At 68.0% G+C, this 115,054-nt stretch carries 102 protein-coding genes, 2 tRNA genes and 3 pseudogenes (2 of these 107 running past the window's edge); 69 read left to right on the top strand and 38 right to left on the bottom strand.

The window, feature by feature from the left end:
• From AB0M15_RS28920 to AB0M15_RS28910, 3 genes are all read left to right on the top strand, one after another.
• Window positions 1-365: the 3' portion of a GNAT family N-acetyltransferase gene (locus AB0M15_RS28920; protein ID WP_363824596.1), read on the top strand. It extends 526 nt beyond the left edge of the window; the window shows 365 of its 891 coding nt (coding positions 527-891); its start codon lies beyond the left edge, outside the window; it ends in the stop codon at window positions 363-365.
• A gap of 1 nt (window position 366) precedes the next feature.
• Window positions 367-1,260, top strand: coding sequence for a GNAT family N-acetyltransferase (locus AB0M15_RS28915; protein WP_363824595.1), 894 nt, complete (start codon window positions 367-369; stop codon window positions 1,258-1,260).
• Window positions 1,261-1,338: 78 nt separating this feature from the next.
• The gene (locus tag AB0M15_RS28910) at window positions 1,339-2,226 is read left to right on the top strand and encodes a GNAT family N-acetyltransferase (protein ID WP_363824594.1); all 888 of its coding nucleotides are present in this window, start codon (window positions 1,339-1,341) and stop codon (window positions 2,224-2,226) included.
• On the opposite strand, the gene AB0M15_RS28905 is transcribed toward AB0M15_RS28910, so the two are convergent.
• Window positions 2,223-2,675, bottom strand: a complete 453-nt coding sequence (locus AB0M15_RS28905; protein ID WP_363824593.1) for a MaoC family dehydratase — start codon at window positions 2,673-2,675, stop codon at window positions 2,223-2,225. The two genes, AB0M15_RS28910 and AB0M15_RS28905, sit on opposite strands and share 4 nt — an antisense overlap.
• Before the next feature lie 12 nt (window positions 2,676-2,687).
• Window positions 2,688-3,446 carry a 3-oxoacyl-ACP reductase FabG gene (gene fabG, locus AB0M15_RS28900; RefSeq protein ID WP_363824592.1) on the bottom strand — a complete coding sequence of 253 codons (759 nt, stop codon included), beginning with the start codon at window positions 3,444-3,446 and terminating at the stop codon, window positions 2,688-2,690.
• Window positions 3,447-3,538: 92 nt separating this feature from the next.
• Here fabG and AB0M15_RS28895 point away from each other — a divergent pair, with 92 nt between their 5' ends.
• The 5 genes from AB0M15_RS28895 (at window position 3,539) to AB0M15_RS28875 (ending at window position 6,250) form a co-directional block, all read left to right on the top strand.
• Entirely contained in the window at window positions 3,539-3,967 is a 429-nt protein-coding gene (locus tag AB0M15_RS28895; RefSeq protein ID WP_363824591.1) for a thioesterase family protein, read from the top strand.
• The gene (locus AB0M15_RS28890) at window positions 3,964-4,383 is read left to right on the top strand and encodes an acyl-CoA thioesterase (RefSeq protein WP_363824590.1); all 420 of its coding nucleotides are present in this window, start codon (window positions 3,964-3,966) and stop codon (window positions 4,381-4,383) included. Before AB0M15_RS28895 ends, AB0M15_RS28890 begins: the two co-directional genes overlap by 4 nt.
• A gap of 27 nt (window positions 4,384-4,410) precedes the next feature.
• Window positions 4,411-4,818, top strand: coding sequence for a globin (locus tag AB0M15_RS28885; RefSeq protein ID WP_363824589.1), 408 nt, complete (start codon window positions 4,411-4,413; stop codon window positions 4,816-4,818).
• Window positions 4,819-4,839: 21 nt separating this feature from the next.
• Window positions 4,840-5,271: an OsmC family peroxiredoxin gene (locus AB0M15_RS28880; protein WP_363824588.1), complete on the top strand. Its 432-nt coding sequence runs from the start codon at window positions 4,840-4,842 to the stop codon at window positions 5,269-5,271.
• 109 nt (window positions 5,272-5,380) lie between these two features.
• Complete coding sequence (locus AB0M15_RS28875; protein WP_363824587.1) at window positions 5,381-6,250, top strand: hypothetical protein; 870 nt, start codon at window positions 5,381-5,383, stop codon at window positions 6,248-6,250.
• A gap of 54 nt (window positions 6,251-6,304) precedes the next feature.
• On the opposite strand, the gene AB0M15_RS28870 is transcribed toward AB0M15_RS28875, so the two are convergent.
• The 4 genes from AB0M15_RS28870 to AB0M15_RS28855 all read right to left on the bottom strand — a co-directional run bounded on the left by AB0M15_RS28870 (window position 6,305) and on the right by AB0M15_RS28855 (window position 15,931).
• Window positions 6,305-9,415 (bottom strand): glycoside hydrolase family 88 protein, encoded by a 3,111-nt coding sequence (locus AB0M15_RS28870; RefSeq protein WP_363824586.1) that lies wholly within the window; start codon window positions 9,413-9,415, stop codon window positions 6,305-6,307.
• Entirely contained in the window at window positions 9,412-12,798 is a 3,387-nt protein-coding gene (locus AB0M15_RS28865) for a CBM35 domain-containing protein (protein ID WP_363824585.1), read from the bottom strand. Before AB0M15_RS28865 ends, AB0M15_RS28870 begins: the two co-directional genes overlap by 4 nt.
• A 44-nt stretch (window positions 12,799-12,842) precedes the next feature.
• Window positions 12,843-15,008, bottom strand: coding sequence for a discoidin domain-containing protein (locus tag AB0M15_RS28860; protein WP_363824584.1), 2,166 nt, complete (start codon window positions 15,006-15,008; stop codon window positions 12,843-12,845).
• Window positions 15,009-15,136: 128 nt separating this feature from the next.
• Entirely contained in the window at window positions 15,137-15,931 is a 795-nt protein-coding gene (locus tag AB0M15_RS28855; protein ID WP_363824583.1) for a mechanosensitive ion channel domain-containing protein, read from the bottom strand.
• A 119-nt stretch (window positions 15,932-16,050) separates the two neighbouring features.
• Between AB0M15_RS28855 and AB0M15_RS28850 the strand changes: the two genes are divergently transcribed.
• On the top strand, window positions 16,051-17,046 hold the full coding sequence (locus AB0M15_RS28850; protein ID WP_363824582.1) for a hypothetical protein: 996 nt from the start codon (window positions 16,051-16,053) through the stop codon (window positions 17,044-17,046).
• Window positions 17,043-17,987: an FAD-dependent oxidoreductase gene (locus AB0M15_RS28845; RefSeq protein ID WP_363824581.1), complete on the top strand. Its 945-nt coding sequence runs from the start codon at window positions 17,043-17,045 to the stop codon at window positions 17,985-17,987. The genes AB0M15_RS28850 and AB0M15_RS28845 overlap by 4 nt, the downstream gene beginning before the upstream one ends.
• Here the strand turns inward: AB0M15_RS28845 and AB0M15_RS28840 are convergent.
• A complete protein-coding gene (locus AB0M15_RS28840; protein WP_363824580.1) occupies window positions 17,971-19,461 on the bottom strand; it encodes a glycerophosphodiester phosphodiesterase family protein in 1,491 nt (496 codons plus the stop codon). The genes AB0M15_RS28845 and AB0M15_RS28840 overlap by 17 nt on opposite strands.
• 212 nt (window positions 19,462-19,673) lie before the next feature.
• Between AB0M15_RS28840 and malQ the strand changes: the two genes are divergently transcribed.
• The 5 genes from malQ to AB0M15_RS28815 all read left to right on the top strand — a co-directional run bounded on the left by malQ (window position 19,674) and on the right by AB0M15_RS28815 (window position 23,975).
• Complete coding sequence (gene malQ, locus AB0M15_RS28835) at window positions 19,674-21,791, top strand: 4-alpha-glucanotransferase (protein WP_363824579.1); 2,118 nt, start codon at window positions 19,674-19,676, stop codon at window positions 21,789-21,791.
• Between the two features lie 137 nt (window positions 21,792-21,928).
• Entirely contained in the window at window positions 21,929-22,570 is a 642-nt protein-coding gene (locus tag AB0M15_RS28830) for a lytic polysaccharide monooxygenase (protein ID WP_363824578.1), read from the top strand.
• A gap of 162 nt (window positions 22,571-22,732) precedes the next feature.
• Window positions 22,733-23,233: a hypothetical protein gene (locus tag AB0M15_RS28825; protein WP_363824577.1), complete on the top strand. Its 501-nt coding sequence runs from the start codon at window positions 22,733-22,735 to the stop codon at window positions 23,231-23,233.
• 78 nt (window positions 23,234-23,311) lie between these two features.
• Window positions 23,312-23,590 carry a hypothetical protein gene (locus tag AB0M15_RS28820; protein ID WP_343971310.1) on the top strand — a complete coding sequence of 93 codons (279 nt, stop codon included), beginning with the start codon at window positions 23,312-23,314 and terminating at the stop codon, window positions 23,588-23,590.
• Complete coding sequence (locus AB0M15_RS28815) at window positions 23,577-23,975, top strand: DUF5130 family protein (protein WP_363824576.1); 399 nt, start codon at window positions 23,577-23,579, stop codon at window positions 23,973-23,975. The genes AB0M15_RS28820 and AB0M15_RS28815 overlap by 14 nt, the downstream gene beginning before the upstream one ends.
• 49 nt (window positions 23,976-24,024) lie before the next feature.
• Here AB0M15_RS28815 and AB0M15_RS28810 read toward each other — a convergent pair whose 3' ends face one another.
• The 3 genes from AB0M15_RS28810 to pepN all read right to left on the bottom strand — a co-directional run bounded on the left by AB0M15_RS28810 (window position 24,025) and on the right by pepN (window position 28,213).
• Window positions 24,025-24,873, bottom strand: coding sequence for a hypothetical protein (locus AB0M15_RS28810; RefSeq protein ID WP_363824575.1), 849 nt, complete (start codon window positions 24,871-24,873; stop codon window positions 24,025-24,027).
• A gap of 209 nt (window positions 24,874-25,082) precedes the next feature.
• Window positions 25,083-25,640, bottom strand: a complete 558-nt coding sequence (locus AB0M15_RS28805) for a hypothetical protein (RefSeq protein WP_363824574.1) — start codon at window positions 25,638-25,640, stop codon at window positions 25,083-25,085.
• A complete protein-coding gene (gene pepN / locus AB0M15_RS28800) occupies window positions 25,640-28,213 on the bottom strand; it encodes an aminopeptidase N (protein ID WP_363824573.1) in 2,574 nt (857 codons plus the stop codon). Before pepN ends, AB0M15_RS28805 begins: the two co-directional genes overlap by 1 nt.
• Before the next feature lie 214 nt (window positions 28,214-28,427).
• Here pepN and AB0M15_RS28795 point away from each other — a divergent pair, with 214 nt between their 5' ends.
• The 7 genes and pseudogenes from AB0M15_RS28795 (at window position 28,428) to AB0M15_RS28765 (ending at window position 33,986) form a co-directional block, all read left to right on the top strand.
• Window positions 28,428-29,024, top strand: a complete 597-nt coding sequence (locus AB0M15_RS28795; RefSeq protein ID WP_363824572.1) for a DsbA family protein — start codon at window positions 28,428-28,430, stop codon at window positions 29,022-29,024.
• 91 nt (window positions 29,025-29,115) lie between these two features.
• The gene (locus AB0M15_RS28790) at window positions 29,116-29,928 is read left to right on the top strand and encodes a hypothetical protein (protein WP_363824571.1); all 813 of its coding nucleotides are present in this window, start codon (window positions 29,116-29,118) and stop codon (window positions 29,926-29,928) included.
• A 112-nt stretch (window positions 29,929-30,040) separates the two neighbouring features.
• Window positions 30,041-30,514, top strand: coding sequence for a ribose-5-phosphate isomerase (locus AB0M15_RS28785; RefSeq protein WP_363824570.1), 474 nt, complete (start codon window positions 30,041-30,043; stop codon window positions 30,512-30,514).
• A gap of 144 nt (window positions 30,515-30,658) precedes the next feature.
• Window positions 30,659-31,497, top strand: a pseudogene (locus tag AB0M15_RS28780) (DNA-formamidopyrimidine glycosylase family protein).
• An 83-nt stretch (window positions 31,498-31,580) separates the two neighbouring features.
• Window positions 31,581-32,768, top strand: a complete 1,188-nt coding sequence (locus AB0M15_RS28775) for a PP2C family protein-serine/threonine phosphatase (protein WP_363824569.1) — start codon at window positions 31,581-31,583, stop codon at window positions 32,766-32,768.
• 526 nt (window positions 32,769-33,294) lie between these two features.
• Window positions 33,295-33,501, top strand: a complete 207-nt coding sequence (locus AB0M15_RS28770) for a hypothetical protein (protein ID WP_363824568.1) — start codon at window positions 33,295-33,297, stop codon at window positions 33,499-33,501.
• Between the two features lie 32 nt (window positions 33,502-33,533).
• Window positions 33,534-33,986, top strand: a complete 453-nt coding sequence (locus AB0M15_RS28765) for a hypothetical protein (RefSeq protein ID WP_363824567.1) — start codon at window positions 33,534-33,536, stop codon at window positions 33,984-33,986.
• Here AB0M15_RS28765 and AB0M15_RS28760 read toward each other — a convergent pair.
• Genes AB0M15_RS28760 through AB0M15_RS28750 form a run of 3 tightly spaced genes read right to left on the bottom strand, consistent with a single transcriptional unit; the run spans window position 33,983 to window position 35,136 of the window.
• Entirely contained in the window at window positions 33,983-34,363 is a 381-nt protein-coding gene (locus AB0M15_RS28760; protein ID WP_363824566.1) for a PIN domain-containing protein, read from the bottom strand. The two genes, AB0M15_RS28765 and AB0M15_RS28760, sit on opposite strands and share 4 nt — an antisense overlap.
• Window positions 34,363-34,650: a DUF1778 domain-containing protein gene (locus AB0M15_RS28755; protein ID WP_363824565.1), complete on the bottom strand. Its 288-nt coding sequence runs from the start codon at window positions 34,648-34,650 to the stop codon at window positions 34,363-34,365. Before AB0M15_RS28755 ends, AB0M15_RS28760 begins: the two co-directional genes overlap by 1 nt.
• A 39-nt stretch (window positions 34,651-34,689) precedes the next feature.
• Window positions 34,690-35,136, bottom strand: coding sequence for a MarR family transcriptional regulator (locus AB0M15_RS28750; RefSeq protein WP_363824564.1), 447 nt, complete (start codon window positions 35,134-35,136; stop codon window positions 34,690-34,692).
• 79 nt (window positions 35,137-35,215) lie between these two features.
• Here AB0M15_RS28750 and AB0M15_RS28745 point away from each other — a divergent pair, with 79 nt between their 5' ends.
• From AB0M15_RS28745 to AB0M15_RS28730, 4 genes are all read left to right on the top strand, one after another.
• Window positions 35,216-35,392 carry a hypothetical protein gene (locus AB0M15_RS28745; protein ID WP_203591232.1) on the top strand — a complete coding sequence of 59 codons (177 nt, stop codon included), beginning with the start codon at window positions 35,216-35,218 and terminating at the stop codon, window positions 35,390-35,392.
• A gap of 62 nt (window positions 35,393-35,454) precedes the next feature.
• Entirely contained in the window at window positions 35,455-35,877 is a 423-nt protein-coding gene (locus tag AB0M15_RS28740; protein WP_363824563.1) for a nitroreductase family deazaflavin-dependent oxidoreductase, read from the top strand.
• Window positions 35,878-35,966: 89 nt separating this feature from the next.
• Window positions 35,967-36,695: a CDP-alcohol phosphatidyltransferase family protein gene (locus AB0M15_RS28735; RefSeq protein WP_363824562.1), complete on the top strand. Its 729-nt coding sequence runs from the start codon at window positions 35,967-35,969 to the stop codon at window positions 36,693-36,695.
• 1 nt (window position 36,696) lies between these two features.
• On the top strand, window positions 36,697-37,593 hold the full coding sequence (locus AB0M15_RS28730; RefSeq protein ID WP_363824561.1) for a hypothetical protein: 897 nt from the start codon (window positions 36,697-36,699) through the stop codon (window positions 37,591-37,593).
• Here the strand turns inward: AB0M15_RS28730 and AB0M15_RS28725 are convergent.
• Window positions 37,538-38,716: an AAA family ATPase gene (locus AB0M15_RS28725; RefSeq protein ID WP_363824560.1), complete on the bottom strand. Its 1,179-nt coding sequence runs from the start codon at window positions 38,714-38,716 to the stop codon at window positions 37,538-37,540. The genes AB0M15_RS28730 and AB0M15_RS28725 overlap by 56 nt on opposite strands.
• A gap of 56 nt (window positions 38,717-38,772) precedes the next feature.
• Between AB0M15_RS28725 and AB0M15_RS28720 the strand changes: the two genes are divergently transcribed.
• Window positions 38,773-39,717, top strand: coding sequence for a Gfo/Idh/MocA family oxidoreductase (locus tag AB0M15_RS28720; protein ID WP_363824559.1), 945 nt, complete (start codon window positions 38,773-38,775; stop codon window positions 39,715-39,717).
• On the opposite strand, the gene AB0M15_RS28715 is transcribed toward AB0M15_RS28720, so the two are convergent.
• From AB0M15_RS28715 to AB0M15_RS28700, 4 genes are all read right to left on the bottom strand, one after another.
• Window positions 39,714-41,732, bottom strand: coding sequence for an exo-alpha-sialidase (locus AB0M15_RS28715; RefSeq protein WP_363824558.1), 2,019 nt, complete (start codon window positions 41,730-41,732; stop codon window positions 39,714-39,716). The genes AB0M15_RS28720 and AB0M15_RS28715 overlap by 4 nt on opposite strands.
• Before the next feature lie 150 nt (window positions 41,733-41,882).
• Complete coding sequence (locus tag AB0M15_RS28710) at window positions 41,883-43,751, bottom strand: ABC transporter ATP-binding protein (RefSeq protein WP_363824557.1); 1,869 nt, start codon at window positions 43,749-43,751, stop codon at window positions 41,883-41,885.
• Window positions 43,748-45,412 (bottom strand): ABC transporter ATP-binding protein, encoded by a 1,665-nt coding sequence (locus AB0M15_RS28705; RefSeq protein WP_363824878.1) that lies wholly within the window; start codon window positions 45,410-45,412, stop codon window positions 43,748-43,750. The genes AB0M15_RS28710 and AB0M15_RS28705 overlap by 4 nt, the downstream gene beginning before the upstream one ends.
• Window positions 45,413-45,743: 331 nt before the next feature.
• Entirely contained in the window at window positions 45,744-48,521 is a 2,778-nt protein-coding gene (locus tag AB0M15_RS28700) for a hypothetical protein (RefSeq protein WP_363824556.1), read from the bottom strand.
• A gap of 169 nt (window positions 48,522-48,690) precedes the next feature.
• Between AB0M15_RS28700 and AB0M15_RS28695 the strand changes: the two genes are divergently transcribed.
• From AB0M15_RS28695 to AB0M15_RS28670, 6 genes are all read left to right on the top strand, one after another.
• Window positions 48,691-49,752 (top strand): MoxR family ATPase, encoded by a 1,062-nt coding sequence (locus tag AB0M15_RS28695; RefSeq protein ID WP_363824555.1) that lies wholly within the window; start codon window positions 48,691-48,693, stop codon window positions 49,750-49,752.
• A gap of 9 nt (window positions 49,753-49,761) precedes the next feature.
• The gene (locus tag AB0M15_RS28690) at window positions 49,762-51,699 is read left to right on the top strand and encodes a hypothetical protein (RefSeq protein WP_363824554.1); all 1,938 of its coding nucleotides are present in this window, start codon (window positions 49,762-49,764) and stop codon (window positions 51,697-51,699) included.
• 44 nt (window positions 51,700-51,743) lie between these two features.
• Window positions 51,744-52,190 (top strand): hypothetical protein, encoded by a 447-nt coding sequence (locus tag AB0M15_RS28685; protein ID WP_363824553.1) that lies wholly within the window; start codon window positions 51,744-51,746, stop codon window positions 52,188-52,190.
• Window positions 52,191-52,290: 100 nt separating this feature from the next.
• On the top strand, window positions 52,291-52,542 hold the full coding sequence (locus tag AB0M15_RS28680) for a hypothetical protein (protein WP_363824552.1): 252 nt from the start codon (window positions 52,291-52,293) through the stop codon (window positions 52,540-52,542).
• A gap of 98 nt (window positions 52,543-52,640) precedes the next feature.
• Window positions 52,641-53,411, top strand: coding sequence for an MBL fold metallo-hydrolase (locus tag AB0M15_RS28675; RefSeq protein ID WP_363824551.1), 771 nt, complete (start codon window positions 52,641-52,643; stop codon window positions 53,409-53,411).
• A gap of 39 nt (window positions 53,412-53,450) precedes the next feature.
• A complete protein-coding gene (locus tag AB0M15_RS28670; protein WP_363824550.1) occupies window positions 53,451-53,858 on the top strand; it encodes an NUDIX hydrolase in 408 nt (135 codons plus the stop codon).
• Here AB0M15_RS28670 and AB0M15_RS28665 read toward each other — a convergent pair.
• The gene (locus AB0M15_RS28665; protein ID WP_363824549.1) at window positions 53,855-54,325 is read right to left on the bottom strand and encodes a cupin domain-containing protein; all 471 of its coding nucleotides are present in this window, start codon (window positions 54,323-54,325) and stop codon (window positions 53,855-53,857) included. The genes AB0M15_RS28670 and AB0M15_RS28665 overlap by 4 nt on opposite strands.
• Window positions 54,326-54,387: 62 nt before the next feature.
• Between AB0M15_RS28665 and AB0M15_RS28660 the strand changes: the two genes are divergently transcribed.
• Window positions 54,388-54,987 (top strand): TetR/AcrR family transcriptional regulator, encoded by a 600-nt coding sequence (locus AB0M15_RS28660; protein ID WP_363824548.1) that lies wholly within the window; start codon window positions 54,388-54,390, stop codon window positions 54,985-54,987.
• Window positions 54,988-55,036: 49 nt separating this feature from the next.
• On the opposite strand, the gene AB0M15_RS28655 is transcribed toward AB0M15_RS28660, so the two are convergent.
• A tRNA-Gly gene (locus tag AB0M15_RS28655) sits at window positions 55,037-55,107 on the bottom strand.
• A 123-nt stretch (window positions 55,108-55,230) separates the two neighbouring features.
• On the opposite strand from AB0M15_RS28655, the gene AB0M15_RS28650 reads away from it, so the two are divergent.
• The 9 genes and pseudogenes from AB0M15_RS28650 (at window position 55,231) to AB0M15_RS28610 (ending at window position 65,712) form a co-directional block, all read left to right on the top strand.
• A tRNA-Pro gene (locus AB0M15_RS28650) sits at window positions 55,231-55,303 on the top strand.
• Window positions 55,304-55,380: 77 nt separating this feature from the next.
• A complete protein-coding gene (tig, locus tag AB0M15_RS28645; RefSeq protein ID WP_363824547.1) occupies window positions 55,381-56,775 on the top strand; it encodes a trigger factor in 1,395 nt (464 codons plus the stop codon).
• 419 nt (window positions 56,776-57,194) lie between these two features.
• Window positions 57,195-57,902 (top strand): hypothetical protein, encoded by a 708-nt coding sequence (locus tag AB0M15_RS28640; RefSeq protein ID WP_363824546.1) that lies wholly within the window; start codon window positions 57,195-57,197, stop codon window positions 57,900-57,902.
• A 355-nt stretch (window positions 57,903-58,257) separates the two neighbouring features.
• The gene (locus AB0M15_RS28635; RefSeq protein WP_343971407.1) at window positions 58,258-58,881 is read left to right on the top strand and encodes an ATP-dependent Clp protease proteolytic subunit; all 624 of its coding nucleotides are present in this window, start codon (window positions 58,258-58,260) and stop codon (window positions 58,879-58,881) included.
• 25 nt (window positions 58,882-58,906) lie between these two features.
• Window positions 58,907-59,521 (top strand): annotated as a pseudogene (locus AB0M15_RS28630) (ATP-dependent Clp protease proteolytic subunit); the annotation flags it as partial.
• Between the two features lie 213 nt (window positions 59,522-59,734).
• Window positions 59,735-61,030: an ATP-dependent Clp protease ATP-binding subunit ClpX gene (gene clpX / locus AB0M15_RS28625; RefSeq protein ID WP_328321187.1), complete on the top strand. Its 1,296-nt coding sequence runs from the start codon at window positions 59,735-59,737 to the stop codon at window positions 61,028-61,030.
• Between the two features lie 169 nt (window positions 61,031-61,199).
• Window positions 61,200-62,786 (top strand): alpha/beta hydrolase, encoded by a 1,587-nt coding sequence (locus AB0M15_RS28620; protein ID WP_363824545.1) that lies wholly within the window; start codon window positions 61,200-61,202, stop codon window positions 62,784-62,786.
• Window positions 62,787-62,923: 137 nt separating this feature from the next.
• Window positions 62,924-64,462, top strand: a complete 1,539-nt coding sequence (locus AB0M15_RS28615) for an alkaline phosphatase D family protein (protein WP_363824544.1) — start codon at window positions 62,924-62,926, stop codon at window positions 64,460-64,462.
• Between the two features lie 11 nt (window positions 64,463-64,473).
• Complete coding sequence (locus tag AB0M15_RS28610; protein WP_363824543.1) at window positions 64,474-65,712, top strand: hypothetical protein; 1,239 nt, start codon at window positions 64,474-64,476, stop codon at window positions 65,710-65,712.
• A 45-nt stretch (window positions 65,713-65,757) separates the two neighbouring features.
• Here the strand turns inward: AB0M15_RS28610 and AB0M15_RS28605 are convergent, their stop codons facing one another.
• Window positions 65,758-67,074 carry a phosphodiester glycosidase family protein gene (locus AB0M15_RS28605; protein ID WP_363824542.1) on the bottom strand — a complete coding sequence of 439 codons (1,317 nt, stop codon included), beginning with the start codon at window positions 67,072-67,074 and terminating at the stop codon, window positions 65,758-65,760.
• Window positions 67,075-67,200: 126 nt separating this feature from the next.
• On the opposite strand from AB0M15_RS28605, the gene AB0M15_RS28600 reads away from it, so the two are divergent.
• Window positions 67,201-68,124 (top strand): AEC family transporter, encoded by a 924-nt coding sequence (locus AB0M15_RS28600; RefSeq protein WP_363824541.1) that lies wholly within the window; start codon window positions 67,201-67,203, stop codon window positions 68,122-68,124.
• Here the strand turns inward: AB0M15_RS28600 and AB0M15_RS28595 are convergent, their stop codons facing one another.
• Both AB0M15_RS28595 and valS read right to left on the bottom strand, forming a co-directional pair.
• Window positions 68,125-69,072 carry a hypothetical protein gene (locus AB0M15_RS28595; protein WP_363824540.1) on the bottom strand — a complete coding sequence of 316 codons (948 nt, stop codon included), beginning with the start codon at window positions 69,070-69,072 and terminating at the stop codon, window positions 68,125-68,127.
• 192 nt (window positions 69,073-69,264) lie between these two features.
• A complete protein-coding gene (gene valS, locus AB0M15_RS28590; protein ID WP_363824539.1) occupies window positions 69,265-71,805 on the bottom strand; it encodes a valine--tRNA ligase in 2,541 nt (846 codons plus the stop codon).
• 71 nt (window positions 71,806-71,876) lie between these two features.
• Between valS and AB0M15_RS28585 the strand changes: the two genes are divergently transcribed.
• The 9 genes from AB0M15_RS28585 (at window position 71,877) to AB0M15_RS28545 (ending at window position 80,918) form a co-directional block, all read left to right on the top strand.
• The gene (locus AB0M15_RS28585) at window positions 71,877-73,238 is read left to right on the top strand and encodes a folylpolyglutamate synthase/dihydrofolate synthase family protein (RefSeq protein WP_363824538.1); all 1,362 of its coding nucleotides are present in this window, start codon (window positions 71,877-71,879) and stop codon (window positions 73,236-73,238) included.
• Window positions 73,235-73,567, top strand: coding sequence for a DUF4233 domain-containing protein (locus AB0M15_RS28580; protein ID WP_363824537.1), 333 nt, complete (start codon window positions 73,235-73,237; stop codon window positions 73,565-73,567). Before AB0M15_RS28585 ends, AB0M15_RS28580 begins: the two co-directional genes overlap by 4 nt.
• A 56-nt stretch (window positions 73,568-73,623) precedes the next feature.
• Complete coding sequence (ndk, locus tag AB0M15_RS28575; RefSeq protein ID WP_363824536.1) at window positions 73,624-74,034, top strand: nucleoside-diphosphate kinase; 411 nt, start codon at window positions 73,624-73,626, stop codon at window positions 74,032-74,034.
• Between the two features lie 160 nt (window positions 74,035-74,194).
• Entirely contained in the window at window positions 74,195-75,220 is a 1,026-nt protein-coding gene (locus AB0M15_RS28570; RefSeq protein WP_164603246.1) for a rod shape-determining protein, read from the top strand.
• 4 nt (window positions 75,221-75,224) lie between these two features.
• Entirely contained in the window at window positions 75,225-76,151 is a 927-nt protein-coding gene (gene mreC, locus AB0M15_RS28565) for a rod shape-determining protein MreC (RefSeq protein ID WP_363824535.1), read from the top strand.
• 102 nt (window positions 76,152-76,253) lie between these two features.
• Window positions 76,254-76,787, top strand: a complete 534-nt coding sequence (gene mreD / locus AB0M15_RS28560) for a rod shape-determining protein MreD (RefSeq protein WP_363824534.1) — start codon at window positions 76,254-76,256, stop codon at window positions 76,785-76,787.
• Window positions 76,784-78,841: a penicillin-binding protein 2 gene (mrdA, locus tag AB0M15_RS28555; protein WP_363824533.1), complete on the top strand. Its 2,058-nt coding sequence runs from the start codon at window positions 76,784-76,786 to the stop codon at window positions 78,839-78,841. The genes mreD and mrdA overlap by 4 nt, the downstream gene beginning before the upstream one ends.
• 85 nt (window positions 78,842-78,926) lie before the next feature.
• Window positions 78,927-80,093: a rod shape-determining protein RodA gene (rodA, locus tag AB0M15_RS28550; RefSeq protein ID WP_363824532.1), complete on the top strand. Its 1,167-nt coding sequence runs from the start codon at window positions 78,927-78,929 to the stop codon at window positions 80,091-80,093.
• A 72-nt stretch (window positions 80,094-80,165) separates the two neighbouring features.
• Window positions 80,166-80,918, top strand: a complete 753-nt coding sequence (locus tag AB0M15_RS28545; RefSeq protein WP_363824531.1) for a hypothetical protein — start codon at window positions 80,166-80,168, stop codon at window positions 80,916-80,918.
• A 45-nt stretch (window positions 80,919-80,963) separates the two neighbouring features.
• Here AB0M15_RS28545 and AB0M15_RS28540 read toward each other — a convergent pair whose 3' ends face one another.
• Window positions 80,964-81,422, bottom strand: coding sequence for an Lrp/AsnC family transcriptional regulator (locus AB0M15_RS28540; protein ID WP_328321219.1), 459 nt, complete (start codon window positions 81,420-81,422; stop codon window positions 80,964-80,966).
• Between the two features lie 79 nt (window positions 81,423-81,501).
• Here AB0M15_RS28540 and AB0M15_RS28535 point away from each other — a divergent pair, with 79 nt between their 5' ends.
• Entirely contained in the window at window positions 81,502-81,912 is a 411-nt protein-coding gene (locus tag AB0M15_RS28535) for a DUF2000 domain-containing protein (protein ID WP_363824530.1), read from the top strand.
• Between the two features lie 4 nt (window positions 81,913-81,916).
• On the opposite strand, the gene AB0M15_RS28530 is transcribed toward AB0M15_RS28535, so the two are convergent.
• Entirely contained in the window at window positions 81,917-82,882 is a 966-nt protein-coding gene (locus tag AB0M15_RS28530) for an asparaginase (protein ID WP_363824529.1), read from the bottom strand.
• A 35-nt stretch (window positions 82,883-82,917) separates the two neighbouring features.
• Between AB0M15_RS28530 and pcaD the strand changes: the two genes are divergently transcribed.
• From pcaD to AB0M15_RS28510, 4 genes are all read left to right on the top strand, one after another.
• On the top strand, window positions 82,918-83,676 hold the full coding sequence (gene pcaD, locus AB0M15_RS28525; RefSeq protein WP_363824528.1) for a 3-oxoadipate enol-lactonase: 759 nt from the start codon (window positions 82,918-82,920) through the stop codon (window positions 83,674-83,676).
• Window positions 83,677-83,728: 52 nt separating this feature from the next.
• Window positions 83,729-85,948, top strand: a complete 2,220-nt coding sequence (locus tag AB0M15_RS28520; protein ID WP_363824527.1) for a P-loop NTPase fold protein — start codon at window positions 83,729-83,731, stop codon at window positions 85,946-85,948.
• A gap of 60 nt (window positions 85,949-86,008) precedes the next feature.
• Window positions 86,009-86,458 (top strand): YcxB family protein, encoded by a 450-nt coding sequence (locus AB0M15_RS28515; protein WP_363824526.1) that lies wholly within the window; start codon window positions 86,009-86,011, stop codon window positions 86,456-86,458.
• An 82-nt stretch (window positions 86,459-86,540) separates the two neighbouring features.
• Window positions 86,541-88,472 (top strand): TIGR03960 family B12-binding radical SAM protein, encoded by a 1,932-nt coding sequence (locus tag AB0M15_RS28510; RefSeq protein WP_363824525.1) that lies wholly within the window; start codon window positions 86,541-86,543, stop codon window positions 88,470-88,472.
• 20 nt (window positions 88,473-88,492) lie between these two features.
• On the opposite strand, the gene AB0M15_RS28505 is transcribed toward AB0M15_RS28510, so the two are convergent.
• The 5 genes from AB0M15_RS28505 to AB0M15_RS28485 form a co-directional block, all read right to left on the bottom strand.
• Window positions 88,493-88,921 carry a hypothetical protein gene (locus AB0M15_RS28505; protein ID WP_363824524.1) on the bottom strand — a complete coding sequence of 143 codons (429 nt, stop codon included), beginning with the start codon at window positions 88,919-88,921 and terminating at the stop codon, window positions 88,493-88,495.
• Between the two features lie 123 nt (window positions 88,922-89,044).
• The gene (locus AB0M15_RS28500) at window positions 89,045-90,403 is read right to left on the bottom strand and encodes an HAD-IA family hydrolase (RefSeq protein ID WP_363824523.1); all 1,359 of its coding nucleotides are present in this window, start codon (window positions 90,401-90,403) and stop codon (window positions 89,045-89,047) included.
• On the bottom strand, window positions 90,400-91,746 hold the full coding sequence (locus tag AB0M15_RS28495; RefSeq protein WP_363824522.1) for a M20/M25/M40 family metallo-hydrolase: 1,347 nt from the start codon (window positions 91,744-91,746) through the stop codon (window positions 90,400-90,402). The genes AB0M15_RS28500 and AB0M15_RS28495 overlap by 4 nt, the downstream gene beginning before the upstream one ends.
• A 1-nt stretch (window position 91,747) precedes the next feature.
• The gene (locus tag AB0M15_RS28490; RefSeq protein ID WP_363824521.1) at window positions 91,748-92,056 is read right to left on the bottom strand and encodes a hypothetical protein; all 309 of its coding nucleotides are present in this window, start codon (window positions 92,054-92,056) and stop codon (window positions 91,748-91,750) included.
• A gap of 56 nt (window positions 92,057-92,112) precedes the next feature.
• Window positions 92,113-94,317: a M43 family zinc metalloprotease gene (locus AB0M15_RS28485; protein ID WP_363824520.1), complete on the bottom strand. Its 2,205-nt coding sequence runs from the start codon at window positions 94,315-94,317 to the stop codon at window positions 92,113-92,115.
• A 173-nt stretch (window positions 94,318-94,490) separates the two neighbouring features.
• Between AB0M15_RS28485 and AB0M15_RS28480 the strand changes: the two genes are divergently transcribed.
• Window positions 94,491-95,030: a hypothetical protein gene (locus tag AB0M15_RS28480; RefSeq protein WP_363824519.1), complete on the top strand. Its 540-nt coding sequence runs from the start codon at window positions 94,491-94,493 to the stop codon at window positions 95,028-95,030.
• On the opposite strand, the gene AB0M15_RS28475 is transcribed toward AB0M15_RS28480, so the two are convergent.
• The 3 genes from AB0M15_RS28475 to AB0M15_RS28465 all read right to left on the bottom strand — a co-directional run bounded on the left by AB0M15_RS28475 (window position 95,027) and on the right by AB0M15_RS28465 (window position 97,855).
• The gene (locus tag AB0M15_RS28475) at window positions 95,027-96,010 is read right to left on the bottom strand and encodes a GNAT family N-acetyltransferase (RefSeq protein WP_363824518.1); all 984 of its coding nucleotides are present in this window, start codon (window positions 96,008-96,010) and stop codon (window positions 95,027-95,029) included. The two genes, AB0M15_RS28480 and AB0M15_RS28475, sit on opposite strands and share 4 nt — an antisense overlap.
• Before the next feature lie 123 nt (window positions 96,011-96,133).
• The gene (locus AB0M15_RS28470; RefSeq protein ID WP_363824517.1) at window positions 96,134-97,012 is read right to left on the bottom strand and encodes a prephenate dehydratase; all 879 of its coding nucleotides are present in this window, start codon (window positions 97,010-97,012) and stop codon (window positions 96,134-96,136) included.
• Between the two features lie 39 nt (window positions 97,013-97,051).
• Window positions 97,052-97,855, bottom strand: coding sequence for a lysophospholipid acyltransferase family protein (locus tag AB0M15_RS28465; protein ID WP_363824516.1), 804 nt, complete (start codon window positions 97,853-97,855; stop codon window positions 97,052-97,054).
• A gap of 175 nt (window positions 97,856-98,030) precedes the next feature.
• Between AB0M15_RS28465 and AB0M15_RS28460 the strand changes: the two genes are divergently transcribed.
• Complete coding sequence (locus AB0M15_RS28460; protein ID WP_363824515.1) at window positions 98,031-100,559, top strand: M64 family metallopeptidase; 2,529 nt, start codon at window positions 98,031-98,033, stop codon at window positions 100,557-100,559.
• A gap of 37 nt (window positions 100,560-100,596) precedes the next feature.
• Window positions 100,597-101,097, top strand: a complete 501-nt coding sequence (locus tag AB0M15_RS28455) for an anthrone oxygenase family protein (RefSeq protein ID WP_363824514.1) — start codon at window positions 100,597-100,599, stop codon at window positions 101,095-101,097.
• Between the two features lie 6 nt (window positions 101,098-101,103).
• Here the strand turns inward: AB0M15_RS28455 and AB0M15_RS28450 are convergent, their stop codons facing one another.
• Window positions 101,104-102,087, bottom strand: coding sequence for a zinc-binding alcohol dehydrogenase family protein (locus tag AB0M15_RS28450; RefSeq protein ID WP_363824513.1), 984 nt, complete (start codon window positions 102,085-102,087; stop codon window positions 101,104-101,106).
• 78 nt (window positions 102,088-102,165) lie between these two features.
• Here AB0M15_RS28450 and AB0M15_RS28445 point away from each other — a divergent pair, with 78 nt between their 5' ends.
• The 7 genes and pseudogenes from AB0M15_RS28445 to proB all read left to right on the top strand — a co-directional run bounded on the left by AB0M15_RS28445 (window position 102,166) and on the right by proB (window position 110,418).
• The gene (locus tag AB0M15_RS28445; protein ID WP_363824512.1) at window positions 102,166-102,486 is read left to right on the top strand and encodes a helix-turn-helix domain-containing protein; all 321 of its coding nucleotides are present in this window, start codon (window positions 102,166-102,168) and stop codon (window positions 102,484-102,486) included.
• Between the two features lie 53 nt (window positions 102,487-102,539).
• A complete protein-coding gene (locus tag AB0M15_RS28440; protein ID WP_363824511.1) occupies window positions 102,540-103,367 on the top strand; it encodes a TIGR03936 family radical SAM-associated protein in 828 nt (275 codons plus the stop codon).
• 146 nt (window positions 103,368-103,513) lie between these two features.
• Window positions 103,514-106,765, top strand: coding sequence for an Rne/Rng family ribonuclease (locus tag AB0M15_RS28435; protein WP_363824510.1), 3,252 nt, complete (start codon window positions 103,514-103,516; stop codon window positions 106,763-106,765).
• Window positions 106,766-106,901: 136 nt separating this feature from the next.
• Window positions 106,902-107,219: a 50S ribosomal protein L21 gene (rplU, locus tag AB0M15_RS28430; RefSeq protein WP_328335202.1), complete on the top strand. Its 318-nt coding sequence runs from the start codon at window positions 106,902-106,904 to the stop codon at window positions 107,217-107,219.
• Between the two features lie 12 nt (window positions 107,220-107,231).
• Window positions 107,232-107,492 (top strand): 50S ribosomal protein L27, encoded by a 261-nt coding sequence (gene rpmA / locus AB0M15_RS28425; RefSeq protein ID WP_020388387.1) that lies wholly within the window; start codon window positions 107,232-107,234, stop codon window positions 107,490-107,492.
• Between the two features lie 119 nt (window positions 107,493-107,611).
• Window positions 107,612-109,027 (top strand): annotated as a pseudogene (gene obgE, locus AB0M15_RS28420) (GTPase ObgE); the annotation flags it as partial.
• 278 nt (window positions 109,028-109,305) lie between these two features.
• Window positions 109,306-110,418 (top strand): glutamate 5-kinase, encoded by a 1,113-nt coding sequence (proB, locus tag AB0M15_RS28415; protein ID WP_363824509.1) that lies wholly within the window; start codon window positions 109,306-109,308, stop codon window positions 110,416-110,418.
• Window positions 110,419-110,501: 83 nt separating this feature from the next.
• On the opposite strand, the gene AB0M15_RS28410 is transcribed toward proB, so the two are convergent.
• The 4 genes from AB0M15_RS28410 to AB0M15_RS28395 are packed head-to-tail and all read right to left on the bottom strand — an operon-like array spanning window position 110,502 to window position 113,920.
• The gene (locus AB0M15_RS28410; protein ID WP_363824508.1) at window positions 110,502-110,912 is read right to left on the bottom strand and encodes a universal stress protein; all 411 of its coding nucleotides are present in this window, start codon (window positions 110,910-110,912) and stop codon (window positions 110,502-110,504) included.
• A 1-nt stretch (window position 110,913) separates the two neighbouring features.
• On the bottom strand, window positions 110,914-112,425 hold the full coding sequence (locus AB0M15_RS28405) for a tripartite tricarboxylate transporter permease (RefSeq protein ID WP_363824507.1): 1,512 nt from the start codon (window positions 112,423-112,425) through the stop codon (window positions 110,914-110,916).
• A complete protein-coding gene (locus tag AB0M15_RS28400; protein ID WP_363824506.1) occupies window positions 112,425-112,916 on the bottom strand; it encodes a tripartite tricarboxylate transporter TctB family protein in 492 nt (163 codons plus the stop codon). Before AB0M15_RS28400 ends, AB0M15_RS28405 begins: the two co-directional genes overlap by 1 nt.
• A complete protein-coding gene (locus AB0M15_RS28395) occupies window positions 112,916-113,920 on the bottom strand; it encodes a tripartite tricarboxylate transporter substrate binding protein (RefSeq protein WP_363824505.1) in 1,005 nt (334 codons plus the stop codon). The genes AB0M15_RS28400 and AB0M15_RS28395 overlap by 1 nt, the downstream gene beginning before the upstream one ends.
• A gap of 147 nt (window positions 113,921-114,067) precedes the next feature.
• Between AB0M15_RS28395 and AB0M15_RS28390 the strand changes: the two genes are divergently transcribed.
• A protein-coding gene (locus tag AB0M15_RS28390) for a sensor histidine kinase (protein WP_363824504.1) crosses the window boundary here: on the top strand, window positions 114,068-115,054 show its 5' portion. It continues 624 nt past the right edge of the window; the window shows 987 of its 1,611 coding nt (coding positions 1-987); the start codon lies at window positions 114,068-114,070; its stop codon lies beyond the right edge, outside the window.

Below are 115,054 nucleotides of genomic sequence, written 5' to 3'. Positions count from 1 at the left end.
AGCCGAGTGATTCGCCGATGGACTCGGTGGACTACGACGATTGGCTCAAGGAGATCTGGGAATCGCCGGCGTCGGACAAGACGCTGAGTGTCGCCGCCCTCGCCGGCGATGAGGTCGCCTGCTTCACGGCGGTCGCGGCGGACGGCGACCGAGCTTGGTCGGACATGACGGGCACCATTCCGGAGTACCGGGGTCGCGGACTCGCGAAGCTGGTGAAGTCGGTAGCCCTCCGCCGCTGCGCCGAAGCCGGCATCACCGGCGCCTTCACCTCGAACGACGACGCGAACAAACCGATGCTCGCCATCAACAACTGGCTCGGCTACCGCCGAATCGAAACCCAGACGAGCCTGCTCAGGACACTCTGAGATGCCCGTCGAGATCCGGACCGCGACGGTCGACGACGCCGGCGCTGTCGCAGCGCTGAACCAGGCGCTATTCCCGTACGTCGCCAAGACCGACGAGCAGTTCCGTCATGATCTCCAACGCGCGGCTGACGATCCGGCCCGCGGGTTGCTGGCCGCTTGGTCGGACGGCCGGTTGGTCGGCTATGCATCGGCGGTGCCCGCGACCTGGCGAAGCGTTCCGGGCGCCTTCTACCAAACTCTCTTTGTGGACAAGGCTTTTCGCGGCCAGGGCATCGGGTCGGAGTTGATGCAGCGACTCGACGCGCATCTGACGGAGTACGACGCGAGCGAGGTGGAGGCGGGGCCGAACGACGACGGGCTCTCGTTCGCCCTCGGCCGCGGTTACCGGGTTGACTCCGAGATGCGGTACGCCGGAACGGACCTGCGCTCGCTGCCGCCCGAGCCCGAGCGGCCGCCGGGGATCGAGGTCGTGCCGATGTTCGGGTTGGACGCGGGTGCGGTATTCCCGGCGTACCAGGAGTCGGGGCTGGACATTCCGGCCACGCCGGTCGACGCGAGCTTCGAGTGGTTCCAGCAGGTTGTTTGGGAGTCGCCGTCTGTCGCGCGGGAGTTCAGCTTTGCGGCCGTCGACGGCGGGCAGGTCGTCTGCTGCACGATCAGTCTGAAGGCCGCGACGGGGTTGTGGACGGATATGACCGGCACGGTCCGGTCGCATCGTGGGCGGGGGCTGGCGCGGGTGGTGAAGTGGGCGGCGTTGCGGGCTGCTGCTGATGCGGGGTTGACGGCGGCGTACACGGCGAACAGTGAGGAGAACCAGGCGATGCTCGCGGTGAACCGTTGGCTCGGGTATCGGCCGGTTGCCAGGCACACTGTCGTCCGCCGGAAGTTTCGATAACTTTTACAGCAGTCCAGACCAGTTTGCTCCTGACCGCGGGTATCTTCCCGTTGACTCTTCGCCCCTGAAGGAGTTCCGATGGAGATCAGGCCAGCTGTACCGGATGATGCCGCGGATGCCGCGGCGCTCTACGAGATCGTCGAGCCGTGGTCGGTGACTACCGCCGAGTTGATGCGCGCGGGGCTCGAGGAGGGCGGTGGGTCGCGGGCTCGGGCCGCCTTCGCTGCGTTTGAGGATGAGCAGTTGATCGGGTGGGGGACTTGTGCGGTGATACCGGGGTCCAACCCGTTGAGTGGCCAGCTGAGGGTGCTGGTGCATCCGGAGTACCGGAGCTTGGGTGCGGGGACCGAGTTGGTGGAGCGGACGCATGCACATCTGAAGGCGGCGGGGCCGGTGAACGTCCGCGTTTTCGCTGACCCGGCGTCGCGGGAGTGGGCGTCGCAGTGGGGGTATCAGCAGACGCGGCAGGTGCATTACGCGGCGATCGATCCGCGAGCGGCGCCGGCGCTTCCCGTAGTACCGGCCGGGGTTCGGCTGGAGCCGTTGGGCGAGGTGGATCCGCGGCTGGTCTATGCGGCCGATGAAGTTGCCCAGCGCATCAAACCGGGCGACGCGAAGATCGAGAGCCGGCCGTACGAGGACTGGCTCGCCGACGTCTGGCAGGCACGCGGCATGATGCTCGACCTGAGTGTCGCGGCGGTGCAGGACGACGAGGTCATCGGCTTCACGCTCGGTACCGGGAGCTATCACAAGATCTGGTCGCAGATGACGGCGACGATGCCTGATCACCAAGGGCGCGGCCTGGCCAAGCTGGTGAAGTGCGCCGCGCTGCACCGAGCCGCCGACGCCGGGGTGGTCGGCGCGTACACCGCCAACTACGACGGCAACGAGCCGATGCTTGCCGTCAACAACTGGTTGGGCTACCGGCGGGCGGCAACCCATTCAGTGCTGATCTGCCCGCTTTAAGGAACGAGCAGTACCACGGTCTCGGCGACGCAGGCCGGCTTGGTGGAGTCCTCGAGCTCGATGACCCACTGCAGCGAGACCTGTACGCCGGCCGCCGTCTCCTGCGCGCCGGCGATCGAGGCGCTCGCGCGGACCCGGCGGCCGACCGGGACCGGGCTGGGGAAGCGGACCTTGTTGACGCCGTAGTTCAGCTTCGCCGTGACGCCTTCGACCGAGAACAGCTCCTCGCCGAACCGGGCGATCAGGCTGAGCGTCAGGTAGCCGTGCGCGATCGTGCCGCCGTACGGGCCCTTCGCCGCCCGATCGACGTCGACATGGATCCACTGGTGGTCGCCGGTCGCCTCGGCGAACTGGTTCACCTGCTCCTGGGTGATCTCCAGCCACTCGGTCTCGCCCAGCTGGGTGCCGACCGCGTGGACGACCTCTTCGACACCGGTGAAGGTCTGCATCTGCCTGAGCTCCTAGTTGCGGGGTCCGCCGGCGACGTACAGGACCTGGCCGGAGACGAAACCGGCCTCCTCGCTGGCGAAGAACGAAGCGGCGGCCGCGATGTCCTCCGGCTTGCCGGTCCGGTTCACCGGGATGGTGGCCGCGGTGGCCTTCTTGAACTCCTCGAAGTCGACGCCGACCCGGGCCGCGGTGGCCGCCGTCATGTCGGTCTCGATGAAGCCCGGGGCGATCGCGTTCGAGGTGACGCCGAACTTGCCCAGCTCGAAGGCAAGCGTTTTGGCCAGCCCCTGCAGGCCGGCCTTCGCGGCGGCGTAGTTGGACTGGCCGCGGTTGCCCAGGGCCGAGGTGGAGGAGAGGAAGATCATCCGGCCGTAGCCCGCGTCGACCATGTGCTTCTGGCAGGCCTTCGACATCAGGAAGCTGCCGCGCAGGTGCACCGACATGACGGTGTCCCAGTCGTCCTCGGACATCTTGAAGATCAGGTTGTCGCGCAGTACGCCGGCGTTGTTCACCAGGATCGTCGGGGCGCCCAGTTCGGCCACCACCCGCTCGACGGCGGCGGTGACCTGGTCGGCCTTGCTCACGTCGCAGCCGATCGCGACGGCCTTGCCGCCGGCCTCGGTGATCGCCTCGACGGTCGCGGCGCAGGCCGCCTCGTCCAGGTCCAGTACTGCGACGGCGTTGCCGTCGGCGGCGAGCCGCTGCGCCACGGCGGCGCCGATTCCCCGGGCCGACCCGGTCACGATCGCCACGCGCTGCTGCTCGGTCATACCGCCTGCTCCCTACTGATCGGTTCGTATCCGGGGATGACATTACCCACGTTCGGTGATGGCCGGTGCGGTCAGGATGCGATGATCGCCGTGTGGATCATCACAACCGGCACGTTTACCACTGTCCGCTCCGCTGGGGCGACATGGACGCGCTGGGCCACGTCAACAACGGCCGGTACGTCGACTACCTGCAGGACGCGCGCGTCGACTTCCTGTTCCGGACCGCCAAGGAGCTCGGCGCCGACGACCTGGAGACCGGGCTGCTGGTCGCCCGGCACGAGGTGGAGTACCGGCGGCCGCTGGTCTTCCGGCCCGAACCGGTCCGGATCGAGCTGTGGATCAGCGAGATCAAGGCGGCCTCGTTCGTGGTCGACTACGAGATCCTGGATGTGGCTGCCGACGCTCGAGTGACGTATGTCGAGGCCCGGACCCGGCTCGTTCCCTTCGATTTCGCCGCCAACCGGCTGCGCCGGATCACCCCGGTGGAGCGGACGGCGCTGGAGAAGCTGGTGGGCTCGTGACGTTCAGTCATCCCGTACTGGTCCGCTGGTCCGACATCGACTCCTACGACCACGTGAACAACGTCCGGTACTTCGACTACTTCCAGGAGGCCCGGATCCTGTTCCTGTCCCAGCTGGTAGGGGTCTCGGGCGACTATTTCGCGCACTATCCGGTGGTACTGGTCAGCCAGACGGTCGACTACCTGCGCCCGATCCTGCTGCGGCATCCGCCGTACGACGTGGACGTGTGGGTCGAGGCGGTCGGGCGTACGTCGTACACGCTGGGCTCCCGGATCGTCGACCGGACGGGGGAGACGGAGGACCTCTACGCGCGGGCCAAGTCCGTGCTGGTCGCGGTGGACGGTACGACGCACGCCAAGCGGGAGCTGACCGACGCCGAACGGGAAGCCCTCGTGCGGCACGTTTCGGTGGCTTGAGACACTGATGACGATATGACCGAGCCGATGAGTTTCTACGACGCCGTGGGCGGGGCCGACACCTTCCACCGCTTGGTGGCCGCCTTCTACTGCGGGGTCGCCGCCGACCCGGAGCTGCGCGCGATGTACCCGGAGGAGGATCTCGGCCCGGCCGAGGTGCGCTTCCGGATGTTCCTCGAGCAGTACTGGGGCGGGCCGCGGACGTACTCCGAGCAGCGCGGGCATCCCCGGCTGCGGATGCGGCACAACCCGTTCGCCGTCACGCCGAGCGCCCGGGACAGCTGGCTGGGGCACATGCGGGCAGCGCTCGACGAGATCAAACTCGAGCCGGAGCGCGACGACGAGATCTGGAAGTACATGGTGATGGCCGCGCACAGCATGGTGAACACCGACGAACCGAACTACCCCGGCGCGATCGACGTGGCCGGGAACTGACTTCTGAGGAGTGACAAGAGCATGGCTGCTATTCGCACCGCCAAGGCCCACTGGGAAGGTTCGCTGCTGGAGGGGGCCGGCAAGGTCAACCTCGAGTCGTCGAAGCTCGGCTCCTTCGACGTGACCTGGGCCGCCCGCTCCAACGACAAGGCCGAAGGCATCACCAGCCCCGAAGAGCTGATCGCCGCCGCCCACTCGACCTGCTTCTCGATGGCCCTCTCCCACGCCCTGGCCGGCGCCGGCAACGCCCCGGAGTCGATCGACACAACCGCGGACGTCACCTTCGTCCCCGGCGAGGGCATCACCGGCATCAAGCTCTCCGTCAACGGCAAGGTCCCCGGCCTGACCGCCGACGAGTTCGCCCAGTTCGCCGAAGAAGCCAAGAAGAATTGCCCGGTCTCTCAGGCCCTCACCGGCACCACCATCACCCTGGACGTCACCTTCACCGCCTGACGCTGCGTGCCTTTCCGGCGCCGACCTCCTCCGGGGCCGGCGCCGGAGCTGTTTTGCTCGGCCGGATCCGGGCTTAGCCTGGCCAGAGGCCGAGAGCGGAGGTGGAGCGATGGCTCCTGTGGTTCCGATGGATCCGGTGCCGCTCGACGTCACCGGCACCGCAGATTTCCAGGAGCAGGCCGACAAGGTCGCGGCGGTGGTGGGCCAGAAGCCCGCACTCGACGGCGGCCTCTCGGTGGACTCCAACGCGCGAATCGTGGTGGTCCGTCTCGTCGGGCCGGTCGACGACCCGTCTCCCGAGCTGAAGCGACTCAAGTCAGCCGCCCTGGCCGCAGCCGGGGACCTGACCGTGGAGTTCAGGTCGGTGCGCTACTCGCGGGCGGAGTTGTGGCAGTTGGCGGACGATCTCTTCGACGATCCCGACCTTCGAGGGATCAGCGGTGGCTGGAACACGGACGCGAACCAGGTCGAAGTGCTGGTCCGGCTGGACACGGACAAGTCCCAGTACTGGCTCGATCGGCTGCAGGCCCTCGAAGACGACCGGATCCTGATCGTCCCCTTCATGCCGAAGCCCCATGACTGGGGAAGGGCTAAGCGAAGCCGCCCGATGGCTGATCGGGTTCGTACGGCTGTGGTGCCGGCGGAGTTGCCGGGGCTGTCGGTGCAGCGGTTGGTTGCGGTGGAGGCGATGCAGGCGCGGTTGAGCGGCACCGTCGAGATCGACAGTTCGACCAACTGTCTGATGCTCCGAGCCGGAGACCGCTTGGTGGAAGTCGCCTGGCCGTGGGGGTGGACTGTCGAGGTTCGTCTCGGCGAGGTTGCTCTCGTCGACGAACGCGGGGAGACGGTCTGCTGGGTCGGCGAGCAGATCGCCATCGGCGGAGGCTCCGTGGACGCCGGCCCGGCAGACGTCGACCGCTGCGCCGGCCACCCACAAGTGTTCATGGCAAGCGGATCCGTGGAGATCGAAGGAGCCTGAGTTGAACGGGGAAGGCGCCGGGATCCCGCCCCCGGGGTCTCGGCGCCTTCCGGATTAGTGGAGTTGTTCGTTCATGATGAGGAAGGCGCCCAGGCCGTGGCGGTCGTTGGTGGCTCGGTCGCGGGCGATGTAGTAGGCGTAGTCGCCGACGTTGGTGCCGATGGAGATGTCTTTGAGGTTGGTACGGGCGTCACTTCCTAGAGAGAGTTTGGCGAGGACGCCTTGATACCCGCGTTGGGCGACGGCGTTGTAGGAGGCGTCCACGTAGCCGCGCTGGACGGCCCGGGAGATGACGAAGGTGTACATGCTGGAGCAGGAGGTCTCGGTCCAGTTGTCGGAGCGGCCACCTTTGTCGACCACCTGGAACCAGCGGCCGGTGGCGGGGTCCTGGTAGGTCTTGTAGGCGGCGATGAGCTTGGCCAGGACCTGGAGTAGTTCGGCTCGGTGGGGTTGGTTGGCGGGGATTACTTCCAGTACGTCGATCGCGGCCATCCCGTACCAGCCCTCGGCTCGGCACCAGACCTCGGGCGACTGGCCGGTGCTGGGGTCGGCCCAGGACTGGGTGTGCGACTCGTCGTACGCGTGCCGCAGCAACCCCGTGGACCGCTGCAGGTGACTCGCGTAGGTGAGGAGCTGGTCGACCGTCTCCTTGTTCGTGTACGCCGAATCGCCGAACTCCCGCCCGTACTCCGCCAGGAACGGGTTCACCATGAACACCCCGTCGCCCCACAGCTGGTGCTGCCGGCTGGTCGCGTGCCAGAAGCCGCCGTCGGCCGTCCGGGGGTACGTCTTCAGCCGGTTGCGGATCTTCGTCGCCGCGATCTTGTACCGCTCCTGCCCGGTCTCGTGATGCAGGATCACCAGCAGCCGCCCCGACAGCATGCTGTCCAGGTTGCCGAAGCTGTTGTCGATGTTCCCGCTGCTGTCGACGAACCGATCGACCCAGGACTTGATGTAGGCCAGGTACTTCGGGTTGTGGGTCCGCTGATAGACCAGGTACTGCCCGTAGAGATAGAGCCCGTTCGTGTACGACCACCCGCCGAGTGAACTGGGCGTGTACCGCGCCATCGTCGAGTCCACCATCGCCACCGACCAATCGGTACTCCGAGCAGCCGTGGCGGCCGTTCTGCCGGTAGTGAGGTTGGACCGCAGGATCTTGTCGGAACCGTCCGGCTGCCCGCCGTTGTTGTCGGCGTTCGTGGTGGTGAACCAGATCGCGTTCTCACCCGGCACCTTCGCGACCGCCCGCAGCCGCCCGTACGTCCCGTTCCAGTGCGACGTCACCGTCCCGACGTTCTCGCCGTTCAAGGTGATCCGCCACATCCGCTGACCCCGCAGCGCAGCCATGAACAGCGCGCCGTTGGCATACGCCAGTCCGCTCGGCGACGCGGACGACACCGACCACGTCTTCTTCGGGTTCGTCATCCCCGCCGTGCTGCAACTGCCTTCGCAGGTCGGCCAGCCGTAGTTCTTGCCCGGCTGGATCAGGTTGAGCTCGTCCGACGTCGAGTCCCCGAGCTCAGAGGACCAGAGCCGCCCAGCCGAGTCCCACGCCAGCCCCTGCGGATTGCGGTGTCCGTAGCTGTAGACCGCAGTACCGAACGGGTTGCCCGGAGCCGCCGCGCCGGTCTTGGTGATGCGCAGGATCTTGCCGTTGAGAGCGTTCTTGTCCTGCGCCAGGTTGCCCTGCTGCGAGTCGCCGATCGCGACGTACAGGAAGCCGTCCGGACCGAACCGGATCCGGCCGCCGTTGTGGTAGCGGCTCTTCCGCATCCCGCTCAGGATGGTGCCGTAGCCGGACAGCGCCGTCCCGTTGAAGTTCATCTGCGCGACGCGGTTGCCCTCCGACGCGGTGTGCATGAAGAACACCTGCTGGTCGGAGCCGCCGTTCCAGGTCGGCGAGAACGCGACGCCCATCAGGCCGCCTTCGCCGTCGGTCGTGACGGCGTTCGGTACGGTTCCGACCTGGGTCTTGCCCGAGCCGTTCCTGTTGATCTTGAAGACCTTGAACGAGTCCCGCTCGGTCACCAGCGCGAAGCTGCCGTCCGGCGCCCAGGCGATGTCCCACGGGATCGACCAGCCGGTCGACACCTGCGTCGGCGTCGCCGGGTTGTTGCCGCCTTCGCAAGCCCCGGTGGTGAAGCTGGCCGTCGGGCTCTTCGCCGAAGTGTTGCCCGCGGCATCCTTCGCCACCACATGGATCGTGTACGCCGTATTGCAGGCCAACGTGCTCAGCGTCTTCGACGTCGCGGGCGGCGTACCGGTCACAGAGTCGAGTACTGCGTTGTTGGCGCTCCGCACGTCGTACTGCGTAACGCCCCGATCATCCGTAGACGCGGGCCAGGACACGGTCGCGCCGGTCTGATTGACCCCGGTAACCGTGGGCTGCCCAGGAGCAGATGGCGGATTCGGGTCACCCGGATCAGCCGTCGTCGTGCAGATCGCCTCGGGCGACGTCGCGGACACATTGCCGGCCGCATCCCGCCCGAACACCGACAACTCGTACTGCGCATTGGGCCGCAACCCGGTCAACCGATACGGCGACCCCGGCGGATTCGGCGCCTCCGCGATCTTCTGTCCCTGGTTGTAGATGTCATAGGCAACGACCCCCACATTGTCCGTCGACGCCGGGAAGCTCAGCGTCAGCGCGTTGAAGGTGATGTCGCTGCAGACAGGCTGCCCCGGCGCGGTCGGGTGCTCGGTGTCGGAAGGCGCTCCGACCTGCAGTCGATCCAGGTTCGGGCCGCCGTTCGCCGTTGTGGCCGTTGCTCGGATCGTGTTGCTGCCGGCAGCCAATGTGGCGTTGACGACTGCGTCCTGCCAGGTCGTCCACGCACCGGTTCCCGGGAACGACCGTGCGGTCGCGACGGTCGTGCCGTTCACGGTGATCGTCATCGGCCGGTCGGTGGTCGTGCCGTTGGCGAACCGGAAGGTGAGGCTCGCAGGCCCCGCCGACGCCGCCGAGACAGCGAACTGCAGATAGCTTCCGGTCACGTTGTCGTAGTTCACGAACCCGGTCCCCGTGTAGCCGGCGTGGTTGGACTCCACCACGCCCTTGGAGATGGTCGCATTCTCTGCTTGGTAGTCGGTCGCCGCTGGAGCAGCGGCCGCGGGTGTGGGTATCAGTAGCAGCGTGGAGAGCACTGCCAGCCAGCGTGCCTTCATCGAGTGACCTCCAGGTAGTCGAGGTTGGGCGTGCCGCCGGTGCTGGTGGCGGTGGCGCGGACGACGTTCTGCCCGGCGGCGAGATTCACCGTCGTCACGTTGTCCCGCCACAGCGTCCAGGCCCCGGTGTTCGGGAAACTGACGTTCTTCTTGACCACGACGCCGTTGACGGAGATGTCCATCGGCCGGTCGGTGGTGGTGCCGTTGGCGTGATCGAACACGAGGGTGGCGGCGCCGGCCTGCGGCTGCGCGACCGTCCACTCGACGTAGCTGCCGACGGCATTCGGTGTGTTGACGAAACCGGTGCCAGAGTATCCGGAGTGGTCCTTGTCCACTGTGCTTCCGGGGGTGGAGCTGGCCAGTTCGGCTTCGTAGCGGGTCGTAGTACCGGCCCGGGAGACGCGGTAGATGACAGTGCCGTGCGCGGGGACGGAGGCGCTGATACTGCCGCTCGTACTACGGGTTGCCTTGCTCCACAGGTCCTTCAGCTCGTACGACGAGGAGCCGCCGAGCCCTAGCGCAGCGGCCGTAGTACTGATGGTCGCTGCGGCGGTGGTCTCGTTGGAGAGGGCTACTGCGCGATCACCGTTGGCCAGGGTCTTGCCGTAGACGACTAGGCCGCCGGTGGAGCTGACTAGGGTCGCCTGGCGGCCGAGCCGGTCCTGGTCGACAGCGATGACGTCCTGATTGGTGAGGATGCTGTAGGTCTCGTCGGACGCCTTGCGGAGGTCAGTGCCGATCAAGAGCGGCGCAGACATCATCGCCCAGAGGCTGAGGTGCGTCTTGTACTCCGTAGCGGTCATCCCACCGTTGCCGACCTCGAGCATGTCCGGGTCGTTCCAGTGGCCAGGGCCGGCGTACTGGGCCAGTACTCGATTGGCCTGCGCCTTGCCGATCATGCTCGACCAGTTGTCGCTGATATCGCCCGTAGTACGCCACAGGTTGCCGACGTCGCCGCCCCACTCACAGACGCGGGGAGGACCGGTCCGGCCCCACTCGCAGATCGAGTAGGTGATCGGGCGACCTGTGTCGCCCAGGGCGTCCCGCATGGCCTTGTAGCGCTGCTGGGCGTCGACGTTCTGGTTGTTGCAGTTGTCGTACTTCAGGTAGTCGACACCCCAGGAGGCGAACAGCGACGCGTCCTGCTTCTCATGCCCGAGCCCACCAGGGAACCCGGCCTTGTCGCAGGTCTTGGTGCCGGCACTCGTGTAGAGGCCGAACTTGAGCCCCTTGCCGTGCACGTAGTCGGCCAGCGACTTGATGCCGTTGGGGAAGCGGGCCGGGTCGGGTACGAGGTTGCCCTGGGCATTGCGCTGGGGGAGTGCCCAGCAATCGTCGATGTTGACGTACTGGTACCCGGCCGCCTTCAAGCCCTTGCTGACGAACAGATCGGCGATGCCCTTGATCATCGCCTCGTTGAACTCTGCCCGGCACTTGGTCGAGTTCCAGTTGTTGAACCCCATCGGTGGCGTCCGTGCCAGCCCGTTCTCGAGCGCAGCAGCCATTGCTGGCCGGGTCATCTCCAGGTAGTCGACGTTCGGTCCGCCGAGTGCTGTGGTCGCACTGAGCCGCACAGTGTTCGCGCCGGCTTGCAGGGCGGCAGTGACTGGCACTGTCTGCCAGTTGGTCCAGGCGCCGGTACCAGGGAACGCCTGACTGGCTGCGACGACTGTGCCGTTGACCGACACACTCATCGGCCGGTTGACCGTGGTGCCGTTGGCATGGCGGATGCCTAGCGTGTAGGTGCCTGCGCTGGGTGCAGTGACGGTCCACTCGACGCTGGCGCCCACTGCGTTGGTGGTGTTGCAGAACCCGGTGCCGGAGAAGCCGGCGTGGTCGCTGTCGACCGTGCCTTGGCAGACGGCGTTCTCGGCCTCCAGCCGGGTGCCGCTAGGCGGAGTGCAGTTACCGCTGGAGCCTGTTGCGTTGACTCGCAGTGCTCCGCCGGTGGTGTTCTGGCCGGTTGCGCAGTATCCGGTGACGGTCTGGAAGCCGATGTCGTGGGGGCTGTTGGTGCCGCGCTCGGCGGTGAAGCCGTCCAGCCCGACGTTGTTGCTCTCGTTCGCGATCACTGCCGGTCGGCCGTCGTTGGAGGCGAACTCCACCGAGCTGTTGGTGAACTTCACCCCGTCCACGCGACGGAGGTACCAGCCGTACGCGGGCCGGGTGCCGATGCTGTTCGGGTTGTAGTTGGTCGGGTCGTTGCTCGGTACTCCCGTGCTCATCGTGCCGTTGCCGCCGGGGACGGTGAGCTTGACGTTGTCGAAGCTGACGTTGCGGATCCGGTTGGCGGCGGCCGATTCGCCCCAGAGCGTCGAGCTGTACGCGGTACCGGCTGAGCCGTTGTAGGTGCCGGTGACGTTCTGGTAGGTGATGTCGCTGATGCCACCGATTCCCGGGCTGTCGCCGCAGCGCCGGCGGGTGCCGATCTTCTGCATGATGTGGCCGCGGGCGCCGGACATCGTGATGTCGCGGTAGTGCACGTCCGAGATCTTGCTGCCGTCCATCGAGACCAGGCCGAGGCCGGACTTGCCGGCGCCGGTGATGGTGATCCGCTCGAAGACGTAGCCGGTGAAGTCGCCGCAGGTCTCCGAGCCGAACATCAGCGCGTTGCAGCAGCCGGCCGACAGTTTGGAGTCGCTCACCCGGACATGGCCGTTGTCGATGGTCTGGCCGAGGGCCCAGTCGCTCTTGAAGACCAGCGCGTCGTCGTTGGCGGCGATGTTCGCGTTGGTGACGGTGACGTTCTTGGCGTTGATGACGTTCCAGCCGTCGCGGTCACCGGCCGTCTCGACCCGCAGGTTGTTCGAGCTGATGTTGTCGCAGCCGTTGCTGAGGATCGCGAAGTGGCCGCCCTGGCGGAGCTTGATGCCGTCGATCTTCAGCCCGTTGCAGCGGGTCAGCGAGATGATCTTGTCGGCCTGGCCGGCCTTGGGGTTGCCGGTGATCAGGTGGTCGTCGCCGTCGATCGTGCCGCTGCCGCTGAAGGTGAGATTGGTCAGCCGGTCGCCGTACATCATCGCGTTGTGGAAGTGGCTGTGGCCGTAGTCCTGGTACTCGTCGTTCGGGTTCGGCTCGGCCGCGTCGTAGGTGTCGTTGCCGGCGCCGAGGATGGTCGAGCCGGCGTCGAGCTGGATGGTGAGGTTGCTCTTCAGGTGGATCGTGTTCGCCGAGCGGTAGTTGCCGGCGGTGAACCGGACGGTGCCGCCGCCGACCGCGCTGGCGGCGTTGATCGCCTTGTTGATGGCGGCGGTGTCGTTGGTGGTCCCGTCGGCCTTCGCGCCGTAGTCACGGACGTCGAAGGTGGCGGCCTGCGCTGGTGAGGCCGGCAGGATGAACATGGTCAGGACAGCAAGGATCGCGAGGATCCATCGAGTTCGCACAACTGCCTCCTGGGGCGGGCGGAGTTGATGTGTGAGCTAGTGCGTCAGCGGTCGAGATAGTCGAGGTTGGGGCCGCCGGTAGCCGTGGTCGCCGAGACGGCGATGGTGTTGGCACCGGCCTGGAGGTTGGCGGCGACCTGTGCTGTCTGCCAGGTGGTCCAGGCGCCGGTGGGTGGGAACTGCTGGGTGCCTGCGGCGATGCCGTTGACAGTGACGGTCATCGGGCGGGCGGCCGTGGTGCCGTTGGCATAGGCGATGGCGAGGGTCGCGGAGCCGGCAGTGGGCGCGGTGACTGTCCACTGGACGCCGGCGCCGATTGCGTTGTCGGTGTTGCAGAAGCCAGTACCGGAGTAGCCGGTGTGGTCGCTGTCGACAGTGCCTTGGCAGGTGGCGTCCTCGGCCTCGTACCGGGTCGACGGAGTGCCTGCGCCTGCGTACGCCGTACCGACCCAGGCCTCGTCGATGCGGAGGCGTTTGGAGCGGGTGGTGTCGCTGGAGGCGGCGTAGGTGTTGAGCACCTCGAGCCGTACGTGCCGCGCGGTCTGTGTGGGGAGGTCGATGAAAGCGACGCCGCGGCGACTCGGCAGGGTGCCGGTCTTGATCGGGGTGCCCCAGTTGGTGCCGTCGCTGCTGACGTAGACCTTGTAGTCGCGAATGCGCGCCGACTGCTCGGTCGACGAGCGGGCGTAGCTGACCGAGTCCTCGCGCTGGTTGATCCCGAGGTACTGGATCCGCTGGGGCGCTTTGAGGTCGAAGCGCAGGGAGACGGGAGTCGTCTTGTTGCTGTCCCAGTACGTCAGATAGCTGCCGTCCGTCGCGTTGCCGGGGTTGCTGCCGGCCGAGGCGGTCGTCGTGTACGACGTGGGCGGGATGATCCCCTCGCGGCCGTCCGTCTCGACGCGGAGGACCGTGTCGTACGGATCCCACGCGGTGAGGCCGGTCATGGTGAGGGTGCCGTTGGCCTGGGTGTGGGCGATGGTGGCGCCGGTACGGAGGTTGGTGACCCTGGTGACGCGGTAGCCGTTGTCGCGGACCTTGAGCGTGCTGCCCGAGGGCTTGGTGAGGACGTGGACGTAATGCAGGTCTGGGTCGGTGGAGCTCACGGTGGTGACGCCGTGGGCTCCGTCGTTCCAATCGCCGGGTTGCAGACCGCCACGGTCGTAGCCGCCTCCCGCCGTACCGGTGACGGACGGCCAGATCGGCTCCAGATATTTGTCAATAAGGTTGTTGCATTGCTCCTGCTTGGCCGGGAAGCGGCCGTTGACCATCGCGGTCTCGGCCATCAGGGACTTGACCGAGGAGCCCGTGTTGCTGATCAGCCGGCCGATGTTGAGTCCCGTGTCGACGGCGGGGTCGCCACCGCCGTACCACCAGGAGCCGGTGCTCGGGAGCTTGAAGTCGGCCTCGATCAGCCGCGGCGCCGCCGTGTAGATCGCCTGCGGGTAGTCGTAGGCCGGGGACATGCCGGTCTTCTGCTCGTTGCTGATCATGTCCATGATCGGCGTGTCCTCGTTGTTGTTGCTGAGGGTGAAGCTGGGCCGGTCCTGGCGGATCTTCTCGTACAGCCCGTGGCTCTCCCAGTAGGCGTTGTCGTTGTCGATCCAGAACCCGCCGAGACTCGGGTAGCGCTGCATCACCTCGACGAAGTTGTCGTAGCTGAACTCGCCGAACCCGTCGCGCGTGGTCAGGTCGACGGACTTGCCCTTGTACTGCGAGTAGGCGGCCGAGTCGAGCCAGCTTTTCCCGGCCGGCAGGCCTTCCGCATGCCATTGCGGGTCGTCGGTCATGTAGAGGATGACCTTCAGGCCCTTCGCTGTCGCGGCGTCGATGGTCTCCTTGAGGATGTCTCGCTTGGAGTGGCAACTGCCCGGTATGGCGGACGGCCAGGGGCGGGCGTAGCCGAGTCGGCTGTGGAAGGTTGCCAGGACGAGGTACTGCGTGTGGAGTTTCTGCGCCTCGCGGACCCAGTACGCCGGATCCCAGTTGCCCGACGTGACCGCGCTCTCCCAGGCGCTGCAACTGGTGTAGCCGGGGGAGGTTCGCATGCCCCAGTGCAGGAAGAGCCCGCCGGTCGCCTGGCGGAGAAACTCCTGTCTGGGATGCTGCAACTCGGCGTTGGCCGGGGTCGCTGGGGTGGCGGTGAGGAGTGCGGCGAACAGAGCGCTGACGAGCAGCACTCCCAGAGCGCGCAGCCGGGACGGACTCAGCATGACAAGCTCCAACCTGGGGGCGAACAGGTTTTGGTTAGGAAGGTTTCCTAATCATTGGCTCGTCCGATCATGACGCCGCGTATCGGCCCGGTCAAGATCTGTGACAGTGAATTTCTCCGGGGTGGTGCTCAGGCAGTTGGTTCGTGGCCGCCGCTGGAGTGGTGAGCGGGGGTGGAGCGGGCCGGAGGCTCGTCGGCGGGGGCTTCGACGGGGGCCAGGCCGTCTGCTGCCTCGGCCGCGCTGCCTACGCCGGTGGTGGAGGTGGCGGGGGCGTCCGGGTCGCGGGTGGTGAGGTTGCCGACGCGGAGGACCTCGCCGTTGCGGACGTACCAGGTGGTGCCGTCCTCGCCGCGGAGGCGGGTGACGCGGAGGCCGACTGCCTCGACCACGCCGGTGGCCTTCTCCATGTCGACCAGGTCGCCGACGCCGTACTGGTCCTCGAAGATCATGAAGATGCCGGCCAGGAAGTCCTTGACCAGCGTCTGGGCGCCGAAGCCGAGCGCCACGCCGATGATGCTGGCCGACGCGACCACCGGGAGGATGTTGAAGCCGAGCTCGGCCAGCACCATCACCACCAGGACGGCGGTCAGGACGATCGTCACGCAACTGCAGAGCAGTGACGCGATCGTCTCGGCGCGCTGGGTCCGGCGTTCGCTGTTCAGGGTCTGTTCGACGAACTCCTGGCCGCGCTTGGACTTGGCCAGTACGCCGGCCACGGCGCCGTTGCCGGTACGCCGGGCGAAGCGGCGGATCGCCTTGTGCACGAGCCAGCGGACGACGAAGAACGCGAGGATCAGGCCGACGATCCGGGCCGGCACGGTGATGATCTGATCCGTCACCTCCAGCTTGCCGTCGTTGCCTCGCCGGAAGAACGTCGGGAAGGTGTCAGGAACGGAAAACAGGGGGTGACTGAGCAGGGACACGGGGTAACTGAGCAGAATAGGCATCTCGCCGCCCTACTGTAGTGCTGCGTCGCCAAGGTCCGGCCGCCAGGATCTCTGCAATCCCCGACCGGAGATTTTGCGAGGAGGAACGAACGGATATGCCGAGCCGGCTGCAGGACGAGCTGACCAGGCTGGTGTCCGCGGGCGTCCTGCGCCCCTACCAGGCCGAAGCACTCCGCACAGCCGCCGAAGCAGACGCCGGCCGTCCGCCAGCACCAGTTCCACCATCTGCCACCCCCGAACAGCCGAGAACCGTCCGTACGCCGCCTACCGCCACGCACTCGTCCGCGTTGACCGAGGTGCTGGGGTATATCGGCGGGGCGCTGCTGTTGGGGGCGGTGGCGTTGCTGACGCTGGCCAACTGGGGAGAGATGGGGCGGGCAGCGCGGATCAGCACCGGGACCAGTGCGGCGGTGATCTTGCTGGGGACCGCGGCGGTGCTGGCCTTGTTGAGGCGGCGCGAGCAGCTGAGTTCCGCGTTGGCGTCGCTGGGGTGTTGTGTGGCGGGGTTCGCCACTTATGTCGCGATCGAAGGGGAGGCGGGGCGGGTCGTCGGGGTTGCGGTCGCGCTCGCGCTGGCAGTGCTCGGAGTGTGGTGGCTGGCGGGATCTTCGTTGCTGGTGGCAACGTTTGGGATCCTGGCCGTCGGTGTGTTGGTGATCACCGCGGACGTCCTCACTCCGGACACCTCGACGACGACCAACTCCGCGGGCATCGCCGGTACCGGTTTCATCCTGGTCGCCTTCGTGATGGCGATGTTCGGCCTCGTCCGCGACCAAGTGACCGCCTGGTCACTCGCAGGCGCCGCGATGTTCAGTTCCTCCATTTGCTGGCTAGTCCAGGAGCGCGGCGAGGTGATGGCTCTCGCAGTCGGTACTGCAGGCCCAGCCGCCCTCCTAGTCGCCTACGGCCGCCGCCACGCATCGGCGTACGCCGTAGTCGGCTGCTCGATCCTCCTGGTCATCTGGCCGATCTCCCTCTACCAACTGACCAACAACGTCGCCGGCGTAGCCATCGGCCTGGTGATAGCCAGTACGGCGCTCCTGCTGGCCGTCTTGCTCCTCACCCGCCGCCAACGAAGACTGGTCGAGTGAGAGTCGTAGTACTCGGCGCAGGCATCTCCGGGCTGTCCACGGCAACCCTGCTCCGGCAGCGCGGCGACGACGTCATCCTGGTCAGCGCTCACCTCACGGAGGCGACCACCTCCCACCTGGCGGCAGCTGTCTGGTTCCCAACCGCAGCAGCCCCGGCAGACAAGGTCGCCAGCTGGGGCGCCACCACCTACGACGTACTAGCCACCGAAGCCGCCCGTGGTGTGCCAGGCGTAGTCATGCGCGAGTCACTCGTCCTTTACCGCGAGGAGCCGCAGCCCCAGCCCTGGGCCGACGCGGTAGGCGACATCCGCCCTGCCCGAGCCGATGAGCTCCCGCCCGGCTACAGCCACGGCCTGCGCTTCGCTGTACCGCTCGTCGAGATGCCGACCTACCTGCCCTGGCTCTACCGCCAGTACCTCGACGGAGGCGGCCGGCAGGAGACCCGCCGGGTCGACCAACTCGGTGAACTGGACGATCTCCAGCCAGACGTCATCGTCAACTGCGCAGGGCTGGCTGCCGGCGCACTGGTCGGCGACACCAGCACGTACCCGATCCGCGGTCAGATCGTCAGAGTCACCAACCCAGGCCTGACCCTCTCCGTCCGCGACGAGCATCACCCAGCCGGCCGGGCCTACGTCCACCCGCGGACTAACGACTGCATCCTCGGCGGCAGCCTCGATGCCGGCGCCTGGGACACCACGGTCGACGACGAGCTCACCCGGTCGATCGTGAGCCGCTGCAGCGACCTGGTCCCGGCGCTGGCCGAGGCGGAGGTCATCGGGGCGCTGGTGGGGCTACGGCCCGGCCGCCCCGAGGTGAGGCTCGAGCGGGACGAGGGGCTGCTGCCCGGAGTACCGGTGGTGCATAACTACGGGCATGGCGGTAGTGGGATCACCCTGGCCTGGGGGTGTGCAGCAGACGCGGTCAGGGCGTGCGGGTGACCTTTAGGCCGCGCAGGGCGAGGCTGCCGTCCGTGGAGGCGCGGCCTAGGTGCAGATAGCCACCCCGGTACGACTTGTCCTCGACCGTCACCTTCGTGGGGTGGTCGAGCCGGCTCCAGGTGAGTGTGGTCGGCGTGACGTCGAGGCGGAACCCCATCCACTCGCCCGCGAACACCGGGGCGGTCTTCCGGACCGCCAGCTTGACCCCCGGCCGTTGCCCCGACCTGTGCGCCCACAGGCCCAGTTCGCCATTGGCCTGCAGGATCGCGTGATAGCCGCTGGTGGTGCCGACCCGGTTCTCGTAGTACGAGTCGTCCTCATGGCCGAAGGCCAGGCTGAGGTGCGCGAGCGGGTCGGCCGGCAAGGCGGCGAACGACGCCTGGAACTCGACCGAGTAGACGGGTGAGGTGATCGGGCCGAGATTGCCCAGCGTCAGGAAGTGCTGCGTGCCCTTCGCCGCGAGCCCGATGCTGCCCCCGCGTCCCCAACTGACGGCGAATCGGTCGTCGTACGGATCCCGCGTCAGCTCGCCCGACGCCACCGCTCCGGTCGCCCACTGGTCGGTCGTCACCTGCTCGGTCTTGCCGAGGATGTAGCCGAGGTTCGACGTGACCGCGCCCTGCATGCCGAGCGCCCTGTAGTGCGCGAGGTCCGCGCGCCGGTGCAACGGATACGGCCAGATCGGGATACCGGTCGCCACGGTCGCCTCGACGAGCGATGCGTCGAGGTACCCGCCGGGACCGGAGTTCGGTACGACGATCGCGTCCGTCCGCGGCGACAACTGCCCGGCGACCGCCTGGATCGCCTCCGGAGTCATCTCCTCCGGCGTTGTGAAGTACGCGAAGACACCGAGCCCGAGCGACTTCACGTCGGCGATCAGCTTGCTCTTGAAGTAGGTCTTGATCAGCACCGCGGATTCCAGCCCGTACTTCGCCACCATCGCCATCATCGGCGCGTAGGCCCGCTCGTCCTTCGCCTCGATCGCGAGGATCACCCGGCCGCCGTACTTGCGCAGCACGTCCTCGAACAACGGCACCTTGACCTTGGCCTCGGCCCAGTGCGGGCCCAGTCGCGGGATCTGCAACCAGCCCTTCTCGAGCTGGGAGTACTTCACCGCCCGCAGGTTGCCGGTGAGGTTGGTGGTCCGGTCGAGGGTCGTGTCGTGCATGCAGACCAGCACGCTGTCCGCGGTGATGCCGACGCTGACCTCCATCGCCTTCACGCCCCAGGCGACCGCGGCGTCGTACGACTCCATGCTGTGCTCGGGGAACACGTCACCGACGCCCCGGTGCGCGACCAGGTAGTGGTCGCCCCGGTCCGCGACCCAGTCGGTGAGGCTGTAGTCGCCGGTGAGGCCGATACTGCCGCTGGTCGTCTCGCGACAACCAGTGACCAGCGAGCCGGCTGTCACGGCGCCAAGCAGTCCCAGCGTCGTACGGCGGCTGATCCGGGTACGCGGCAGCAACTCATCCATCGGGTGCCCCCTCTACTGCACCGGCGCAAGTCCCCCCTGCGTCGGGTCTAGCCGAAGAGTAAGGGCAGCAACCGCTCGGGCGGCAGTACCCGATGCACTGTCGTGACGCAGGAGAACGCGTAGTGCCGAATCGCCTGCGCGCGGTGACGTACCAGACCCCCGTGGCGCGCGCCGTTGGGTACACACGCCCGGGATGCGGCAGACTCGCACGCGTGACTGCTCCCACGCCAGCCCTTGTCGAGCTTGCCGTCGCGCACGGAGTGGCGACCGAGTACTGGAACTGGCAGGGCGAACACGTGCAGGTGTCGTCCGAGGTGGTCTCCACAGTGCTGGCCGCGCTCGGTGTCGACGCGTCCACCCCCGAGCAAGCCGCCGATGCGCTGGCGGAGCACCAACTGGCCCGCTGGCGCCGCGTGCTGCCCGCCACGCTGGTGATGCGGGAGGGCTGGACGCCCTGGTTCGCAGTACACCTGCCGCACGGCTCCACTGCCGAGGTCTGGGTCGACCTGGAGGATGGCGGACAGCGCCGGGACATCCCGCAGCAGGAGCACTGGGTCGAGCCCGAGTGGGTCGACGGCGTGCAGATCGGCGAAGCGACGTACCAACTGCCGGGAGACCTGCCACTCGGGTACCACCGGCTGTGCGCGCGCATCGGCACCAACCCGGAGATCTCGGTCGGCTCCCTGATCGTCACCCCGCAACGCCTCGAGCCGCAGCGACTGCAGCGGACCTGGGGCTGGGTGCTTCAGCTGTACTCCGTACGCTCCCGCAGGTCATGGGGTATCGGCGACCTCCACGACCTGGCCGACCTCGCCGCCTGGTCCGCCAATGACCTGGGCGCCGGCTTCGTACTGGTCAACCCGCTGCACGCAGCCGAGACCGCTGGCCGGATGGAGCCCTCGCCGTACCTGCCGGCCTCCCGTAGGTTCGCGAACCCGCTGTACCTGCGCATCGAGGACATCGACGAGTACGGCGACCTCGCACCGGCCGAGCGCGACCGTGTCCGCACCCTGGCCCTGCACGCCCGGGCGCTGAGCGAGGACCCGGATGCGCTGGACCGCGACACCGTCTGGGCGGCCAAGCGTGAGGCACTGCAACTCCTCTTCGGCGTCCGCCCCTCCATCGGCCGCATCGCCGAGTACGGCGCGTACTGCGACCGCGAAGGCCAGGGCCTGATCGACTTCGCCACCTGGGCGGCCATCGCGGATGTGCACGGACCCGAGTGGAGCAAGTGGCCCGAGGAGCTGCAGGACCCGAACGCGCCCGCGGTCGTTGCCTTCCGCAACGACAATCCGGATGCGGTGGAGTTCCACTGCTGGCTGCAGTGGCAGCTCGACGAGCAGCTCGCCCGGACCCAGGCACGGGCCAAGTCGGCCGGTATGTCGCTCGGCATCCTGCACGACCTGGCAGTCGGCGTACACCCCGATGGTGCCGACGCCTGGGCGCTCAAGCGCGTACTGGCCGCAGGCATCCACGTCGGTGCGCCGCCGGACGCGTTCAACCAGCAGGGGCAGGACTGGTCGCAACCTCCGTGGCGGCCGGACGCCCTCGCTGCCACCGGCTATGCGCCCTGGCGGGATCTCGTCCGGGCAGTGATCCGGCACGGCGGCGGGCTGCGGATCGACCACATCCTGGGGCTGTTCCGGCTCTGGTGGGTCACCTCGCCCGAGCGGCCGACCGAGGGCACCTACGTGCGCTACGACCACGAGGCGCTGATCGGCATCCTCGTCCTCGAGGCGTCCCGCGCCGACGTGGTCGTCGTGGGGGAGGACCTCGGCACGGTCGAGCCCTGGGTCCGCGACTACCTCACCGAACGCGGAGTCCTCGGTACTTCGGTGCTGTGGTTCGAGCGCGACGCGAACGGCAACCCGCTCCCGCCCGAGCGCTGGCGCGAACTCTGCCTGGCCACGGTGACGACCCACGACCTGCCGCCGACGGCCGGGTACCTGGCCGGCGACCACGTCGAGCTGCGCGACCGCCTCGGCCTGCTGACCCGCCCGTACGCCGAAGAGCTCGCGGTCGACGAGGCCGAGCGCGACTCCTGGCTGAATGCGTTGCGCGAACGGCACCTGCTGGCGAACGCGGACGGCGATGTCGAGCGCATCGTCGAGGCGCTGCACCGGTACGTCGCGCACACTCCGGCCAAGCTGGTCGGAGTCGCCCTGACCGACGCGGTCGGCGAACGGCGTACCCAGAACCAGCCCGGCACCACAGACGAGTACCCGAACTGGCGGGTTCCGCTGGGCGGCCCCGACGGCATGCCCGTCCTGATCGAGGATCTCCCCAACAACCAGCGGCTCAGAAGACTCATTGGCGTGCTGCACAGCTAGGCAGTATTCGCGGAAAGTAAACAACCGCCTACGAGCTGTTGACAATAGATTTGAACGGTTGTTATCTATTGTCAACGAAGGCGCCTTCCTTCATTCCCCGACCGCCCCCACAACCGGGAATCCGAAGGAGTGTCCGCATGCCGCGAACACGCAAACTCACCCTGGCCGCAGTCGCCGCCGGAGCCTTGGCTCTGACGGTCTCCTCGTCCATCTCCGTGCCGGTGGCCTTTGGCCACGGGTACACCAACTCGCCGATCAGTCGCGCCAAGCTGTGCGCGAACACGACGGTCAAGAACTGCGGCGCGATCCAGTGGGAGCCGCAGAGCACCGAGGGGCCGAAGGGCTTCCCCGGCGCGGGTCCGGCCGACGGCAAACTCTGCTCGGCGGGTCTGCAGCAGTTCAACGAGCTGAACGACCAGCGCGGTGGCGCCTGGCCGGCCACCCAGCTCAGTTCGGGCGCGAACTACGCGTTCAAGTGGCACCTGACCGCGCAGCACGCGACGACGGACTTCAAGTACTACGTCACCAAGCAGGGCTGGAACCAGGGCGCGCCGCTGAGCCGTTCGGCGCTCGACCTGACCCCGTTCCTGACGGTGCCGATGGGTGGTGCCCGGCCTGCCGCCGACATCACCCACAACGGCCGGCTGCCGAGCCGGTCCGGGCGGCACATGATTCTCGCCGTCTGGACGATCGCGGACACCGGCAACGCGTTCTACCAGTGCTCGGACGTCCAGTTCGCCAGTTCGCTGTCGAAGACCGGGACCAATTTCGAGTTCTGACCACATTCGGCGCCCCCCGGCGTGGAGCCGAGCCGACTGCCCTCGGTTCGGTTCCACGCAGCCGGTTGCCGTCTGGCCGGTGAGTGTTCACGTTTGGTTAATAACTTTCCTGGGAATGGCACTCCTTGAAACCTTCCGCCCCGAGTTTCAAGGAGAGTCCCCATGAAGACTTTCGTCCGTCGCGTGACCGTGCCCTTGGTCGCCCTCATGGTCGGGCTGCTGCCCGGCCTGCTGGTGATCGAGAACGCCTCGGCACTCACCAAACTGACCCACGCGCAGGCCGCGTCGATCCTGAGCGCCGCCGGCGTCACCTGGTCGTCCAGCGGCAACTGCTCCGACTGGAACAACTCCACCTGTACGTCCTTCACCAACATCAACGACAGCACCGTGTACGGCGTACGGACGCTGCACACCGCCAGTGGTTGCGCCGTGAACATCACGGGCGGTACCGAGACCGGCCACGCCAGCGGGACCTACAGTCACCGCAACGGCTACAAGGTCGACATCTCGAAGTACACGTGCGTCGGCAACTACATCAAGAACACCTTCACCCGGATCGCCAACCGCGGTGACGGCTACCCGCAGTGGAAGGCCGCCTCCGGCAACATCTACTGCGACGAGGGAAGTCACTGGGACATCACGTACTACACCTGTGGCTGCTAGCGGCTCCTGATCGTCCGCACCCGTCCCGGTCGAGGCCCCGGGGCGGGTGCGGTCGTTTGTAGGACTAGTCTTCTCACCGTGATCACTCTGCTCTCCGGCCACACCGTGCTGGTGTTCGTCGGTATTCCGGTGCTGGTCGTGGCGGTGCTGGCCTTGCTCGTCTTCGCCTCCTCGATCGCACAGGGTCCGCGCTATCGCCCGGGCCTGTCCTGGTGGGCTCCGCCGGTCTGGATCGGCGGCCCGACGGCCACCCGGCCGGACCCGGCCAACCTGCCCGAGCTCCCGGCCGGCACCACCACTGCGACCGCCGGCACCGGCGTCGCCCGTACGACCGGAGGCGCAAGTGCCAGCTGGTGACGCATTCACCCCGGACCAGCTCTACGACATCGAGCGCGCCGTCCGGCACGCCGAGGATGCGTCCGGCCTGCACTTCTCCGTGTACGTCGGGGGAGCGGACTCCGAGACGCGCCCGTTCGCCCTGGAGCTGCTGAACGAGCTGGACGACCCGGACAACAGCATCCTGGTGTACGTCGACCCGGCCGGACGCCGGCTGGAGGTCGTCACCGGCGCGAACGCGCGGCGGCAGCTCTCCGATCACGCGGCCGGCCTGGCTGCGCTGACCATGCAGACGTCCTTCGCCACCGGCGACCTGACCGGTGGCCTGGTCACCGGCGTGCAGCAGCTGGGCACCCACGCCCACCAGCCGCCGCTGCTCCACGCGAACGAGCCCCACAAGCAGTAGGGAGCGCCAACGAGCCCGGCTGATCGATCAGCCGGGCTCTCGTGGTCTGCTAGCCGGGCTTGGCTGCGGGTTCGTACGTCGGGCAGGCGATGTTGGAGTGAACCGCCTGGGTCTTCGCCGCCTGGCAGAGGTTGAGTGCCGCCTCGGCGCTGGGTAGCGCGGACAGGTACACGACCCATGCGTCGGTCTCCGGCTCGAGGCTGCTGTTCGCTATCCCCGGGTACTGGCCGTTGAGGAACATCGCCCGGCCCGGTACGCCGGCGGTGATCAGCTTGGCGGCGAGCTCCTTGGCGAGCTGCTCGGCGTCCATACCGGCGTCCGTCGGGTACTTGTCGAGTACCGCGATCCACTGGCCGCGCCGGAAGACCGGGGTGGCCGGGCCGGTGTTCGGCGTCGCGGACGTCTTGGTGGTGGTCGTCTTGGCCACGGTCGGCTTGGGGGCCGTCGGCTTGACCGCCGGCGGCTTGCGGTCGGCCTTGATGGTGCTGATCGCAGCCGGTGCGGCACCGCTCTCGGTCTTCGGTGGCGCGGAGGTCGCCGGCGCCGGAATCGGCGGATTGCCTTCGCTCTGCGGGGACGAGCCGCCATTTGTCAGGATAAAAGCAGAAGTCGCGACCACTGCGGCAATCGCAATGATCGCGGCTCCGACCGCGGCAGTGGAACGCTTCGATTTCTTCCGGCCCGAATGGCCCGCACCGCGGCCCGCGGAGCGCTTGCCGGCGGCCAGCCGCTCGGCGCGATCGGCCTCACTCTCCAACTGGGAGCCGGCCACGTCCTTCGCCGGTACCGCACGTCCGGCGCGAGCGGCCACCCGGCTGTCGCCGCCGTGGTTGAGCGCACGCGCATTGGCCCGGCCGGTCGAGCGTTTCGCCCGGGTCGGTCCTTTCCGGTCATCCACGTGTGTCACGACAAAGGTCCTCCCCAGATCCCTTGAGTGAATAATTGGGGTCAGCTTAAACCGGAAAACGGGAAAAGTGAGACCCCTTCAGGTGGTGAGAATCTCCTTCTGGACAAGGAGATCGCGGCCCGCGACCGAACCGCGACAGCGCGCTGACATTCAATTGTTTGAATGTCACGGAAAGCGCACGCGACGGTACTGTGCGGAATTCAGGTCCCGGACGGGATGCCGCTCTGCTTCGGGGCCGGCCGCGTGTCCAGGCAGTCGTCGAGCCAGCTGTCGACGTCGACCTCGGCGTTCAGGATGTGGCTCACGTACGACGCCCGCTCGTGGCTGAGGACTTCCTGTTCCCAGACGCACGGAGCGACGCCGATCGGGGCCGGGCGCAGATCGTCGACGTCCAGGCCGCGGAAGATGCTCAGCCGCGACTGGAACTCCTTCGCCCAGCTCTGTACTACGAGGTACGTGGCGTCGTCACTCAGATGGAGGATCACCACGCCCAGCCCGACCGCGCCCATCGCGTCGTCGAATTCCAACTGCTTGGCGGCGGCCGCTCGCGCCACCGCGACCATCTGGTCGTCCCAGGAGCGGCCGCGGGCGGTGATCACGTAGGGCTTCACCATGCGGCCGGGAAAGTGCCACGGCATCAACGGGGTGACCGGTCTCGGCCGGTACGCCTCGGCCAGCCCGGTGAGGGCTACAGCCGAGGCGCCGGCCAGCGACGCCAGTCCTGGTGACGCCTGCTCTAACGAGGGGTCGCCCGACATCAGCCGAGCGCGTCGCGCTTCTGAGCCGCCAGTGCACGCTCCAGGTCGGCACGGGCCTCTCCGACGTACCGGAGGGTCGGTGCGTCGATCGACTCGGCCTCCGCGTCCAGCCAGCTGGACAGCGCCTCCAGCGTCGCCTGCTCGGGCAGGCCGCGCGGCGACAGGTAGACCAGGACGTTCTCGCCCATGGAGGAGCCGAGCCGGGTGTAGACGTCCTTGGCCGCCGTCAGGTACTTGCCGACGTACGGCCGGAGCAGGTCCTCCTGGCCCGGCTGCTGGAAGCCCAGGATGGTCCGGAACTGCGTCTCGTTCGGGGTGTCCTCCGACTCGACGGCGATCTGCCACGCGTCGGCCTTGGCCTCGGCGGTCGGCCGGGCGGCACGCGCCTGGGCCGCCCGCTCCTGGCCGGTCATCGTGGTGTCGTGGGTCAGCTCTTCGTCGATGGCGTCGGCGTCGACCCGGCCGAGCCTGGCCAGCGCGACGATCAGGGTCCAGCGCAGGTCCGTGTCGATGACCAGGCCGTTCGGCAGGTCCGTACCGGCGACCCAGGCGGCCAAACGGTCCGCACCGGCGTCGGAGAACACGCCGCCGATGTAGGCGCGGGCGAATGCGAGCTGGTGGTCGCTACCCGGCTCTGCCCCAGCCAGGAGGTCCGCCAGGGTCTCCTCGTACTGCGCCCGCAGCTCCGCGCGGTGCTCCGGTGCCGCATAGCTGTTGATCGTCGAGGTGGCCTGAGCGAGCAGCGACCGTACGCCGGTGAGGTCCGTCTCGGCGCGAACGCCCTTGAGCACGATGCCGACGTACTGGCTGGCCGGCATCTCCGCGTCGCGGGTCATGTCCCACGCGGCACCCCAGGCGAGCGCCCGGGCGAGCGACTGGTCGAGCTTGTCGATCGAGTCGACCAGGGTCAGCCGGGACCGCTCGTCCAGCCGGATCTTGGCGTAGGTCAGGTCGTCGTCGTTCAGCAGCACCAGGTCGGGCTGGGTCGCGCCGACCAGCTCGGCCAGCTCGGTCCGCGGGCCGTCGATGTCGACCTCGAAGCGCTCGGTCCGGACCAGGCCCGTGTCGGTGAGCCGGTACAGCCCGACCGCGAGCCGGTGCGGCCGCAGGGTCGGGTGGTCGGCTGGAGCGGTCTGCTCGATCGCGAACGTCTGGAACTTGCCGTCCGCGTCGACGGTGAAGTCCGCGCGCAGGGTGTTCACCCCGGCCGTCCGCAGCCAGCGCTCGGTCCAGTCGTCCAGGTCACGCCCGGACGCCTTCTCCAGCGGCTTGAGCAGGTCGGCCAGCTCGGTGTTGCCGAACGCGTGGTCGGCGAAGTACTCCTTCAGCGCGATGATGAAGGTGTCCTCACCGACGAACGCGACCAGCTGGCGCAGCGTCGAGGCGCCCTTGGCGTAGGTGATGCCGTCGAAGTTCACCTCGACCGCGTGCAGGTCGACCATGTCCGCGGCGATCGGGTGCGTCGAGGGCAGCTGGTCCTGCCGGTAGGCCCAGTTCTTCCGGGCGTTGCAGAAGGTCGTCCAGGCGCCGGCGTACTTCGTCGTCGCGGTCGCCTGGGCCCAGTGGCTGGCCCATTCGGCGAACGACTCATTCAGCCACAGGTCGTCCCACCAGGTCATCGTGACCAGGTCGCCGAACCACATGTGCGCGAGCTCGTGCAGCACCGTGTTCGCACGGCTCTCCAGCTCGGCGTGCGTGGTGCGGCTCCGGTAGATGTACTCGTCGCGAATCGTCACGCAACCGGCGTTCTCCATCGCGCCCATGTTGTACTCCGGCACGAAGGCCTGGTCGTACTTGTGGAACGGGTACGGCGTCCCGAAGGCGCGCTCGAACAGCTCGAAGCCCTGCTTGGTCACCTCGAACAGGTCCTCGACGTCGAGCGAGTCGGCCAGCGACGGGCGGCACAGCAACGACATCGGGTACGTGCCGTTCGGGCCGACGTACTCGTCGGTGACGACGTGGTACGGACCGGCCACGACGGCGGTGATGTAGGTCGAGATCGGCTCGGTCGGCGCGAAGCTCCAGGTCGCCAGGTCCTCGCCGCTCGCACCCTTGTACGGGGTCGGCTCGGGGGTCGGCGCGTTCGAGATGACGACCCAGCGGGCCGGCGCGGAGACCGTGAAGGTGAACGGGGCCTTCAGGTCCGGCTGCTCGAAGGTGGTGAACACCCGGCGGGCGTCCGGCACCTCGAACTGGGTGTAGAGGTAGGTCTCCTTGTCGGCCGGGTCGACCGAGCGGTGCAGCCCTTCACCGGTGCGCGAGTAGATGCAGTCGGCGACCACGACGAGCTCGTTGCGCTCGGCCAGACCGTCGAGCTGCAGGCGCGCGCCGTCGTACACGCTGTCCGGGTCCAGTGAGGTGCCGTTCAGCGTCACCTCCCGGACCGTCGCCGCGATCAGGTCGGCGAAGGTGCTGGCGCCGGCTTCGGCGGAGAAGGTGAGGGTGGTCGTCGACGCGAAGGTCGCGGCGCCGCTCGCGGCAGTGGTCAGGTCGAGCTCGATCGCGTAGCTCACGTCACTGACCAGGCCGGCGCGGGTGCGCGCTTCGTTGCGCGTCAGGTTGGTTCCAGGCATGTCGGCATCCTATGCACCTGGATGGTTGCCGGGCCGAGGGTTTCCCCGCGACTTGCGCAAGCTGTGGGAAACCGTTGTCAGAGCTTGATCCGGCGCTGCCGGTGGGTGACAAGGCGGTTCCCGGTGGTGACCGGTCTGGTCCGCTGTTCGTCCGCTGGACGAGACGCCACGCTGACCGGCGTACGAACTGGTTTCAGTTTGTACGATCGAAAACATGACCCCCACCGCTGATTTCTGGTTCGACCCGGTCTGCCCCTGGGCCTGGATGACGTCTCGCTGGATGCTCGAGGTCGAGCAGGTCCGGGACGTGAAGACCGCCTGGCACGTGATGAGCCTGGCGATCCTGAACGAGGAACGTGACGAACACGACGCCAACTGGCAGCGCAAGCTCAGCCTGGTCCGCGTGCTGATCGCGGCCGACCAGAACCACGGCAACGAGGTGCTGCTGCCGCTCTACACCGCACTCGGCAATCGAATCCATGTCGAGGGCCGCGGCTTCAACGGCGCCGGCGTGCTCGAGGAGGCGCTGGAAGAAGCCGGCCTGCCCGCCTCGCTGCTGGAGGCCGCCGACAACGACAAGTACGACGACGCCGTGCGCAAGTCTCACCTGGCCGGGATCGAACTGGTCGGCATGGAGGTCGGTACGCCGGTCATCTCCGTCGAGGGCTCCGCGTTCTTCGGCCCGGTGGTCACGCCGGCGCCCAAGGGTGAGGCGGCCGGCAAGCTCTGGGACGGCGTCCGGCTGGTCGCCGCGACCGACGGATTCTTCGAGCTGAAGCGCACCCGGGACCGGAGTCCCAGCTTCGATTGATCCTTCGAACTTGCTGGGAAGGCTTGAACGTTCCAACAGTCTCGGCGAAGGTTACTCACCAAGTTAATCGTTCAATGGTGAGTAGGTTGCTGTGAAGCTTCTGCGTAGTGGCGAGGCGGTCGTCGTGCCTGTGGGTGTGACGGCCGGTCTCGCGGTGTTCGACCGGCAGACCGGGCAGTTCACCGACGTGTTCAACCCGGATCTGCAGTTCCGCTCGGCGTCGGTGGTGAAGCTGCTGCTGGTGCTCGACTACCTCTGGGACCGCGGTCCGGCGTACGACATCCCCGCGGCTGACAAGGCCCGGCTCGAGGTGATGCTGCGCAGCAGCGACGATGACGCGGCGAGCTACTACTGGGACCACCTCGGCGGCTCCGCGATCATCGACCGGATGGTGCCGCGGCTCGGCCTGACCCATACGGCCGGGCCGCCCGCCACCCACCCGGGCTTCTGGGGGTACGCGGCCTTCACTGCCGCCGACACCGTCCGGATCTACCGCTACCTGCTCGACCAGGCGCCGGCGCCGGTGCGGGACTTCGTGATGGGCAACCTGCACCAGGCGACCCGCCACGGCACCGACGGCTTCGACCAGTACTTCGGGATCGCGTCCGCGTTCGAGCCGCCGTTCGCGATCAAGCAGGGCTGGTCGGGCTTCCGGGGCTCCAGTGGGTACCGCACGGACCAGAACAAGCCGAAGCACGCGACGGTGGACCTCGTCCGGGAGGCGCTGCACACGACGGGGACCGCCGGGCCGGACGACCGGACCATCGTCGCGGTGTACACGCTGCATCCCGCCGGAACGGAGTACGCGAAGGCCTACGCCGACATGACGGCACTGACCAGAGTTCTCACCGTGCCGGGCGCTGTCAAGACGCCTACAGAGCCCGGCGTACCGGACTGTCCATAGTAAGCGGTCGGGGTCGGGGATCCTCCGGCGCTTGCGGCGCCCAGGCACGCACCTGGACACCGCAATCACTCGGACGATCCCCGACCCCGACCGCTATGTAAGACTTCTGGTCATGCGAGTGCACATCGGCTCTGATCACGCCGGCTTCGACCTGAAGAACCATCTGGTCCAGCACCTCGAAGGTGCCGGCCACGACGTCGTCGACCACGGCCCGGCCGTGTTCGACGCGGTGGACGACTATCCGCCGTTCTGCCTGCGGGCAGCGGAAGGGACCGTCGGTGACGAGGGCAGTCTCGGCATCGTGATCGGCGGCTCGGGCAACGGCGAGCAGATCGCCGCGAACAAGGTGAAGGGCGTCCGGGCCGCGCTGGCCTGGAGCGTCGAGACCGCCGAGCTCGGCCGGCTGCACAACAACGCGAACGTCGTCAGCGTCGGTGCGCGGATGCACACCGAGGCGGAGGCGACCGCGTTCGTGGAGAAGTTCCTCGCCACCGCGTACTCCGGCGAGGAGCGGCACACCCGGCGGATCGAGATGCTGTCGAACTACGAGGAGACCGGCGAGCTTCCGCCGTTGCCCTCCTCCTGATCTTCTTTCTGCTTGCGGACCGGCCGGTCCGGGGTGCGGGGCCTGGAGACGTCCCTGGCCCGCATGGAGCGGCCGGTACCGACCACTGCCGGGGTCGGCGCGCTGCCACGGCCTTTACCTGATGTCAGACCCATAAGAGGAATCATGCCCGAAGGTCACACCCTGCACCGGCTCGCGAACGACGTCTGGGCCGACTTCGGCGGCCAGGTGGTCCGCGCCTCCAGCCCGCAGGGCCGGTTCGTCGAGGGCGCGGCGCTGCTCGACGGGCACGTCCTGCGCGGGACCGAGGCGCACGGCAAGCATTTCCTGGCCGACTTCGAGGGCGCCGGCTGGCTGCACATCCACCTCGGGCTGATCGGCAAGATGGACTTCGGCACGATCGAGGCCGGCGACCCGGCGCCGCAGCCGGTGGGTCAGGTCCGGCTCAGGTTGCAGAACGCTACGGCGTACTCCGATCTGCGCGGCGCGACCGTCTGCGAAGTACTGACCGACGGCGAGCGGGAAGCGCTGATCAAGCGGCTCGGTCCCGACCCGTTGCGCGACGACGCCGATCCCGACCTGGCCTGGAAACGGATCCACCGCAGCAAGCTGCCGATCGGCCAGCTGCTGATGGACCAGGAAGTGTTGAGTGGCGTCGGCAACGTGTATCGCGCCGAGGTGCTGTTCCGCGCGAAGCTGCACCCCAAGACGCCGGCCACCTGGTCAAGAAGAAGGAATGGCAGGGGATGTGGAACGACCTGCTCGAGCTGATGAAGTACGGCGTCGAGACCGGCCGGATCGACACCGTCGCCGCCGACCACACCCCCGAGGCGATGGGCCGCGACCCGCGCCAGGACGACCACGGCGGCGAGGTCTACGTGTATCGCCGGCAGGGGCAGCACTGCCTGGTCTGCGACTCGGTGATCCGGACCGAGATCCTGGCCGGGCGCAACCTTTTCTGGTGCCCGAAATGCCAGCGGACCGGGCTCACCCGGCGCGGCTGACGGGTCTCGTTTGTGAAAAGGCTGCAATCAACCTGTGACAATGTGATGCGCGGACCGGATGGTGCCGTTATCTTCATCTCACCATGAGTAGCGGCGGTGGCGGCAACGCTGTTCTGCGACGGGTCGGCAACCGGGCCGAGTCGTTGCTTCGGCGCGCGCAGAAATCACACCAGCTGGCCTTTCTCGGTCTGCTGGCGTTGACGGTCACGGTCAGTTCCGCCGCACTGGCGATGCCGTCCTTCATACCCACCAGCGCCCTCGTCATACCTCTGCTGCTCGGCGGAATGATGCTGCGCTTCCGGCCGCTGGTGCTGCTGACGGTGTTCGCCCTGCTCACCGGCTCGTACGTCGTGTCGGAACGGGCGGCCGGGTTGCCGAAGACCGGGTTCGTGCTGGTGCTCGGGCTGATCGCGTGGATCATCCTGGCCGGGGCGAAGGTTCGCAGCCGGCTCGGCGTCCAGGGCACCCGCGGCGAGACGATGCTGATGGAGTTGCGCGACACGCTGACGGCTCAGGGCGAATTGCCGACGCTTCCTCCGGGGTGGCGGGCCGAGCAGGCGATCCGGTCGGCGGGTGGGGCGTCGTTCTCCGGCGACTTCGTGGTGTCGACGACGCGGGCCGACGAGGTGCTCGAGATCGCGCTGGTCGATGTGTCGGGCAAGGGAATCGATGCCGGGACGCGGGCGCTGCTGTTGTCCGGCGCCTTCGGCGGGTTGCTGGGGGTGGTACCGGTCGAGGAGTTCCTGCCGGCGGCCAACCACTACCTGCGGCGCCAGGACTGGAACGACGACTTCGCGACCGTGGTGCACGTGGCGATCACGCTGGCGACGGGCGACTTCGAAGTACGGACCGCCGGGCATCCGCCGGCGATCCAGTTCGACGCGTGGTCGGGGCGGTGGCAGACGCGGGACGCCGACGGGCCGTTGCTCGGGCTGGTCGAGACGCCGGACTTCGTGGTCAATCGCGGTCAGTTGAAGATGGGCGACGCGCTGTTCCTCTACAGCGACGGCATGGTCGAGACGCCCCGGCGCGACATCGAGCGGGGGACCGACCGGCTGGTGGGTCACGCCGAGCGGCTGGTCGCGACCGGCTTCAAGGGCGCGGCGCTCGAGCTGGTCGACGAGATCGGCGGACCGGGCGACGACTCGGCGATCGTGGTCATCCACCGCAAGACGAACCCCTCCGAAACACCGGACTGCGCGACAGCGCGCCCAGGATTCACCACGAAGATGCAGCGCCGTAAGGCAGCAATGCTTCGCTACGCCCGCTGAGGGCGCGGCTAACTGCTTGAAGAGACACCTTTCGCGCGCATACTGCTGAAAGAGGGATTCGTCGCTCGAACGGGGCAGTGCCGTGATCGCTAACTCGGCCAGGATGTTGCCGCTACTGCTGATCGCCTTCGTCGCGCTCGTTTTCGGCTCGCAACCGGCCCTCGCGGAGGAACTGCCGCCTTCGCCTCCGGTGGCTTCTGAATCGCCTTTGCCCTCGCCTTCGGAAACACCACCGAGTACGCCGCCTACGCCCTCGCCGTCGACTCCGCCGGTCACGCCGCCGTCGACTCCACCCACCAGCCCGTCGCCGACGCCACCCGGTCCGCCGGTGGTCACCTGTCAGCCTTCGAGGGCGTTCGCGCTGGGGTGTTCCCATGGACGTCCGACGTTCCCCGCTCGACCGGTGCCGCCCGTGCAGTCGACCGCGCCCGAGACGGCCACCCCGACCAGCTCTGAGCCGGCTCCACCGGTTTGGCGGGGTGGGCCGAGCGATGAGCCGTCGAGGCGCCAGTCGACTACGGGCGCGGTGGAGGAGCCTACGGTCGCACCCAGTACGCCGGCGTTGCTACCGCCGGCGGCGGGCGGAGTACAGGTTGAGGGGGTTGCTCTGGCTCGGAACGTTGCGCCGGTGCTGCCGTTCGGCGTACTAGGGGGCATCTTCCTCTCATCCGGCGGCCTACTGCTGGCTGCGGCCGTCCTCCTGCTGCGCCGTCGAGGCAAGCACTCCTACTGACCTGGCCGCGGCATGGCGTACCGTGCTCGGTCGTGACGATAGATGGGGTGGACAGCGGCGCCGACAGAAGCGCACCAGACGTCTCGTTCGACGAACTACTGGCGATGACACCGCCGTCGATGCGCGACGTCTTCCCCGAGACCCACTGGCAACTGGGCAAACTCTGGGCCCTGGACCTCCGCGTAGAACCTGTCGAGGTGGCCGACCTCCTCTGGATGTTCGACCTCCCGCTCTGGCAGCTGAACGGCGAACGCTTCAAGCTCACCCCCAACCAGGTAGCCGCCACCCCCATGAACTACCGCGCCCACTACGAACGAGTCATGGACGCCGACCTCGACTTCCCCATCCACCTGGTCGCCTACCGCGGCCGCCTGGTAGTCCTGGACGGCGTCCACCGCCTGCTAAAAGCCCACTTCCTCCGCCGCCGCTGGATAGAAGCCAAAATCGCCACCGCCGCCCAACTCCAGCAGTGCACCCCCAGCTAGACGGTGTAGAGCTGGAGTTTCACGCCGATCGATGAGGCCAAGTGGGTCAGGTCGTCAGGATCACTGGTGACCACCGATGCCTGATGCTGCACGGCGGTCACCACGACGATCGCGTCGACCACGTCAGCCGTGCCTGAGGATTTGCAGATGACACCGGCGGCTCGGCCGACCCGCAGATCGTCCGACACGATGTCGCATCCCTTGAGCAACCGGGAGATCTGGTGTTGTGGTCCGCCTCGCCAGACCTGGGCGAGGACGACTACCGGCACGATGGGGCGAACGTGAGCCGCGGCCAACTCCTTGTGCAGGATAAGCATGCGTGGCGAACCGCGCTCGGCCGCCACCAGGGCGCCTGCGTCGTAGACGATCGAGCGCACTAGCCGGCCGACTGCCAGTTGTCGTCGTCAAGCAGACCGGCTTCCATCATGAACTCCCGGGCGTTCCGCCGGTGCTCCTCGGCGATCGGCCCGTTCTCCGCTTCGTACTCCTCGACCAACTCGCGGGCGGCAGCGAGCCCCGCAGCATGAGCGGCGGCTGCTTGCGCCTTCTCCACGGCGGCCTCGGCCAGCCATGCGGAGACAGGCTTGCCCTCTTCTGCCGCTGCGGCCTTGATCGTTTCCTCGACCTCGGGTGGCACCGAGATCGACAGCTTCCGTGCCGTCATGGACTCCATGGTAGCAATGGTAGGAATGGATTCCTACCATCAATCGGTGGCTGCGGCGATGACTCTGGTGAGGGATTTGTGGAGGGCTTCTAGTTCTTCGAGGGGCATGCCTAGGCGGCTGATTATTGCGGGTGGGATCGCCAGTGCCTGGGTGCGGAGGGATTGGCCGGACTCGGTGAGGGTTACTGCTAGCGAGCGTTCGTCGCGGGGGTCTCGGGCTCGGGTGATGAAGCCGCTGGACTCGAGGCGTTTGAGTAGGGGGGAGAGGGTGCCGGGGTCCAGTGCGAGCAGGTTGCTGAGTTGCTTGACCGATAGGGGTGATTCCTCCCACAGGGCGAGCATGACCAGGTACTGCGGGTGGGTCAGGCCCATGGGGTCCAGCAGCGGGCGGTAGAGGGCGATCACGCTGCGGGAGGCCACTGCGAGTGCGAAGCAGACCTGGCGGTCGAGGGCTAGTAGGTCGACCTCTTCGGATGTCCCGGGCATATCTCTCCTTCGAGCTGTGTTGACTACAGTATCAGTTGGTGTACAAACTATTGCCACACCAAGCAATTGGAGAGACCTGATGAGCAAGAAGACCGACGGCCTGAGCCTCCCGTACAAGATCCGCTGGCGCCTGACCTGGCTGCTGCTTCACATCGCCGGCCCCGCGACGCTCCCCGACCACCTCGACCCCCGCCGCCGGATGGAACGCGAACGCGCCGCCCGGGTAGCCCGCTTCCAGGCTGCCCACCACGCCTGAACAGGCGAACGGTTGCCCGATAGGGCAGGGTGGGTGACATGTCATCCTCTGAAGAAGAATATGTGCCCAGTCCGACCGGCTGGGTTCGGGCCGCCGTCGAGAAGATGGTGGCGGCCGGCGATACCAGCGTCGGTGGGTTCAACGGTATGCAGGTCGTGCTGATGACCATGCGCGGCGCCAAGTCCGGCAAGCTGCGCAAGGTGCCGGTGATGCGGGTCGAGCACGACGGCGTGTACGCTGCGGTCGCCTCGCTCGGCGGCGCGCCGAAGAACCCCGTCTGGTACTACAACCTCCTGGCCGACCCCAAGATCCAGCTGCAGGACGGCGAGCGCACCGGCGAGTACGTGGCCCGTGAGATCGACGGCGAGGAGTACAAGCTGTGGTGGAAGCGCTCGGTGGAGGCCTTCCCGAACTACGCCGAGTACCAGACCAAGACCACCAGGATCATCCCGTTGTTCCTGCTGGAGCCGGTCGCCGCGAGTTGAGCACCCGCCTCATGAGACCCTGACTCTCTGAAGTCCGGGGCGTTGCGCCCGGCCGAGTTCTGGGAGTTCTCCTGACCACACACGACGCGGTGCGGGAACCGTTCGTCGGGTCGACGCGGTTGCGTCTGGCCGGACTTGCACTGCACGCCTATACCGCGAGCGGAACGGTGCTCGCGTTGCTGATCGTGATCGCGGCGATCGACGGGGACGCGGTCCGCGCGCTCTGGCTCGGCCTGGCCGCGCTCTGGATCGACGGTACCGACGGGATGATCGCGCGACGGCTCCGGGTGAAGGAGACGATCCCGTGGTTCGACGGCGCGATGCTGGACAACATCGTCGACTACCTGACGTACGCGTTCGCGCCGATCGTGTTGCTGTGGACCGGCGGCTACCTGCCGCACGGCTTCATCGGCGCCGCGCTGGCCGCGCTGCCGCTGCTTGCCTCCAGCTACCAGTTCTGCCGGACCGACGCGAAGACCGACGACCACTTCTTCCTGGGCTTCCCGAGCTACTGGAACGTGGTCGCCTTCTACGTCGTCGTGCTCGACCTCGGCCAGACCGCGACCGGCATCATCCTGCTGACCTGCTCGATCCTGGTCTTCATCCCGATCAAGTACGTCTACCCCTCGCGGACCAAGGCGTTCCGGACCACGAACCTGGTCACCACGCTGATCTGGCTCGGCTCGTACGCCGTCCTGCTGACCCAGATGCCGAACCCGAGCGCGATCGTGGTCGCGATCTCGCTGGCCTATCTCGTGTACTACGGGGTGCTCAGCCTGTACCTCACCTTCTGGGCCCCCAGGCGCAAGGCCGGCTGAGTTGATCCTCGGACTGGGCGCGGCCCTCGGAGCCGCAGTCGTCTTCGGGATCGCGTCGATCCTCCAGGCGGTCGGTTCGCGCAAGGTGCCGACCGGCTCGGAGCTCGACCCGCGGCGCTTCGGCGGGTTCGTCATCGCCCTGCTCAAGCAACCCGCGTGGCTCGGTGCCCTCGTGCTCCAGCTGGCCGGCTTCGGACTGCACTTCGTCGCGCTACGTCTCCTTCCCCTGTACCTCGCCCAGGCAGGTATCGCGGTCAGCCTCGTGGTCACCGCGTTGCTGGCGACCCGGCTGATGGCGGACAAGCTGTCCGGGATCGAGTGGTCGGCCGTTGTCGCGGTCTGCGGCGGACTCGGGCTGCTCGCGGTCTCGTCGGGTGACGCGGGGGAGGCCGCGGTCCATCACGGCCTGACGATCGGACTCATCGTCGGGTTGATCGCCATCGCGGTGCTCGGTGGCGTGGCGAGCCGCTCCCAGCACGCGAGTGCGACCGCAGTACTCGGCGTACTTGCCGGATTCGGGTACGCCGGAGTGGCGATCTCCGCGCGGATGCTCGACGACAGCTCCATCGGCGCGCTGTTCTCCAGCCCGACGACGTACACGCTGCCCGTCTCGGCCGCCCTCGCCTTCCTCCTCTACTCACTGGCCCTGCAACGCGGCTCGGTAACCCTCGCGACCACCCCGATGATCGCCCTCCAAACGATCACCCCAGCCGCCGTCGGCGTCTTCCTCCTCGACGACAAGATCCGCGACGGCTGGTACACCGGCGCCATCGCGGGCTTCGCCATCACCGCCATCGGCGCCCTGATCCTCGTCCGCTTCGAAAGCGTCAAGGACGAGACCGCTACCGACTCGGCCACTTCCACGGAGGCTCGTCCAGAGGGCGCTGACCCTCGATAACCGTCTGCCCGAACTCCTTCACGAGCTCGATCGTCCGGAAGTCGAGCCTGCTCTCGTCGGAGCCGGCCCGGAGCGCGGCCTGGAACGGCCGCGAGTGGGTCACCACGATCACTTGGGTGTTCTCGGCCGAGGAGACGACCAGATTCGCCAACGCGGGCAGGAGATCCGGGTGCAGACTCGTCTCGGGCTCGTTGAGGACGAGCAGCGCCGGCGGCCGCGGGGTCAGCAACGCGGCCACCCACAACAGATACCTGAGCGTCCCGTCGGACAGCTCCGCCCCGGACAACGGCCGCAGCAGTCCGTGCTGGTGAAACGCGATCTCGAACCGGCCGCCGTTGTTCCGGATGCTCAGCTTGCTCCCGGGGAAGGCCTGCTCGATCGCCCGGTCGAGTGCGCCGGGCGCGCCGATCTCCCTGATCGTCTGGAGTGCGGCCGCGACGTCGGCGCCCTCCGGCCCGAGCACCGTCGTGCGGGTTCCTATCTGAACCTGCCGGGCGGGAGCGTCGGAGTCGGTGCGCAGATGGTCGTAGAACCGCCAGGACCGCATCCGCTCCCGGAGGCTCAGGAGCTCCGGTGCACGGTCGGGGTCGGCGTACTCGCTGAGCATGCTGTCGAAAGACTGCAGGCGGTGTCCGCTGTCATGCCACTTGCCGTCGTCGTCCCGGATCCGCACTCCGCTGTTCTTCCGCTCGGCCAGCAACGAGGCCGGTCGCAGGAACGGGCCGGCCCACAACACCTCGCCCTTGATCTCCGGGTCGAGCGCAAACTCTGAGTTGCTGGGGAGCGGCAACCCGAGATCCATCGCGTAGCCGTAGTCCTCCGACGCGAACCCCATCCGGAGATGGACCGCCTTCGAACGTACCGTCCCCTGGATCGGTTGCTCACCTCGCCGGACCGCCTTCGAGACGGTCTCCGGACCGGCCCACAAGGTCGATTGCAGTCCACCCTCCCGCGCCAGCGCCGCCACCGCGCCGTTCCGCGAGGCATCGGCCAGCAGCCGCAAAGCCCTGTACAGACTCGACTTCCCGGTCCCGTTCGCCCCGCTGACCACGTTCAGCCGCCCCAGCGGCACGACCAGGCGCAACAACGACCGGTAGTTCTCAATCGCCAACGTGGTCAACATGTCTGCCAACGTAGCCGTCGCCGGGGACAGATCCCCGAGGACGGCAGACTGTCTCCATGACCACACCGATCCGCCTTGGCATCGTCGGGCTGGGGGCGATGGGCCGCCATCTGCTCGCCGAAGCTCTCGACCACCCGGACTTCACTGTCACCCGCGCGGTCGACCTCGCCCCGGCCACCGTCGCCGCGCTACAGGCCGAGCACCCCGCCGTCCACTTCAGTACTTCGATCGCGGACGTGATCGCGGCCGACGATGTCGACGCGGTCTACGTCGCGACCCCGCCGGCCACGCATGCGGCGCTCGTAGTACCTGCTTTCGAGGCTGGTCAGGCGGTGTTCTGCGAGAAGCCGCTGGCTGTCTCCGACGAAGATGCCGCGGCGATGCTCGCAGCGGCGGTAGGGAAGGCGGCGGGCGTGAACTTCTCGTTGTCCGACCGGCAGTCCACCCGGTACGTCGAGCAGGCGATCGCCGACGGGCGCGTCGGTGACGTACTCGGGGTCGAGATCCGGCTCGCGTTCCCGGTCTGGCCGCGGGGATTCCAGGCGGAGGCGACCTGGGTGAGGGAGCGTGCACAGGGCGGGTTCGTCCGCGAGGTCTTCTCGCACTTCGCGTACCTCACCGATCGGCTGGTCGGCCCGCTGCGGGCGGTTCACACGGAGTTGGAGCACCGGACCGCGGCGAGTGAGACGGCGGCGTACGGGCTGATGAAGGCGGGGGAGATCCCGGTCCAGCTGAGCGGCGTCGTCGGCGCCGCCGGGCCGGAGACCTATGAGTGGATCCTGCGGGGGACCAAGCAGTCCTTCAAGCTGACCGGATGGCGCGACCTGTTTGTTGCTGAGGACAACGAATGGCGGCCGGTCGAACTCACCGGTGAGCTCGGCTCGGAGGCGACCCGGTTGACGCTGTTCGCCCAGGCGGTCCGCGGCGAGCACCCGCGCGATCTGGCGGACTTCGCAGCAGCCGAGCGGGTCCGGCAGGTCGTCGAAGCCTTCCACCACTAGGCCTGGCGGCGGAAGCGGACCGCGTCGGCGATCACGAAGCCGTCCGCGGCGTCGGTGAGCTGGACGTAGCCGGCGAGCCCCGCCTTGAAGGTGAAGATGCCGAGGGAGAGCCACTCGCCGGTGCGGTTGTCGGGGGTGGCTCGGACTCGCTGGTTGACGGTGACCGTGGTGGTGCCGGTCGCGTGGCGGACGGCGTACTTGGCGTTGGTGGCCCGGTTCGGGTCGGCCGTGTAGGAGACCAGTACTTCGTATCGCCCGTCGCCGGGGATGGCCGGACGGAAACGAGCCAGGTTGGTGCCGGTGCCCTTGGCGTGGGTGAGGTAGTTGAAACCGTAGTAGCCGGGGATGCTGCGGCCGCTGTTCCAGGTGCCGACCGTTTCGAAGCCGAGCGTGTCGTTGTCGACCGTGATCTCCTCCCGGACGTCGGGCTTGGCGGGAGCGGTGATGAGGCTCAGACGGTCGAGGGAGAGAGCAGTACCTCCGCCCCGCCCCGCACCGGTCGTGGTGAACCGGATCGTGTGCCGGCCGGGCAGGAGCCGGCGCTGGTCGAGCAGCAGTACGTCGTACCCGTCGCCGCGGAAGGAGGTGAGGTCGATGGTGTTGTTGCGCGGCGCCAGACCGTCCACCGCCACAGTGACCAGCCCACCGTCCGCCGACCGGAAGTACCGCAGCCATAGCTCGTACTGCCCGTCCGCACCGACCACGAACGGGTACTCGAGGACGTCACCGACCGCCTGCACAGCCAGCCGTGGATGGCCGAGGTCGTAGTCGCGCCGGGTCAGCCCCGGACCGGTAGCGAGGCTGTCGCGCCCCTGCGTGAGCCACTCGAGGTTGAACCGGGCGACGGCCACCCGGCGAGGACTACCGGCGAGATCGCCGTCGCAGCCGTACAGCAGCACGATCGTGCCGTCGGACAACCGGGCCAGGTCGGAGTAGAACGACCGCCCCGGGTAGACGGTCCGGCTGTACCGGTACGACTCCTTCTCGTCGTAGCTGACCGCCACCGTCATGTTCCAGCGCATCGGTGAGTCCGGCCGGCTGAGCAGCACCCGGTTCACGTCAGTACCACCGCTGTAGCGCGTGAGTCCCATATCGACGCCGTTGAAGAGTCCGGCGCCGAAGTCCATCACCGGCAACGACCAGCTCAGCCCATCGTCCGTACTGACCGCGTACCCGTGCGGCCAGTCGCCACCCGAGCCGACCCGGGTGTTCAACACGACCGTGCCGTCGTCCCGCTGCAGCAAGCGGGACTCACCGACATGCGGGAGGGCCGGACCCAGCGGTATCTCGCCACCGGACTTCCAGGTACGCCCGTGGTCGTCGCTGTAGATGCTGGAGGCCCCGTACTTCCGATCCTCCGCCGGAACGCCGGTGATGGTCCGGTGGCCGACGGTCAGGAGGAGCCGGCCGGACTCGAGCTGGATCCCGTGCCCCGGCCCCGGCCCGTGCATGGCCCAGTTGTAGGGGAAGTGGTCGAACAGACCGGCCAAACTGCGTCGCTCGCCCCAACTAGAGCCACCGTCGGTGCTGGAGCGGTAGTAGACCGTGCCGGAGTCGGATGAGCAGCTGGTGTTCTCCGGGAGGCGCTCACAGAGGTTGTAGAAGAGGAACACTTCACCGGTGGACTTGTCGACGACAAAGGCCGGGTTGGCCCAGCTCTGCCCGCCCACCGACGGCTCTACTGCCTGGGTCGGGGTCCAGGTCTTCCCGCCGTCGGTACTGCGCCGGATGAGCAGGTCATGCGGTCCCGCGTCGCAGACCTCGTGGCGTCCTTCCGTACAAGCGATGATCGTGTCGTCGGGCAGCACCGCGAGGCCGTAAACGAAGTAGCTGGCCAGTGGGTCGACGGTGTTGTCCCACAGCGTTGTCTCAGAGAAGGACGGAGCGGCAGACAACGCGGACGCGGAAGCGGGTGCGGCGGGCAGTGCGGAGGCGGGCGTGGCGGGCAGCGCGGAGGCCGCGGCACCTCCAGCGAGCCCGATGGTGAAGACGCGGCGGCTGATGGGCAGGCTCATGGAGCACTCCTCGGGAACCGGGGCGGGCGGTCGTGAGGAAGCTAGCCGGGGATCCGAACGCAGAGCCAGGCGTTCCAGCGGCCAACACTGGACATTGACCACAACTGGCCCCCGAACCCGAAGGTCCGGAGGCCAGTCGATGGAACCCGGTCAGGCCAGGGAGTCTTCCCAGGCCTGGTGCAGGTCGGCGTAGTTGCCGCCGGTGGTGACCAGCTGCGAGGGAGCGCCGTCCTCGATGATGCGGCCGTGCTCGAGCACGATCACCCGGTCCGCGGTCTCCACCGTCGACAGGCGGTGGGCGATGACGATCGCGGTACGGTCGTCGAGGATCGTCCGTAGCGCGCGCTGGATCAGCCGCTCGCTGGGGATGTCGAGGCTTGACGTCGCCTCGTCCAGGATCAGCACCGCCGGGTCCGCCAGGAACGCCCGGGCGAACGCGACCAGCTGCCGTTGACCCGCCGAGAGCCGGCTGCCGCGCTTGGCGACCGCCGTCTCGTACCCGTCGGGCAGCGCCATGATGAAGTCGTGCGCGCCGATCACCTTGGCCGCCTCGACGATCTCGTCCATCGTCGCGTCCGGCTTGCCGAACCGGATGTTGTCGGCGACCGAGCCGGTGAACAGGAAGTTCTCCTGGGTCACCATCACCACCCGCTCGCGCAGGTCGTCCTCGGTCAGGTCGCGCAGATCGATCCCGTCCAGCAGCACGTGGCCACCGGTCGGGTCGTAGAACCGCGCGACCAGCTTGGCGATCGTCGTCTTGCCGGCGCCGGTGGTACCGACGAGGGCAAGTGTCTGCCCGGCCGGTACGTCGAGGTCGAGCCCCGGAAGTACCGGTACTCCGTCGACGTACCGGAACTGCACGTTGCGCAGCTCCAGATGCCCCCGCGCATGCTTGGCGGGCGTCGCGGGCTTGACCGGCTCGGGTACGTCCGGCTTCTCGTTGAGTACGCCGGACAGCTTCTCCAGCGCGGCACTCGCCGACAGGAAGGTGTTGTAGAACTGCGAGATGTCCTGCAGCGGCTCGAAGAACTGCCGCAGGTACAGCAGGAACGCGGTCAGCACCCCCACTGTCACGTGCCCGTGGTACGCCTGCCAACCGCCGTAGGCCAGGATCGCGACGATCGTGATGTTGCCGACGCCCTTGATCGACGGCATGAAGATCGCGTTGATCCGGAACGACTCGAGGTTCGCCTCGCGGTACTTGTCGTTGACCCCGTAGAAGATCTCCTCGTTGCGCGGCTCCCGCCGGAACGCCTGGACCGCCCGGATCCCGTGCATCGACTCGACGAAGTGCACGATCACCAGGACGACGGCCTCGCGGGTCCGCCGGTAGACGATCGCCGACCGCTTCCGGAACCACGCGGTCAGCACGAACAGCACCGGGAACGACAGCAGCGCCAGCAACCCGAGCTTCACGTCCAGCGTGAGCAGCAGGATCGCCGTACCGACCAGGGTCAGCAGCGCCGTCACCAGCCCGTCGAAGCCGGTCTCCAGCATCTCGTCGATGACGTCCACGTCCGAGGTCAGCCGCGAGATCACCCGCCCCGACGTGTACTTGTCGTGGAACGACGGGCTGAGCCGCTGGAAGTGGTCGAACACCCGCCGGCGCAGGCCGAGCAGGATGGTCTGCCCGAGCCGGCCGGACCGCATCAGGAAGATCTGCCGGGCGCCGGCCTGGATCAGCGCCGACGCGAGCACGATCAGCACGATGTCGATCAGCGTCGAGCTGCCCTGGCCCGCCAGGATCGGCGGGATGCCCTTGTCGATGCCGAGGTGGACCAGGTACGGCACCGACAGCCGGGCCGCGTTCTCCACCACGACGATCGCGACCAGCAGCCAGATCATCTTCTTGTACGGCCGGAGCAGCTCGCCGAGCAGTTTGCGCGACTGCTCCTTGAGCCGCAGGGTCGTTGCCTTCGACAACTCCCGGTCCGGGTCCTCGGCATACCCGCGCCAGGACTCCTCCTGGCTCGGCTCCTCGGTCGGCTGGGGCTGAGGTGATTGCTGAGTGGTCGTCATGCGTGCACCTCCTCCTCTTCCGCCGCGAGCAGGGTCCGGTACGCCGGTACCGTCGCCAGCAGCTCCTGGTGCGTACCGACGTGGGTGATCGTGCCGCCCTCGAGTAGCGCCACCTGGTCGGCCAGCATCACCGTCGAGGCCCGGTGCGCGACGACGATGCCGGTCGTGGCGGCGAGCACGTTGCGCAACGCCTCCTCGACCAGTGCCTCGGTGTGCACGTCCAGCGCCGACAACGTGTCGTCCAGGACCAGTACTGCCGGCCTGGCCAGTACTGCGCGCGCCAGCGCGAGCCGTTGCCGCTGGCCACCCGACAGGGACATGCCCTGCTCGCCGACCCGGGTCTCCAGCCCCCAGGGCAGCTCGTTGGCGAAGGTCGCCTGGGCGATCTCCAATGCTTGCTGGACCTCGGCGTCGGTCGCGTCCGGCCGGCCGAGGGTGATGTTCTCCCGGGCGCTCATCGAGAACAGCGTCGGGTCGTCGAACGCCGACGCGACCGCGCTGCGCAGCGACTTCAGGGTCAGGTCGCGGACGTCGTGCCCGTCGATCGTGATCCGCCCGCCGGTGACGTCGTACAGCCGGGGGACCAGCGACGTCAGGGTGGTCTTGCCCGAGCCGGTGGCGCCGACCAGGGCGAGCGTCGTACCGGGGGCGAGGTCGAGGTTGATGTCGTGCAGGACGTCGGCCGAGTCCGGGCCGAACCGGAAGCTGACGTTCTCGAAGACCAGGTGACCGCGCGGGTTCACCAGCTCGTCGGGACCGTCGATGATGGTGGACTCGGTGTCCAGGATCTCGCTGATCCGGTCCGCCGACGTCATCGCCTCCTGCGCCATCGCCAGGATGGTGCCGAGCGACTCGACCGGCCAGATCAGCGACAGCATCAAGGTGATGAAGGCGACCAGGGTGCCCAGCGTGATCGAGTGCCGGCCGACGGCGAGCGCGCCGAGCAGCAGCACGATCACCAGGGTCAGGTTCGGGATCACCTCCAGGAAGGTCCAGAACCGCGACGCCAGCCGGACCTTGTCGACCGAGGTCTCGTACAGCTTCACCGCGCCGTCGTCGAACTGCTGCTTGACGTGTTCGCGGCGGCCGAACGCCTTGATCACCCGGAAGCCGACCGCCGACTCCTCGATCCGGGTGGCCAGGTCGCCCTGCTGGTCCTGCACCCGGCGGGAGATCGCCAGGTACTTCTTCTCGAACTTCAGCGACACGATGATGATCGGCGCGGCGGCCACCAGGACCACGACGCCGAGCGGCCAGTACAGCCGCAGCAGCAGGAAGGTGACGACCACCAGTTGCAGGATGTTGATCACCAGGAACAACAGGCCGAAGCCCATGAACCGGCGGATGGTGGACAGGTCGGCGGTGACCCGGGAGAGCAGCTGACCGCTCTGCCAGCGGCTGTGGAACTCCATCGGGAGGGCCTGCAGCCGGGTGTAGAGGTCGTTGCGGAGCGCGGCCTCGAGGTCGCTGACCGCGCGCGACTGGGCCCACCGGCGGATCCAGACCAGCAGTACTTCGCTGATGCTCAGGCCGAGGGCCAGCAGGCCGAGGGGGAGCAGCAGGTCGATCTCGCGACGGGTGACCGGGCCGTCGATGATCGCCCGGGTGACCAGCGGGACGGTGAGGCTGACACCTACGCCGAGGATCGCCGTGGTGAACATCGTCACCAGGCGCCACTTGTGCGGGCGGAGGTAGGGGCGGAGTCGCCAGAGATTCTGGCTCCGCCGGGGGTTCGTACGGTTGGAGGGGGCAGCGATAGAGGGCGCTTGGACAGGGTGCTCAGAGGGCATCTGGAGGGGCGCACTTCCCAACATGACTCGGCTCGGGATTGGCTGGCGACCGGAAAACGGCGCACTTTCCAGTATCGCGTAGTGGTAAGCGCTTGTCCTGCGAATTCCATTCCCTGGAGCTGAATTACCGCTTGTTGCAATAGCCGAGCCCCGTCACCCACCGGTGACGGGGCTCACACTGATCACGTTCCCGTTATAGGTGTCAGTACCTCAAGAAGGCGACGCCGTCGATCGCGGCCGGAGCTGTGGAGGTCGAGACGATCTTGACCACGCCGGTCCGGTAGACGGTGGTCGGTAGGTAGGTGACCGTGCGTGCCGTGGTGGTGGCGGCCAGGTTGACCGTGCCGATCTTGATTCCTGCGTGGTAGACGTCGACCTTGCCCTGGCCCGGGCCGCTGATCCCGACGACCGCGATCCGCAGTGCGCCCTCACCGGACTTGGTCAGGTACGCGCCGCTGGCCTTCAGGATCGAGGTGGTGCCCTGGAAGGCGATCGTGTTGGTTGCCCGGGTCACCGTGCCGGACGAGGTGAACGCGCGGTCGTCCTGCGGCACTACCGTGCAGAGCGGGATCGACCAGGCCGACAGGTTCCCCACCACGTCGCGGGCCCGGATCATGAAGCACTCGTCCATACCGATCCGTGGTGCCCAGGTGATCGACGTCATGTCGGTGTTCTGCCAAGCAGCCGGGTAGACCCAGCTGCCGAAGGCTGCACCGGCAGCCGCGGTCTTGTAGACGATGTCGTACGACCCGACCGCGGTCTCGTCCTTGTACCCCCAGCTGACCGTGGCGGTCGCGCCGAGCGCGGTACGGTCGCCGATCCTCAGCGTGACGGCGGTCGGGGCGATGCCGTCGACCTCACTGCAGTACGAGGTGCTCCAGTTGCTGAGGTTGCCGGCGTAATCCCGCGCCCGGACCTGCCAGCAGGTGTCAGTGCCCGGTGCCGCGGTGTAGCTCGCCGCTGTCGACGTGAGCCCCTGCCAGCTCGGCACCTGGTTCCAGGCTCCGTACGGCGAGGTGCGGTTGGGCCGCTGCTGGATGCGAAGGTCGTAGGACTTGACCCCGGTCGCCGGAGCGTTGGGGACCTGCGGGTCGGTGTAGGCCCAGTTGAACGACAGGCTCGTGTTCTCGCGCAGCCGGTCACCGGCCGTGGCACTGGTCAGCGTGGGCGCAGTGGTGTCCGGCAGCGGCTGCGGGTCGACCGCCAGCCAGGTGAGGCTGATGATCCGGGGCCGGGCATCCGGATCGGCGTAGATGAGCTTGGCGCCACCACTGCCGTCGGGGCGGAAGCTGGGCGGCTGCAGGAGCCGTCCGTTGATCGGGCCGTACCGGCGCTGGCCGAGACCTTGGTCGTTGAGGTCGGTGACCAGCAACTCCTTGGTGGACAGGCCGTTCGCGTCCTGACCGACAGCAGTCTGTACTACGAACCCGTTGCCCAGCTGGGAGTCGGCCGCGACTGTCAGGTTGCGCGGCGCCTCTGGGCCCTTGATGTCGATGACCTGCTTGCAGCCACTGAGTAGTGCCCAGCGACCGTTGACCCCGTCCGCGCCGACCGTGCAGTTGCCGGCCACCGCGATCGTCTTGGTCGCCTGGGTGGTGAGTTCCTTGCCGGTCAGTACTCCGGTCTCGGTGACCTTCCAGACCGAGCTGTCGGCCATGGCGAAGGGCACTGCGTAGTCGGCGAGCTTGGACTTGGTGGCGACGTTGTAGACCTCGGCCGTGGGGGCATCCGGCGCACGGTGCGAGACCAGCTTGCCGCCCTTGCCCAGTACGACCTCGTCGGTCGCAGGGAAGGTCAGGTCGCCGCCAGAGCCGCGCACCCGGGCGATACCGGCCTGGTACGTGACCAGGGTGGTCCCTTCGAGCTGTATCGGCTTGGTGGAGTTGCTGGTGCTCAGCGATGACCAGGTGGTGCCGTTGGTGGTCGTCTCGTACACGCCGTGGTCTGGTTGGTAGTCAGCAGTCACTACGCGAGTGCCGGACAGAGCCACCCCGCTGACCTGAGCAGCGAAGGCCGGAGTCGCTTTGACGGTCGTCAGTACGCCGTCTGCTCCGACGCTGGCCACCTTGCTTTGGGCACTGATCAACAGCCGCCCGTTGCCGAGGTCTGCCGCGTCGTGGACTCCAGTGACGAACGCTGGTGTGACAGTGCCGCCATTCGCCGCGATCTTGGCCAGCTGCTTGGTCTCGGGCACCAGTACTGCGAGGTCGTCGCCAACCGTGAGCAGTGGGAGTCCGAAGGGCACGTCTACCGAGCCAGTGGTCGTCCCCTGCTTCCAGCCGACCGTCTTGGAGCTTGCGGTGGCGGCGGTCTGCCAGAGCACCCGGTTGGGAGTCAGCGCGGCCCAGGCCGGGTTGGCGGGCAGGGTGGCGACGGCGGTCGCAGTACCGGTTGCTGTGTCTACAACTGAGAGGTGGCCGGCTACGGCGATCAGGATCGAGGTGGCGGTCGTGTCGAGGATGACGGGGTCGCCGAAGGCTGCGCCGGTGACTGGCTTCTCGGTGTTGTCCACTGCGCGCAGGGCGAACGAGCTGTCGGCCGCGCGAGACAACAGGATGCCGCCGGGGTAGGCGCCTTGGTATGTCGCTCCGGCCGGTACTGCGACCTGGCTGACGGCGTCGGTCGCGATGTCCCGGAAGGCGACCTCGCCGGCCGCTGGCGTCACGACGTACTTGCCGAGCAGGGTCGGGGGCTTGTCCGGGTCGTCACGGAGTCGTGGGAAAGTACGGGCCAGGGCGCCGTTGGTGCTGCTGAGGATCTCCCACGGCTCGGGCGAGTGGTCGTCGGGCTGGCCGTACGACGTCACGTAGTACGAGCTGGTCGCCTGTCTGATCTGGATCGCCGGGTCGGCCACGGACCGGCTGCCGACCAGTTGGCCCTCGCCGAGGTGTTGCGGCGGGTCGGCGGCCATCACCTTCACGGCGGCCAGTGGCAGCAGGACGACCGCGCAGGCGGCGGCGACCAGCTTCGAGCGCAGCATCATCAGAACGTAAACCCCCTCGGCGGCTCAGCCGCCGTGTCTTCCCCTGATCGCGGCACCCTAGCCGGTAACCCGGAGTAGTGGAAGCGCTTGTCGAGAAATGCGATGGACACGCGCAGTGACGCGGAGGACCATCGAAGGTGTCTTCCGAAACCGCTGAAAGGACCCGATGCAGGCCGCCATCACCGTGACGCCGGCGCAGTTGCCGGACGTGTTGCTGAACGTAGCCGTCGTGCGGCCCGTGTTCGTCTGGGGCGCGCCCGGGATCGGCAAGAGCAGCCTGGTTCGCTCGTTCGCGGACTCGCTCGGGTTGGACTGTGTGACGTTGCTGGGGACGCAGCTGGCGCCGGAGGACCTGATCGGCGTACCGCAGATCGTCGACGGGCGGAGCCGGTTCGCGCCGCCGGTGAGCATCGCGCGCGATACGCCGTACTGCCTGTTCCTGGACGAGCTGAACGCGTCCTCGCCGGAGGTGCAGAAGGCGTTCTACTCGCTGATCCTGGACCGCCGGATCGGGGAGTACGAGCTGCCCGCGGAATCGGTGGTGATCGGCGCCGGGAACCGGGCCACGGACAACGCGCTGGCCCGGCCGATGGCTTCGGCTCTGCTCAACCGGCTGGTCCACGTTCATCTGAGCGCCTCGGCGAGGGACTGGCTAGCTTGGGCCGCCGGGGCCGGGATTCACCCGTGGGTGCTGGACTACCTGCTCAACCGGCCCGATCACCTGTGGACCGCACCGCCGAAGACGGAGGAGCCGTTCTCGACGCCGCGCAGCTGGCACATGCTGTCCGACGCGCTGCACTCCTACGGCGAGGGAGTCGACGACGAGACCGTCCGGATCCTTGCCTTCGGCACCTTGACCGCCTCGCACGCCTCGACCTTCCGTGCCTTCGTGAAGACGGTCCGGAACGCGTTCGGGCTGGAGGCGGTGCTGAAGGGCGAGGCGAACTGGCCGGCCGCGCCGGAGGATCGGGATCTTCTGTACTTCCTTGCGGAGACGTTCCGCGCGCGGCTGGTGAAGGAGCTGTCGGCCGACAAGGCGTCGGCGAGCCCGGCGGCGCGGCAGTTGGCTTATCGCGGTAAAGCGTTGCTGGTGGAGCTGGCCGAAATCTCATTGGAGGTAGCCCAGATCGTGATCGCATCCGACGACAACGGACGTCCGGTACTTCCGTCCTGGTTCCTGGTCGAGGTCACCCGCGACCTGCCCCGTCTCGTGGCTGCCCGGTCCTGACATGGCGAGGTGGTCGAGCAGGCCGGGGTGGTGGGCGAAGAAGCCGGCCCGGTGGGAGCAGAAGAGCCGGTGGGAGCGGCGAGCGGCCGGATGGCAGCAGAAGCCGCTCAGCTGGGAGAAACGCCCAGCCAAGTGGCTCGGCACAGCCCGCCGCGGAACCGGCTGATGGCTCGGCGGGGGCCGAAGAGGGATCCGGCGGTGGAGGCGATCCGGGCCGGGTGGGGTGTGGTTGCGGCGCATCCTTTGTTTGCTCCGATGGTGAGTTATCGGAACGCGCCGGTGCGGTCGGAGGACTGTCCGGCTGACGGGTGGGCGGTGGTCACCTCGGATGGGACCTTCTACGTGCACCCGACCCGGTTGGCTGATGCCGACCAGTGGGCTTGGGTTTTCGCGCATCTGTTGATCCACCTGGGGCTGGGGCACGCGTCGCCGGGGCGGCCTGTTGCAGATCATGCTGCGGCAGCGGCTTGTGACGTGGCGGTCAATCGGTTCCTGGCGTCGTTGGGGATCGGACGCGGTGTGGTGGCTTTGCCAGATGAGCTTCCTGGGGCCGACGAGGAGGTGCTGGCTCGGGGGTGGCGGCGTACCGGCGTACCGGTTGAGTTCGGGCAGTTGGGGGTGGCTGGGCATGTGAATGATGTGGTGGTGAAGCCCTGGACCGGGTGGGGTGATCCGCCCGCCTGGGAGGACTGGTTTGCCGCTGGGCTCTCGGACGCGGCCGCGGCGGCTGTAGAGGTGGCCGGCGGGGTGCGGTCGTCGCTGTCGGATGCGGGTGGTCGCAGCGATGAGTGGGACCGGGCGCTGGGGTGGTTCGTCTCGTCGTACCCGCTGCTGGGCGCGCTGGCGGCGAGCATGAAGGTAGTGGCCGAGGCAGAGCTCGCCCGCGGGTGGGACATCCACGTGGCGGCGGTGAACGCCGAGGCGGGGGAGATCTACATCAACCCGCTGCACAAGCTGACGCAGAACGAGTGGCGCTTCGTGATGGCCCACGAGATGCTCCACGCCGCTCTGCGCCACGGTGCTCGGGTAGGCGGGCGTGATGCGTACCTGTGGAACGTGGCGGCCGACCTGGTCATCAACGGCTGGCTGATCGAGATGGGCGTCGGCACGATGCCGGACGGCGCCTTGTACGACGTATCGCTGCGCGGGCTGTCCGTGGAGGCCGTGTACGACCGGATCACGACTGACCTGCGCAAGTACCGCAAGCTGGCGACTCTGCGCGGTGTAGGGCTCGGTGACGTGCTGGGGCACCCACTGCCGCGTGTTGGCGAGGCTGCTCGGGCTACTGACCTCGACGACATCTACCGGCGTTCGCTGACGACAGGACTGGCCTACCACGACAGCAGCCGAGGTCTACTGCCTGCAGGGCTCGTCGAGGAGATCAAGGCGCTTGACCATCCACCACTGGCCTGGGATGCGCAGCTGGCCCGCTGGTTCGAGGAACACGTGCCGTCGGTGTCCAAGGTACGAACGTATGCCCGCGCGTCGCGTCGCCAGGCGAGCACACCGGACATCCCGCGCCCGGGCTGGATCCGACCGACCAATGTCGAGCGACTACCGACGTACGGGGTCGTGCTGGACACCTCCGGCTCAATGGATCGCGCCCTGCTCGGAAAGGCGCTGGGCGCCATCGCGTCGTACTCGACGGCACGAGACGTCCCCGCAGCAAGAGTGGTCTTCTGCGACGCAGCCGCCTACGACGCGGGCTACATCCCAGTCGACGACATCGCCGGCCGCGTAAAGGTCCGCGGCCGAGGTGGAACGGTCCTGCAGCCCGGGGTGGACCTACTAGAGCGCGCCGACGACTTCCCGATCGACGGGCCCATCCTGATCATCACAGACGGCCAGTGCGACGTAGTACGCGTCCGCCGCGAACACGCCTGGCTAGTCCCGGCCGGCGCAACCCTTCCCTTCACTCCCAAGGCTCCGGTCTTCCGCGTGCAGTGAGCTGATGGCAAGCTGCTTTCCCGCCCACAGTGAGGATCGACATCATGAACCGACGTTCCTTTCGCCGGCTGCTCGGCGCGTCCGCTGCGCTCTTCATCGCGGTCGCGTCGGCGGTGGTGAACCCCGCTGCCGCCTCCGCCGCTTCGGTGAGCAACCCGCCGATGTACCGGGCGACCGAGGTCAGCATCATCCAGGACGACCTGTGCACCGGGAACTTCCAGGCGTACGTGTGCTTCCAGAAGTACGGTGACAACTTCTTCGTCGTGGACATGTACAACGACAGCTCCTCGGCGGTGGCGTACTTCGAGACCGGCTACGGCCGCACCGGCGCGTGCTACAACCCGTACGGCAAGGGCCACGCCGGGGTCTGCAACCTGGACCTCAAGGAGGGCTCGCACGTGTGCATGTACGCGGGCATCGTCGACCGCGACGGCGCGAACATCGTGACCATCGCCCTCGACACCAAGAAGTGCTTCTACAACGACCACTGATCCTCGAGAGGGACCGGTATTCCGCGTGCAGTGAACAAGCTTCGCTGTCGGCGAACGATGGTGCCGGTTGAGCCTGGTCTGTTGCGAAGGTCCGTGGCATGTGGCGTTGGCCGGGCTGAATGTCCTTCCCCACTTGGTGTTCGGGCTACCTGCCGGGCTAGTGGTCAGCCGCTTCTCCCTGCGCCGCCTACTGGTCGTCGCTGATGTAGGCAGGGCAGTGCTGCTCGGCGCCCTCACTTCTGGCCTCCTGGCCACCACCCTCGGTCTACGCCCAACCTTCATCCTCACCACCCTCGGCATGCTCTCCGCCGCCCTCTACTCCGCCCGCTCACCTCTGCGCCACACCCGATGATGGACGCTGGGCGGCCGCTGTCGGGTGGGCTCATCGGAGGCCTACCCAGGTGTGAGGTGCGGCTCGCGTTGGGCTGGGCGGGCTGGCAGAGTGGGCGGATGCTGACGCAGGTGGCCGACGGTGTGTGGGTGCGGCAGAGCGAGTGGGTGTGGAGCAATGCCGTCGTGGTGCGCGGGGACAGTGGGTTGGTACTGGTCGATCCGGGGATCAGTGGGGCCGACCTGAGCCAGCTTGCGGATGACGTGGAGCTGCTGGGGATTCCTGTGGTTCCTGGGTTCTCTACTCATCCGCACTGGGATCACCTGCTCTGGCACTCCCGGTTCGGTGACGTACCGCGGTACGCGACCGCCGGCTGCGCAGAGGTTGCCAGTGGCGCCCAGGAGCGGGCACAGGCGATGGCGGCCGAGAGCGCGTCAGGCATCCCGCTAGAGCTGATCGGGCTCCTCACCCCGCTGCCCACGGACGGAGCAGGCATACCGGGCAAGCTGATCGAGCATGATGCCCACGCCGTCGGCCACGCCGCGATCCTCCTCGCCGACCGCGGCGTACTGATCGCCGGCGACATGCTCTCCGACGTACTCATCCCACTCCTGGACCCCCGCCGCCCCGGCCAACTGGACGCCTACGAGGCCGCCCTAGACCAACTCGCCGAGGCAGCCCAGTACGCCGAAGTCCTGGTACCCGGCCACGGCACTGTCGCCACAGGCCCCGAGTTGGCCGCCCGCCTGGCCGCCGACCGCGCCTACCTCAACGCACTCCGCCAAGGAATCGACCCCGCCGACCCCCGGCTGGCCCAGGACTGGCTCGCCGGCCCCCACCAGTCGAACGTGGAACAAGCCTCCAGGGCTGCCGACAAAGCGAACCCCTAGCCGCCGACCAGACATATTCCGTGCGCCTAGGGTGTCGCCATGGCCGCCCGGATCCAGATCGCAGTCGCTGTCCTTGTCCGAGACGGCCTTGTGCTCCTCGTACACCGCCACCCCTCGCGTCGCTGGTACCCCAACGCCTGGAGCTTCTCCGCCGGCGGCCACGTCGACCCAGGTGAGTCACCCCACCAGGCAGTCAGCCGCGAATGCCTCGAAGAACTCGGAATCCAGGTCCACGACCCGCTACCGATCCCGATGACCGTCACTGACCCCACCCTCGACGTCCGCGCGTTCCTCCTCACCCACTGGGACGGCGAACCGGTCAACGCCGCCCCCGAGGAGCACGACGACCTCCGCTGGTTCCGCCCCACCGACCTCGCAGACCTGAACCTGGCCCACCCCGAAAGCCTCCCGACCCTCCTGAGCGCAATACAGAAAGGCGCGCACTAGAACGGTGGGGGTCCGACGATCTCGATGCCGCCGTTCTCCTGGGCGCCCTGCGCGATTCGGGCGAAATCCACGACGCAGGCGGATCCCTCGAAGGGCTCGCTGGCGCCGCGATAGAAGGGCTCGCATTCGCAGGTGGGCTGGATTCCGAGCACCTTCGCCGTTGGGCTCTTGACCGTGAAGGCGTGGGGTACTTCCGCGGGCACCATCACGAAGTCGCCGGGTCCGATCTCGTGTTCGTCGTCGTTGATGCGGTACCGAATCTGCCCTTCGAGCACCCACATGGACTCCGATACCGGGTGCGTGTGGATCGGGGTCCACTTGCCCTCGACCATGTCGACTTCGATCAGGCTGATGTCTTCGTTGGCGCCGCTGAGCTTCCAGGTGAAGACTCCACCGCCGAAGAACCACCGCTTCTCACCCTCGCCCGCCCGCCGGATCACTGGCGCGAGCGTCGTCTTCTCCGTCATCTGACACTCCGATCGCTTATGGGACTCCAGTCCCGTAATGAAATTCGCATACCATGAAGGGCATGTCAACGGGCTATCTGAAGTCGGGTCGCACGCGGCAGAAGCAACGCACTCGCGACCAGCTGATCGCTGCGACGCGTGAGCTGATCACGGCCGGCGACACGCCCCGTGTCGAGGAGGTCGCCGAGGCTGCCGGGATCTCCCGCACCACCGCCTACCGCTACTTCGCGTCGCAGGCCGAGCTCCTCGCCGCGGCATACCCGGAGACAGCGGCGACGTCGGTACTTCCCGACCCGCCGCCGGCAGCCCTGGACGAACGCGTGGCCGCCGTTACCGGTTTCTTCATCGACGGCGTCCAGGAGGCGGAACCGCAGCAGCGCGCGATGCTGCGCCTCTCGCTGGGCGACGTCCCGCACGAGCTGCCGCTGCGCCAGGGTCGCGCCATTGCCTGGTTCGTCGAAGCGCTCGCGCCCACGGCCGAAACGCTGGGTGACGAGGGCGTGCGCCAGCTCGCGTTGGCAATGCGCGCCGCCTGTGGCATCGAGACCCGCGTCTGGCTGAGCGACGTCGCCGGGCTCGCCCCCGCACAGGTCAGCGCCCTCCAGCAATGGATGGTCGACGCCGTCGTCAACCACGCCCTCACGACACCGCCACCAACGTGAAAGGCCCCCAGCCTCAGAATTCTTGTGGCTGGGGACCTCTCGTGTGCTGAGCGGGTGACGAGAATCGAACTCGCGTAGTCAGTTTGGAAGACTGGGGCTCTACCATTGAGCTACACCCGCATGCGCCCGGTGAGGGGCACGCGCACATGATTCCACATCGCCGGGCCAGGTCTCAAACTGGTTCCCCCGAGGGGGTGGTGGCGCGAGCACTGGTCCGCGTCCACTAGACTCGTGCGGTCACTGCGGGGCGTAGCGTAGTGGCTAGCGCGCCTGCTTTGGGAGCAGGAGACCGCAGGTTCGAGTCCTGTCGCCCCGACAAACCCCAGCAGCACCGTGCAGCGTGGCCTGTCCGGCCACGGCTGTGAACGTCATCGACCAAGGAGAACCGCCACCGTGAAGAGCACCGTCGAGTCCTTGAGCCCGACCAAGGTCAAGCTCATCGTCGAGGTGCCGTTCGAGGAGCTCAAGCCGAGCCTCGACGCGGCGTACAAGAGCATCGGAAGCCAGATCGTCGTCCCGGGCTTCCGCAAGGGCAAGATCCCGCCGCAGGTCATCGACCAGCGGGTCGGTCGCGGTCCGGTGCTCGAAGAGGCGATCAACGACGCGCTGCCGAAGCTGTACTCGCAGGCCGTCCAGGACAACCAGGTCAAGGCGATCGGCCGGCCTGAGGTCGATGTGACCGAGTTCAACGACAAGGAGAGCCTGCAGTTCTCCGCCGAGGTCGAGGTCCGCCCGGAGATCACCCTGCCGGATCTGGAGGGCCTCGAGGCCGGCGTCGAGGACATCGCGATCTCCGACGACGAGGTGAACGAGCAGATCGAGGCGCTGCGCCAGCGGTTCGGCGCGCTGAACCCGGTCGAGCGCGCGGTCGGCGACAATGACTTCATCACGATCGACCTGTCGGCCACCAAGGACGGCGAGAAGATCGAAGAGGCGCAGGCGACCGGCCTGTCGTACCAGGTCGGCAGCGGACAGCTGCTCGACGGCCTGGACGAGGCCGTCCTCGGCCTGAACGCCGGCGAGTCGAAGACCTTCGTGACCCAGCTGGTCGGCGGGGAGCTCAAGGGCGAGGACGTCGACGTCGAGGTCACCGTGACCGCGGTCAAGGAGCAGGAGCTGCCGGAGTTCGACGACGACTTCGCGCAGACCGCGTCGGAGTTCGACACCGCCGAGGAGCTCACCGCTGACGTCCGTACCCGGCTGGAGCGCGGCAAGCGCCTCGAGCAGGCCGGCGACGCGCGCGACGCGGTGCTCGAGAAGATCCTCACCCTGGTCGAGGTGCCGGTCCCCGAGGGCCTGCTGACCGACGAGCTGGCCGCCCGCCGGGAGAACCTGGAGCAGCAGCTCGGGTACTCCGGGATGACGTTCGCGCAGTTCCTCGAGGGCGAGGAGCAGACCGAGGAAGAGTTCGACGAGGACCTGAAGAAGCGTTCCGAGGACGCGATCAAGGCCCAGTTCGTCCTCGACCTGGTCGCCGAGCAGCAGGAACTGAGCGTCAACGACCAGGAGCTGACCGAGCACATCGTCCGGCACGCCCAGCGTTCCGGTGTCAGCCCCGACCAGTTCGCCCAGCACGCCGTCGAGAACAACCTGGTCCCGAGCCTCGTCTCCGAGGTCGTCCGCGGCAAGGCGCTGGCCCACCTGGTCGAGAACGCCAAGATCACCGACGCCTCCGGCAACACCGTAGAGCTCAAGACCCTCCAGCCCGACGGCACCTACGCCGACCCGGCCGACACCGACACCGAGGCCCCCGTAGCCCCAGCCGAAGAAGAGCCCGCCAAGGCCTGAACCACCTGAACGAACACCCGACGACCCCGGATCCCACAGCGGATCCGGGGTCGTCGACGTTTGTGCTGTCTGACCCCCCACCCCGACTCACTCGTCGCGCCGGCGAAATGGTGCCTACCCGAACACCGTGGGCAGGGCGTTGGGCGAGGCAACCGCGTTCGACTGCGGAGCCCGTCGAGGCCTGATCAACCAAACACAGCCCTCGCGAGCTGCGCGAGCTCACGCCGGTGGAGTCTGGCCCGAAGTGGGCACCTTGAACACCGTATGGCGGGCTTGAACAGGTAATACGTTGTCCGAGGTCGCCAGATGATGTTCAAGCCCACCAGATGTGGGCTCGCCGGCAGCGTCAGCCACCGCATTGGCGGAGGCGAACCGCCGTCGGTTGACCGGATTGGGCCGGGATCGGCACTCTGGCGTGCATGGCGACCGAGGCGTGGCTCAACACCCATCAGCAGTTGGTGCCTGGCACGGAACTGTTCCGCAGCAACCGGCCGTTTCAGCTCTGGGCTTACACGGTCAGTCATAGTCAGCTGCTGTTGCGGAGCAGCAGTACCGATTCGGACGACACCACCATCGACGTGCTCTTCAAGCCGATCACGGTTTTGAAGATCCGGCACGTGTACGACGGCCTGGTGATCCGTTGCGCAACCGAGGAAGAAGCGGGACGAATCCGGGAGGCGACGCCCGGCATCACCTTCAGCGACCACGACGACCGCGTCTTCACCCTCGAGTGCGCTGACGGAACCGACTATGTGGTCGGTGCCGCCATCGGCTGGCAGGAAGACATCCTCAGCCGCACCCGGATGAGCTTCTTCGCCGCTAACGACCCGTACGAACCCAGGTGGCCAACGACGGCGCTCGGTAGCAACGACGCCGGCCTGGACGTCGCCTCGGCGGAGGACCTGGTCAACGTCGTCACGACCGAGGACTCTTCTGCGGTCACGAGGGAGCGGTACCGGTACGTCCACGTCGTCATGTACCGAGGCGTCCCCCGATACACAGACGGCGAGGCTACACCGGCAGGCGCCTTCCTGACCCAAGCCGACGCTGAAGACTTCAAGGCCCAGATCGACTCCAAGGGCGAGGTAGACGCTTGCTGGATTATGCGAGTCCCGATCGCGATCTGAAACACCGCCCAACCCCTGGCCCGTCGTCGTGGCGCGAACGCACCGCGGACGGGTTCGCACCAGAAGTGAGCACCTCGAACACCATCTGGTGGGGCTTGAACAGGTAATTCCTTGTCCGAGGTCGCCTCGTGGTGTTCAAGCCCACCGGATGTGGGCTCGCCCGGCCAATGCGCCGCCCGGCCAGTGGTTCGGGTGGGCACCATCTCGCCGGCGCGACGAGTGAGTCGGGGTGGGGACAAAACATCAGCCCGGGAAGCCTGTTCCGGAGTTCGCTGAGGGCAGATGGCGTGCGCCGTGAGCGAACAGGTGGCTACCAGCCTTAGGTCTGTGGGTGGGGACCAGTAATGTCGGCTTTGTGAACGAGACATTTGCAGCCAGCCCCACCGCCGCGGGCGGTGCCGGATCCGGCGGACTAGACGACCACATCTACCAGCGCCTGCTGAGCAACCGGATCATCTTCCTGGGGTCCGAGGTTCGCGACGACAACGCGAACGCCATCTGCGCTCAGATGTTGCTCCTCAACGCCGAAGACCCCAACAAGGACATCTGGCTGTACATCAACTCGCCGGGTGGCTCGGTGGACTCGGGCATGGCGATCTACGACACCATGCAGTGGATCTCCAACGACGTCGCCACGGTCGGGATGGGGCTGGCCGCTTCGATGGGCCAGTTCCTGCTCTGCGCCGGCGCGAAGGACAAGCGCTTCGCCCTGCCGCACGCGCGGATCATGATGCACCAGCCGTCGGGCGGCATGGGTGGTACGGCCTCCGACATCAAGATCCAGGCCCAGCAGTCGCTGCACATCAAGGCGCAGCTGTTCAAGCTGATCGCCGAGCACACTGGCCAGCCGCTGGAGCAGGTCGAGACCGACGCCGACCGCGACCGTTGGTTCACCGCGGACCAGGCGAAGGAATACGGCTTCATCGACCACGTCGTGGCCAGTGCTGCTCAGCTGAGCAGCGGCAGCCCGAACTCCTGACCTCTCCTGCGAAACTAAGGACACCAGCATGAACTACTTCATCCCGCAGTGGGAGGAGCGCACGTCGTACGGCATGCGCCGGATCGACCCCTACACGAAGCTGTTCGAGGACCGGATCATCTTCCTCGGCACCCCGATCACCGACGAGATCGCCAACGCCGTGATGGCGCAGCTGCTCTGCCTGCAGGCGATGGACTCCGACCGGGACATCAGCATCTACATCAACTCGCCCGGTGGCTCGTTCACCGCGCTGACCGCGATCTACGACACGATCCGATACATCAAGCCGGACGTGCAGACGGTCTGCCTGGGCCAGGCCGCCTCGGCCGCGGCGGTCCTGCTCGCAGCCGGTACGCCGGGCAAGCGGCTCGCCCTGCCGAACAGCCGGATCATCATCCACCAGCCGGCCACCGAGGGCACCTACGGGCAGTCCAGCGACATCGAGATCCAGGCGAACGAGATCCTGCGTCTGCGGGCGCTGCTGGAGACCATGCTCGCCGAGGCCAGCGGCAAGCCGCACGAAGAGGTCTCGCGCGACATCGAGCGGGACAAGTTCCTGACCGCCGACCAGGCGATCGAGTACGGCCTGATCGACGACATCCTGCAGACCCTCAAGACCCCGGTCCCGGCCGGCGTCTGAGAACGACCGTTCCGCTTCGGCGGTACCGAGTCAGCGGCCGAACACTGTCAAGTGACAGTGCGTTCGCCACCGGCGTAGTCACAACGCGTCGGTGAGCGCGGCGTTTCGGCCCCGGGCGCGGTACCGTCGAAGCGAGTTCCGGGTGGGGATCAGCCCCGATGGTTCAGGTTCGAATCCGCCCGGTTCGACTGCTCAGAGAAGGGATCTGTCCCGGTGGCACGCATAGGTGACGGCGGTGACCTGCTCAAATGCTCGTTCTGCGGCAAGAGCCAGAAGCAGGTCAAGAAGCTCATCGCCGGTCCCGGCGTCTACATCTGCGACGAGTGCATCGATCTCTGTAACGAGATCATCGAGGAGGAGCTGAACGAGGGCTCCGAGGTCGGTCTGACGGAGCTGCCGAAGCCCCGGGAGATCTACGACTTCCTCAATGCCTACGTCGTCGGACAGGACGTGGCGAAGAAGGCGCTCGCGGTAGCGGTGTACAACCACTACAAGCGGGTCCGCGACGGTCAGGGCTCGTCGAGCGCCGGCCGGCACGCGAAGGACGAAGCGGTCGAGCTGGCCAAGTCGAACATCCTGCTGATCGGCCCCACGGGCTGCGGCAAGACCTACCTGGCCCAGACTCTGGCGAGGATGCTGAACGTCCCGTTCGCGATCGCCGACGCCACCGCGCTGACCGAGGCGGGCTACGTCGGCGAGGACGTCGAGAACATCCTGCTGAAGCTGATCCAGGCGGCCGACTACGACGTCAAGAAGGCCGAGACCGGGATCATCTACATCGACGAGGTCGACAAGATCGCCCGCAAGAGCGAGAACCCGTCGATCACCCGCGATGTCTCCGGCGAGGGTGTCCAGCAGGCGCTGCTGAAGATCCTGGAAGGCACCACGGCCAGCGTTCCGCCGCAGGGCGGCCGCAAGCACCCGCACCAGGAGTTCATCCAGATCGACACCACCAACGTGCTGTTCATCGTCGGCGGCGCGTTCGCCGGCCTGGACCACATGGTGGAGCAGCGGGTCGGCAAGAAGACGCTCGGCTTCAACGCCAAGCGTGAGCCGGAGAAGCCCAAGGAGCTCAGCGGCTACTCCGACGTGATGCCGGAGGACCTGCTCAAGTTCGGCCTGATCCCCGAGTTCATCGGCCGGCTCCCGGTCATCACCACGGTCTCCCCGCTGGACCGGGACGCGCTGATCAAGATCCTGTCCGAGCCGAAGAACGCGCTGGTCAAGCAGTACCGGCGGCTGTTCGAGATCGACAACGTCGAGCTGGAGTTCAGCGAGGACGCGGTCGAGGCGATCGCGGACCAGGCGCTGCTGCGCGGCACCGGTGCCCGCGGGCTGCGCGCGATCATGGAAGAAGTCCTGCTGAACGTGATGTATGAGGTGCCGAGCCGCGAAGACGTCGCCAAGGTCGTCGTCACCGGCGAGGTCGTCCTGGAGAACGTCAACCCGACGCTGATCCCGCGCGACCAGATGGTCAGCAAGCGCGAGCGCCGCGAGAAGACCGCATAACAAAGCAATCCGTACTACGGGTGAGCTCGCTCACCAGGTTCACTCCTGAGAGGGGCCGGCATCCGCTGAGAGGCGGACTGCCGGCCTCGTCCCGTTGGTGGACTCGCACCGACAGGTCCCGGCAATAGCGTCGATGGCGTCCCACTCATCGACTCGCTGGGGGAGAACCGTGTACATCCGACGGATAGCGGCCGCACTAGCCGCCGCCGTACTCGCAATACCAACGACAGCTTCCGCTGCCAGTACTGCCCAACCAGTAGTGCCGAAGATCAACTGGGGGAGCTGCGGCACCGACCCGGGGCTGAAACCCTTCCAGTGCGCCACTGTTGAGGTCCCTACCGACTACGACCGCCCGCGTGGCTCCACGACCACGATTGCGCTGACCCGGCTGCCCGCCAGCGACCCGGCTCACCGCATCGGCACGCTGTTCACCAACCCGGGAGGCCCCGGCGGTCCCGGCGTCGACTTCATCCAGCAGGTCGGCCAGGTTGCCTACACGCCACAGGTACGGGCGCAGTTCGACATCCTCGGCTTCGACCCACGAGGCGTTGGCAAGTCCGACCCGGCGACCTGCTACCGGACGGAGGCCGAGGAGCACGAGGTGCTGACCAGCCAGCCGGAGTTCCCAGTCACGCGCGCCGAGGAGCGCGCCTACACCAGCTGGGGCATCAAGGTCGGCCTGCACTGCGCCGCACTCTCCGGCGGCAAGCTGGCCCACATGTCGACGGCGAACGTTGCCCGTGACATGGATCTGCTCCGGCAAGCGGTCGGTGACGAGAAGCTGAGCTACGTCGGCTACTCCTACGGCACGTACCTCGGCGCCACCTACGCCAAGCTGTTCCCGACCAAGGTCCGCGCGCTGGTTCTCGACGGGACGCTCACCCCGACCGGGTACTCCGGTTCGGACGGCGACCGGCGCCCGTTCGGCGTACGGATCGCTCAGGGCGACGGCGCTGCCGGGACCTTCGCGCAGTTCAAGGCGGAGTGCAAGAAGGCCGGGCCGGACAGGTGCTCGCTGGCCAAGCTCGGTGATCCGTCGACGGTGGTCGAGAACCTCTTCGAGCGGCTCAAGACCCACCCGGTGGTGGTGACGCTGCCCGATGGCACCACGACGACCGTGACCTACCAGATCGCCGTGGTGGTTGGCTTCCAGAGCATGTACGACCCGGCAGGCTGGTCGGAACTCGCCGACCTGTACAGCCAGCTCGCGGCCCCCGCCAAGAGCAAGAGCGCACGACTGAAGGCACCGGCCGCTCTAGTCGAGTGGACCAAGCACCGGGAGGTGTATCCCTCGCTCGCGCAGGCCATGCAGCCCTGCATCGAGACTGCGAAGGCCGGTCACCCCTTGGCCTACCGTGCGTACGCCGATGCCGCCGACAAGACCGGTCCGCACTTCGGCCGCTACCGGACTTGGGTCGGCCAGGTGTGCGAGTCCGTGCCCGTCAAGGACACCGACGCGTTCAAGGGCCCATGGCCGAACAAGGTGAAGCCGCCGGTACTGGTCATCGGCACCCGGTACGACCCGGCGACGCCGTACGCGGCCACCCGCCCGTTCGCCGACCTCTTCCCGGACGCCCGGATGCTCACGGTCGAGGGCTACGGGCATACGACGCTGCTCAAGAGCAGTTGCGCCGACGCCGGCATCACGAAGTACCTGACGACCCTGGACGCGCCTGCGGACGGTGCGACCTGCGGGCAGGACTACAAGCCCTTCGAACCGGTGCCGGCCGGTAAAAAGCGGGTCGTTGTCCAGTAGGACAAGGTGTAGGAAAGTTACCAAATTTTGGGGAGTATGGGCACGAACCGCCCCGATCGTGAGGTTCTCCGGACGGATCCGTCGTATTCATCCGTCCGGAGGGCCCTGCGCCATGTGCACCTCGGAAGGTGACGCCCATGAAACCCATCAGTCGTCGAACCCTTGTCCTCGGCGGACTGGCGGCGGCAGGTGCTACCGCACTGCCCGCCCGTTCCAGCATCATCACCGCCACCGCAGCTGTCCCGTATCCCTTCCAGCTAGGGGTCGCCTCCGGTGAGCCCGACTCGAGCAGCGTCGTGCTCTGGACCCGTCTGGCCCCGTCCCCGCTCAATGCGGACGGCCAGGGCGGCATGGCCAACGCCAATGTCGCCGTGGACTGGCAGGTCTCGACCACCGAGTCCTTCGCCACCCTGGTCACCTCAGGCACCGTCACTGCGACCTACGGAGCCGCTCACTCCGTTCACGCGATCGCCAACGGCCTCAACCCCGACTCGGACTACTTCTACCGCTTCCGCGCCCAAGGCCACGTCTCACCCGTAGGCCGCACCCGTACTGCGCCCGCAGCGGGCACGAACGGCCGCGACCTCGTCATGGCCTTCACCTCGTGCGCGCACTACGAGGAGGGTTACTACACGGCGTACCGGCGAATGGCTGAGGACAATCCGGGCCTCATCCTGTTCCTGGGCGACTACATCTACGAGTACCCGGCTACTGCCGGCCGGACGCGTCTCCACCTGGGTGCCACGGAGATCACGACGCTGGCCGACTACCGGCGTCGCTATGCGCAGTACAAGTCGGACCCGGATCTGCAGGCGGCCCATGCGGTCGCGCCGTGGATCGTCGTGCCGGACGACCATGAGGTGGAGAACAACTACGCCAACATGACTCGGGCGGACAGCACTCCGGCGCTCACCACCGCGCAGTGGACAGCCCGGCGCACTGCGGCCTACCAGGCGTACTACGAGAACATGCCGCTGCGGCCGGCTCAGGCCAACAACGGCAACTCCATCCAGCTGTACCGGCGACTGCCGTGGGGCAAGCTCGCCACGTTCCACATGCTCGACACCAGGCAGTACCGCAACGACCAGGCATGCGGTGACGGCTGGAAGATCTGTTCGGACGCAGACCTCGCCACCCGGAGCCTGCCTGGCAATGCTCAGGAGACCTGGCTGCTCAACGGTCTGGCCGAGAAGGCGGCCACCTGGGACATCATCGGGCAGCAGGTGTTCTTCGCCCGGCGCTTCAACTCGACCGGGGCCAGCATGGACTCCTGGGACGGGTACCGCGCGTCGCGGGCCCGCATCCAGCAGGGCTGGGTCGACCGCGGCAACCGGAACCCGGTAGTGCTCACCGGCGACGTGCACCGCGCCTGGGGCAACAACCTGATGGCGGACTACAACAACGCCAACTCGGCGGTGATCGGCACTGAACTCGTCACCAGCTCGTCCACCTCGACCGGCGATGGTGACGCCACCACGGCGATCCCGGACGTCGGGACCAACCCGTGGCTGAAGTTCTACAGCAACCGCCGCGGCTACATCCGGACGACGGTGACGCCGACCCAGATGCAGGCGGACTTCCGCGGCGTGGCGAAGGTGTCCGAGCACGACGCGCCGGTGTCGACGCTGAAGTCGTTCGTCATCCAAGAGGGCCAGCCCGGCCTTCAGGCAGTCTGAGGGGAGTGACCATGAAGAAGAAGTTCTTCGCCCTGGCGGTTGCCGTTCCGTCGCTACTGTTCACGATCCCTGCCCAGGCAGCGGTTGCGGCGCCGGTCTGGAGTACTGCGAACAGCGTGTCGACCGGCGATCAGGACACGGCTGCGATCGCGACCAACCGCAACGGGTACGTCGCCGTCGTCTGGGAAGACGACCGCGACACGACCGACGCGGCCGACAACGCGCACAGCGAGATCTTCCTGCGCCTGTACCACAACGGCACGGCGCTCTATGAGAAGAAGCTGTCCGCGGCCGGCGGCAGTGGCGTCACCAACTGGCGCCACTTGCACCCGGATGTCGGCCTGGACGACAAGGGCAATGCCGTTGTCGTGTGGGCCGACGATCCGGACGGCAACGGCTACTACAACATCCCTTACCGGGTTGTGAATACGGCCGGTACGGTGACCGCTTCGGCCAATGCGAACACGTCGGCGGATGGGCAGCAGATCAATCCCCGGGTGGCGGTCGACCCGGATGGCGCGCCGTCGACTGCGGCGGTTGCGTTCACGGTGGTGTGGGAGGACATCCAGACCGGTACTCCGGCAACGGTGAAGGCGGCTGGATTCACCGGGCCGACGACTCGCGGCTACGAGGTGACCGCCTCGACGACGACGGGTCAGCATCACAATCCGGACGTGGCGGTGTCGGCCTCGGGCGATGCGGTCGTGGTCTGGGATGACGGGTCGACCGATACGGCGTACAACGTCGGGCTGGTCGGCTTGGCCCGGACGAATGGCGCGGTCACGCTGTCCCGACGTACGGCGAATGCCTCCACTGCTGGGGCACAGCTGCATGCCGCTGTCGCGGCGAACTTCAACGGCGACTTCGCGGTCGCATGGGAGTCGGGCGCAGGGGTGTGGACTCGCGGGTTCACAGGTACGGGCGCTGCTCGCACCGCTGATGTGGAAGTCGTTGCCAGCGGCAAGAATCCCTCGATCGGGATCGATGACCAGGCGAGCAGCGTGGTCGGCTGGACCGCTCAGGCGACGGACTCCGACGTGTGGGTCCGCGGCTTCAACTCAGCCGGTACCACGGACGCGCCGCGGCTGTCGGCCCAGCAGTTGAGCCAGGTGCCGGCGGGACGGCAGGAGCAGTTGGTGGTTGCCGTGTCACCGTGGTCCGAGGTGGCGGTCGCCTACACGGACGACAACGACGGGAACACCTATGACCAGGTGATCCTCGGCCAGGGCATCTCGAACAACAACTTCTGAGAGGTGAAGGGCCCGGGATATCCCGGGCCCTTCAGTTGTGGCGTACTACTTCTTCGGCACCCAGATGAGGGCGTCGCCGACGGCCCGCTCGGCGCCGTTGGTGCCGCTCGGGTGGCTGACGAGCGCGCCGTTGACGGCCATCGCGGTCGAGCCGCCGCCGTCGAGGTTGATCGCGTCGCTCAGGTCGAGTGCCTTGGCGACCGCGGCCGTCTCGTCCATCGTCGTACCGACGCTGGTGGTCTGCCGGCCGTCGAGCGCCGCCAGGGTGAGCTTGCCGTCGCTGGTGGTGCCGACGATCGAGCGCGGGTTGCGGTCGAAGAAGCTGCCGGTACCGGCGGGGACGACGACCTGGCCGTTGGCGGTGAGACGGTAGCGGCCGGTTACGGCGTACAGGTCCTTGCGCAGCTTGAGGTTGGTGCCGTGCTCGTCGGCGATCGCGAGGTCGGTCTTCAGGCAGGTGTGCGAGACCATCGCGAGGAGTGCGTTCGAGTCGCTGCCAGTGGCCTGGAGTGAGGTCTGGTTCTTCGTCAGGGTCGTACCGCGGGTGGCGGCGACCCGCTCGACGCAGCCGTCCCGGTCGAGGACGACCTCGATGCCCGCGCCGGCGGGGGTGGTGGCCGCGAACTCAGGGGTGAAGAGGGTGACGTCGCCGGGGACCGTGCACGCCGTCTGGGCCGGGAGCGTCGCGCAGGCGGTCGGGATGACCGGCGGGTGGTTGACGAACTCGAGCGGCAGCGTCGCGCCGGTCTTCGGGTTCTTGACCGAGCCGGTCCAGCGGAGGTGGCCCATCACGGCCTTGTTGGTCTTGGCGTCGACCACGAAGTTGGCCTCGGCCGGGTCGGTGAGCGGTTCGCTGAGCAGCTTGCCGTCGAAGATGCCGAGCCCGACCGGGTCGCCCGGGTAGAGGGCGCTGGCGGTGAAGGTGAAGAACGAGGCGTTGATGCCGGCCAGGGCGCCCGACGTCCGGACCAGGTCGCTGGTCTTCTCGACCTTCGCGAGGTCGGGGCCGTACGTCGTCCGCAGCTCGCCCCTCGCCTTGCGCGGGTCGATGGTGAGCACGTTGACGACCCAGGGGCCGCGGGTCGTGGTGTTGATCTGGTCGGCCGGCGCGGGGTCGGTGCCGCGGACGATGCGGGTCAGCGTCACGCCCTCGGCGAGGGCCGTGACGGTGCGCGTCTCGGCGAGGTCCGCGTCGCCGAGGGGGAGGACGCCGGCGGCGTACTGGATCGGGGCGGGTTGCTGTTCGGGGTTGGGCTCGGCAGCGGTGGCGGTCGGGGCGACGTGCAGGGTCGCGAGCGCGGCCAGCGAGGCGGCTGCGGCGAGTCCGGCTCTGCGACTAGAGGAGGGGACGGAAGAAGTCATGATGGCCATCCTTCGACGTTTTGGTGGAATCTTTCCACTCGGATGGCTTGCTGGTCAGTAACTTGCAGATGAAACGTTTCGTCTACGATCGCTGGGGTGATGACGAAGCCGCCGGGTCGCTGACGCATGTCTGCCGTCGTCGCCGCCTTCGTCGCACTCGTCTCGGTCGCCGTACTCGGGTACCTGGTCGGCCTGGCCGGCGTACTGCGGGCCGAGGACGAGCTGGTGCTGTCGCGGCTGGCGTTCTTCGTCGCGACGCCGGCGTTGCTGTTCACCACGGTCGCCCGGGCTGATCTCCACGCGATCTTCTCGCCGGTGTTGCTGACGAACCTGGCTGGGCTGTTCGTCGTGCAGGTGCTGTATCTCGGCGTTGCGGTATTGATCTGGCGGCGCAATCGGGCGCAGGCGACGATCGGAGTACTGGCTGCGTCGTATGTGAACGCGGGGAATCTGGGGGTGCCGGTCGCCGCCTACGTGCTGGGCGATGGGGCGTTGGTGGCGCCGATCGTGTTGTTCCAGTTGCTGGTGATGGCGCCGGTGGCGTTCGCAGTACTGGACGGGGACCGGCATGGCGCGGGACGGCGGGTGCCGGTGCGGGTGCTGCTGACGCGGCCGTTGCGGAATCCGCTGACGGTGGCGTCGCTGCTCGGGTTGCTGGTCGCGGCGGCGGGGATCGAGCTGCCGTCGTTGTTGATGCGGCCGATCGACCTGGTGGCGGCGGCCGCGGTGCCGGTCGCGTTGGTGGCGTATGGGTTGAGCCTTGGCGGCGCGAAGGACTCGATCAGCCTCGACCGGGACGCTGTACTCGCTGTCCTGCTGAAGACGCTCGTCCAACCGCTCGTCGCGTACTCCGTCGGCCGCTGGCTCCTCGACCTCGAAGGCGCTGCGCTGCTTGCTCCGGTGCTGTTGGCTGCGTTGCCGACTGCTCAGAACGTGTATGTGTACGCCGTACAGTACCGCGCCGCGCGGCGACTCGCCCGCAGCGCGGTACTGCTCAGCACCTTGCTCTCGATCCCGGTGATGATCGCCTTGAGCGGCTTGCTCGCCTGACTACTTCATAACTTTGAAGGCCTCGTCGGCGAGCGGGCCGACGTCGTCGACGCTGACGCCGTCGTTGGCCGCCTGAGCGATCACGGTGAGCGTGTTGGATCCTCGGTAGCACTGCGTCGGCAGGTTGTCGGTCGACTCGACACAGGTGGCCTGGCCGACCTTCTTCACCTGCTCGGGCGAGGCACCGGAGTCCTTGATCGTCTTGTCGATGTCGACCTTGCCCCGCAACGCGATCACCACGAACAGCCGCTGCCCGTCGAGATTCCCGTACGCCTCGACCGTCGCCTGCTTGCCGTCGTTGATCCGGCTCAACGCATCCCGCGTCTCCTCCAGCTTCAACTGCTGCCGGATCTGCGTGTCAGTCACCCGATCCAGCCCACCGAGCTTCGCCGGCGGGGTGATGCCCCTCGCGGTGTTCAGCCGACTCATCGGCCCGAGCCCCGCGAAATACCCAAACGCAGCCACCACCAGCAACGCCAGCACAACCCCACCAACAGTCACCCAAGGATTGCGCCGCCACTTGACCTTCTTCAACCTCAGCCAAGGCGCCTTCCACCAGGCCGTCTTCCACCAAGGCGTCTTCCTGTCGCCCAAAGGCTTCTCGGCGGCGGACTTCTCGTCGCCGGCAGCCTTCTCGCCGGTCGCCTCCAGAGTCACCCTTTCGAGGGTGACTCTCTCCACTGTCACCTTCTCTGTGGTCACCTTCTGGCCGGCCGCAGGCTGGACCGGAATCGACTCGGTAGCAGCTTCGGCCGCACCCTGACCCGGCTCAGCCGCGCCGGCACCTGTGCCTGCGCCTGGCGTGGCGTTCGGCGCGGGGCTTACCGGAGGAGGGTTTGTCGGGCTGTTGCTTGGGGGGTTGTTGGTGCGGGTGGGCGGGTCGGACGGGGCGGGGAGAGGGGTTTGCTGGGGGCGGTCGTCCGGGCCGGGGGTGGTGGGGGTGCTCATGAGTGCTCCTCGGGGCGCGCGGACGGGGTCGCCGGGGGTTCGGGCTGGGGGTGTCCCGATCGTTTCATATCCGGACAAAGTGTTCCCGCAGCCGGTCAGCAGACCGGCTGAACCCGCAGGGTAGTCGGTCGGGTGAAACCAGTAGCGCCCGCCTCCGAAGAAGCGGGCGCCACCGACGTACTGTGGTTGAACTCAGAGGGCTGCGATGACCGAGACCTCGGCGGATTCGTCGGGGCTCCAGAGGATCTCGCCGGTGATCCGGCCGGCGGCTCGGAGGTCGACCTCGGCCTGAGCGGCGAGGGTGAGGCGGGCGGCGGGGCCGCTGACCTCGACCTTGGAGACCTCGGTCTTCATCGAGACCTGGGCCGTCGACTTGGCGCCGCGGATGCCCGCGAGAACCTCGGCGACCGCGTCGAGAACGGCCGGGTCCTGCTCAGCGGCAGCGACATCGACCGAGGCGACCGGCCACGACGTGGTGTGGATCGAGCCTTCCTGCCACCACGACCAGACCTCTTCGGTCGCGAACGGCAGGTACGGCGCGAGCATCCGCAGCTGAACCGACAATGCGACAGCCAGCGCCGCCTTCGCCGAGGTCGCGCCCTCCTCACCGTGGCCGCCGTACGCCCGCTCCTTGACCAGCTCGACGTAGTCGTCGCAGAAGCTCCAGAAGAACCGCTCGGCGATCTCCAGCGCACCGGTGTAGTCGTACCGCTCGAAGGCAGCCGTCGCCTCGTCGATCACCTGACGCAGCTGCGCCAGCATCGCCAGGTCGACCGGCTGGGTGACCGCGCCCGCGTCGACCGAGGTCGCCCCGAACGACAGAACGAACTTCGACGCGTTCAGAACCTTGATCGCCAGCCGCCGCCCGACCTTCATCTGCGACTCGTCGAACGGCGAGTCCATCCCCGGTCGGGCCATCGCGGCCCGCCAGCGAACCGCGTCCGAGCCGAACTTCTCCAGGATCTCCGACGGAACGACCGCGTTGCCCTTGGACTTCGACATCTTCTTGCGGTCGGGGTCGACGACGAACCCGGAGATCATCGACCGCGCCCACGGCAGCGTGCCGTTCTCGTAGTGCGCCCGGACGACGCGGGAGAACAGCCAGGTGCGGATGATCTCGTGCGCGTGCGTGTTCAGGTCCATCGGGAAGGTGCGCCGGAACAGGTCGTCGTCACGCTCCCAGCCGCAGACGATGTGCGGGCTCAGCGACGAGGTCGCCCAGGTGTCCATCACATCCGGATCCGCGACGAAACCGCCGGGCTTGCCGCGCTGGGACTCGTCGTACCCACCTGGGACCTGCGAGGTCGGGTCGATCGGCAGATCGGCCTCCCGAGGCATCAGCGGGTGCGCGTAGTCCGGCTCGCCCTCGTGGTCCAGGGGATACCAGACCGGGAACGGGACGCCGAAGAACCGCTGGCGGGAGATCAGCCAGTCGCCGTTCAGCCCGTCGACCCAGTTCTGGTAGCGGTGGTGCATGAACTCGGGAACCCAGGCGAGCTCGTTGCCGCGCTCGATGAACTCGGCCTTCAGCGCCTCGTCCCGGCCGCCGTTGCGGATGTACCACTGCCGGGTGGAGACGATCTCGAGCGGCTTGTCGCCCTTCTCGAAGAAGTTCGCCTTCCGCTGCGTCGGCTTCGGCTCGCCGTCCAGGTCGCCGCTCTCGCGCAGCTTGCCGACGATCAGCTCCCGCGCGCTGAACGTCGTCTTGCCCGCCATCTCCGCATAGAGCTCAGACCCCTCGAGCCACTCCGGGGTGTCGCGCAGGATCCGGCCGTCGCGACCGATGACGGTCCGGACCGGGAGCTGCAGCTCGCGCCACCAGATCACGTCGGTGAGGTCACCGAAGGTGCAGCACATCGCAATACCGGCGCCCTTGTCGGGCTCGGCCGCCTCGTGCGCCAGGACCGGGATCTCGACGCCGAACAGCGGCGAGCGGACCGTGGTACCGAACAAGTGCTTGTAGCGCTCGTCTGACGGGTGCGCGATCAGGGCGACACAGGCCGGCAGCAGCTCGGGCCGGGTGGTCTCGATGTAGATCGGGCCGTCGGCGCCATGGAAGGCGATCTTGTGGAACGCGCCCGGGTAGTCACGAGCCTCCAGCTCGGCCTGCGCGACCGCGGTCTGGAACGTGACGTCCCACAGCGTCGGCGCCTCGGACAGGTAGGCCTCGCCGCGCGCGAAGTTGCGCAGGAAGGCACGCTGCGACGTCCGCCGCGAGTCGTCGGAGATGGTCGTGTAGAGGTAGTTCCAGTCGACGCTCAGGCCGACCTGGCGCCACATCGCCTCGAACGCCTGCTCGTCGATGTGGGTCAGCTCGCCGCACAGGTCGACGAAGTTCTGCCGCGAGATCGGGATCTGCTTCTTCGGGTCCGGCTTCTCCGGCGGGGTGAAGTCGGGGTCGTACGGCAGCGACGGGTCGCACTTGACGCCGTAGTAGTTCTGGACCCGGCGCTCGGTCGGCAGGCCGTTGTCGTCCCAGCCGATCGGGTAGAAGACCTTCTTGCCCCGCATCCGCTGGAAGCGCGCGACCAGGTCGGTGTGGGTGTAGCTGAAGATGTGCCCGACGTGCAGCGACCCGGAGACGGTCGGCGGCGGGGTGTCGATCGAGTAGACGTCCGCGCGCTCGGCAGTACGGTCGAACGCGTAGGTCTGCTGTTCCTTCCATACGGCAGCCCACTTCTCCTCGAGTCCGTCGAGGGTGGGCTTGTCAGGAACACGGGACGCTTCGCTCATACGGCAATCCTAGTGGTTGTCAAGGGGTGCTCACGACGGGTTATCCACAGCCCACCTAGACTGGCGGTCTGATGAGTGCACTCTCTTATGCCGAGGTATCGGCGAAGCTTCAGGCCCGTTGGCCGGAGAACAAGATCGATCCCACGCTGGACCGGGTCCGGCGGCTCGTCGAGCTGCTCGGCGATCCGCAGAAGAGCTATCCCGTCGTCCATCTGACCGGCACCAACGGCAAGACCTCGACCGCGCGGATGGTCGACGCGCTGCTGCGCGAGGCCGGGCTGCGGACCGGGCGGTTCACCAGCCCGCACCTGGAGTCGGTGCGCGAGCGGATCACGCTGAACGGCGAGCCGATCGACGAGCAGCGGTTCGTCGAGGTGTACGCCGAGATCGAGCCGTACGTCGACGTCGTCGACTCCGAGAACGAGCACCCGCTGTCGTTCTTCGAGGTGATGACCGGGATGGCCTTCGCCGCCTTCGCCGACGCGCCCGTCGACGTCGCGGTGGTCGAGGTCGGCCTCGGCGGCACCTGGGACTCGACCAACGTCGCCGACGGCACCGTCGCGGTGATCACGCCGGTCGCCGTCGACCACGCGCACATCCTCGGCGCCGATCCGGTCACCATCGCCAGGGACAAGTCCGGCATCATCAAGTCGGGCAGCACGGCGGTGATCTCGCAGCAGAGCCTCGACGTGGCCGAGGTGCTGGTACGCCGGGCCGCCGAGGTCGGCGCCCAGGTCGCCCGGGAGGGACTCGAGTTCGGGGTGGTCAGCCGCTCGGTCGCCGTCGGCGGCCAGCTGATCTCCTTCAAGGGTCTCGGCGGCGAGTACGACGACATCTACCTCCCGCTGCACGGTGAGTACCAGGCCCACAACGCCTCCACCGCGCTCGCCGCTGTGGAGGCGCTGCTCGGGGCGAGCGGGCAGAACGAGGGCCAGCGGATGACCCGCGAGCTGGTCGAGGCCGCGTTCGCCGAGGTGACCAGCCCCGGCCGGATGGAGGTCGTCCGGACCAGTCCCACCGTCATCGTCGACGCCGCGCACAATCCGCACGGCGCCCAGGCGACCGCGGAGACGGTGTCGGAGGCGTTCGCGTTCCAGCCGCTGATCGGCGTACTGGGCTGCATGAAGGACAAGGACGTGTACGGCGTCCTGGAGGCGTACGAGCCGATCATGGAGACCGTCGTCTGCACCCGGAACTCGTTCGACCGCTCGATGCCGGCCGAGGAACTGGGTGAGCTGGCGATCGAGATCTTCGGCGAGGACCGGGTGCTGGTCCGGCCCAAGCTGCTCGACGCGATCGACGACGCGATCCGGCTGGCCGAGGAGAACGCGCTCGCGATGGGCACCGGCGGCGTACTGATCACCGGCTCGGTGATCACCGCGGGCGAGGCCCGGACGCTGCTGGTCCGCAAGCCGGCCGGGGAGAAGCGGTGAGATCGCTCGCCGGTATCGTCCTCGGCTTCGAGTTCATCGTCCTGGCCCTCGTCACGCCGGTGATGATCTCGGTCGCCGACGTGAAGCCCAGTACTGCGATCCCGCTGTGCCTCGGGTTGGCCGTCCTCGCACTGGTCGCCGCCGGACTCCTGCGCAACCAGCTCGGGTACATCCTCGGCTCGATCATCCAGGTCGCCGCAGTCGGTCTCGGCTTCGTCGTACCGGTGATGTTCGTGCTCGGACTGGCCTTCGCCGCGTTCTGGGTGATGGCGATCGTGCTCGGCCGCCGGATCGACGAAGCCAAGGCCGCCCAAGCGGCCCAGGCCTGACAAACCACTAGGCTCACCCGCAGTAGACCCGCCACAGCATCGGAGAGAGAACAGACATGTCGCAGCGCACCCTCGTCCTGCTCAAGCCCGACACGGTACGCCGTGGCCTGGTCGGGGAGGTCCTCGGACGGTTCGAGGCGAAGGGCCTCACCGTCGTCGCGATGGACCTGCGCACGATCGACGGCGACCAGGCCGACCAGCACTACGCCGAGCACGTCGAGCGGGACTTCTACCCGCCGCTGCGCGAGTTCGTCACCAGCGGCCCGCTGGTCGCGCTGGTGCTCGAGGGCGACGAGGCGGTCGAGGTCGTCCGCGCGCTGAACGGCGCCACCGACGGCCGCAAGGCCGCTCCGGGCACGATCCGCGGCGATCTGTCGCTGTCGAACCGGGAGAACCTCGTGCACGGCTCGGACTCGCACGCGTCGGCCGAGCGCGAGATCAAGATCTGGTTTCCCGACCTGCCGTAGTACTTCGCAGTACGTCTCAGTTGTGGAGGGCGGCGCGAACACCTGGTGAATGGACCGATACGATGCGTCGCGGGCGGACGAGTCGTGTCGGTCCCCGGGTGGCGATGGGTCCGCGCTTAGCCTGAGAACCTCGGACCCGAGCAGCGGGAGGCCGCCGAAAATGGCGAACAGCATGCTCGGCCGCGATATGGCGGTCGACCTCGGTACGGCCAACACACTCGTGTACGTGCGCGGACGTGGCGTCGTACTGAACGAGCCGTCGGTGGTGGCGATCCGGACCGACGAACCGCGCGAGGCGGTCGCGTTCGGCGCCGAGGCGAAGAAGATGATCGGCCGGACGCCCGGCAACATCACCGCGATCCGGCCGTTGAAGGACGGCGTGATCGCCGACTTCGACGCCGCCGAGCAGATGCTGCGGTACTTCATCCAGCGGGTCCACCGCCGCCGGTACTTCGCCAAGCCGCGGATCGTGGTCTGCGTCCCGTCAGGCATCACCGCGGTGGAGCAGCGGGCCGTCCGCGACGCCGGGTACATGGCCGGCGCCCGCAAGGTCTACATCATCGAGGAGCCGATGGCCGCCGCGCTCGGCTCCAACCTCGAGGTCCGCGACGCCACCGGCAACATGGTGGTCGACATCGGCGGCGGGACGACCGAGGTCGCGGTGATCTCGTTCGGCGGGATCGTCACCTCGCAGTCCATCCGGGTGGCCGGTGACGCGATCGACAAGGCCGTCGTGAACTACTGCAAGAAGGAGTACTCGCTGATGCTCGGCGAGGCCACCTCCGAGCAGATCAAGATGACGATCGGCTCGGCCTTCCCGACCTCGGACGGGCCGGACTCGGAGATCCGCGGCCGGGACATGGTCTCCGGGCTGCCGCGCACGGTGAAGGTGTCTTCGGCGAGCATCCGGCAGGCGATCGAGGAGCCGATCACCGCGATCGTCGACGCGGTCAAGGCCACCCTGGACAAGACCCCGCCCGAGCTGGCCGGCGACATCGTCGACCGGGGCATCGTGCTGACCGGTGGCGGCGCGCTGCTGAAGGGCATGGACGAGCGGCTGCGGCACGAGACGGGGATCCCGATCCACGTCGCGGAGAACCCGCTGGACGCCGTCGTGCTCGGCGCCGGCAAGTGTGTCGACAACATCGAGACACTGAACCGCATCCTCGTCACCGACCGCCGCTGAACCGATGCTGAAAGATCTCGGTACGCCGGCGCGCGGGCTGGTCCGTTCGGCCGGGTTGCCCCGGGAGATCCGCCGTCGCCGGACCATCCTGGTGCTCGTCATCCTGGCCTCCTTCACCCTGATCGTGCTGGACGCACGACGCTCGGCGGGTTCGCCCGTCGAGCCGCTGCGGCATGCGGCGGCGGCCGTCTTCGGTCCGCTGGAGTCGACCGCGACGAATGCGCGGCAGCCTGTGGACAACCTTCGGGACCGGTTCGCGGAACTGGATACATTGAAGGCAGAGAACGAAAAACTCCAAGCAGACAACGAGAAACTCACCAGCGAGCTGCGTACGACCGACTATGCCCGCAACCGCGCCGGGGAACTGGACCGGCTGCTGAAGGTGGCGCCGACCTACACGGTGACACCGGCACGGGTGATCGGTCTGGGCAGCGCGCAGAGCTTCAACCACACAGTGACCATCGATGCCGGAACGGCGGACGGGGTGCGACCGGACATGACAGTACTGAATGGCGACGGGCTGGTGGGCCGCGTCGTGCGGACCACCCAAGCCACCGCCACGGTGCTGCTGATCGGCGACCGCAACTCGACCGTCGGCGGCCGGCTGAACTCGACGATGGCGCTCGGGTTCGTCTCCGGCCGCGGCGAGATCGGCTCGTCGGCCGCGCTCGACTACAAGCTGGTGGACCTGAAGGCCCGGCCCAAGATGGGCGACCGGATCGTCACCTGGGGCTCGAGCGGCAACGCGCCGTACGTTCCGGGTGTGCCGATCGGCGAGGTCACCTCGGTGACGTCTGTGCAAGGAGCACTCGGCTCGACCGCGCTGGTGAAGCCGTTCGTCGACCCGACCCGGATCGACCTGGTCGGCGTTGTAACGGGCCCACCCGCCCGGGCTCCGCGCGGGACTGTCCCCGCCGGCGGTGCCCGATGACCGCCCGTGGGTGCCCTGCCCGGGCTCTGCGCGGTGCCCGGGCGGGCCACACGATGGGCGCCTTCAGGTGCGGCCCGCCTACGCCGGGGGAGGGCTGCTGAGATGACGGCTGTTCGGGTTGGGCTGGGGGCCTTGTTCCTGCTGATCGCCGTGACGGTGCAGACCTCGTTGCTGCCGCATATCGCTGTTGCCGGGGTGACCGCCGACCTGGTGATGATCGTGGTGGTCGCGCTCGCGTTGTCGCGGGGTGCCGAGTGGGGTGCGATCGCCGGCTTCCTCGGCGGGCTGATGCTCGACGTCGCGCCCCCGGCCGACCACACCGCCGGTCGGTGGGCCCTCGCCCTGGCACTCTCTGGGTACGTCGCCGGCCTGATCCGGCGCGAGACGTCAGCTGCGCCGGTCGGTCCGGTGGCGGTCGCGCTGACCGTCGTACTAGGCGCAGCCCTCTCCCTGACCGTGTACTCGGCGACCGGGTCGCTCCTGCATGATCCGGCGGTCGACTGGGGCGAGTTCGGGGTGCGGCTCGGGATCGCCGCCGGGTATGACGTGGTCGCGGCGATCTTGGTCATCCCGCTGGTGATGTGGGTGATGGGACGCGTCGTACCGGCGCGGGAACGGCGGCGGGTGCTGCCATGAGCTTCGACAGCTTCAACCCGGCGCCGCTGAAGCCGCGGTTGCGCCTGTTCGTGATCCAGGTGCTCGTCTTCTCGCTGATGTTCACCTTGCTCGCCCGGCTCTGGTACATGCAGGTGATGTCGTCCGACGACTACTCGCAGGCCGCCACTCAGAACCGCACGCGGGAGGTGCTCGTCCCGGCGCCGCGCGGCACGATCGTCGACGCGGCCGGGCGGACCCTGGTCGGCAACCGGGTCTCCCTGGTGATCACCGTCGACCGCTCGGTGCTCGCGAAGTTGCCCGACGGCCAGCAGCAGGTGGTGCTGGCCCGGCTGGCGAAGGTGCTCGGCCAGAAGCCAAAGGACCTCACCGCCCGGACGATGCTCTGCGGCGAGCCCGGTGCCTCCAAACCGCCGGCCTGCTGGAACGGCACGCCGTACCAGCCGATCCCGGTCGCGAAGGATGTCAGCGAGCAGGTCGCGATCGAGGTGATGGAGCGCCGTGAGGACTTCCCGGGCGTGGCCGCGGAGTCGCAGACGCTGCGCGCCTACCCAGCGCCGTACAAGGTGAACGCGGCCCACATCCTCGGCTACCTGTCGCCGATCACCACCAACGAGCTGGACGAGCTCGACAAGGCCGGGCAGGACTCGGTGCCGCACCGCTCGGACCTGGTCGGCCGGGCCGGCGTCGAGCGCACCTACGACCAGCTGCTGCGCGGGACGCCAGGCGTGAAGAACGTCATCGTCGACGCGGTCGGCTACACCACCGGCCTGAAGAGCCAGACCGCGCCGGTGCCGGGATCGACCCTGATGACGAGCATCGACGCGCGGATCCAGGCGTCGGTGGAGGCTCAGCTGCGCGGCGCGATCATGACGGCCCGCAAGCAGTACGACAAGATCACCCATCGCAACTACGTTGCCGACTCCGGCGCGGCCGTGGTGATGGACACCAAGACCGGCCAGATCGTCGCGATGGCGAGCTACCCGAGCTATGACCCTGGCGTCTGGGTCGGCGGCATCTCGCAACGCGAGCTGGACGCGCTCTACTCCACCAAGGCCGGCACGCCGCTGGTGTCGCGGGCGATCCAGGGCCAGCTCGCACCCGGTTCGACCTTCAAGCCGATCACCACCGCGGCCTCGTTCGCCAACGGGTACGGGCCGAAGACCCGGCTGGACTGCTCGTCGTACTTCGAGGTCGGCGACCGCCGGTTCAAGAACTACGAGTCCGCCTCCTACGGGATGATCGGCTTCGACCAGGCGCTCGCCATCTCCTGCGACACCTTCTTCTACCGGATTGCCTACGCGCTGTGGCTCAAGGAGGGCGGCAACTCCGGCGACATCACCGCCGCCGACCCGATGGTCCAGATGGCGAAGGGCTTCGGCCTCGGCAAGCCGACCGGGATCGACCTGCCCGGTGAGGTGTCCGGCCGGATCGCCGACCGGAAGTGGAAGAAGGAGTACTACGACGCGCAGAAGGACTACTACTGCAAGCTCGCCGACAACCCGCCGGCCGGCACGTCCGCGTTCCTGAAGCAGTTCTCCCGCGAGTTCTGCGTGGACGGCTACCGCTACCGTGCGGGTGACGCGGTCAACTTCGCCATCGGGCAGGGCGACACCACGATCACACCGTTGCAGCTGGCAACGGCTTACTCGGCGCTCTCGAACGGCGGCAAGCTCTGGGAGCCGCGGGTGGCGAAGGCGGTGATCGGCCCGAACGGCAAGATCAGGCCGGTGCCGCCGAAGCTCGCGGGCAGGCTGCCGGTGCCGGCCTCGACGCTGCGCTACATCGACCGGTCGCTGAAGGAGACCGCCAAGACCGGTACGGCAGCGTGGAAGTTCACCGGCTTCCCGCTCGACCAGATCCCGATCCGCGCCAAGACCGGAACGGCCGAGGTCTACGGCAAGCAGACGACTTCGTGGATGGCGAGCTACACCGATCGCTACGCCGTCGTGATGATGATCAGTCAGGCCGGTACCGGATCGGGCGCTTCCGGCACGGCGGTCCGGCACATCTACGAGACGCTCTACAACGTCAAGCCACCGGTCACTCCGCCCGGTAAGAAGGCGGACCGATGAAAGCCGCCGACGAGCGAGACCGACCGGTGACGACCGCCATCGAGCACGACCGACCGGAGCACCTGGTGCCGGGGAGGGCAGAGCGATGAGCCTGCTGACGCCGTTGCGGCCGTCGATGGGGCGGGCCGATCGGCGCTCGACGCTTTGGCAGGTCGACTGGGTGCTGGTGATCGGTGTGCTCGCGCTGTCGGCGATCGGCTCCCTGCTGATCTGGTCGGCGACGTACAACCGGACCGCCCTCACCGACGGCAACCAGCATGCGTTCCTGCTCCGGCACGCCCTCAACTTCGCCATCGGTCTCGTCCTCGCCGTGCTCGCCGCCGTCAGCGATCACCGCCGCCTCCGCATCCTCGCCCCAGTCCTGTACGCCGCGTCCGTGGTCGGGCTGATCCTCGTCCTGGTCCCCGGTGTCGGCGCGGTGATCAACGGGTCGCGATCGTGGATCCAGGTGCCCGGGATGTCGATCCAGCCGAGCGAGTTCGCCAAGCTCGCGGTGATCGTCGGGATGGCGTTGCTGATTGCTGAGAAGGGCGAGACCAACCACCGCGAGGCCCGGACGATCGACATCGCCCAGGCGATCGCGGTCGCCGCGATCCCGGTACTGCTGGTGATGCTGCAACCCGACCTCGGCACGGTGATGGTGCTCGGCTCGATCGTGTTCGGCATCGTCGCGGTCTCCGGCGTACCGAAGCGGTGGATGCTCGGCATCGTCACCGCGGCGACGGTGATCGCGGTGCTCGCGATCCAGTTCAACGTGCTGAAGAAGTACCAGCTGGCCCGGTTCACCGCGTTCGCGGATCCGGAGTCGGACCCGCAGGGCATCGGCTACAACGTGAACCAGGCCCGGATCGCGATCGGCAACGGCGGTGTATTCGGGCAAGGGCTGTTCCACGGTTCGCAGACGCAGAACGCGTTCGTGCCCGAGCAACACACCGACTTCGTCTTCACCGTCGCGGGGGAGGAGCTCGGGCTGATCGGCGCGGGCGCGATCATCTGCCTGTTCGTGCTGATTCTGTGGCGCGGACTGCGGATCGCGGTGAACGCGCGGGACGCGTTCGGCCGGCTGATCGCCACCGGCGTGGTGTGCTGGTTCGCCTTCCAGGCCTTCGAAAACATCGGCATGACGCTGGGCATCATGCCGGTCACCGGCCTGCCGCTGCCCTTCGTCTCCTACGGCGGTTCCTCGATGCTGGCCGGCCTGCTCGCCGTCGGCCTCTTGCAGAACATCCACCTGCGATCCCACCAGGTCTAGTCCGCGTCGGCCGGGCCGGCTTGGTCGGGTACGCTTCAGCTTCCCTGCGCCCTCGACGGTTCTGGATGGGTCATGAAGCTCGCGTCGTCGTTCCCGCTCGCCGTTGCCGCCGCTCTCTCCTTGACGCTCGCCGCCTGCGGTGGCGACAAGCCCAGTGGGTCGTCCGGCCCCACCTCGGCACCCTCGGTGACCGCGACTCCCACGCAGAGTACGCCGACCGCTCCGCCGACCGAGACCGGTCCGGTCAAACGCTCGAAAACCGAACTCACCAAGGCACTTCTCGAGCTGAAGGAGCTGCCGAGCGGCTTCTCCGAGGAGGGCGACGATCCGGCCGGCGAGGGCAGTACGCCGTTCTCCGCACCGACCAGCAAGTGCAAGCCGCTGGTCAAGTTGCTGAACGCCGACGAGGCCCCGGGCTCCAAACGGAGCGTGCATCGCTCCTTCTCGGGTAGCCAGGAAGGCCCGTACATCGACTTCTCGCTCGACTCGATGAGCACCTCGAAGGCGGTCCGCGAACTGCAGACGTCGTACCAGGAGGCCGTCGCCTCCTGCCCGAAGGTGACGATGCGGATGGACGGCGCGGGCTCCACCCAGATGGAGGTCGTCGAGATCCCCGCCCCCCAGTTCGGCGACGAGCCCTTCGCCTTCAAACTGACCGGCGTCAGCGGCCCCAAGGAAGGCCTCGAGTTCGACTCGGCCATCACCGGCATCGGTGACGTGATCCTCGCCGTCGGCGTCCTGGCCGGCCAACCAGGCGAACTCGACGGCGCCACCGAAGCAGCCGTCGAGAAGGCCCGCACCACCCTCGCCAAGCCTGGCAACTGAACTCGAAGACCCACCGGCCACGTTGGGCCGGCGGTCGCCGGTGGTTCAGCGGTCAGGGAGGGGGAGGACCGTGGTTCGGCGGTGGTGCTCGAAGACGACGGAGCTGCGGATGTCGGCGATTTCCTGGCGTTTGGCGAGGTCGAGGACGAAGTCGCGCAACGCCTGGGTGTCCTTGACGGCCACGTGGGCCAGGAAGTCGGAGGCGCCGGAGACCATGAACATCGCCAGCGTCTGCGGAAGTTTCTGGACGTAGGTCTGGAAGGTGGTGGCCGTCGCCATCGCCTGCGGGCGGAGTTTGATCGAGATGATCGCCTGGGTGGAGCGATCGATGGCCTGCAGGTCGACCTCCGCGTGGTACCCGCTGATCACCCCGCGGTCGCGCAGTCCTCTGATCCGCTCCAGACACGTCGACGGCGCGATCCCCAGCTCGGCCGCCATCTCCCGGTTGGTCCGGCGCGCGTCGTTCTGCAGCATCCGCAGCAGCGCCGTATCAAGTTCGTCCATAACCGACAGTTTCGCAGATCGGCCGAATATCGTTCGGTATCGCCGTCAGGCACCCGCTCAAGCAGCTACGGTCAACCAAGTGTTGGCGAACAAGCTAGTCGTCGTGATCGACGCAGACGCACCCATCGGAGTAGCACTCAACGCAGCGGCCCTCGTCGGAGTCGGCGTCGGCTCGCACCTGCCCGACTTGGTCGGCCCAGAGGCGCATGACGCTGCCGGCAACCCGCACCCCGGTATGTGCGCCTATCCGATCCCCGTCCTCAGGGCGGACCCCGCCCGCCTGACCGAACTCCGTGAAGCGGCGGCCATTCACCCCGAGGTGGTAGTCCACGACGTCAACCAGGTAGCCCAAAGGTCCCGAACCTACGACCAGTACCAGTCGACAATGTCCGGCACCAAGCCCGAGGACCTGCACTACACAGCCCTGGCAATCCACGGCCCTCGCCCAGCCGTCGACTCCCTAACCGGCGCCCTACCCCTCTACCGCTAGCCGGCTACAGCGTTGGGCGGATCTCGCCGACTGGGCGGCCGCCGCCGAGTACGGGCAGGGCGAGCAGGTCGGCGGCTGGGGTGATGTCGACACCGCACTTGCCCAGCAGGGTCAGGGCTAGGGCTGTGGTGGCTCGGGGGTTGCCGTCGATGACTTTGACGGCTACTGCGTGGCCGTCGGGGGTGGCCATGGCTATTACGCCTTCGGCGCCGCCCTTGGCGATGATGCCAGGGAGGCGGCGCATCACCTCGGTGTTCTGGTGGCCGTTGCCGCCGACGTACTCCGGGTACTGGCGCATCGCAGCTGCCACCCTGCCTTCCGGAGTGCTGGCTGACGCTGTTGCCAGCTGGCTGAAGGCTCCCGCCAGGCCGGAAAGCGGCATGCCGAGTAGAGGGGTGCCGCAGCCGTCTGTGGTGAGAACGCCGGTGGACGAGTTCGTCAGGCGTTCGATCTCGGTGGTGATGGTGCGCTGGAGGGGCGAGTCGGGGTCCAGGTAGGTGGCGGGGTCGTTGCCTTGGGCGACGGTTGCCAGGAGCATCGCGGCGTGTTTGCCGGAGCAGTTCATCCGGACCGGGGAAGGTTCGATGCCCTCGGCAATCAAACGGAAGCGGGTAGGTTCGTCTTCGGGACGGTCCGGCGGGCAGCCGAGAGCTGATCGATCCAGGCCGGCGGCCGCCAACAGCCGGTCAACCACGGCGACGTGCCGGTCCTCGCCGGTATGGCTCCCGGCCGCGATCGCCGCCTCCTCGTCAACCAGTTCGGCGCCGGCGACGATGCAGCCCACTGCCTGCAGCGGCTTCGCGGTCGAGCGCGGTAGTACGACGGCGTCCACGTCTCCTGCCGCGTACAGAGCCTTCCCGTCCGGATCCAGCGCCACCGCCAGCCCGAAATGCCGGCTCTCCACGAACCCGTTCCGCACCACCTCGGCCAGCTCAACGACATTTCCCAGGCCTGGGACACCCTTGATCATGGCCCGACGCTAGCAACGTTCGTAGTGTGGGCCCCATGCGACTCAACTACGAGACGACCGGTCCTGATGACGCGCCTGTGCTGTTGCTCGGCTCGTCGCTCGGTACTACGCACGCGATGTGGGCGCCGCAACTCGACGTCTTGTCCCAGCGGTTCCGGGTGATCGCGTTCGACCATCGCGGGCACGGGGACTCCGAGGCGCCCGACGGGCCGTACACGATCGAGGACCTCGGCGGCGACGTCGTCGAACTGCTCAACGAGTTGCTGATCGAGCGGGCGTCGTACGTCGGCATCTCGCTCGGCGGTGCGGTCGGCCTCTGGCTCGCCGAGAATGCCCCCGACCGCTTCCACCGGTTCGCCATCCTCTGCCCACCGGCGTACCCGGCCGCCGGCACGCAGATGTGGACCGACCGAGCCGCCCAGGTCCGCGCCGAAGGCACCAAGGCGATCACCGAGGCCACCCTCGCCCGCTGGTTCCTCCCCGAGTACGCCGAAGCGCACGCCGCGGAGGTCGACACCATCCGCCAGCAACTCCTCACCACCTCCCCCGAGGGCTACGCCTCCTGCTGCGAGGCCCTGGGCGCGATGGACCTGCGCCCCGGCCTGGCCGACATCACCGCTCCGGTCCTTCTGGTCACCGCCGAGTCGGACGCCTCCATCCCACCCGAAACGGTGATCCCGCTGGCGATGCAGATCCCCGGCGCCCACCTGGAGATCCTCGAGTCGGCCGCCCACCTGGTCACCTATTCCCACCCCGACCAGATCAACAAGCTCCTCCTGACCCACCTGACCTGACCACTGTCCGTAGCCGCTGCCCAGCCACTACTCTGCGTCAGGGGAGGGGCGAATGGCTGAGCAGCAACAGATGATGGTCAGCGTCGAGGGGCGCCGGGTGGCGATCTTCCTCGGCGATCTCTTCGAGAGCGGTGCACGGGTCCTGGTGGTGCCGTGCAGTACCACCGGCAGCATGGCGCCCGAGTTCGTGGATCGGTTGGACGCGCTGCGGATCTCGCGGCCGGTCGAAGTCTTCGCTCCAGGTCAGGTTGTCGAGGTCTCGCCTCCGGACAGCCGGCAGGCGATCCTTCTCGCGGCGGTGGTGGCGGACAGCGGCTCGACAATCCAGACCGTTATCGAGGCTGTTCACACTGTCGGCGAGCTCGCTGCGCGCATCGATGGTTCGGACCACGCTGGCGACACCGCCTTCCCGCTGCTTGGCAGTGGTGCGGGTGGCCTGAGTCCGGAGGACTCGCTGCGCTCGATCGCCATCGGGTATGGCGCTGCTCGTCCAGGCCTGATGCCAAGCGTGTACGTACTCGACCCGAAGATCTTCGAGCGCCTCCGCAAGCTGAGCCTGTCCAGCACCGTCCCACCGGAGCCGACCAGCAGTAGCAGCACACCAGCAACCGCCGAAGCCGCGACAACCGCCTCCGACGACACCGCGTCGGCAACCGGCTCCGTCGAGACGGCCCGCAAGAAGCGGCGGGAGGAGTTGGTGCCTACTCATACTGATGGGCCGGCTCGGGTTGACGAGTTGGGGCGGCAGGGGTTTGCGCGGGTGTTGGGGCGGCGGATTCGGGATGCGCGCAAGGAGGAGACCAAGAACAGTCGGCAGGCGGAGGTACCGCGGGGTGGGGCGTTCATCGTGCATCTCCATGCGCCTTGGGGAGCAGGGAAGACCTCGGTGCTCAACTTCCTTGCTGACGAGCTGCGGACAGTCAACAAGGACGCAGGCGAGAAGCGGTGTGTGGTGGTCGAGTTCAATGCGTGGCGCCATCAGCGGATCGAGCCGCCGTGGTGGTGGTTGATGACCACCCTGTACTCCGGTGCCGTCCGCGAACTCTGGAAGTTCGACAAGCCGAGGGCCGCGTGGCTCTGGCTCCGGGAGCGACTGTGGCGATCGAAGGGTGGCTGGCCCGGCTACCTCGCCCTGCTGCTCGTCGCGGGAGCCGTCACCTGGGCCTGGCAGGCCGGCTGGTTCGGTGCTTCCGGCGACGAGGAGCTGTTCTCACCGACAACGGTCAAGGACTACGTGGTCACCGCCGCCGCCATCATCACCCCGGCGCTCACCGTCTGGGGCCTCCTGCATGCGATGGGCCGCTGGGTCTTCACCACCTCCGCCCGGGGCGCCAGACGGTTCATGGCGAACACCAGCGACCCGATGCGGACAGTGCAGGATCACCTGGCCGACCTCACCAAGTGGATCCACCACGACGTCGTCGTGATGATCGACGACCTCGACCGCTGCAAAGGCCCGTACGTCGTGGAGTTGCTGGAAGGCATCCAAACGCTCTTCCGCGACGTGCCGGTGACCTACGTGATCGCCGCGGACCGGGACTGGCTTGCGGACAGCTACGCCAAGGAGTACGACGAGTTCGTGAGCGCCGGGGGAGGGCCCGGCCAGCCGGTCGGCTATCTCTTCCTGGAGAAGACGTTCCAGATCTCGACCGGCCTGCCGCAGGCGGGCAAGCGGCTGAACGACTTCTGGGGCCGGATCCTGCGGTCGGCGAGCGTGCCCGACGAGCAGGCGCTGAAGCAGGCGCGCGCCGCCGCCAGCCGCGACCTTGCCGGCAAGACGAGCGAGGAAGCGCGGGCGGAAGTACTGGCGAACCCGGGCCGGACCCCCGCCGACGAGCAGGCCCGGCTGGAGACCCTCGCCATCGAAATGGTCAGCGAGCGTGCCCAGCGACAGAACCAGCACACCCTGGAACCGTTCCAGCAGCTGCTGGGCCGCGACCCGAACCCGCGCGCGATGAAGCGCCTGGTCAACGCCTACGGCATTGCGCGGGGTATCGAGACGCTCCAAGAGGTCAACCTGGCCGACAACCACCTCCAGGAGCAGCAAACCGCCCTCTGGACCATCCTCACCCTCCGCTGGCCTAAACTCGCCGGTCACCTGGCCCACTACCCCGAACACCTCGAGTACGTCGGTAGCGCCGACCCGCCCGCCACCATCCCCGCCGACCTCCGCCCCCTCTTCGCCGACCCCGAGCTACGGAAGGTCGTCGAAGGAGAAGGCGTCGAAGCAGCCCTCACCCCCGAAATCCTGCGAGAAACCCCACTCCGCTGAGCCCGGCGCGCTGTAGGCTCCGCCAGCCGTCCAGATCGGCGGCGGGGGTGAGGAGACACGATGAACATCGCGGTGCCGGTCGAGGTGACGCTGGGGCGTCGGCTACGGAACGCCCGGCTGCAGATGCGCTGGGTCGGCTGGGCGTTGAGAGCGGCCGGCGTCGGCTATCTGATCTGGGGACTGGTGATCGACGATGGCGCCATCAACGTCCTGGGGCTGATTTTCATCGGGTATCCCGAGCTGATCGGGGTGATCAGACACCTGGCCGCCAGGAAGTACGGGCCGGTCTACACCTACACGCTGACCGACGAGGGGCTCCGGATCGCGACCGCGATCACCGACCTCCGGTACTCCTGGAGTGCCGTGAAGTCGCTCCGGGAGGCTTCCGGCCAGTGGAACTTCCGCTTCGCGGGCGCCGGAGCGTCGACTGTTCCCACGGCCGGGTTCAGCCCGGAGCAGGACGCGGAATGGCGGGCGTTCATCGCCGCCCATGGGCTGGTTCCCGCCTGAGGTCCGGCCGCGATGAGGGCGCCCGGGCGTACCGGCGTTAGGCTGGTGCGTGGTATGGATGCGTCGAGTGGGAAGTTCTGTGATGACTGTTGAGTCCTTGTTTCCGCGGCTGGAAGCGTTGCTGCCCACTGTGCAGAAGCCGATCCAGTATGTGGGCGGTGAGCTCAACTCGGTCAGTAAGGACTGGGACTCGGCGAGTGTGCGGTGGGCGTTGATGTATCCGGACGCCTACGAGGTCGGGCTGCCCAACCAGGGTGTGCAGATCCTGTACGAGGTGCTGAACGAGCGCGAGCACACGCTGGCCGAGCGGACGTACTCGGTCTGGCCGGACATGGAGCAGGTGATGCGGGACAACGACATCCCGCAGTTCACCCTCGACAGCCACCGGCCGGTCCGGGCCTTCGACGTCTTCGGGCTGTCGTTCTCGACCGAGCTCGGCTACACCAACATGCTGACCGCGCTCGACCTGGCCGGGATCCCGCTGTACGCCGTGGACCGGACCGACGAGGATCCGATCGTGCTGGCCGGTGGGCACGCGGCGTTCAACCCGGAGCCGATCGGCGACTTCATCGACGCGGCGGTGCTCGGGGACGGCGAGGAGATCGTGCTGGCGATCTCCGACGTGATCCGGGAGTGGAAGGACGAGGGCAGTCCGGGTGGCCGCGACGAGGTGCTGATGCGGCTCGCCTCCACCGGTGGTGTCTACATCCCCAAGTTCTTCACCGTCGACTACCTCGACGACGGCCGGATCAAGCGGATCGCCCCGAACCGTCCCGGCGTCCCGTACCGGACCGCCAAGCACACCGTGATGGACCTGGACGCCTGGCCGTACCCGAAGAAGCCGCTGGTACCGCTCGCCGAGACCGTCCACGAGCGGTTCTCGGTCGAGATCTTCCGCGGCTGCACCCGGGGCTGCCGGTTCTGCCAGGCCGGGATGATCACCCGCCCGGTCCGCGAGCGCAGCATCACCACGATCGGCGACATGGTCGAGAACGGCCTCAAGCAGACCGGCTTCGAGGAGGTCGGGCTGCTCAGCCTGTCGTCTGCCGACCACACCGAGATCGCCGAGGTCGCGAAGGGCCTGGGCGACCGGTACGAGGGCAGCAACGTCTCGCTGTCGTTGCCCTCGACAAGGGTCGACGCCTTCAACATCACGCTGGCCAACGAGTTCTCCCGCAACGGCCGGCGCAGCGGTCTGACGTTCGCCCCCGAGGGCGGTTCGGAACGGCTGCGCAAGGTGATCAACAAGATGGTCACCGAGGAAGACCTGATCCGGACCGTCGCAGCGGCGTACAGCCACGGCTGGCGGCAGGTGAAGCTGTACTTCATGTGCGGCCTGCCGACCGAGACCGACGAGGACGTGCTGGCGATCGCCGACCTGGCCAAGCGGGTGATCGCGACCGGCCGGCAGGTGTCCGGCCGCAACGACATCCGTTGCACGGTGTCGATCGGCGGGTTCGTGCCGAAGCCGCACACGCCGTTCCAGTGGGCCTCGCAGCTCGGCGTCGAGGAGACCGACGCCCGGCTGGCCAAGCTGAACGCGGCGATCCGCTCGGACAAGAAGTACGCCAAGGCGATCGGTTTCCGGTACCACGACGGCAAGCCGGGCATCATCGAGGGACTGCTCTCCCGCGGCGACCGCCGGGTCGGCCGGATCATCGAACAGGTCTGGCGCGACGGCGGCCGGTTCGACGGCTGGAGCGAGCACTTCTCGTACGACCGCTGGATCGCCGCCACCGAGAAGGCGCTGGCCGACACCCCGGTCGACCTGGCCTGGTACACGACGCGCGAGCGCGAGTACGCCGAGGTGCTGCCGTGGGACCACCTGGACTCCGGGCTGGACCGCGACTGGCTGTGGGAGGACTGGCAGGACGCGCTCGAGGAGGACGGCGCGATCGAGGTCGAGGACTGCCGCTGGACACCGTGCTTCGACTGCGGCGTCTGCCCGCAGATGAACACCGAGATCCAGATCGGCCCGACCGGCAAGAAACTGCTGCCGCTCTCGGTGGTCTGACGCTGTCCGTGGTCTGACGGTTACGCGGGGTCGCGGCGCTTGAGATAGCGCCGGGCCGCGAAGTGACCGTTGTCCGCGGCCATCCGGTACCACTCGTCGCTGGCATCGATTCCATCGCGCCGCTCGATCAGCCGGGCCAGTTCCCACATCGAGTCGATGTCGCCGTGGTCGATCGCGACCAGCAACAACCGCTCGGCGCGGGCGTCGTCACCAGTGCTCAAGGCATCCATCGCCAGGGCCCGGATCGCGTGCGGGTTGCCCGCTTCGGCGGCCAGCCGGGCGGCTTCCGGCGTACGGAAGCCCTGGCGACGCGGCCAGAACCACAACCACAGCGCGGAGAACGCCCCGACGATCCAGATCCCCACGCCGACATACAGCATCGCCAAGTTGTCGGTGATGACTGCGGCCAGGGTGAAGCCGGCAGCGGCGGCGAACAGAAACAGCGTCATCGCAGGTCCCCTCTCCCCAGCCCCGCGCCCGCCCCCCAGCGGTCCTACTTCTGCCCAAGGTAACCGACCCGCGGGTCCAGCAGCTCAGCCTCCCGGCGCGCCGCGAACCCTTCAAACGAAGGATCAAACGCTCGACGCAGCCAGCAACGCATCGCTCAGCGACAGCTCGCCGGCACTGCTCAGCACCAGATCGGCAGTCACTGAAGCCACGTACGGATTGGGAATCGCGATCGTTGCCATACCCGCCGCAAGGGCTGCCGCGACGCCGTGCTGGGTGTCCTCGACGGCAACGGTCGCGGTACCAGGGAGTCCGAGACGGTCGAGCGCGAGCTGGTAGACCGCTGGATCAGGCTTGTGCGCGGTGACCTCGTCACCGGCGGCGATGACGTCGAAGAGGTCGAGCGCGCCGACCCGCTCCAGATGTCCGATCACCCACGAGCGCTCCGAACTGCTGGCGATGGCGAGCCGCAGACCGAGCTCGCGGGCCTCCAGCAACCATGCGTGGATGCCCGGCCGGAAGTCGAGGTCCTCGTGCAGACGATCCCGGTACGCCGTCCGCCGAGCATGACTCACCTCGCGATCGAAGTCCGGCACCAAGGCAGCCAACTGGGCATACCGAGCCTCCTTCGTATCGCCCCCGTGCCCGGCCCAGAAGCCGTCGTCCAACTCGAGCTGGAGACCGTGCTGGGCCCATTCGAACTGCCAGCTCTTCACCAGCGTCGTCTCGGTGTCCATCAGCAGCCCGTCGAAGTCGAACACCACCGCCTCGACCGGCCTCCCCACCAAACGCATTGCCAGCCGATGGATCTCAGCCGTCGTCAGCCCGCACTGCTCCAGATAGCTCCGCACCCCGCCGTACCGCGCATCGACATACTCCAGAGAATCCAGAATCGTCTCCGGCAGAGTCCGCGACAGCACCTCCGCCGCAGCGCGTTCCTCGAGCGGCAACTCGGCGATCCGGGCGCGCACCCCGAGCCGCTCCTCGCTGATCGCGTAGTCGGCCGCGATCTCCGCCCGCGGCACACCGATCAGGTCGAGCAGCAGTGCGACCAGCAGCCCGGTCCGGTCCTTGCCCGACTTGCAATGCACCACGACTGGCCGATCCTCAGCCGCCGAAGCAACAGCCCGCAACGCATGCCCGATCTGACCTTGATTGCGATCGAGGCTGCCGCGATAGATGTCCGCCAGCAACGGCTCGTCCTCGGGCACCCGTTGCTTCTCCCGGACCGGATCGATCCAGGGAATCCGCCGGTACTCCGCTACGCCCTCCAGCGGATGTGGCTGCGTCATCTCCCAGTCCGAGCGCAGGTCGAGCACCAAGCCGGCCCCGACGCCGCGCAACGACTCCCGGCCGGCCGCGTCGAGCTTGTCGGGGGAGTCGGTCCGGATCATCGTCCCGCCGCGCGTCACCCCGGCGTACCGGGTCGTGAACCCACCCAGGTCACGAGTGTTCAGGCAACCGTTCCAGTCAAGGTCCGTCACCCACCCGACCCTATGACACCTCCCAACGACTCGAAGTCGTGCCAGGTCCCGCCGTCCCAGTAGAGGTGATGGAGCGCCGAATCGGTGCCCCGGACGAAGATGTCGAGCCGGCCTGGTCCCCAGGACACGGCTGACCCGGCCGGTTGCGGGCGGGGCGCCTCAGCCGCACCGACCAGGCCGAGCCAGCCGGCCAGCGCGGCGATGTTCATCCGCAGGATCTCGCTCGCCAACGCCCAGTCGAGGAACTCGAGCTTGTCGTCGGCCGAGTGAATATGCCCGTTCGCACTGTCCGCGCCCTCGATCGTCAGCACCGCCGGCACCCCGGCGTTGATGAACGGCACATGATCACTGGCAAACGGATTCAGCGACGTCTCGACCTTCAGTCCTGTGTACGTCGCAGCCGCCGCGGCCAGCTCGTCCATCTGGCCCGACGACACCGGCGCGCCCTCCAGTAACACGGTCGGTGCAGCCGAGTTCTTCGACGCGATCATGTCCATGTTGAGCACCGCCCGAATCCGAGCCCGCTCAGCTGCCGGCAGCCCAGCGACGTACTGCTTACTCCCGTACAAGCCCTCCTCCTCACCACCGAAGAGGATCAGCCGCACGTCGTGCTCCCACTTCCGGCTAGCGATCAGCCGCCCGAGCTCCAGTACTCCGGCCGCCCCGCTCCCGTTGTCGTCGGCCCCCGGCGCTGCGCCGCCCGGACCACCCGCGAGGTTGATCGAGTCGAGATGCGCGGTGATCACCACCAACCCGCGCGATCCGGTGCCCGACCCGACGCGATCACCGATCAGATTCTCTGAATGCCCTGCCCCGACGGTGATCGCCTGACGCGTGGTGCTGTAGCCGAGGGCAACCATCCGGGCGGCCGCGAATTCCACTGCAGTGGTGAACGACGCGCTGAGCGAATGCCTCGTCGGCAGCGAGGCCAGCCAGGTCAGATCAGCCTGGTACGACGCCGGCGCGACCTCACCGACCAGTGTGGCAACCACCGGATCAGCGCGCCGGGCCATCCGCGGCGGCACGTCGACAACCGTCATACCGGCCTTCAACGCCTCCACCCGCCAGCAATGGTTGGAGCGCCGTCGCCGGGGTTTGTCGGCAGCCGAGATCACCAGATGGCGGCCGTGATCGAGCAGCGGCGTGACGTCGGGGAACTCGTCCTGGAAGCTCCGGCCGACCTGCGTCACGAGGACCAGGCCGGGCGCGGTCCGAGACGCCCGGCCGAGCTTCTGATCGGCAGGTCCCCACAGGATCGTCTTGTCGCCGAACCGGGCCGACTTGGCGCCGTCGGCCGCGTCCTCGGTCGGCACCACCAGGTACCGAACAGGCGAACCGGTCATCTCACTCCTCCCAGTCAATCTCCAGCCGATCCGGAGTCACCGCCACAACCACCCCACTGCCGCCCCCACTGCTGCCGCTCCCGCCCGCCGCCTGCATCCCGGCGCCGCCCGGCATCGCTCCGCTCGCCTGGGTGGTGGGTGTGGCTCGTAGGAGGCGGCCGGACTCGGACCAGCGGCCCACCGGCCCGTTCTGCGGAGCGTCGCCGCGGCCGATCTGCAGTTCGGTGAAGCTGCCGTCGGCGTGGAACTCCACCCCCCGCCGGCCGCGAGCCGGCGGGAAGGCGAAGTCGTCGCGGCGGTAGACGGTCACTCCGTCGTGGTCCTCCTCGAAGGAGTGCGTCCACCGCCCGACCAACTGCGGGGTGTTCAGTTCAGTACCGCCTGCTCGGCAGTGGCGCCGTTCGGCAACAGGTCCGGCGCCGGCTGATCCAGCTTGAAGTCGCTGATCACGCCGCCGAGCGCTTCGTACCCGGTGATGGACGGTCCCCAAGCGGTTCCGTCCCACCACTTGTGGTACATCCCGCCGTCCGTGCCGACGACGAAGACGTCCAGCCGATCAGGTCCCCACGACGTCACCCGCGGTTCCTCGGTGCAGATGCCGCCGAGCGACTCGAACCCGGACCACGACGTACCGTCCCACCACTGGTGGTACAGCGCGGAGTCGGTACCGAGGACGAACACGTCGAGCCGGTTCGCGGCCCACGAGACGACGGTCGGCGCGCTCGTGCAGATGCCGCCGAGGTTCTCCCAGTCCGCCGACCACGCCGTACCGTCGTACCACTTGTGGTAGAGCGCGGAGTCGGTGCCGATGACGAACAGGTCGAGCCGGTTCGGGCCCCAGGCCACCGCGGTCGGGGGAGAGGCGCAGACGCCACCGAGCGACTCGAAGCCGCCCCAGGCCGTGCCGTCCCACCACTTGTGGTAGACCGCGTTGTCCGTGCCGAGCACGAAGACGTCGAGCCGATCGGGGCCCCAGGCAACTACTTCGGGCGGGCTCATGCAGATCCCGCCGAGGTACTCGTAGTCGTTCCACTGACCCCCGTCCCACCACTTGTGGTAGAGCGCGCGGTCGGTCCCCAGCACGAAGACATCGAGCCGGTTCTCCGCCCAGGTGGCCACCCGCGGCGGGCTCATGCAAACGCCGCCGAGCGCTTCGTAGCCGGTCTCCGACGGTCCCCAGGCCGTTCCGTCCCACCACTTGTGGTAGAGCCCGTGGTCGGTTCCGAGGACGAAGGCGTCGAGCCGGTTCGGCCCCCAGGACGCCACTTCAGGAGCACTCATGCACACACCACCCAGGTATTCGTAGCCGCTGACGGACGGTCCCCAGGCGGCTCCGTCCCACCACTTGTGGTAGGTCGCCCGGTCGGTGCCGAGCACGAACGCGTCGATCCGGTTGTCGTCCCACGACACGACCGGCCCGGCGGGAGTCGGCAGTGCGGCGGTACCGGGGCCCGAGCCCTGGTTGAGATCCGTCCGGACGGTGTCCAGGCAGGCTTCCATCCGGGCGACCTGGTCGTTGGTGAACATCACCATGCCGCGGTCGTCGGTGTAGTCCATGTAGTTCACGAACAGGTCGCCGTTCGGCCCGTTGCTGCAGGACAGCTTCGGGAACGTCGGTACGCCGAAGTTCGGCCCGCCCGCGTTGGGGGTGTCCGCCACCTCGTCGCTCCCGCTGCACCCGGTGCCGTCGTCGCCCCAGATGTGGAACAGGTTGAGGTAGTGGCCGATCTCGTGCGTCGTGGTGCGGCCGAGGTCGAACGGCGCTGCCGCGGTACCGTTCGTGCCGAACCCGCTGTGCAGGATGACGACGCCGTCGGTCTCGGCCGGGCCGCCCGGGAACTGCGCGTAGCCGAGCAGACCGCCACCGAGCTGGCCTACCCAGATGTTCAGGTACCGATCGGCCGGCCAGGGATCGATGCCACCTGTCGCCGACGACTTGATCGCGTCGTCCGTGCTGAACCCGGTCTGCGTCGTCTGGGTCCGGGTTACACCCGTGGTCGGGTTGCCGTTCGGATCCGTCGTCGCCAGGTGGAACTCGATCCGCGCGTCGGCGACCAGCCCGGTGAACGGGGCCGGTACGAAGCCGATGTCGGTGTTGGTCGCCCGGAAGTCCCGGTTCAGGACCTCGATCTGGCTGTCGATCTGGGCCTGCGAGATGTTCTGCGCGGCCGTGTTCCAGACGACGTGCACCACCACCGGGATGTGCGCGACACCGCTGAACCGCTGCTGCGCTGCGACGTACTGCGTGGTCGCGTTCTCCAGGTAGGAACGCGCCGCGACGTACTCCGCCGACGTCGACAGCAACCGCCGGTGCACATCCATCACGCCACACTGCCGCCGACTGGGCGGCTGGCTGTCGCGGCCCATACCGGCGCCGCCACCACCGCCGGTCATGCCAGGTGCGGCCTCTCCACCACCGGTCATTCCCGCCGCGGGCGTAGTACCGGCTCCCGGCATGCCGGGCATTCCGTTCACCGACGAGCTCGCGCCGGTCGGCATCGCTCCACCGGGCATCTGATTCCCGGCGCCCCGTTCGTTCTTGTCCGCTCTCCCGTTGGCCTTCCTCGGCATTTCTCCCCCTAGTGCGTGCGGGGGCATGGAAAGAAGAATGAACAGGCTGCCCCCCAAGGCGCTGCTCCTTTTCAGCGTGCTCCCGGCACCGCCGGTGCACAAGACCGCGAGCCCCGGTAGTCAATTTCACCTTTTCCCTTGCGCACGTTGGAGAATGGCGTCAGGAGGGGTGAATGAGACGAGAGCTGTCCGTTCCGTTCGAGGTCCGCGGCCAACGTGGACTGATCAACATCCGCGTGCTGGCCAACGACGACCCCTACGCATCGGGTCACCAACTCGTCGTACCGGGCCTGGATGCGGAGTCCTACCGCAACTTCCCGATCTGTACGGCGACGCTGCGCTATCACGGTCAGGGCATCAACGCGATCATGGGCTGGATCCAGCTCGTCACGCGCTCCGGCGTCACCACAGTGGATGCGCCGGCCTTCACCGCCGACGCCAGCCCACTGTCCGCGTACGGCTTCCTGCCGACCTTCTTCGACGCCCCCGCGCACCCCGAGGACCCCGACGGCGTCTGGCGCGCGGACACGTTCCTGGTGATCGTGCCCGACGTGATCCACACTCGCGTCGTCCAGCCGATCGCCGCCTTCACCTGGGGCTATCGCCTGCACGGCGGCTACGCCGACCCGCTCGACCCAGCCCGTCGCTCAGCCGACTGGCAAGACCACCGCGCCACCCTCACCACGCGCTTCCCGTATTGGATGTTCCTCTAGAGCTCCAGCTCCCAGTCGGTGCGCTGGGCGACCGGCCGGAAGCCGAGGCGCTCGTTGACGGCGATCATCGGGGCGTTGGTGGTCGCGTTCCAGGTGTGCAGGACGGCCGGGCGGTCGAGTCCGGCCTGCAGCGACCGGAAGTTCGGCACCTTCACGGCCAGCCCGAGCCGCCGGCCGCGATGCTCGGGCCGGACGAACGTGTCCCACTGGTAGAGGCGCCCGGGGTCGGTGGCCGCGCCACCCATCTGCGTGTACGCCGCCAACTGACCGTCCGCGTCGACGGCGACGGTCGTGTGGCAGAAGCGCTCTTGCTTGAGCCTGCGCGCCTCGGCCTCGCGCAGCCGCTCCGGTGTCCAGCGGGCAGGCTCCTGATCGAGCTCTCCGGTCGGTACGTCGACCGACATCGCACTCAGCGCATCGGCGAACTGCTCGACCCACTCGTCCGGGGTGTGTTCCCGCCACTGCACGATCTCGTACCCGTCGACCGGCTGGTCCAGCTCGGCCAGTCGTCCCTCGGTCAGCGGCAACTCGAGTACCTGATGCAGCTCGACGAGCTTGCGGACGAACCCGTGCTTGGCAGCGAACGCAGTACCGGCACTCTCACCGGTCTCCGCATCGCCCAGGATCATGCCGGCCAGCAGTCGGCGGTCGTCCTGCTTGGCCCGCTCGATCACCGCCTCGAGCAGCTTGGTGCCGACGCCCGTACGCCGGTACGCCGCGGCGACCGCGAGCTCCACCTCGACGAGATGCGTGTTCTCCTGCAACGGCCAGTCGAGCCACGCGATCCCCAGCCAGTTGTCGCCGTCGACCAGGGCGAGCCCGTCGGCACGCATGTCGGAGTGCTGGTCGGCCATCAGGACCCGGGCCTCCTCCAGCCCGAGGCCAGACGGGAACTCGGCTTCCCGGCGTACCGCGTCCCGGAGCCGGTAGAACTGCTCGAAAACCTCACCGTCCTGGCCATCCACCTCAACAATTTCCACCCAGCGACCTTAGGCGTCCCGAGCGACAGGACATAGTCGATTAAATCGACCGTCGAGCTCGACCCTCAGGCGGGGCACCGACCACGCGCAGCGACTATGTCCTGTCGCTCGGGACACGAAAGCTCAGTGGTGGGGGCGCAGGGTGCGGTTGGCGGCCGGCTCGGCGATCTGCTCGCGGAAGGGGTGGGCGGGGTAGACGCCCAGGATCCGGACCTCGACGGAGAAGAAGGCGAGTTCCTCGAGGGCGAGGGCGACGTGCGGGTCCTCGGGGTGGCCCTCGACGTCGGCGTAGAACTGGGTGGCGAAGAACGAGCCGCCGAGCTGGTAGCTCTCCAGCTTGGTCATGTTGACGCCGTTGGTGGCGAAGCCACCCATCGCCTTGTAGAGGGCCGCGGGCACGTTGCGGACTCGGTAGACAAAGCTCGTGATCGTCGGCGCCGAGCCCACCGCGGGCACGTGCGGCTCGCGGGACAGCACCAGGAACCGGGTGGTGTTGTGGTGCTCGTCCTCGACGTCCTCAGCCAGGATGTCGAGGTTGTAGAGCCCGGCCGCGGCCACCGGCGACAGCGCGGCGACGGTCGGGTCGTTCAGCTCGGACACCTCGCGGGCGGCGCCTGCGGTGTCGTCGGCGACGACGGTCGCCCAGCCGTGCTCGCGGATGATCTTGCGGCACTGGCCGAGCGCGTGGACGTGGCTGCGGACCGTCTTGATCGACGCGATCGACGTACCGGGGGTGGCCAGCAGCTGGAAGTGGATCGGCAGGAAGAACTCGCCGATGATGTGCAGCCCGGAGTCCGGCAGCAGGTGGTGGATGTCCGCGACCCGGCCGGCGATCGAGTTGTCGACCGGGATCATCGCGAGCCCGGCACGGCCGGTGGTCACCGCCTCGAGGGCGTCCTCGAAGGTCGTACAGGGCAGCTGTTCGCGGCCGGGAAACATCTCGGTGCACGCCATCGCCGAATTGGCTCCTGGCTCACCCTGGTACGCGATCGGTCCGTCCACGGTTTCCCAGCCTAGTGCCACCCTGTCTCACCCCTTGACTCAGGTGTCCGACTTGCGGACTTTCTTTGGGGCGCCGGTGGTGGCCCGGCCCTCCAGCGACTTGGCCTTGGTGGCGTACATGTCGACGTACTCCTGGCCGGACAGCTCCATGATCCGGTACATGATCTCGTCGGTGACGGCCCGCAGGATGAGCCGGTCGCCCTCCATCCCCTCGTACCGGGAGAAGTCCAGCGGCTCACCGAACTTGACCGTCGGGGAGGCCAGCGAGGCGACCACCTTGCCCGGGGGCGCGACCACGTCCGTGCCGATCACGCCGACCGGGATGACCGGGACACGAGCCTCCAGCGCGAGCCGGGCGACGCCGGTGCGGCCCTTGTAGAGCTTGCCGTCGTGGGACCGGGTGCCCTCGGGGTAGATGCCGAACAGGTCGCCGCGCTCCAGCACCTTCAGACCGGCCTTGATCGCGCCCTCGGACGCCGAGCCGCCGGACCGGTCGATGGGGACCTGGCCGGTGCCCTTGAAGAAGCCGCGCTGGAACCGGCCCTTGATCCCGGCGCCGGTGAAGTAGTCCGACTTGGCGACGAAGGTGACCCGGCGGCGCAGTACCAGCGGCATGAAGATCCAGTCCGCGTAGGACAGGTGGTTGCTCGCGATGATCGCCGGACCGACGTCCGGGATGTTCTCGGCGCCCTCCACCTTCGGGCGGAAGATGCGCTTGACCGGCGGGCCGACCACGACGTTCTTCAGCACCCAGTAGATGCCCTTGCCATCGCCGTCACCGGCGTCGTCGACCGGGCGCTCCGGCTCCGGCTCGAACCGCGGCGACTGTGCCGGTTCCGTCATCGATGTCCTTTCCTCACGTTTCCCCGAGCCCTCATGATGCCGTACCGGGCCCCTTGCCGCTCCTGCCTACTGGCAAGTTCGGCGCGCGGAACCCGCTGACAACCCCGCCGCCCTCTTCGTAGGCTTCTCACGGCGGCCTCGCCCAGGAGCCGCCACACCTGGGGAGGACCGCCTCGTGAGGACCAGCGCCAAGGCACGCCGACTGACAGCCGTCCTAGCAGTGGCCGCAGCAGTACTCGCCGGCCTCCCGCTGGCCGGCCTCCCGCTCGCGGCGACAGCGAGCGCAGCGAGCGAGTCGCCCGCCGGGGCCGACGGCCTCGCTGCCCCCGAGGCGACGGTGGTGCCGCTCCAGGTGACCGGGCCGGCGTCGTCGCGGTTCAACCTGGTGGTGATGGGGGACGGGTACACGGCGGCGGACCTGCCGAAGTTCCGGGAGCAGGTGGACAAGCATCTGAACGTGCTCTGGAGCATCGAGCCGTTCAAGACGTACCGCAACTACGTCAACGTGTACGCCGTCGAGATCGCCTCCCCCGAGAGCGGCGTCGACTGCGACCCCGGACTGGATTCACCCAAGGTCGACACCCCGCTCCAGATGGGCTTCTGGGGCGGCTGCAACCCCGGATCGGTCCAGCGCCTGCTCACGGTCAGCGCGACCGCGGCAGCGCAGTACGCCGATCTGGTCCCCGGCACCACCCCCGCCAACCGCCAGATCCTTGCCATCGGCAACAGCAACACCTACGGCGGCGCGGGCGGCACCTACGCCACCGCCTCCGGCGGCAACGCCCTCTCCGCCCTCATCACCCCACACGAACTCGGCCACTCCCTGGGCGGCCTGCAAGACGAATACGACTACTACGCCCGAGGCGACCGCGGCGCCCCCTACGAAGGCCCCGAACCCACGTCGATCCACCACACCCTGCTGACGGAGCAGCAAATGCTCACCCAGCAGAAGAAGTGGTTCCGCTGGCTCGGCGAACCCTCGGAATCCGGCGGCCCCATCGCCCGCTACGAAGCAGGCATGTACGCCGGCTCCGGCATCTGGCGCCCTTCCAAACACTCGATGATGAAGGTCCTCGGCTACTACTTCGACCAGATCTCCCGAGAACGCATGACCCAGCGAATCTCGTCCCGAGCCACCCTCATCCAGTCCTCCACCCCACCCGGCCCAGTCCTCCCCACCCAACTGATCTGGCTACAAACCCTCCACCCCGCCACCCACGAACTAACAGTCACCTGGGCCCTCGACAACACCCCCCTCCAAACCAACAACCAACGCTTCCTAGACCTGAACTCCTTGTCCCTCACCCCCGGTCCCCACACCCTCACCGCAAAGATCACCGACCCAACCCCCTTCGTCCGAGACCCAGCAGTAAGAGCCTCCCCCGCCCTAACCACCACCCGAACCTGGACCATCACCCCACTCACCCAGGCCCAGCCAGACGCGCAGCCCCAGCCCCCGGCGCCCGCCACGGGCAGCCGGACCCGGCCCCCGGCAACCGCCACCGGCAGCCAGCCCCAGCCCCCGGCAACCGCCACCCACAGCCAGACCCAGCCCCGGGCATCCGCCACAAACAAGACGGGCTTCGCGACACAACCGGCGGCGCAGACCAACCTGACCACCGCCGGGGTGCCCGCCGCCGCTCAGCCGACTTTCACCAACTCCACCTCCACCGAGCATCCGGTGAATGCGGATGAGGTGGTCTATGTGGAGACGACCCAGAACGACACCGCGCAACCACCGGTCGAGTGGCGGCTTGACGGCACCGCAGTAGACAACCCAGGCAACGACCGCGACCTCCCGCTCGCCCCCTTCAATCTGACCGGCCGCCACACCCTGACAGCCCGCGTAGGCGCCACCGAACTCACCTGGCAGATCGACGGAGTAGAGCCGACAGTCACCCCCACCCTGTCGAAGCCCCTCCTCAAAATCACCAAGCCAACCGGCCCGGAGTACATCTACAACGACGCCTTCACGATGGGTCTGAAGGCAACGGACGACAGCGACGGCTACGTAGTACCGGAGTTCCGCACCGACGGCGACGGTTGGTACAACTACTACGGCTGGCCGACGGACGCCAACGCCCCCTTCAAGTTCACAGCCGAAGGCACCGAGATCGACCAGCTCGTCTACGGCAAATTAGGCGCCCCGCGAGTCGTCCCCTGGGACGACGTCCCCTCCGGCTACGGCCGCCACAAGATCGAGTACCGCGCGATCGATGCCCCCGGCAACATCGCCACCCCGCAAGCCTTCGCCGTCACCCTCCTCCGCCCCACCCCAGCCTGTACGACGACGATCACCGGCACCCGCAACGGCCCACTGACGTTGACATCCGGCGTCACCTGCCTCACCAACGCCACCATCAACGGCCCGGTCGCAGTCCGCACCGGCGCCTCCCTGGTTGCCACCGACACCAAGATCGCCGGCCCGGTCAACGCCACCGACGCAGCAGACCTCCACCTGCTCCGTACGACGGTCAGCGGCCCAGTCACCTCAACCGGCACCACCCGCTCCGAGGTACTCGTCGCCACCACAGTCAACGGCCCGACGACAGTGCTCAAATCGAGCACCGCCGACCCTGTAGTACTGGCCGGCAGCACCATCAACGGCCCCCTGACCTGCACCTCCAACTCAGCCCCACCCTCGAACCTCCAAGCCCCCAACCACGTCACCGGCCCCCGAACCGGCCAATGCAGCGGCCTTTGACAGGCCAGTGAAAGGCCAGGCCGGGTAGCTTGCCGTCATGAATGGACTGCGAGTGGGGTCGCTGCTGGTGGCGACGATGCTGACCGGCCTGGTCGCGGGGGTGTTCGGCATCTACGCGAATGCCTTCATGCCCGGTCTGGCCAAGACCGATGACAAGACGTTCGTCGGCGCGTTCCAGGCGGTCGACCGGGCGATCATCAATCCGGTGTTCCTCGGGATCGGCTTCTTCGGCGCGCTGCTCTTCACGCTCCTGGCCGGCGTCGTCAGCCTGAAGGAGAAGGCGCTGCCGTGGATCGCGGTGGCCTTCGTCCTCTATCTGATCGTCGTGATCATCACGGTGAGCGTCAACGTCCCCCTGAACGACGCCATCAAGGCCGCCGGCGACCCGAACACGATCGACGTCGTCGCCGTCCGGGCCGCCTTCGACGAGTCCAAATGGCGTGCCTTCAACCTCGTCCGCGTCGTCCTCAACACCGTCGCCTTCGCCCTCCTCGCCTGGGCCCTGTACCTGACCGGCAAGTCCAACGCCCAGCCGTAGCCGTCCTCACACCCGTACGACGTACTTCCCCTCGCCGCGCCCTTCCGCCAACGCCTGCTGGGCTTCCGCGGCATGCTCAAGCCCGTCGACCACAGTCGGCTCGACCTGCAACTCACCCCGGCTGAGCCGCTGCAGTACTTCGGTCAGCGCCTCAGCCACCATCCACGGCGCCTTGGCCGCGTACCCCCTGATGCTGAACCCACCGATAGCCGCGTTCCCACCGAACAACCTCCCGGCCGCCGGCAGTGAAGCCAGGGGAGCCCCACCCGCATTACCGAAGAGCACGATCCGCCCACCGGCCGCGACCAGCTCCAGATCCGTCTCGATCCAGTCTGTCCCCTGCGGATCCAGGATCAGGTCGACACCCCGTCCACCGGTCAATTCTCTAACCCTGTCGACGATTCCGTCTCCACGGACGACCACCGCGTCGTACCCAGCCTTCTCCGCCGCAGCAGCCCTCTCCGCGCCACCAACCGTCCCCAGCACCAGTCGAGCGCCGTACAAACGAGCCAGCGAAGCCAGCGCCTGCCCCACCCCACCAGCGGCCGAGTGGACAAGCACACTGTCGCCCGCACGCAACCGCCCAGTCGGGCCAAGCAACAGCGCCGCAGTAGTCAGCGTCCCCGGCGCCACCGCAGCCTGCTCGAACGACACCCCAGCAGGGATCTCCACCACCAGCTCACTCCGTACTACGGCAACCTCAGCCAACCCACCCGTCGCAGTGAACGCCGCCACCGGCGTACCGACAGCTGGCCAACTCACCCCGGCGCCGAGCGCCCGCACCGTCCCAGCAACCTCCAGTCCCGGCACGAACGGCCACCCAGTCGCATACCCGGCATCCCCACGCCGAGCCATCACGTCGATGAAGTTCACCCCAGCAGCCCGCACATCGATCGCCACCTCACCAGCCCCCGGCTGCGGGGTAGCAACCTCACCCACTCGGGTCGTACTCGTGTCACCGGCCGGCTGATCGAAGAGCAGTGCGCGCATGATCGGATTCCTTTCGACGTTCGTCGTACATCGAAACCAAGCTACACTCAGTTTCGACGGTCGTCGAAAGGAAATCGGATGGCGCATGCACGCCGGCCACCCCTGGTCCACCCGGAGGCGGCCGACCTGAACCTGTATGCCGTCCTGCACGCCTTGGCCGACCCGACCCGGCTGACCATCGTCCGCACGCTCCGGGAAGACCTCGAGCGCGCCTGCGGCACCTTCCCGGTCTCCGTGGCGCCCTCGACCCTCACCCACCACTTCCGCGTATTACGGGAAGCCGGCGTCATCCACCAGCGTGAGGACGGCAACCGCCGTTGGACCACCCTGCGCTACGACGACCTGGAGAACCGCTTCCCCGCGGTCGTCGACACGGTCCTGCGGGCCGCTCCAGCCTGAGCCGAGGGGAGTGGTGGTGCGCCGGACCTCTTGCGGGCTGCGAGAATGGCTGCGTGGCACCAGTACAGGCTCCGCCGTCCCAGCAGCTTCCCGCGGTCCAGAAGCTGCGGATCCGCTTCGCCAAGCGCGGGCGGCTGCGATTCACCTCGCACCGCGACTTCCAGCGCGCGTTCGAGCGGGCGGTCCGCCGCGCCGGGCTGCCGGTGGCGTTCTCGCACGGCTTCAGCCCGCACCCGAAGATCTCGTACGCCGGTGCCGCGCCGACTGGTGCCGCCTCGGAAGCGGAGTACTTGGAGATCTCGCTCACACACGAGCGGGATCCCGAACAGGTCCGGGCCGCCCTCGACGAGGCCCTCCCGCCCGGCCTGGACGTGCTCGAGGTGGTCGTCGCCGGACCGGGCTCGCTGGCCGACCAGCTGGAGGCGAGCGAGTGGCTGATCGCGCTGCCTGGCGTGGATCCGGCCGAGGCCGAGCCGGCGGTCGCCGCGTTCCTCGCCCGGGACGAAATTCTGGTCGAGCGCATGACCAAACGGGGTCTTCGCTCGTTTGACTGCCGGGAAGCCGTCCTCCGACTCACCGTCGGTAGTGACCCGGCGACGGTTGAGACGTGTGCGATACTGCAAGTGGTGTTACGGCTCGGAACCCCGGCCGTGAGACCCGACGACGTTCTCGCCGGCGTGCTAGAGGTAGCGACGCTTGAGGTGACGGGCCCGGCTCTTCTGACCAGGCTCGCCCAAGGCCCGCTCATCGCGGCAACCGGCACTGTGGACGATCCGCTCGCTCGTGACCGCGACGCCACCCAGGCGACCGCGACCGGCCAGGCGGTCGACCACCAGACGCATGTAGCGGAGGACGACGCCGCCGCTCCAGCTGTGCCCTGACGGCATTGCAGGGAGCGGATCCAGAAGGCTTCCGCCGCACCGGATTAGCACCCGGGAGTGGCGAACCGTGACCGCCAGCTGGCAGCGCCGGACCTGTGACAGGGGCCCGCAGGGTGCGCCGGATGGCTTGAGGAGACCCGCACCGCATGCTCGACAACGAGCCCAACGACACCCAGGCAGCCGACGTGGCCGCCACCGCCCCCGCAGCCAAGCGCGCTGCCAGACAACCGGCCGCCAAGAAGGCGACGACGCGCAAGCGGACCACCAAGAAGTCCGCTGCCGTGCCCGCTGAGGCCGAGGCCGTCAGCACCCAGCACGACGCCGAGTCGGCCGACCCCGCGCCGACCGCCGCGGCCAAGAAGACCGCCGCCAAGCGCACAGTCAAGAAGGCCGCCGCCAAGCGCCCGGCCAAGAAGACCACCACCCGCGCCACCCCCCAGGACACCCTCCTGGACACCGACGCGGACACCACCGCCGGCGCCACCGCTGCCGACGGCTCCACCGGCTCAGCCTCCGCTGACGCCACCGAGCCGGTTGGCGGCCGGACGCGCGCCGCGAAGAAGACCACCACCCGCAAGCGCACGACCAAGAAGGCCGCGGCCTCGCAGCCCGACCTGCTCTCCGAGGACACCCCGCTCACTGACGGCCCGGTGGCTGCCGCTGAGCTTCCCGAGGAGCAGTTGACCGAGGAAGAGCTGGCCGCCGCCGAAGCAGCAGCCGCCGCCCTCGCCGCGGAGGAAGCGGCACTCCTCGCCGCTGCCGAGGCGCCGGCTCGCCGTTCGCGCCGCCGCGCGCCGGCAGCTGCAGCCGTACTGTTCCAGGCGCCGACCGAGGTGCCCGCGCAGGCCGCGGCCACCAGCGCCGTCGAAGCCACGCCGGAAGCAGCTCCGGACGAGGCGCCCGCCACCGGCGGTCGCACTCGCCGTCGTTCCACCGCCGCCGAGCGTGCAGCCGAGGCCGCCGCGACCGCGCAGGCCGCTGAGGCCGAGGCCGTAGAGGTCGAGCAGACCCCCGAGGTCGCTGAAGAGCAGACGAGCACCACCACCCGCCGTCGCCGGAGCCGTCGCAGCCGCGACGCCGAAGAGGTCGCCGCCGACCGCGCCGAGCCCGTCCTCGAGCAGGCCCGCGACACCACCGCGGACACCGACGACGAGACCGACGAGGGTCTCGACGCCGAGGCCGACGAGAACGACGACGACCAGCCCAGCACCACCCGCCGGCGCCGTCGCCGCGGTGGCCGTCGCCGCCGCAAGGCCGGGGACGCCGACTCCGAGGACAGCGCCGACGAGGGCGACGAGTCCGACGAGGACCAGCAGGACGACGACGCCGAGGACCACGACCAGTCCGCCGAGCCCGACGACGAGGCCGAAGGCGCCGGGACGTCCTCGCGCCGCCGCCGTCGCCGTCGTCGCCGCAAGGGCGAGGAGACCGGCATTGCTGCCGACGACCCGGACGAGACCGTCGTCCGCGTCCGTGAGCCGCGCAGCAAGACCGTCAACAACGAGATCACGGCCGTCGAGGGCTCGACCCGCCTGGAGGCGAAGAAGCAGCGCCGCCGCGAGGGCCGCGCCGCCGGCCGCCGCCGCGCGCCGATCGTCACCGAGGCCGAGTTCCTGGCCCGGCGCGAGTCGGTCGAGCGGACGATGGTGATCCGGTCTCGCGACGACCTGACCCAGATCGCGGTCTCCGAGGACAACGTCCTGGTCGAGCACTACGTGACGACGGCCGAGCAGAGCTCGCTGATCGGCAACGTGTACCTCGGCCGCGTGCAGAACGTGCTGCCCAGCATGGAGGCCGCGTTCATCGACATCGGCAAGGGCCGCAACGCGGTCCTGTACGCCGGTGAGGTCGACTGGGCCACCCTCGGTGGCGCCAACGGCCCGCGCAAGATCGAGCAGGTGCTCAAGTCCGGTCAGGCGGTCCTGGTCCAGGTGACCAAGGACCCGATCGGCCACAAGGGCGCCCGGCTCACCAACCAGATCAGCCTGCCCGGCCGGTACGTCGTGTACGTGCCGCGCGGCGGCAACGGCGGGATCAGCCGCAAGCTGCCCGACATCGAGCGGAGCCGGCTCAAGGGCATCCTCAAGGACATCGTCCCGGACGAGGCGGGCGTGATCGTCCGTACCGCCGCCGAGGGCGCGACCGAGGAGGAGCTGACCTCGGACGTCAGCAGGCTGCAGTCGTACTGGACCGAGATCGACAAGTTGTCGAAGTCCGGCCAGGCGCCCGCGCTGCTGCACGGCGAGCCCGACCTGCTCATCCGGGTCGTCCGCGACCTGTTCACCGAGGACTTCTCCAAGCTCGTCATCTCCGGTGACGACGCCTACGACCAGGTCAAGGAGTACGTCTCGTACGTCGCTCCGCACCTGGCCGACCGGGTGGAGAAGTGGGACTACAACGCGTCCGGCGACGTGTTCTCGAACTACCGGATCGACGAGCAGATCAAGAAGGCGCTGGACCGCAAGGTCTGGCTGCCGTCGGGCGGTTCGCTGATCATCGACCGGACCGAGGCGATGACGGTCGTCGACGTCAACACCGGCAAGTTCACCGGCTCCGGGGGCAACCTCGAGGAGACGGTCACCAAGAACAACCTGGAAGCGGCCGAGGAGATCGTCCGCCAGCTCCGGCTGCGCGACATCGGCGGCATCATCGTGATCGACTTCATCGACATGGTGCTGGAGCTCAACCGCGACCTGGTACTGCGCCGGCTGGTCGAGTGCCTGGGCCGGGACCGGACCAAGCACCAGGTGGCGGAGGTGACGTCGCTCGGGTTGGTCCAGATGACCCGGAAGCGGATCGGCACCGGCCTGCTGGAGGCGTTCAGCGAGAACTGCGACCACTGCGGTGGGCGCGGGCTGATCCTGCACGACGAGCCGAAGGAGTCGCGTCGCCGCGACAACGACGGCCGTGGCCGCGGGCAGCAGCAACAGCACTCGCACGAGCACAAGCCCGAAGGCGAAGCCGCCAAGAAGACCACGACCCGTAGCCGCAACCGCGGCAAGGGCCGTCGCGACGACGAGCAGGCTGAGCAGGCGGAGCACCACACCAGCGGCAACGGCGACGCGGCGCAGCACCTGGCCCAGATCGCGGCAGCCTCGGCCGCCGCCAACGGCGAGCAGGCTGCGACGCACCACGAGACCCCCGCCCAGGACGACCACATCCAGGACGACCGCACCCACGTCGACCAGAGCAAGGTCGAGCAGAGCCACGAGGAGCCGTCGCAGGCCGACGACGCCGAGAAGGCCCAGCAGAACGGTTCCGGGCGGAACGGCAGTACCAGGCGCCGGCGCAGCAGCCGGAGCCGTAGCAAGGCCGCGGACAGCGGTGACAGTGATGCAGGTAACAACGGATCCGACACCGGAGTGAGCACTCCGGAGCTGGCGTCCACCCCAGTTTGACCCGCTCGTGGCGCGCGCCGTATTCTTGTCATTCGGCGCGCGTCATGCGTGCCTCCTTTGTGTGGGCCGCGGTAGGCAGTACACATGCAGGCCCCGCAGTTCTAAGACTTCCGAACAATAGAGAGTGAGATCCACGGTGTACGCGATCGTGCGCAGTGGCGGCACCCAGCAGAAGGTCGCCGTCGGCGATGTCATCGAGATCGACAGCCTGACGGACCAGGTCGGCGACACGGTTTCGCTGACCGCAGTCCTCGTCGTCGATGGCGACACCGTGACGACCGATGCCGCCGCTTTGTCCAAGGTGGCCGTTTCGGCTGAGGTTCTGGGCCGTACCAAGGGCCCGAAGATCCACATCCTCAAGTACAAGAACAAGACCGGTTACCGCAAGCGCCAGGGGCACCGCCAGCACTACACCCAGGTCAAGGTCACCGCGATCGACGCCAAGAAGAAGTGAGCTGATCAACTAATGGCACACAAAAAGGGAGCAGCGTCGACCCGTAACGGTCGCGACTCCAACGCGCAGCGGCTCGGTGTGAAGCGCTTCGGCGGCCAGCTGGTCAACGCCGGAGAGATCATCGTTCGCCAGCGGGGCACCCACTTCCACCCGGGCACCCTGGTCGGCCGTGGTGGCGACGACACGCTCTTCGCGCTTGCCGAGGGCAAGGTCGAGTTCGGCGTCCGTCGTGGCCGCCGCGTCGTCAACATCGTCCCGGCCCCGGCGGAGTAACACCGCCACCCGGTTCGAGTAACACAGCCTTTTCGAAGGGCGGGTCCGCGGAATAGCGCGGCCCGCCCTTCGGCTATGTACAGAAGAATTCTTTTCCCAGCAGGAAGTTGAGTACCCCGATGGCGATCCCCAGCTTTGTCGACCGGGTCACGGTGCACGTCACCGGTGGCAACGGCGGAAACGGCTGCGCCTCGGTGCACAGCGAGAAGTTCAAGCCGCTCGGTGGGCCCGACGGCGGCAACGGCGGTGACGGCGGGAGCATCATCCTGCGCGTCGACCTCGACCAGACCACGCTCGTCGACTACCACCGCTCCTCGCACCGCTCGGCCACGAACGGCCAGCAGGGCAAGGGCGATCACCAGGCCGGCAGCAGGGGCGGCGACATCATCCTGCCCGTCCCGGACGGCACGGTCGTCAGCACTCCGGAGGGCGAGGTGCTGGCCGACCTGGTCGGCGCCGGCTCGGAGTACGTCGCGGCCGCCGGTGGCAAGGGCGGTCTGGGCAACGCGGCCCTGGCCAGCTCCAGCCGCAAGGCACCTGGCTTCGCGCTGCTCGGCGAGGACGGCGAAGAGCGCACCATCGTGCTCGAGCTCAAGGTCGTCGCCGACATCGGCCTGGTCGGTTTCCCGAGCGCCGGCAAGTCGTCGCTGATCGCCTCGATCAGCCGGGCCCGCCCGAAGATCGCGGACTACCCCTTCACCACCCTGATCCCCAACCTGGGCGTCGTCGTCGCCGGTGAGCACATCTTCACCGTGGCCGACGTGCCGGGCCTGATCGAGGGTGCGAGCGAGGGCCGCGGCCTCGGCCATGACTTCCTGCGCCACGTCGAGCGCTGCGCCGCGCTGGTGCACGTGATCGACTGCGCGACGTACGAACCGGGCCGTGACCCGCTGAGCGACCTCGACACGATCGAGGCGGAGCTGAAGGCCCATGGCGGGCTGGAGGACCGGCCGCGGCTGATCGCGCTGAACAAGGTCGACGTGCCGGATGCCAAGGAGATCGCCGAGATGGTGACGGCCGACCTCGAGCAGCGCGGCTACAAGGTGTTCTCGATCTCCACCGCGAGCCACGAAGGCCTGGACGCGCTGAAGTTCGCGATGGCCGAGATCGTCGAGAAGCGGCGTGCCGAGGAGGAGAAGCCGGACACCACCCGGATCATCCTGCGGCCGCGGGCGAGCGGCGGACCGGAGTTCAAGGTCAAGAAGACCCCGGACGGCGGCTGGCTGATCCAGGGCGAGAAGCCCGAGCGCTGGATCCGGCAGACCGACTTCACCAACGCCGAGGCGACCGGGTACCTGGCAGACCGGCTGAACCGGCTCGGTGTCGAGCGGCAACTGCTCGAACTGGGCGCGGTGGCCGGCGACGAGGTGACGATCGGCGATGCTCCCAACTCGGTCGTCTTCGACTTCGCTCCCGAAGTACAGGCCGGAGCGGAGTTGCTGTCGCGACGCGGTGAGGACCAGCGACTGGACGAGGACCGTCCAGCCGCGCAGCGCCGCAAGGACAAGGACTACCAGTACCACGCCCTGCGGGAGGGCGAGATCGAGCGCCCGAAGGACCTGTCGGAGTACGGCAAGGGCTGGGTCGAGGACGAGGTCGACCTGACCCCGGCGGAAGCGAAGGCGGCCCAGAAGGCCGCCGAGAGGCTCGCGCGCAAACAGGCCCGCGAGCTGGAAGCCGCCCAGGAGCTGGAAGCCGAGCGCCTCTACGCGCTCGGTGAGACCATCGACATAGATGCTGAGAGCAACAACTAGAATCCGGAGGCCGTCGACGACGCCGGCCCATTGATTGCTCGACCGAGTCAGGAAAACTGATGAAGCAACGGGTTGAGGTCGTCAAGGCCGGGCGGATCGTCGTGAAGGTCGGTTCGTCGTCGCTGACCCAGCGCGGCCGGATCGATCTGGAACGGCTGCGCGGGCTGGTCGACGCGATCGCCGCACGCCGGGTCGAAGGTACCGAGGTCGTGCTGGTCTCGTCCGGCGCGATCGCCGCCGGGCTGGCGCCGATGGGGTTGCGCTCGCGTCCACGCGACCTCGCCACCCAGCAGGCCGCCGCGTCGGTCGGCCAGGGGCTGCTGATGGCCCGGTACTCCGATGCCTTCGCCGCGCACGGACTCCGCGTCGGCCAGGTGCTGCTGACCGTCGACGACGTCACCCGGCGAAGCCACTACCGCAACGCCTACCGGACCTTCGCCCGGCTGCTGGAGCTCGGCGTCGTCCCGATCGTCAACGAGAACGACACCGTCGCGACCACCGAGATCCGCTTCGGCGACAACGACCGGCTGGCCGCGCTGACCAGCCACCTCGTCCACACCGACCTGCTCGTCCTGCTCTCCGACGTCGACGGCCTGTACGACGGCGACCCGCGCAAACCCGGTACGACGATGCTCACCGACGTCCGCGGCCCCGACGACCTCAAACCACTCCAGATCGGCCGGACCGGCAGCTCCGGCGTCGGCACGGGCGGCATGCAGACCAAGGTCGAGGCAGCCGCAATCGCCACCGAGGCAGGGATTCCAGTCGTCCTCACCTCTGCGGCCCGGGTCGGCGAAGCCCTCCGTGGCGACCCGGTCGGCACCCTCTTCCACCCGACCGGCCGCCGCCGCAAGACCCGCCTCCTCTGGCTGGCCCACGCCACCTCAGGCCTCGGCCAACTGGTACTCGACGAAGGCGCAGTCCGAGCAGTCACCGAACGCCGCAGCTCCCTACTCCCCGCCGGCATCACAGCCATCCAAGGCAACTTCTCAGCCGGAGACCCAGTAGACCTACTCTCACCAGCAGGTGTCGTAATCGCGCGAGGCCTGGTCAACTACGACGCCACCGAACTCCCCGGCCTCCTCGGCCGCTCAACCCGAGACCTCGCCCGCGAACTAGGCCCCACCTATGAGCGGGAAGTGGTGCATCGGGATGACCTGGTCCTCCTGTGACGCTGTCCCGACCGACAGGACATAGTCGGCCGTGCGGCCGACCGCCACGCTCACGGAGGCGGCGGCCGGCGTCAGCATCGGCACTATGTCCTGTCGGTCGGGACGGGAGACTTGACCGCCAGGACTGGGCATTCGGCCTCCAGCAGGATGGTTTGGGCTTGGCTGCCGAGGATTAGTTTGCCTACCGGGGTGCGGCGGCGGAGGCCGATGACGATCAGTTCTGCGTTGAGGTCTTCGGCCAGGCGGAGGATTTGGTCGGCGGCGTCTTTGCTCGCCACCAGTTGAGTCAGCTCGTGGTCGACCCCCGAGGCAGTCAGGCGCTCTTCGACCGACTGCCACTCGGCGCCGGACGCGAAGCGTTTGTCGACCAGGGATTCGCCCCGCGAGGAGTTCACGACGACCAGGCGCTGATTGCGTAGCCGGGCCTCCTCGATGGCGTGGTCCAGCGCCGCGACGCCTTCTGGGGTTGGTACATAGCCGACGATGATCGCCATCTCAGTCTCCTACCTTCACTGCGTCGACGGGCTCGCGGCGCCGGAGCCGGCTGACGACCGGCGGTACCACCAGGACGAGCAGGATCACCAGGTACACGATCTTGGCGAACCAGGTGTTGGTCAGGCCGCTGACGTGGCCGTCGCTGATCTGCAACGCCCGCCGTAACTGCTCCTCCGCGGTCGGCCCGAGGATGATGCCGATGATCGCCGGTACCACGGGCAGCCCGAACCGGCGCATCGCGAACCCGAGCCCGCCCAGGATGAGCAGCAGCCACAGGTCGAAGGTCGACAGGTTGGCCGCGTACGCGCCGATGCTGGCGAAGAACAGGATCCCGGCGTACAGGTAAGGCCGGGGGATCCGGAGCAGCTTGGCCCACATCGGTGCCAGTGGCAGGTTCAGCAGGAGCAGGATCGCGTTGCCGATGAAAAGACTGGCGACCAGGCCCCAGACCAGCTCGGGCTGCGTCTGCAGCAGCCGCGGACCGGGCTGGATTCCGTACCCCTGGAAGGCGCCGAGCATCACCGCGGCGGTCGCGGTGGTCGGGATCCCCAACGTGAGCAGGGGAACCAGACCACCCGCGGCCGACGCGTTGTTCGTCGCCTCGGGACCGGCGACGCCCTCGATCGCACCGTGGCCGAACTCCTCCGGGTGCTTGCTCAGCTTCTTCTCGGTGACGTAGGACAAGAAGGTCGGGATCTCGGCGCCACCGGCCGGGATCGCGCCGAACGGGAAGCCGATCACGGTGCCCCGCAGCCACGGCTTCCACGACCGGCGCCAGTCGTCCCGGCTCATCCGGGCGGCGCCGACGGTGATGATCTCGGCCGGCGTACGCCGCAGGTGGGCGGCGATCCACAACGCCTCGCCGACCGCGAACAGCCCGACCGCGACCACCACGACATCGATGCCGTCGGCAAGTTCCGGCAGCCCGAGGGTGAGCCGCTGCTGACCGGACGTCGGGTCGATCCCGATGGTGCCGACCAGCAGGCCGATGCCGAGCGCCGCCAGGCCGCGGATCTTCGACGAGCCGAGCACGGTGGTGACGGCGATGAAGGCCAGCACCATCACCGCGAAGTAGTCCGGCGCCCCCATCTTGATGGCCAGCTTGACCACCCCCGGCGCGACCAGCGCAAGCGCCAGGGTGCCGATGGTGCCGGCGATGAACGAGCCGATCGCCGCGGTGGCCAGGGCGGCGGCCGCTCTGCCCTTGCGGGCCATCTTGTTGCCTTCGATCGCGGTCACCACCGAGGCGCTCTCACCGGGCGTGTTGAGCAGGATCGAGGTGGTCGAGCCGCCGTACATGCCGCCGTAGTAGATGCCCGCGAACATGATGAAGGCCTGGGTGGGTTCGAGCGTGTAGGTGAGCGGGAGGAGCAGCGCGATCGTCATCGCCGGGCCGATGCCGGGCAGCACGCCGATCGCGGTACCGAGCAGGACGCCGACGAAGGCGTAGAGCAGGTTGGTCGGATGGGCGGCGGTGGCGAAGCCGTTCAGGAGTTCGGCGAACGAGTTCATCAGAGGATTCCCTTGAGGATCCCGACCGGCAGCGCGATGCCGAGGCCGAGGTTGAACAGGTACCAGGTGCCGACCGACAGGGCGACCGAGATGATCGCGTTGCGGATCAGGTGCCGGCTGCCGAGCGCGAACGTGGTACCGAAGAACAGGACGGCGCCGGAGACCGGCCAGCCGAGCCGGTCGATCAGCAGGATGTTGGCGACGAAGGCGGCGACCAGCAGGCCGAGCGTCTTCCAGTCGCTGCCTTGCGACAGGTCGACGTCCTCGCCGGCTTCCTGCTCGCCACGGCCGCCGCGGAGGATGTCCACCGCGAGCAGTACCGCCGTGACGACGAGCAGGATGCCGACCGCGACCGGAACCGTCTTGGAGCTGACCGGGCTGCGGCTGTCCAGGTCGGGGAGCCGCAACCCGTCGATCAGGGCCCAGGCGCCGATGACCAGGAGGAGGAGGGCCACTCCGAGTTCGGAGCGGCCCTGCTTCACGGCGCTCATCAGGCCACGAGACCCAGCTCTCGCAGTACGCCGGCGACCCGGTCGTTCTCCGAGGTGAGGAAGGTCTTGAACTCGTCACCGGTCTGGAACGCGTCGGCCCAGCCCTGCTTGGTCAGCGTCGTCTTCCACTGCTCCGAGCCGTGCATCTTGGTGAGCAGGTCGACGTACTCGGCCTTCTTCGCGTCCGGCAGCCTGGGCGGCGCGACGATGCCACGCCAGTTGGTGAAGACCAGGTCGATGTTCAGGCTCTTCAGGGTGGGTGCGTCGACGCCCTCGACCGGTGCCGCGGTGGTGACGGCGAGGATCTTCACGTCACCGGACTTGGCCTGCTCGGCGACCTCGCCGATACCGGTGGCGGCGAAGGCCACCTTCTTGCCGAGGATCGCGGTCAGCAGTTCGCCGCCGCCGTCGTACGCGACGTAGTTGACGTCCTTCGGCTGTACGCCGACCGCCTTGGCCAGCAGCATCGGGGTGAGGTGGTCAGGGCCGCCCGGGTTCGACGCGCCGCCGACCGGGACCTTGCCCGGGTCGGCCTTCCAGGCGGCGACCAGTTGGTCGAGACTCGTGTACGGCGATCCCTTCGGGACGACGATCGCCTCGGCCTCCTCGATCAGCTTGGCGATCGGAACCGTGTCGGCCAGGGTCGCCTTGGACTTGTTGGTGAAGACGGCCCCGACGACGCCGAGACCCATCTGCATCAGCAGGTCCTCTTTGCCCTTCTCGTTGACCAGGCGTTGCAGACCGACCGTGCCGCCGGCGCCGGCGGTGTTGAAGACCTCGATCGTGTCGGACAGTTTCGCGTCCTGCATCGCCTTGGCCGCCGCGCGGGCAGTGGTGTCGTACCCGCTGCCGGGGGAGTTGGGGACGAGGATGCGCAGGCCCTTGACCGGCCCCGAGTTGGAGCCGCCCGAGGCGTTGTCGTCGGCGCTCACGCCGCAGCCGGCCGCGACGACGGCGAGGGCCGCGACCGCGGTGATACTGGTGAACCACGTCCGTGCTCGCACGGCAGTCTCCTTGCTTTCGGTGGTGCGGTTGCCCGTCAGCGTGGCGTGGTCCCTCAACGGTGTCACCGTTACTACCGCAAACTCAGTTGTGTTCATTGTGCTCACGCGATGATGGCGCTCCGGGGCCGCGCCGAGCACAATCGGGGCGTGAAGACCAGACGGCGAGTGGTACTACGGAGGCGCTGGACGCTGGCCGGGCGGATGCTCGCCGTCCAGTTGCTGATCGTGCTCGTCGTCCTGGTGGGCGTGGCGGCGGTGTCGCTGGCGCAGTCGAACGCGCGCTTTCGCGAGACCGAGGGCAACCGGGCGCTCGCGGTGGCCGAGCGGCTCGCGGTGACGGCCGGCGTCCGGGAGGCCGCGGCCGGTCGTGGGCCAGCTTTCGTCAGCCAGGCGCAGTCGGTGGTGGAGTCGGGCCGTACGTTCTCCGGTTCGACGTACGTCGTGGTGGCGCTGGCCAACCGGCAGGTGATCGCGTCGACGGATCCGCTGCCGCTGACGGACAAGCCGCTGCTGCAGGAGACCGACGCGTTCCTCGGCCGGTCGTGGGTGGGGCGCGACGAGGAGACCGGGGCGGCGCTCGCGATGGCGCCGATCATCAACGTGCAGACCCGGGAGACCGACGGCGTGGTCGCCGTCGGGCGGCAGTACCCGTCACTGCTGGCCAACCTGGCGGCGGCCCGGGCGAATCTGCTCACCTACCTGGGGATCGCGAGCCTGCTGGGCGTGATCGGTTCGTTGCTGCTGGCAAGGACCGTGAAGCGGCAGACCCTCGGGCTGGAGCCGCGGGAGATCACCGGGCTGGTCGAGCAGCGGGAGGCGCTGCTGCACGGCATCAAGGAGGGCGTGCTGGCGGTCGACCTCGATCAGCGGATCACGATGGTCAACGACGAGGCGGCGCATCTGCTCGGCATACCGCTCGCCTCGGCCGGGCGCCGGCTGGGTGACGTCGACGACACCGGGCGGTTGGCGGAGATCTTCGACAGCATGGACATCGCGACCGACCGGCTGCTGCCGCTGCACGGCCGGGTACTGACCCTGAACCGGATGCCGGTCCGCAGCCACGGCCGGCACATCGGCTGGGTCGCGACCTTCCGCGATCGGACCGAGCTGCTCGAACTGCAGCGTGAACTGGAT

It is taken from the genome of Kribbella sp. NPDC051718, assembly GCF_040681515.1.
Classification (GTDB): Bacteria; Actinomycetota; Actinomycetes; order Propionibacteriales; family Kribbellaceae; genus Kribbella.
This window is presented reverse-complemented; position numbering and strand designations above follow the sequence as displayed.

Coding starts and splice junctions, on each gene's coding strand:
- AB0M15_RS28915 (WP_363824595.1), top strand. CDS start 367: ATGCCCGTCGAGATCCGGACCGCGACGGTCGACGACGCCGGCGCTGTC.
- AB0M15_RS28910 (WP_363824594.1), top strand. CDS start 1,339: ATGGAGATCAGGCCAGCTGTACCGGATGATGCCGCGGATGCCGCGGCG.
- AB0M15_RS28905 (WP_363824593.1), bottom strand. CDS start 2,675: ATGCAGACCTTCACCGGTGTCGAAGAGGTCGTCCACGCGGTCGGCACC.
- fabG (WP_363824592.1), bottom strand. CDS start 3,446: ATGACCGAGCAGCAGCGCGTGGCGATCGTGACCGGGTCGGCCCGGGGA.
- AB0M15_RS28885 (WP_363824589.1), top strand. CDS start 4,411: ATGAGTTTCTACGACGCCGTGGGCGGGGCCGACACCTTCCACCGCTTG.
- AB0M15_RS28880 (WP_363824588.1), top strand. CDS start 4,840: ATGGCTGCTATTCGCACCGCCAAGGCCCACTGGGAAGGTTCGCTGCTG.
- AB0M15_RS28875 (WP_363824587.1), top strand. CDS start 5,381: ATGGCTCCTGTGGTTCCGATGGATCCGGTGCCGCTCGACGTCACCGGC.
- AB0M15_RS28870 (WP_363824586.1), bottom strand. CDS start 9,415: ATGAAGGCACGCTGGCTGGCAGTGCTCTCCACGCTGCTACTGATACCC.
- AB0M15_RS28860 (WP_363824584.1), bottom strand. CDS start 15,008: ATGCTGAGTCCGTCCCGGCTGCGCGCTCTGGGAGTGCTGCTCGTCAGC.
- AB0M15_RS28850 (WP_363824582.1), top strand. CDS start 16,051: ATGCCGAGCCGGCTGCAGGACGAGCTGACCAGGCTGGTGTCCGCGGGC.
- AB0M15_RS28840 (WP_363824580.1), bottom strand. CDS start 19,461: ATGGATGAGTTGCTGCCGCGTACCCGGATCAGCCGCCGTACGACGCTG.
- AB0M15_RS28830 (WP_363824578.1), top strand. CDS start 21,929: ATGCCGCGAACACGCAAACTCACCCTGGCCGCAGTCGCCGCCGGAGCC.
- AB0M15_RS28825 (WP_363824577.1), top strand. CDS start 22,733: ATGAAGACTTTCGTCCGTCGCGTGACCGTGCCCTTGGTCGCCCTCATG.
- AB0M15_RS28805 (WP_363824574.1), bottom strand. CDS start 25,640: ATGTCGGGCGACCCCTCGTTAGAGCAGGCGTCACCAGGACTGGCGTCG.
- pepN (WP_363824573.1), bottom strand. CDS start 28,213: ATGCCTGGAACCAACCTGACGCGCAACGAAGCGCGCACCCGCGCCGGC.
- AB0M15_RS28795 (WP_363824572.1), top strand. CDS start 28,428: ATGACCCCCACCGCTGATTTCTGGTTCGACCCGGTCTGCCCCTGGGCC.
- AB0M15_RS28785 (WP_363824570.1), top strand. CDS start 30,041: ATGCGAGTGCACATCGGCTCTGATCACGCCGGCTTCGACCTGAAGAAC.
- AB0M15_RS28775 (WP_363824569.1), top strand. CDS start 31,581: ATGAGTAGCGGCGGTGGCGGCAACGCTGTTCTGCGACGGGTCGGCAAC.
- AB0M15_RS28755 (WP_363824565.1), bottom strand. CDS start 34,650: ATGACGGCACGGAAGCTGTCGATCTCGGTGCCACCCGAGGTCGAGGAA.
- AB0M15_RS28750 (WP_363824564.1), bottom strand. CDS start 35,136: ATGCCCGGGACATCCGAAGAGGTCGACCTACTAGCCCTCGACCGCCAG.
- AB0M15_RS28745 (WP_203591232.1), top strand. CDS start 35,216: ATGAGCAAGAAGACCGACGGCCTGAGCCTCCCGTACAAGATCCGCTGG.
- AB0M15_RS28725 (WP_363824560.1), bottom strand. CDS start 38,716: ATGTTGACCACGTTGGCGATTGAGAACTACCGGTCGTTGTTGCGCCTG.
- AB0M15_RS28720 (WP_363824559.1), top strand. CDS start 38,773: ATGACCACACCGATCCGCCTTGGCATCGTCGGGCTGGGGGCGATGGGC.
- AB0M15_RS28715 (WP_363824558.1), bottom strand. CDS start 41,732: ATGAGCCTGCCCATCAGCCGCCGCGTCTTCACCATCGGGCTCGCTGGA.
- AB0M15_RS28710 (WP_363824557.1), bottom strand. CDS start 43,751: ATGACGACCACTCAGCAATCACCTCAGCCCCAGCCGACCGAGGAGCCG.
- AB0M15_RS28705 (WP_363824878.1), bottom strand. CDS start 45,412: ATGTTCACCACGGCGATCCTCGGCGTAGGTGTCAGCCTCACCGTCCCG.
- AB0M15_RS28700 (WP_363824556.1), bottom strand. CDS start 48,521: ATGCTGCGCTCGAAGCTGGTCGCCGCCGCCTGCGCGGTCGTCCTGCTG.
- AB0M15_RS28695 (WP_363824555.1), top strand. CDS start 48,691: ATGCAGGCCGCCATCACCGTGACGCCGGCGCAGTTGCCGGACGTGTTG.
- AB0M15_RS28685 (WP_363824553.1), top strand. CDS start 51,744: ATGAACCGACGTTCCTTTCGCCGGCTGCTCGGCGCGTCCGCTGCGCTC.
- AB0M15_RS28675 (WP_363824551.1), top strand. CDS start 52,641: ATGCTGACGCAGGTGGCCGACGGTGTGTGGGTGCGGCAGAGCGAGTGG.
- AB0M15_RS28670 (WP_363824550.1), top strand. CDS start 53,451: ATGGCCGCCCGGATCCAGATCGCAGTCGCTGTCCTTGTCCGAGACGGC.
- AB0M15_RS28665 (WP_363824549.1), bottom strand. CDS start 54,325: ATGACGGAGAAGACGACGCTCGCGCCAGTGATCCGGCGGGCGGGCGAG.
- AB0M15_RS28660 (WP_363824548.1), top strand. CDS start 54,388: ATGTCAACGGGCTATCTGAAGTCGGGTCGCACGCGGCAGAAGCAACGC.
- AB0M15_RS28640 (WP_363824546.1), top strand. CDS start 57,195: ATGGCGACCGAGGCGTGGCTCAACACCCATCAGCAGTTGGTGCCTGGC.
- AB0M15_RS28615 (WP_363824544.1), top strand. CDS start 62,924: ATGAAACCCATCAGTCGTCGAACCCTTGTCCTCGGCGGACTGGCGGCG.
- AB0M15_RS28610 (WP_363824543.1), top strand. CDS start 64,474: ATGAAGAAGAAGTTCTTCGCCCTGGCGGTTGCCGTTCCGTCGCTACTG.
- AB0M15_RS28605 (WP_363824542.1), bottom strand. CDS start 67,074: ATGACTTCTTCCGTCCCCTCCTCTAGTCGCAGAGCCGGACTCGCCGCA.
- AB0M15_RS28600 (WP_363824541.1), top strand. CDS start 67,201: ATGTCTGCCGTCGTCGCCGCCTTCGTCGCACTCGTCTCGGTCGCCGTA.
- AB0M15_RS28595 (WP_363824540.1), bottom strand. CDS start 69,072: ATGAGCACCCCCACCACCCCCGGCCCGGACGACCGCCCCCAGCAAACC.
- valS (WP_363824539.1), bottom strand. CDS start 71,805: ATGAGCGAAGCGTCCCGTGTTCCTGACAAGCCCACCCTCGACGGACTC.
- AB0M15_RS28585 (WP_363824538.1), top strand. CDS start 71,877: ATGAGTGCACTCTCTTATGCCGAGGTATCGGCGAAGCTTCAGGCCCGT.
- ndk (WP_363824536.1), top strand. CDS start 73,624: ATGTCGCAGCGCACCCTCGTCCTGCTCAAGCCCGACACGGTACGCCGT.
- AB0M15_RS28570 (WP_164603246.1), top strand. CDS start 74,195: ATGGCGAACAGCATGCTCGGCCGCGATATGGCGGTCGACCTCGGTACG.
- mreC (WP_363824535.1), top strand. CDS start 75,225: ATGCTGAAAGATCTCGGTACGCCGGCGCGCGGGCTGGTCCGTTCGGCC.
- mreD (WP_363824534.1), top strand. CDS start 76,254: ATGACGGCTGTTCGGGTTGGGCTGGGGGCCTTGTTCCTGCTGATCGCC.
- mrdA (WP_363824533.1), top strand. CDS start 76,784: ATGAGCTTCGACAGCTTCAACCCGGCGCCGCTGAAGCCGCGGTTGCGC.
- rodA (WP_363824532.1), top strand. CDS start 78,927: ATGAGCCTGCTGACGCCGTTGCGGCCGTCGATGGGGCGGGCCGATCGG.
- AB0M15_RS28545 (WP_363824531.1), top strand. CDS start 80,166: ATGAAGCTCGCGTCGTCGTTCCCGCTCGCCGTTGCCGCCGCTCTCTCC.
- AB0M15_RS28540 (WP_328321219.1), bottom strand. CDS start 81,422: ATGGACGAACTTGATACGGCGCTGCTGCGGATGCTGCAGAACGACGCG.
- AB0M15_RS28530 (WP_363824529.1), bottom strand. CDS start 82,882: ATGATCAAGGGTGTCCCAGGCCTGGGAAATGTCGTTGAGCTGGCCGAG.
- pcaD (WP_363824528.1), top strand. CDS start 82,918: ATGCGACTCAACTACGAGACGACCGGTCCTGATGACGCGCCTGTGCTG.
- AB0M15_RS28520 (WP_363824527.1), top strand. CDS start 83,729: ATGGCTGAGCAGCAACAGATGATGGTCAGCGTCGAGGGGCGCCGGGTG.
- AB0M15_RS28515 (WP_363824526.1), top strand. CDS start 86,009: ATGAACATCGCGGTGCCGGTCGAGGTGACGCTGGGGCGTCGGCTACGG.
- AB0M15_RS28510 (WP_363824525.1), top strand. CDS start 86,541: ATGACTGTTGAGTCCTTGTTTCCGCGGCTGGAAGCGTTGCTGCCCACT.
- AB0M15_RS28505 (WP_363824524.1), bottom strand. CDS start 88,921: ATGACGCTGTTTCTGTTCGCCGCCGCTGCCGGCTTCACCCTGGCCGCA.
- AB0M15_RS28495 (WP_363824522.1), bottom strand. CDS start 91,746: ATGACCGGTTCGCCTGTTCGGTACCTGGTGGTGCCGACCGAGGACGCG.
- AB0M15_RS28485 (WP_363824520.1), bottom strand. CDS start 94,317: ATGCCGAGGAAGGCCAACGGGAGAGCGGACAAGAACGAACGGGGCGCC.
- AB0M15_RS28480 (WP_363824519.1), top strand. CDS start 94,491: ATGAGACGAGAGCTGTCCGTTCCGTTCGAGGTCCGCGGCCAACGTGGA.
- AB0M15_RS28465 (WP_363824516.1), bottom strand. CDS start 97,855: ATGACGGAACCGGCACAGTCGCCGCGGTTCGAGCCGGAGCCGGAGCGC.
- AB0M15_RS28455 (WP_363824514.1), top strand. CDS start 100,597: ATGAATGGACTGCGAGTGGGGTCGCTGCTGGTGGCGACGATGCTGACC.
- AB0M15_RS28450 (WP_363824513.1), bottom strand. CDS start 102,087: ATGCGCGCACTGCTCTTCGATCAGCCGGCCGGTGACACGAGTACGACC.
- AB0M15_RS28445 (WP_363824512.1), top strand. CDS start 102,166: ATGGCGCATGCACGCCGGCCACCCCTGGTCCACCCGGAGGCGGCCGAC.
- AB0M15_RS28435 (WP_363824510.1), top strand. CDS start 103,514: ATGCTCGACAACGAGCCCAACGACACCCAGGCAGCCGACGTGGCCGCC.
- rpmA (WP_020388387.1), top strand. CDS start 107,232: ATGGCACACAAAAAGGGAGCAGCGTCGACCCGTAACGGTCGCGACTCC.
- proB (WP_363824509.1), top strand. CDS start 109,306: ATGAAGCAACGGGTTGAGGTCGTCAAGGCCGGGCGGATCGTCGTGAAG.
- AB0M15_RS28410 (WP_363824508.1), bottom strand. CDS start 110,912: ATGGCGATCATCGTCGGCTATGTACCAACCCCAGAAGGCGTCGCGGCG.
- AB0M15_RS28405 (WP_363824507.1), bottom strand. CDS start 112,425: ATGAACTCGTTCGCCGAACTCCTGAACGGCTTCGCCACCGCCGCCCAT.
- AB0M15_RS28400 (WP_363824506.1), bottom strand. CDS start 112,916: ATGAGCGCCGTGAAGCAGGGCCGCTCCGAACTCGGAGTGGCCCTCCTC.